The sequence below is a fragment of the Limnohabitans sp. genome (assembly GCF_034680285.1).
Classification (GTDB): domain Bacteria; phylum Pseudomonadota; class Gammaproteobacteria; order Burkholderiales; family Burkholderiaceae_C; genus Limnohabitans_A.
The window spans coordinates 54,653-166,094 of record NZ_JAXITC010000004.1 but is presented as its reverse complement, the minus strand read 5'-3'; the positions used below and the strand labels follow the sequence as shown (position 1 = coordinate 166,094).

Here is a 111,442-nt window from a genome sequence, read left to right as displayed (position 1 = left end):
CGCCACTCTCGTTTTGGCGCTTACCTTCAGGCGGTGCGCGACAACGAAGACGCGGCCCGCGCCATTGGCGTGAACCCCTTCAGTGTCAAGTTGATCGCCACCATTTTGTCGGGCGGCCTGATGGGCGCTGCTGGCGCGTTTTATGTGCAGGTGTTCCAGTACATCGACCCGGGCATCGCCTTTGGGGCGCACACCTCGGTTGAGGCCTTGGTCGGCGCGATTGTGGGTGGCATGGGCACGCTGTGGGGCCCGATCTTGGGCGCAGTGAGCCTGCACATCCTGGCCGATGTCACGCGCAATATGTTTGGGCAGTTGCCGGGCATCAACATGGTCATTTATGGCGTGGTGCTGATCGTGATCGTGATGTTCTTGCCGCGCGGCATTGCGGGCTTGGGCACCATCACGCCGCTGCAATGGCTGCGCGGCAGCAAGTCGGACGGAGACAAATCATGAGCACGCTGCTGCAGATCGAGGGCGTGGGCAAGTCCTTTGGCGGCTTGAAGGCCGTGCAAAACGTGAGCCTGTCGGTGACCGAAGGGCGCTTGAGTGCCTTGATTGGACCCAATGGAGCGGGCAAGACGACCTTGTTCGCGCTCATGTCGGGCTTTTTGACGCCCGACACGGGCCGTGTGGTGTATGCGGGCCAGGACATCACCGGCCAGCCGCCGCACCTGAATGCCCGCATGGGCCTGACACGCACCTTCCAGATCGTGCAGCCTTTTGCGGCACAAACGGTGCGCGAAAACATCGCGGTGGGGGCGCATCTGCATTTACCGAGCCGCGCCCAGGCGCTGGCGTTTGCCGAATCGGTGGCAAGCCAAGTGGGCTTGACGCCCCAGTTGGACAAACTGGCCAGCGACCTGACGGTGGCCGGTCGCAAGCGCTTGGAGCTGGCCCGGGCACTGGCCACGCGGCCGCGTTTGTTGCTGCTGGACGAAGTGCTGGCAGGCCTGAACCCGCAAGAAATTGCCGAGATGATCCCGGTGGTGCAAGGCATTGCCCAAAGCGGCGTGACGGTGCTGATGATCGAGCACGTCATGCAAGCGGTGATGAGCCTGGCGCAAGAAGTGTGGGTGTTGGCACAGGGGCAGCTGATTGCCCAAGGCACGCCCGCCGAAGTGACGAACAACAAAGCCGTGGTGGAGGCCTATCTGGGCCACGGCACGGCCGAGCGTTTGCAAAAGAACGTCGCCCAAGCCAAAACAGTTCAGGAGGCACAGGCATGAGCGCTTTGTTGAATGTGCAGGGCCTCAAGTCCGGCTACGGCGTGGTCGAGGTCTTGCGCGGTGTGGACCTGCAGGTCATGCCGGGTGAACTGGTGGCGCTGCTCGGCAGCAACGGCGCAGGCAAGACCACCCTCAACCTCACGCTGAGCGGCTTGGTGGCCACGCGTGGGGGGCAAGTGGGGTTTGACGGACAGGACATCACCGGCCTGCACTCGCGCCAGGTGGTCATGCAGGGCTTGATTCAGGTGCCCGAAGGCCGCAAGGTCTTCCCCAACCTGAGCGTGCACGAGAACTTGGAGCTGGGCGCCTTCACCCGCGGCCGCGAGCGCAAGCAGCAAAACCTGGACAAGGTTTACGAAACTTTCCCACGACTGAAAGAGCGTGTGGCCCAGTTGGCAGGCACTTTGAGCGGCGGCGAGCAACAGATGCTCGCCATTGGCCGGGGCCTGATGGCCGAGCCGCGTTTGCTGATTCTGGACGAGCCCTCTCTGGGTTTGTCGCCACTGTTGGTGGAAGAGATGTTTGGCCTGATCTCGAAGCTGCGCAGCAGCGGCCTGGCGATTTTGCTGGTGGAGCAAAACGTGGGCCAATCGCTGGACATCGCCGACCGTGCTTATGTGATGGAAAACGGTCAGATCCGTTTTTCTGGCACACCCACCGACTTGTTGGCCACTGACACGCTGAGACAAGCCTATTTGGGCATGTGAAGGCCGTGGATGGCCCATGGGCACAGGGACCCCATCGCCCGCAAAGCGATTTGCACAGAACCGATGAATTTTTGACATGGAGGACAGCCACATGACACCCACAAACCCATTGCACCGCTCTTCGGCAACACGCCGCGCTCTGCTCTTGAGTGCCGCTTGGGCCTGTGCGGCAACCTCCGGCTGGGCCCAGGCCCAAACCCAGCCGCCCATCAAGATTTTGGTGGGAGCCCCCGCAGGCGGCACCACCGACACCATGGCCCGTACCTTGGCCACGGTGCTGGGCACCCAGTTGGGCCGCACCGTGGTGGTCGAGAACAAGCCCGGCGCGGGCGGCAACCTGGCGGCTGACGCCGTGGCCAAAGCCGCGCCCGATGGCAACACCCTGCTGATGAGCTTCACCAGCCACGCCATCAACGCCTCGCTGTACCCCAGTTTGCCGTTTGACCCGGTGAAAGATTTCACACCCTTGACCATGGTGTCCACTTCGCCATCGATTCTGGTGGCCCACCCCAAGGTGTCCGCCAACAACGCGGCCGAGTTGGTCAAGCTGGCCAAAGCCAAGCCGGGCCAGTTGAACTTTGCCATTGGTGCGTTGGGCTCGTCTTTGCACATGGCGGGTGACGCATTCAAGATGCAAGCGGGTGTGTTCATTGTCAACATCCCCTACCGTGGCACGGCCCCGGCGGTGCAAGACGTGCTGGCCGGTCAGGTGGACTTGATGTTCGCGGCGGTCGGCAATGTGCAGTCGCACATCAAGGCGGGCAAGCTCAAGGCGCTGGGCGTGACCAGCGCCAAGCGGTTGGCGGCTTTTCCGGATGTGCCCGCGATTGCTGAAAGCCTGCCAGGCTACGAATCCAGCGCCTGGTTTGGCTTGTTTGGCCCGGGTCGCATGAGCCCCGATGTGGCGAAAAAAATGGCCGATGCAGCCCGCGCTGCCGTGCAGTCGCCCGAGGTGAAGCGGCGCATCGAAAACGAAGGCGCTACGCCTGTGGGCAACAGCCCTGAAGAATTTGCCCGCTTTGTCGACAGCGAGATCGTGCGTTGGCGCAAAGTGGTTCAGTACGCGGGAGCGAAACCAGAATGAGCGCTGCTGTGTCGCAAACCCTGGCTCAAAAACTCATTGCCCGCGCGGCAGGCCGCAGCCATGTGGCGGTGGGTGAGGTGGTCACCTGCAACGTGGACCTGGCCATGTTCCACGACTCGTCCGGTCCCAGGCGTTTGAAGCCGATGCTCGACGAGTTGGGCGCGGAAATCTGGGACAAAAACAAGGTGGTGCTGGTGCTCGACCACTACGTGCCTGCACAAGACGCGGATGCGCAGCAGATCGTGCAGATCGCACGCGACACAGCCAAACAATGGAAGCTGCCCCATGTGATCGACAGCGAAGGCATTTGCCATGTGGTGCTGCCCGAGCGCGGTCACTTGAAGCCCGGCATGTTTTGTGTGGGCGGCGACTCCCATTCACCCACGGGAGGTGCTTTTGGTTGCTACATGTTCGGCATCGGTGCAACCGAGATGCTGGGCGTGTGTGTCACCGGCCAAATCTGGGTGCAGGTGCCGCGCACCTTGCGCATGCATTGGTCCGGCCGCTTGCAGCATGGGGTATCGGCCAAAGACATGATGCTTCACATGGTGGGGCGCTTTGGCATGAACGGCGGGCAATACCAGGCGGTGGAGTTTGCAGGGCCTGCGGTGCAGGCCTTGTCCATGGCCGAGCGCATGACGCTGTCCAATATGAGTGCCGAGATGGGGGCGCAAGCGGGCCTGATCGCGGCCGACGAGACCACCTTGAATCATCTGCGGAGTATCGGTGTGGCACCGGAGCATCTGGCCGGGGCCGAGCAATGGTTTACCGACACAGACGCTGACTACGAGCAGCAGGACTTTGACGCCAGCACCCTCAGCCCCCAAGTGGCTGCACCACACAGCCCGGCCAATACAAGGGATGTGGCCGAGTTTGCCGATGTGTCGCCCAGCATTGCCTACATCGGTGCCTGCACCGGCGCCAAGCTCGAAGACCTCCGCGCCGCCGCTTCGGTGCTCAAAGGCCAGCGCGTGGCTGCGGGTGTGCAGCTCATGGTGGCACCTGCCAGCGCCCGCGAACAAGCGCAGGCCACCGAAGAAGGCGTGATGCAAACCCTGCTGGACGCCGGGGCCACGGTGCTGCCCAACAGCTGCGGCGCGTGTGCGGGCTATGGCGCGACTTTCCCTGAAGGCTCCACCGTGATTTCGACCACCGCCCGCAACTTCAAAGGCCGCATGGGCCCAGCCAGCGTGAACGTGTACTTGGCCTCGCCCTACACCGTGGCCGCCTCGGCTTTGCGCGGACGCATCAGCGATGCGCGCGAGGTGCTGGCATGACAAACCGCGCATTTGACAACGCACGCGTTTGGCGAGTGGGTGCCGATTTAGACACCGATGCCCTGGCGCCCGGCGCATACATGAAGCACGGCCTGGAGGTGATCGGTTGGCATTGCTTGGAAGCGGTGCGCAGCGACTTTGCATCCGGCGTGCGCGAGGGCGATGTGATTGTGGCCGGGGCCAACTTTGGCATCGGGTCATCGCGTGAACAGGCCGCCGGTGTGCTGCGGCACTTGGGGCTGGCGGCGGTGATTGCACCGTCTTACAGCGGCCTGTATTTTCGCAACGCCTTCAACTTGGGTCTGCTGCTCTTGACCTGCCCTGACGCCGTCAAGATCGAAGAGGGCGAGCGCGTGGGCGTGTCGTTTGAGGGCGATATCCCCGTGGTGATTCGCGCCAACGGTCAGCGCTTGGCCTGCGCCCCGATTCCTGAATTTTTGATGGACATGGTCGATGCGGGGGGCTTGCTGCCCCTGCTCAAACAAAGAAAGCCTGCATGAACCCGACTGAACCTGTGATGGACCCTGTCACCTTGGCTGTGTTGCGCGGCCGACTCGAACAGATTGCCGACGAGATGGACGCGACGCTCTACCGCAGCGCCTTCAACCCCATCATTGCCGAGGCGCACGACGCCTGCCACGGTTTGTACGACGCCATCACTGGCGACACCCTGATCCAGGGCAAGTCGGGCTTGCCGGTGTTTGTGGGCGCCATGGCTTTTGCCGTGCGGGCGGCCATGCGTGTGGCGGCTGAGCGCGGCGGCATGCAGCCGGGCGATGTGTGGCTGTTCAACGACCCCTACGAAGGCGGCACTCACGCCAACGACTTCAAGCTGGTCAAGCCCTGCTTTCGCAACGGGCAGCTGTATTGTTTTTTGGCATCGGCCGCGCATTGGCACGACGTGGGCGGTGCGGTGCCTGGCAACTACAACCCGGCGGCGACCGAGTGCTGGCAAGAAGCGGTGCAAATTCCGCCGGTGCGCATCTTGCGCGCTGGTGTGCTCGACGAAGACGTGCTGGCCATTTTGCGGGCCAACACCCGTTTGCCCGACAGCCTGTGGGGTGACCTGAATGGCCAACTGGCCGCACTCGAATTGGGCGCACGCCGCTTGGACGGTTTGCTGGACGAATACGGCGACGCCAAAGTGGCGCAGGCCTTGGTGGAGCTGCGCACCCGCGCTGTGCGACTGATGCGCTCGCATATTGGCAGCTTACCCGATGGCCGTTACAGCTTTGAAGATGTGCTGGACAACGACGGCGTGAAAGACGAGCTGCTCACCATTGCGCTCGACATGACCGTGGCGGGCGATCGGTTGACGCTGGACTTTTCGCGCACCTCGGCCCAATGCGCCGGGCCGGTGAACATCTCACGCGCCACGGCAGTCGCCGCCTGTTATGTGGCTTTGAAGCATGTGTTCCCCGATGTGCCCGCCAACGCGGGTGTGCTGGATGCGGTGGACTTTGTGATCCCCGATGGCTTGGTCATCAGCGCATCGCGTCCGCGTCCGGTGGGTGGTTACACCGAAACCATTTTGCGCATGATCGATGTGATCTTCAGCGCCACGGCCCTGGCCGATCCGCAGCGGGCCGTGGCCCATGCCTACGGCACCATCAACGCCTTGTCGATTGCGGGGCACCGCACCGACGACAAGCGCAAAGGCCAGCGCTGGGTGATGTTCAGCTTTTTTGGCGGCGGACACGGCGGCCATTCGGATGGCGATGGCTTGTCGCATGGCAATGCGCCGATCTCCACCGCCACCATCCCGCCGATGGAGATTTTGGAAGCGGCTTACCCGGTGCGCTTCACGCAGTGGGCCTTGCGCCCCGGCTCGGGGGGTGACGGCCAGCACCGGGGCGGTCTGGGCGCGATTTACGAAATCGAGTTACTCGAAGACAGTGCCGAGGCCTTCATTTTTGGCGAACGCGGCAAGTCTGCGCCCAAGGGCATACATGGCGGCCAGCCTGCGCTGCCCAATGTGTTTGAGTACTGCCAAAACGGCGAGTGGAAAACACCACCCATGGTGTCCAAGATGTTGGGCATCCACTTGAAAAAAGGCGACCGCGTGCGCCTGCAAACGCCGGGCGGCGGTGGTTGGGGCGCCCCCGCTGAGCGCTCGGCGCATGACCGTACCAAAGACAGCGCACTGGGTTACACCAAGGAACAAGCATGAGCGAGGCAGTAGTGAACCAACCGCATTGGGTGGTGGGTGTGGACGTGGGCGGTACGTTTACCGACCTGTTTGTGCTGGACGAAAAAACCGGCCAGGCCCGCATCGTCAAGGTGCCATCGACCCGGGGTGAAGAAGCCCGGGGCTTCATGAACGGCATCGCCAAAGTCACAGGCAACACGGGGGCTGATGGTGCCAAAGAGATCGCCACCATCGTGCATGGCACCACCGTGGGCACCAATGCTTTGCTGGAACGCAAGATCGCGCGCACCGGCATCATCACCACACGCGGGTTCCGCGACGTGCTGGAAATGCGCCGCCGCGACCGCCCGCAAACCTGGGGCCTGCGCGGCAGCTACACCCCGGTGGTGCCCCGTGCCTGGCGTCTGGAAGTGGACGAGCGTGTGCTGGCCGATGGCCAGTTGCACACGCCCGTGAATCTGGACCAGGTGCGCGAACAAGCCCGCGCTCTGCTGGCCGAAGGCTGCGAGGCGGTGTGTGTGTTCTTTGTGCACGCCTATGCCAACCCCGGCAACGAACAAGCCGCTGTGGCGGCCGTGCGCGAGATTTGGCCCAACAGCTATGTGACGGCGGCCAGCGAAGTGCTGCCTGAAATTCGCGAGTTCGAGCGCTGCTCCACAGCCACCTTGAACGCCGCTTTACAGCCCGTGGTGGGCAGCTATTTGCAGCGCCTGGATGGCGACCTGCGTGCCCAAGGCTTTGGCGGTGAGTTGCTGATTGTGCAAAGCAATGGTGGCGTCATGTCGCGCGAGACGGCCTGTGATGTGCCGGTGCGCACCGCGTTGTCGGGCCCTGCGGCAGGCGTGATGGCCTGCGCCGAGATTGCCCGCGCTTCGGGTTTTGAGAACGTCATCACGGGTGACATCGGCGGCACGTCGTTTGACGTGTCTTTGGTGGCCGGTGGCGAGGCAGCGCTGGCTGCGCAAACTTCCATCGAGTTTGGCTTGGTGGTGCGCTCGCCCATGATCCAGATCGAGACCATCGGCGCTGGTGGCGGCTCGATTGCCTCGGTCGATGCGGGCGGTATGCTGCAAGTGGGCCCCGAGTCGGCCGGCAGCATTCCCGGCCCTGCTTGCTATGGGCGCGGCAACACCCGCCCTACGGTGACCGATGCCAATGTGCTGCTGGGCCGCATCGCGGCTGACCGGCCTTTGGGCGGCGGATTGTTGCAAAAGCTCGATTCGGGCTTGTCCGAAACAGCCATTGCCCAGCATGTGGCCGAGCCTTTGGGCTTGACCGCGCTGGCCGCGGCCGAAGCGATTTTGACGGTGGCCAATGCCCGCATGGCCGGCGCGATCCGCGTGGTGTCCATTGAGCGTGGGCACGATCCGCGCCAGTTCGCTTACATGCCCTTTGGTGGTGGTGGTGGCCTGCATGTCTGCGCCATGATGCGCGAGGTGGGTGTGACCACCGGCATCGTGCCGCGTTACCCGGGCGTCACTTCGGCGCTGGGCTGCGTGATGGCCGACATGCGCCACGATGCGGTGCAGACCCTGAACGTGGCTCTAGCCGATGTGGCTTGGCCGGAGTTGTTGCAACGCGTGGACAGCTTGGCCGAGGCTTGCCAGGTGCGCCTGGATTCTGCCGGTGTGAACTTTGTGCGCGTTGACGAAGTCATCAGCTTTGACATGCTCTACATGGGCCAGACCCATACCCTGCAAGTCCCGGTGAAGCGCGAGCAATTGAATGCTGCCGGATTGTTGGCGGCGTTTGAAGCGGCTTACCAGCACGCCTTTGGCCGTGTGCTGCAAGGCCCGGTGATCCGCGTGATGAACCTGCGTTATGCGCGTATCGGGCGACGTCCCAAGTTCGACTTGGCGGTGCTGGCCCCGCAAGGCGAAGGCCGCACCACCCCGGTGGGTGAGCAGCAGGTCTACCACCAAGGCCAGTGGTGGACCGCGCAGCGCTACGAGCGCTTGAGCCTGCCCGTGGGCACCGTGGTGCAAGGCCCGGCAATTTTGGAGCAGCCCGACACCACGGTGTGGTTGGAGCCGGGCTTTGAAGGCCGTGTGGACAAATTGGGCAACCTGTTGGTGGAGCGCACAGCATGAACTTGAAGAACGCAAAATTGGGCAAAAACATGGGCATGGTCATTGTGGACCTGCAAAACGATTTTTTGGCCCCCGATGGTGCGTATGCCCGGGGCAACACCTTGAGCGCCGAGGCGGTGAAGTTGCCCGAGCGCATGGCCCCGGTGGCACGTGCCATCAAGGCCCATGGCGGTTTGGTAACAGCCAGTTTGTTCACGCTGTGGCCCAACGCGCAGGGTGAGCCCATGATTTCGGCGCACCTGAAAGAGCGCCGGCCGTTTTTGCGCAAGGGTGACTTCGCGCCCGGAAGTCGGGGCCAGGCCAATGTGGACCTGCTCGCTCCGTTGGTCGATGTGTCGGTGTTCAAGGTCGCGTATTCGGCCTTCTTCAACACGCAACTCGACTGGGTGCTGAAAAAATCGGGCATCGACACCCTTGTGGTGTGCGGCATTGTCACCAACGGTGGCGTGGCCAGCACGGTGCGCGACGCCCATGTGCGCGACTACCACGCCATTGTGTTGTCGGACGGTTGCGCCGCCTTCAGCGAAGCCGCGCACCAGGCCGCGCTGGCCGACATGGGCTCGGTGGCCGATGTGATGGACAGCGCCACCTTTTTGAAACAACTGGGCTGACACCATGAACGCGCCGCTGCCGCAAGTTCGCCTGGCTGCTGATTTGCAAGCCGACGACCACACACCGGTGGTGATTGTGGGCGCTGGCGCTTGTGGCCTCACGGCTGCGCTGGCCTTGCACCGCTTGGGTGTGGAGTGTGTGGTGCTGGAGCGTGATGCGTTTGCAGCGGGCTCCACCGCTTTGTCCTCGGGCTTTGTGCCCGCGCCTTGTACGCAAGCTCAACAGGCCCAAGGCATCAGCGACAGCGTGGACTTGTTCGCATCAGACATTCAGGCCAAGGCCCACGGTCAGGCCGCGCCGCATTTGGTGCAAGCCTATGCCCAACACATCGGCCCCGCCATGGACGCGCTGGCTAATCACCACGGCCTGCCCTGGCAGGTGCTGGACAACTTTTTGTACCCCGGCCACAGCGCCCACCGCATGCACGCCGTGCCCGAAAAAACCGGTGCGGGTCTGATGAGCCGCTTGCAAGCCGCAGCCGATGCCGCAGGCGTGGTGGTGCTCACACAAGCGCAAGTCACCGAGCTGTGGGCCGACGACATGCAGTGCATCCATGGGGTGGGTTTTGTCAGGCCCGATGGCCAGACCGAGCGCATCCGATGTGATGCGGTGATCTTGGCTTGCAACGGTTTTGGCGGTACAGCGGCCATGGTGAAAGAAATGCTGCCCGAAATGGCCGAGGCCACTTATGCGGGCCATGTGGGCAACGATGGCAGCGCCATCGCTTGGGGCCAACAACTGGGCGCACGCCTGGCCGACCTGGGCGCGTACCAAGGCCACGGTTCATGGGCGGTGCCACAAGGCGCTTTGATCTCGTGGGCGCTGATGATGGAAGGTGGCGTGCAGATCAATGCCGAAGGCCAGCGCTTTCACGACGAAACCCAGGGCTACTCGGAGGCGGCTGTTCATGTGCTGGCGCAACCGGGTGGTGTGGCCTGGAATGTGTTCGACGATGCGCTCTTGAATTTCGCGCAAGACTTTCCGGATTTTGTGACGGCGCAAGGCGCTGGCGCGGTTCAAAACGCGGGCGATGTGGCGGCACTGGCGCAACTGATCGGCTGTCCGCCAGAAGCATTGCAAGCCACCTTGAATGCGGTGCAACGCGGCACCGACCCGGGCACGGGCCGCACGTTCAAACGCGCCTTGCAAGCCCCGTTTCACGCCATCAAGGTGACAGGCGCTTTGTTCCACACCCAAGGCGGTTTGGACATCGACGCACAAGCCCGTGTGCTGCGCCAGGGCGGCACGCCCTTGCCCAATGTGTTGGCCGCAGGCGGCGCAGCGCGGGGCGTGTCGGGGCAAGCGGTGTGGGGTTATTTGTCGGGCAACGGCTTGCTCAGCGCCATCGCGGGCGGGCACATCGCCGCGCACACGGCACAACAACTTTTGAAGGATTCGGCACCATGAACCAGCCGCACAATTTGGCGCAGCGCCTGCAACAAGACCAGGCCTTGCTGACCCCCGGTGTGTACGACGCACTCACCGCGTTGGTCGCCCAGCAGGCAGGCTTTGAGGCGCTCTATTTGTCTGGTGCATCGATTGCCTACACACGCCTCGGCCGCTCCGACATCGGTCTGACCACCGCCACCGAAGTGGCGCAGACCTTGGCGCACATCACCGACCGGGTGAACATTCCCGTGATCGTGGACGCCGACACCGGCTTTGGCAACGCGCTCAACACCCAACGCACCGTGCGCGACTTCGAGCGGGCCGGGGCCGCGATGATCCAGATCGAAGACCAGACTTTCCCCAAACGCTGTGGCCACCTGGACGGCAAAGGCGTGGTGCCGGTCGCCGAGATGCAGGGCAAGCTGCGTGCGGCGCTGGACGCCCGTCACGACAAGAACACCTTGATCCTGGCGCGCACCGATGCGGTGGCGGTCGAGGGGCTGGATGCTGCACTGGAGCGGGCCGAGCGCTATTTGGAATGCGGTGTGGATGCGCTTTTCATCGAAGCCCTGCGCTCCGATGAACAAATGAACCGCGCCTGCGCCCAGTTTGCCAAGCGTGTGCCGCTGCTGGCCAACATGGTCGAGGGCGGGAAGACACCGGTGCAAAGCGCGGCCGAGTTGGGCGAGCGCGGTTTCAAGATCGTGATTTTCCCGGGTGGCACGGCGCGGGCGGTGCTGCACACCTTGCAAGGCTATTACGAGAGTTTGCACACCCACCAAACCACGCGGCCCTGGCAAGAAAAAATGCTGGACTTCGATGGCCTGAACGCGGTGATTGAAACGCCTCAATTGCTGGCGCTGGGGCAGCGCTACGAAAGCGGTGAAAAGTCATGACACACGGCATCGTTTTGCGCGGCCTGCGGGTGGGCGACATCGGTTGGGTGGCGCACAGGCAAGGCATTTTGTATGCGCAGGAATACGGCTGGGACGGCACGTTCGAGGCCATGGTGGCTGAAATCGGTGCGCAGTTTGTTAAAAATTTCGACCCCGCTTGGGAGAACGCATGGATCGCCGAAATCGAAGGTCAGATCGTGGGTTCTGTGTTTCTGGTCAAGGTCTCCGAACAAGTGGCCAAGCTGCGTATGTTGTATGTCGAACCCCAAGCACGCGGACAGGGGCTGGGTCAGGGCCTGACGGATGCATGCATCGCCTTTGCCCGCACCAAGGGGTACCAGAAATTGACCCTATGGACCAATGACATTCTGGTTGCCGCTCGAAGCATTTACCAGGCCTCTGGATTTGTTTTGGTTGCAGAAGAAAACCACCGATCTTTTGGCCACGATTTGGTGGGCCAAAATTGGGATCTTGACTTGCAACTCGCTCCATCATTGACCCAGCAACGCTGAATTGACCTCAGGAGACCCGACGATGAGCACCGTGCACACCTTACCCCAGCGCCCCTATCGGCGAATTGCCACCGAAGAAGCTTTTTCTCCGCCCGAAATGCTGGAGATCTACAAACGCATCTTGGCCAAAGACGATGTCGATGTAGGCTTCAAGCATCTGATGGGTTTTTACATGAGTAGCCCCAGTGAGCGTGCTCAGCACATCATGCGCTGTTTGGTGGATCTGGATGAATTGCGACTGCAGCACATGGACGCAGCGGGCGTGGATGTTCAGGTGATTGGATTGACATCCCCTGGTGTGCAGATCATGGACAAGGACACGGCGGTAGCCTTTGCCCCAGAAGCCAACGACGTGTTGGCCGCCGCCACGCGCCGCCAACCCGATCGCTTGGTGGGCATGATTGCGGTGGCTCCGCAAGACCCAGCTGCTGCGGCCAAAGAAATCCAGCGCGGTGTGAACCAGCTGGGCATGCACTCGGTGGTGATCAACTCTCACACCCAAGGTGAGTACTTGTCCGATACCAAATTTTGGCCCATTTTTGAAGCGGCCGAAGCCATGGATACCCCGATTTACCTGCACCCCAACGCCATGCCCGCCAGCATGATTCAGCACTTCATTGAGGCAGGCCTTGATGGTGCGATTTATGGATTTGGCGTTGAGACCGGTTTGCACGCGCTGCGACTCATCACCTCAGGGGTATTTGACCGATTTCCCAAGTTGCAGATCATCTTGGGTCACATGGGCGAGGCCTTGCCGTTTTGGGCTTATCGACTCGATTACATGCATGCAGCGACGGTGCGCTCCAAGCGCTACCCCAGTGTGCAACCCACACAGCGAAAACCCAGTGATTACCTGCGCGAGAACTTCCACATCACCAACAGTGGCGTGGCTTGGGGCGCAGCGCTCAAGTTCACACAAGATTTCATGGGACCAGACCGTGTGCTTTACGCCATGGACTATCCCTACCAATATGTGCCTGAAGAAGTGGCCATGCTCGAAAATCTCGACATGGCACCTCAGGTTCGAAAAGCCTTCTTTCAAGACAATGCAGAGCGGTTGTTCAAAATACCGTCCGCTCAAGCATTGGTCAAAGTTTAAAAACTCAATCAATCCACCGTGGAGACAATCGCATGATCACCATTCGCCGCCGTCAAATTTTGGCACTCACTGCCGCCTTCATGACCTCGGTCAGTGGCGTGGCCTTGGCGCAAAGTTCATATCCCAGTCAGACCGTCAAAATCATCGTGCCGTTCACGCCGGGGACCGGAATGGACACGATTGCAAGGGTGGTTGCTCCACGCTTGAGTGAACGCTTGGGACAACCGGTGGTGGTGCAAAACCAGCCTGGTGCCAGCGGCAACATTGGTGCTGATGCCGTGGCCAAGTCAACGCCCGATGGTTACACCGTCTTGATGGGTGCTAACACCATGTTGATGGCGTCGCAAATGTACAAAAGTGTCAGCTTTGATCCCATCAAGGATTTCGCACCTGTTTCGATGGCCGCATATGGTTCACTGATGCTGGTGGCCCATCCCAAGACGGGCATCAAGTCGGTGCCGGAATTGGTTAAGCAAGCGCAAGCCCGGCCCGGTTCGATCAGCTTTGGCTCTCCGGGCGTAGGGACTCCACACCACATGGCCATGGAGCTGTTCAAGTTGGAATCGAACACATTCATGCTGCACGTGCCTTATCGGGGTTCAGCCGGGTACACCCAAGATCTTTTGGGTGGAGAACTCAATGTGGGTTTCTTGCCGGTCCACATTGCCCAAGGATTAGTTAAAAATGGTCGCTTGAATGCATTGGCTGTCGGCAGTCCCAAGCGACACCCAGTTGCGCCGGATGTTCCTACGTTTGATGAAGTGGGTGTTAAACGTGTGGATGTTGACCTCTGGTACGCATTCTTCGTTCCCAGCAAAACACCAGGCGCCGTGGTTTCACGTTTGAACACCGAGATGGCTGCCATCCTGCGGCAAAACGATGTGAAAGATATTCTAGGAAAAGCCGGTATGGATGCCATCCCTTCCACGCCAGCGGAGCTCGCTGCCATCAGCGCCAAAGACTATCCGCGTTGGGGTACTGTGATTCGCAGTAAGCAAATTTCGGCCGATTGAGCTGTGCATAGGACTTCAATCATGAACAAACAGATTAGCGGGATTGCCATTGTGGGCGGTGGCGTGGGTGGTCTTGCGTTGGCTTTGCACTTGCATGCAAGAGGCGTGGTCTGTGATGTCTTTGAAGCTGTGGCAGAAGTGCGCGAGCTGGGGGTCGGGATCACCCTTTTGCCTCATGCCATGCGCGAGTTGGCAGCCCTTGGCTTGCAGCTCGCACTGGAGGCGGCAGGGATTGAAAATTATGAAAGTGCATTTTTCAATCGGCATGGTCAATTCATTTACAGCGAGCTGCGTGGTCGGCATGCAGGTTATTCGGTGCCTGAAGTCGGTATTCACCGAGGCAAGTTGCATAAAATTTTGTTTGATGCAGCGGTCCAGAGATTGGGCGCTGATCGCATCCACACCGGACACCGCTTTGTGGGTTTGACGCAGGGTGATGACCATGTCTTGATTCAATTCAACGATCCAGAAGGTCAGCCTCGGCCCGAAGTTCGCGCGCAGGTGTTGATTGCATCCGATGGTGTGAACTCATCGGTTCGTCGTCTTTTCTACCCCGATGAAAAAGTGGTGTTCACGGGCATTAACACCTGGCGCGGCGTCACGCATTTCAATCCGATCTTGACCGGCAAGACCTACATGCGCATTGGATCGATTGAGACCGGCAAGATGGTGATTTACCCCATCGTGGATAAGGTTGATGCCCAAGGACGGCAGTTGGTCAATTGGATGGCCGAGATTCGCATGGAGGGTGTTTCGCAAAACGACTGGAATCGCCAAGGGCGTGTGGAAGATGTCTTGCCTTTGTTCAAGGACTGGACGTTTGATTGGCTGAATGTGCCCGAGTTGATCGCCAAGGCCGAATCCATTTTGGAATACCCGATGGTGGACAAGGACCCCATTCCGCAATGGACGTTTGGTCGCGTCACCTTGCTGGGCGATGCGGCGCACCCCATGTACCCGCGTGGCTCTAACGGCTCGGCACAAGCGCTGGTGGATGCACGCACTTTGGCCGACGAATTGGCCCAGGCCTCGGTAGCCGGTGACTGGGTTCAGGCCTTGCATCGTTATGAAGATGTGCGCAGACCATTGACTACGAAAGTGGTGTTGACCAACCGCAGTACACCGCCGGACTTCATCAACATCAAGGTGGACGAGTTGACGCAAGGAAAACCTTTTCGGCACATCGATGACGTGATCAGCCAAGCCGAACTGCGTCAGATTTCAGACGATTACAAAAAAATCGCTGGATTCTCTTTGGACGCCATGGCCACCCAGCGTTGAGCTTTGTACAGACTAGAGGGTTTTAGGACACCAGCCCATTTCAAGCCAGTGTGCGTAGCCTGGCTTGAAGTCCCACGCTGTGTGCTGCACAGGCGTTCCCTCGACCAGAACCTGCTCGGTCAGGTGGTCCAGGCAAGGACTGATCGCCCCCATGCGGTGGAGCCAGGCTTGGGTCTGTGGACTGTCCATGGCCGCGGGCGCCAAACCTTGTTGGGGTGGTGGCAAGGCACCACTGGGTGAGCAGCGCCCTGACATGCGGTCGTGCACACTGCCCCAAGCCACGGAACGCATCTTTTGCTTCAGTTGTCCCAATTGTCGCTCGACGCTTTGCACGTCATCAGCAGTGAAACGCAATTGCCCCAACACGTTGTCAAACCAAAAGAAAGCGTTGGGCAGGCTTTGTGTACAGCGTGTCAAGGCACCCAAGCCATCGCCCGTGTGCAGTTGCAATAGGGTGCCATGTTGTCGCAAGGCCCGACCGTGTCGCCACCGAAACAAAGGCGCAGCCCAAGGATCGATGTCCCAAGCATGCACTTCTTTGAATTGGATCAACCATGCGGTAGGCAGCATCCAACCTGCACTCGCACCGATCAGCACGAGCTGATCTCGTGGCATGGTTTGAGCTAGCAGCCAAGTTTCAATTTGAGCAGCGGCAGGTGCCCAGCGTTCTTGCGAACGCCAAGCACGCCAATGCCAGTGCCAACCGCCCGTCAGATTCATTCTCTGTCTCAGGCTTTGCTCAAGCGTTCGTTTTGCGGGAACATGAATTTTTTGGCATCCGCATCCATTTCGGTCTTGAAGGTGTATTTCGTTTTGAAAGCTTCGGCGCGTTGAGCAGCCGGACGGGCATTCACCAAATCTAGCAGGCGTTTGATGTGGGGATATTGCGCCCAAGTGGCCTCTCCTGTGCCCAAGACATAAGGCAGCATGCGCGCCCAGCCCCACAGTGCCATGTCCACTACGCTGTAGTGATCACCCAGCATATAAGTGTTTTGTGCCAAGTGCTTTTCCAACACAGTCCAGTGGCGGTGGGCTTCAAAGTCGTAACGGTTCAGTGCGTACTCTTTGGGCTCCGGCGCTGCATGGCGAAAGTGCACCGATTGGCCTGAAAACGGGCCAATGCCACTGGCGATGAAAAGAAGCCACGACAAGGCAGCGCCACGCTCCTTGGCTTGTGAGATGGCAGGCATGAATCTCTGCTCGCGATCGGCCAAGTAAAGCAAGATGGCATTGCTGTCGAAAACAGTGACCTCGCCATCGGTGATGGCGGGTACTTTGGCGTTGGGGTTCACGGCTAAGAAGGCAGGTGCAAATTGCTCGCCCTTGCGCGTGTCCACCGGCACGGCCTCAAATGGCAGGCCCAGCTCTTCGAGCAGCAGGGCGATTTTCATGGGGTTGGGGGCGGCGTTGAAGAAAAATTTCAGCATGGTTTTTCCTTGGGTGCAGGGTTATGGCGGATACGATAGATGAGCTCAACAGTTTGACCGAGTTCTGCTGGGGTGCTTCGGTTATTTCAGTCATTTCGGCGACTGTGATGCCCAAGGTTTGTTGTTGCTTTATACCTATATTTTCAGTGCTTGCATTCATCGGGGCGGTTTGTTGGTCAAGGCGGGTGTCAAAGCCAATTGACCGTTGTTTGAGTATGGGGGCCCATGGTTGTGAGTCTCGCTTGTTCAGGAGATGAAGCAATGAATAACTGGTGGCCCTTGCTGCTGACTTTGGTGATCCAAGCGATGGTGGCCATGGCCTTGTTGACTTTGCCGGTCATGGCCCCGGTGGTGGCCCAGGCCCTCGATGTGTCACCTGCGCTGGTGGGTTTGTATGTTTCGGTGACTTATGCCGGGGCCATGCTTGCCACCTTGATGGGTGGCGCCACAGTGGCCCGCATGGGGGCCATTCGTGTGAGTCAGTGGGGCTTGTTGTTGTGTGCTTTGGGTTTGCTCTTGTGCGCTGTGCCTTGGCTACCTTCAATGGTTTTGGGTGCAGTTTTGATTGGTTTGGGTTATGGCCCGATCACGCCGGCCAGTTCTCACCTGCTTGCACGAACCACGCCCAAGCCCCAGATGTCCTTGGTCTTTTCGATCAAGCAAACCGGCGTGCCTTTGGGCAGCATGCTGGCCGGTGCCGTGGTGCCACCGTTGGCCTTGCTCATTCATTGGCAGATGAGCATGGTGTTCGTGGCAGTCCTTTGTCTTGTATGCGCTTGGGTGTCACAGGCTTTACGGGCTGAACTCGACAGTGACCGTCATGCCGGAGCAGCCATCTACTGGGGCTGTCTGATTCAGCCCATTCGCTTGGTAGTGGCCCACCGTGCTTTGTTCACCATGGCTTCCTGCTCCTTCATGTTTTCCATGGTTCAGTTGTCGCTCACCACCTACTTGGTCACTTTTTTACACGAAGACTTGTCGTATGGCTTGGTCGCTGCGGGTTTGGCCTTGTCAGTGACACAGCTGGGGGGCATTGGCGGGCGCGTCGTTTGGGGGTACGTGGCAGACCGTTGGTTGGGTGCTCGGCGCATGCTTTTGTTGCTGGCCAGCATGATGGCTTTGGGTGCTTTGGCTTCGGCATTTTTGACCACAGAGACACCCCAAAGCGTGGTGATCGGCATTTTGGTGACCTTTGGTGCATCGGCCATCGGCTGGAACGGGGTGTACCTGGCCGAAGTGGCTCGTCGTGCGCCCGCAGGCATGGCCAGTATGGCCACGGGTGGGACTTTGGCCTTTACTTTTTTGGGCGTTGTCTTGGGGCCGCCCATGTTCGGTGCCTTGTCGGGCTTGTTCGGCACTTACCGTGCGGGTTTTGTCGGTTTGATGGTGATGGCTTGCATCAGTGGCACAGTGTTGTTCTGGACTCAAAGATCCGGTCGGCTTGTCCAGTAGCCGGGCGTGGCTTTCGTTTTGTCCTGTACCTCACAGGACCTAGACCGAAAAATGCATGCTGACTTCACCCAGTGGGCCGAAGTCTGCCGTTGCTGTGTCTCCGGGAACCAACTCCAGCGGAACCATGCAGGTGCCCGTGGTGACCACATGTCCTTTTGCCAGCGTGATGCCTAGACTCGAGAGCTGGTTTGCCAGCCAAGTCAAGGCAATGCGGGGGTCTCCGAGGACCCAAGCGCCTGAGCCTGTTCGGGTGTACCGATTGGTTTCGCCCTGATGCACTTGCGCCTCAACAGCATGGGTGCTCAAGTCAATCTGGCGCCACCCATCGGTCGCAGGAGGGCCCAGCACAAAATGGCGTGCGCAGGCGTTATCGGCCAACAACTGCGCCTCTCCAGCTTCAGTGAAGGGCGCCAGCCGTGAGTCCGGCACTTCAAGAGCCGGGTGCAGCGTGGCCACGGCGGCCATGACCTCTTGCAAGCTAAATGGCGAGTTTTGTGGCGGCAAATCTTGACCCATGGTGAAGGCGAACTCTGGTTCGGCCACGCGCATCCGGTTACCGGATGAAGGAATGGAGGCACCGCTTCCAAACACTTGGCCAGACAACAGTCGCCCAGCCAAAGGGCCGCTGACATTGATATGGGCTTGTCCGTTGAGGCTGGTGGCAGCGATTTTCCAACCGATGACCTGGCGCCCCGACACAGTTGGCAATTGAGCCTGCACTTGATAACCTTGGACCGCGTTTAATGGTCGGCAGGTTTCGGGGAAAATTGGAAATGCTCGCCCTGATTGCCATTGTTCCCAGACCCATTGAGCAGCTTGCTTGCTGGAAAGGAAGTCACTGAATTGCGGGTTGGTCGGTGTTGTCATTTGTGAATTGTTGCGCTTTTCAATGGGTGATGCACTGAATTTTGTGTATAATTTTTGGCTTGGTGACGTGAGTCATCCACATCAACCTGTTGGTTTGAATGTGAAGAGTTCTTGGTGATATAGCTCAGTTGGTTAGAGCGCAGCATTCATAATGCTGATGTCGGTGGTTCAAATCCACCTATCACCACCAAATTAAAAAGCCCACAGTTTTGCGACTGTGGGCTTTTTGATTATTGGCCCTTGCTGGAAGCGTCAGCCGTTCACAAAGTTCGGTGCGCGCTTGTTCAAAAACGCGTCCATGCCTTCTTTTTGGTCGGCGGTGGCAAACAGTCCATGGAACAACCGGCGCTCAAACATCACGCCGTCGCTCAGCCCGCTTTCAAAAGCGCGGTTCACGCTTTCCTTGGCAGCCATCGTGGCCAGTTGCCCATAGCTGCAAATCATCAGTGCAGCACCCAGCGCTTCTTCCATGAGTTTTTCCAGCGGTACAACGCGGCTGACCAAGCCGCCGCGTTCGGCTTCTGCAGCGTCCATCATGCGGCCTGTCAGGACCAAATCCATGGCCTTGGACTTGCCCATGGCTCGAGGAAGGCGCTGCGTGCCACCGGCACCGGGGATGATGCCGATCTTGATCTCCGGTTGACCAAATTTGGCATTCTCGGCGGCGATGATGAAGTCGCACATCATGGCCAACTCGCAGCCGCCGCCCAGTGCAAAGCCACTCACAGCTGCAATCACGGGTTTGCGGATGCTGCGGATGGTTTCCCAATTGCGGGTGATGAAGTCATTTTTATAGACCTCGTGAAAAGTGAACTTCGCCATGGCCGCAATGTCGGCGCCCGCTGCAAAAGCCTTTTCGCTGCCGGTAATCACGATACAGCCAATGGCCTCGTCGGCGTCAAAAGCCTTGAGGGCAACACCCAGCTCATCCATCAGGGCGCTGTTGAGCGCGTTCAAGGCTTTGGGGCGGTTGAGGGTGATGATGCCAACTTGGCCGGCTTCGGTGCGGACTTCGATGTTTTCGTAGCTCAAGGTTTTCTCCTGCAGTGGGGACAAATCAAGGAATGACTATAACCACCCCAACTGTGCTCAGTCTGTCGCTCTGGCGCTGAGGCTGCATAGGGAAAACATTAACCAACCGATCGGTCGGCTAATGATACAGTCACGCATCCAGGAGACCGAAGATGACCGAATCGACCACAACGGTGTTGTACGAAGAGAGAGGCGCTGTGGCGCTGATCACCCTGAACCGCCCGCAAGCCCTCAACAGTTTCACCCGCGCCATGCACCACGACCTGTGGGCAGCCCTTGATCTGGCCGAGGCCAATCCGGCCATCCGTGCCGCCGTCATCACGGGCGCTGGCCGAGGCTTTTGTGCCGGGGCCGATCTGTCTGATTTTGATTTCACCCCCGGCCCCAACCGTGTTGAACGTGCCGATCCAGGCCCCATCATCGATCAGGCTTTCAACCCCAGCACGCGCCGTTTGCAGACGCTGCGCATGCCGACCATTGCGGCGGTCAATGGCGTGGCGGCAGGTGCAGGGGCCTCGATGGTCATGGCCTGCGACATCGCCATCGCTGCGCCCAACACCAGCTTCATCCAGGCTTTCAGCAAGATTGGTTTGATCCCCGATGCGGGCGGCAGCTGGTTGTTGGTCGAGCGCTTGGGCCTGGCCCGCGCCATGGCGCTGGCCATGACCGGTGACAAACTGACAGCTGAGAAAGCCAAGGAGTGGGGCATGATTTGGGAGGTATCCGACGATGCTTTGGCCGCTGCGCTCGCGCTGGCCGAGCGCTTGGCGCAGATGCCCACCAAGGCATTGGTCGCTACCCGAGCCTTGCTTCAGTCGGCCACCACACGCACGCTGTCACAGCACCTGGACGAGGAACGTGACACCCAGTCGGCCCTGGGCCGCACGCATGACTATTTCGAGGGCGTGCAGGCCTTCCTCGAAAAGCGCCCTGCCCAGTTCAAAGGCGAATGATGAGTGACCCTAAAGCACTGGCCCAGTTGGTGGGTGAGACCATGTTCGCAGTCGACGTGGCATCCAAGGACACGATGGGCATGGAACTGCTGGCCTGCGAGCCCGGCCGCGCCCTGATGCGTATGACGGTCAAAGAACTGCACCTGAACGGTCACAAAATTTGCCACGGTGGATTTATCTTCACCCTGGCTGATTCGACCTTTGCCTTTGCCTGCAACAGCTACAACAAGAACGCGGTGGCTGCGGGTTGCAGCATCGAATTTTTGAAGCCTGGCAAGTTGGGCGATGTGCTGACTTGTGAAGGCGTCGAGCAGACCCTGAGTGGACGCCATGGCATCTACGACATGAAAGTCACCAACCAGAACGGCGAAGTCATCGCCATGTTCCGTGGCAAGAGTGCACAGATTCCTGGCTCTGTGGTGCCGGAATAAATCAATGAATTGGGGTGCAGGTCTTCAGCCCTGTCCCCCGCTGATCAAGTGGAGTTTTGAATGAGCCAAAAAGCCTTTCTCCTGGAGCCGATTGAAAAGGCCAGCATTGACGAGCTGCGCAGCCTGCAGCTCAAGCGCCTGCAACAGACTTTGCAGCACGCCTATGCCAATTCGCCCGTCTACCGCGCCAAGTTCGACGCAGCAGGCGTGCACCCGGACGATTGCAAGAGCCTGGCCGACATCGCCAAGTTCCCGTTCACCACCAAGTCGGACTTGCGCGACAGCTACCCCTTTGGCATGTTCGCTGTGCCCCGCGAAAACTGCGCGCGTATCCATGCGTCGAGCGGCACCACCGGCAAACCCACTGTGGTGGGCTACACCCTCAAAGACATTGACACTTGGTCCACCGTGGTGGCCCGCAGCATCCGCGCTGGCGGTGCCAAGCCCGGTGATATGGTGCATGTGAGCTACGGCTATGGCCTGTTCACCGGCGGCATGGGCGCGCACTATGGCGCAGAGAAACTCGGCCTCACGGTGGTGCCCTTTGGGGGTGGCCAGACCGAGCGCCAGGTGCAGCTGATCCAGGATTTCAAGTCCAACATCATCATGGTGACCCCCAGCTACATGTTGGCGATTGCCGATGAGTTCGAGCGCCAAGGCATCGATCCCAAGACCTCGTCGCTGCGTATCGGTATCTTTGGCGCAGAGCCCTGGACCAACGACATGCGCGCAGCGATCGAAAAACGCATGGCCATCGACGCGGTGGACATCTATGGTCTGTCCGAAGTGATGGGCCCGGGCGTGGCGAGCGAATGCATCGAAACCAAGGACGGCCCGACCATTTGGGAAGATCATTTTTACCCCGAGATCATCAACCCCGAAACGGGTGAACCCGTGGCCGACGGTGAGATGGGTGAGCTGGTCTTCACGAGCCTGACCAAAGAAGCGCTGCCCATCATTCGTTACCGCACGCGAGACCTGACGCGCCTGTTGCCAGGAACGGCCCGCACCATGCGCCGCATGGAAAAGATCACAGGGCGCAGCGACGACATGATGATCATCCGCGGCGTGAACGTGTTCCCCAGCCAGATCGAAGAGCTGATCCTGAAACGCGCTGAGCTGGCCCCGCACTACCAATGCGTCTTGACCCGGGAAGGTCCGATGGACGATCTGAAAGTGGTCATCGAGACCAAGCCTGGGATTTCACCTGAGAGCATTGAAGCACGCGCTGCAGCTAAGCAGCTTCAGCATGAAATCAAGGTCTACATTGGGTCAAGCGTCGCGATCGAGCTCAAGGCCGAAGGCGGTGTCGAGCGCAGCCAAGGCAAGGCCAAACGCGTGGTGGACTTGCGCAAGTAGTGAGGCTTGTCGTGAGCGGGGTGTTGTGTAGGAGTGGCGCCCCCGCCGCGATGGTTCCCCTGAAAGTCAGACCGCAGGCCAACTGGCTTGTCGATCTTGGGGTACTTGAAGTTGCCACAAGGTACTGGGTTGGGGCATCGTCATTGGCAGGCGCAGCAGTTGCCGGTCACGAGACACCAGGGCAGTGAACTGGCGCTCTTTGCCAAGTAAAGCAGGCAACTCATCCAATTTACCCAGGCGCCAACTGCCAGCTTGTGACTTGGCTCCGACGTCCAGTCCCAACCATTCGTCGCCAGCTGCCAGGCCAGCGGCCTCGGCTGCACTGCCGCGCATCACGGATTTGACATGCGTGATGCTGCCGGTTTCGCTCACGCGCAGGCCCAAGCGCTGCGCAATGGTCGACGTTTCTGCGCTCACGATGATGCCTTGACCCATGAGCAATTCACGCAGTGGCAGCTCTTGGGTACTGTGCACCCAAGCTTGAATTTCCTTTTGCCAAATGCGGCCCGTCAGGGCTTGTAATTCATCCAGCAGGTCTTGCTCGCGCATCGGTCCAGCTTTGCAGCGTTTCCACAAGCCGCGCATCACCACATCCAACGTGAGGCCTTCAGCCTTGAATTTACTTCGCAGCGTCAAGTCCAGACAGAGCGCCACCAGGGCTCCTTTGGTGTAATAACTCACCGTCGCATTGGGCGTGTTCTCGTCTTGGCGGTAGTACTTGACCCAAGCATCAAAACTCGATTGCGCCACGCTTTGCACAAGTCGGCCAGGCGTTTGTTGCACTTGAGCAATGGTTTTACCCAACAACTGGGTGTAAGTAGCGTCGTCAATCAGCCCAGCGCGGCGCAACAGGATGTCGTCGTAATAGCTGGTGAAGCCTTCAAAAAACCACAGCAGCTGCGTGTAGTTTTCCTGAGCGTAGTCGTATTGGGTGAACGCATCTGGGCGAAGCTGCTTCACATTCCAGGTGTGGAAGTATTCGTGGCTGATCAGGCCCAGCAGCGTGGTGTACCCCTCGTTGGTGTGGGGGCTGGTGTGGCGGGGCAGGTCGGCGCGGTTGCAGATCAGGGCGGTGCTGTTGCGGTGTTCCAACCCACCGTAGCCGTCGTGCACGGCATTGAGCATGAACAGGTAGTTTTTGTGCGGGGCTTTCTTACCCGCGTGAGCGCCTTGCCCGTGCCAAAAGCGGATTTCGGCTTCACAGATTTTTTGAGTGTCGGCCAGTAGGCGCTTGCCGTCAAAAGAGGGCAGGGCGCCGGCCACCACAAATCGGTGTGGAATCCCACATGCAGAAAAGCTGCCGCTCCAAAACGTGCCCAGCTCAACAGGGCAGTCCACCAGTTCGTCGTAATTTGCTGCTTGGTAAAGGCCAAAGCCATTTTTGTCGGTCTTGACGGGTGTGAGGCCTGTAGCAGCTTGCCACTTGGCTTGGGCATGGATGGGGTGCAACTGCAGTTGGTGAGGCTGCTTTTCTTGTCCATGTACGCGCAAGCACAGGCTGGTGCCATTGAAAAAACCACGCTGGCCATCCAGCCAAGCGGTCCGTACCGAATTGTCAAAGGCGTAGACCTGGTAGCTCATCACCAAGGGCACGCCTGGTTTGCAGATCATTTCCCAGGTGCATTTGTCTCGCTGCGCCAAGTTGAGCGCCCGGCGGCCTTGTTTGGCCTGCAGGTTTTGCAGGTTTTTGGAAAATTCGCGCACCAGGTAGCTGCCCGGAATCCATACAGGCAACGACACAGTTTGCGCTGCTGCCGGTTCGGGAATGGTCAGGGTGACTTGGAACAGGTGCGCGTGCAGGTCGGCGGCTTCAATGGCGTAGTGAATGGCAGTCATGTTTCTGGGGCGTTAAGTGGCACCTGCTGCCAAAAAGCAGCTCAGACTGGCCACTATGGTCAGTTGCAAACGCATGGGCAACCAGGGGGCCAGGCCTGCCGCTGGCCAAGTTCGGCGATCCATGACATAGCAGCCGATCAATACAAAGCCCAAGAGCGGCAATCCTGCGAAAGCCGGCATCATCACGCCCACCCAAGCCAACAATGAAGGGACTACGCCCCAAGTGAAATGGATGCGCGGCGCATTCGGGGTGATCAAGGCATTGCGAAAACCCACGCCCCAGTGGATACCGCCTAAAAATGACACGATCACCGCGCCGTAGCCCTGCATTGACAGCGCGACATAGGGGTGCAGGTCTGGACCCACCAGCCACAGGCAAAGTGCAAAAAAAACAAAAGGGATCAACCCTGCATAGCCCAGGCTACGGATCAGGTGCCAAGTGGGGTCTTCTGGGAGGGGGGTGTTCATCATTTGATTTCAGCCAGCATTTTTTCGACTTGTGCCATGGGCACTGCACCTGGCACTCGGGTGCCATCTGCGAACAAGATCATGGGCGTGCCGGTGATGCGCATCTTTTGGCCAAAAGTTACGATGGTGTCTACAGACGATGCATCGCAGTTGGCTGTGGCCGGGGTGGTGCCATTGATCATCCAGTCGTTCCAGGTTTTGGCCTTGTCTTTGGCGCACCAAATGTTTTTGGATTTCGTTTTCGAATCTTCGCCCAAGATGGGATAGAGGAAGTGGTAAATCGTCACGTTGTCGAGCTTTTGCAGGTCTTTTTCAAAGCGCTTGCAATAGCCACAGTTCGGGTCGGCAAAGACGGCCAGCTTGCGTTTGCCGTTGCCGCGGACTTGGGTGAAGGCAGTTTTTAAAGGCAACTGGTCGAACGGAATAGAAGACAGCTTTTCCATGCGCTCTTCGGTCAGGTTGCGCTTTTGTTTGACATCAATCAGCGCACCTTGGATCAGGAAGTTGCCATCGGCGTCGCTGTACATCACTTCATTGCCCATGCGGATCTCAAACAAACCGTTCATGGGGGTCTTGCTGACCTCGTCAATCTTGGGCAGGTTGGGCAAGCGCTCGCTCAGGTTTTTGCGAATGGTGGCCTCTTGCGCCATCGCTGCGCTACAAGAGAAGGCGGTGGTGATGACCAACAAGGCCAGTTTCGAGAGGGTGATCTTCATGGAGCGTTTTTTCTGGTTGAAAGGTGTACGGCTTTGTCAGTTATGGGCTTTTGAAATGGAAGCATCGCTGCTTTGACCCATAGCGCGTTGAGTCATCCATTGTTTCAATGGGCCGCTGCGGTCAAATCCCCGCATGCCCCAGTTGCGCAGGTTTTGCCAGACCGGTCCAGGCTGGGCAAAAAGGCGCTGCAGGCCATCTGTGACCAAGCCCATGGCTTGCACATCGGCTTGACGAGCGCGTTCGTAGCGGCGCAGAAGTTTCAGGTCATGCAATGGCCGCCAAAATTCCTTGGTGCGAATCACTTCCACAAGTTTGGCCACATCGGCCAAGCCCACGTTCAACCCTTGTCCTGCTAAAGGGTGCAAGGCATGCGCAGCATCACCCGCCAATGCAAATGATTGTTGAGCAGTGCCCGGCATGTGTCCAATCCAGCGCTCCGCACGCGCAAGTTGTAAGGGCCAGCTGGCACGTTCTGCAGACAGCTGCATTCCGCCTAATGCGTGAGCGCAGCTATGCATCAGTTCGCGTTCAAACTCTTGGGTGCCTAGCGCCATCAGTTGATTTGCCCGCAGCGGGTGTACCGACCAGACCAGTGCGACTTCGCGCCCACCCTCACCCCCCAAAGGAAGCAAAGCCAGAACTTCAGCTTGCGGTTGCGAAAGACCGGGTGCTTGGCTCCAGCCAAACCACTGACGTGCTATGCCTTCGTGGGGGTGTTCGCATACCAAGCGTGTCGCCACAGCATGTTGGTCGTAATGGCTTATGTCAAAGCACACGCCCAAATCCCCTCGGGTTTGGCTGGCACGTCCTTCGCACACCACCGTGAGCGGTGCGGGCACCGGCGCTTGCATTATCTGAATCTGAGGCTGAAACTGCACGGCTTGCTCCAGCATCGTCTCCAGCACCGGCACGTCTACCATCCAATTGAGTTCGCTGACGCCCTGCTCGTGAGCGGCGAAGTTCAGCCGCCCGCCTTGGTCGCCAGAAATTTGCATTTGGTGCACCGGGGTGACCGCCTTGTGGTCGGGCCAGCAACGCAGGTCTTGCAAAAGGGTCTTTGTCGCCCCATTGAGTGAATATGCGCGCACATCGGTCCCCGACATGGCAGGGGAAGCCACCAAGCCCACATTGAGCCGCTCTCTGGCCAACAAAAGGGCCAAAGTTCGACCCACGATGCCTGAGCCACGGATGCAAATATCAAGGTAAAAAGCCATCCCTGCATTGTAGGCGGCCCCTGAATGACAGTGCGATTTCATGTTCATGGCAGTGACCATCGGTGACGCCATGGAGGGCATGCGCTTTCGGTCTCAGACCACCCGTTAAAATCTCGCCCTGTCACCCGAATCACCGAAAGTTCCCCCATGAGCCTCAAATGCGGCATCGTAGGTTTGCCCAATGTGGGCAAATCCACCCTTTTCAACGCCTTGACCAAAGCCGGTATTGCGGCTGAAAACTACCCTTTTTGCACCATCGAGCCCAACACAGGTGTCGTTGAAGTGCCCGATCCGCGTTTGCAGCAGTTGGCTGAGATCATCACGCCCGAGCGCATCGTGCCGGCCATCGTCGAGTTTGTGGACATTGCCGGTCTGGTCGCTGGTGCGAGCACAGGTGAAGGCTTGGGCAATAAGTTTTTGGCCCACATCCGTGAGACCGACGCCATCGTCAACGTGGTGCGTTGCTTTGAAGACGACAACGTCATTCACGTCGCCAACAAGGTGGACCCGATTGCCGACATCGAGGTCATCCAGACCGAGCTGTGCCTGGCTGACCTGGCTGCTGCAGAAAAGGCCATGCACCGCGTGAGCAAAATCGCCCGCTCGGGAGACAAAGAAGCCGTCAAGCAAATGGCGATTCTGGAAAAATGCCTGGCCGCACTGAACGACACCCAGCCGGTGCGTACCATCGACTTCAGCAAAGAAGAACGCGCTGAGCTCAAGCAGTTCTTCTTCATCACCGCCAAGCCCGCCATGTTCGTGGCCAACGTGTCGGAAGACGGTTTCGAGAACAACCCGTTCCTCGATCGCTTGAAGGCCTTTGCCGCCAAGCAAAACGCGCCTGTGGTCGCCATCTGCGCCAAGATCGAAGCCGAGTTGTCTGAAATGGACGACGCTGACCGCCTGGAGTTCTTGAAGGAGCTGGGCCAGGAAGAGCCGGGCCTCAACCGCCTGATCCGTTCAGCTTACGGCTTGTTGGGTCTGCAAACTTACTTCACCGCTGGCGTGAAAGAAGTGCGTGCATGGACCATCCATGTGGGCGACACCGGCCCGCAAGCGGCTGGCGTGATCCACACCGACTTTGAAAAGGGCTACATCCGCGCCCAGACCATCGCGTTTGACGACTTCATCGCCTTCAAGGGTGAGCAAGGGGCCAAAGACGCGGGCAAGATGCGCGCCGAAGGCAAGGAATACGTCGTGAAAGACGGCGATGTGATGAACTTCTTGTTCAGTTCCTGAGCCAGCTGAGGCTTCAACAAAAAACCGCTCTTCGGAGCGGTTTTTTCATGAATGGCTCATGCGCCTGGTTTCACAGCCCAACTGCTCAATTAAATGTAGAGGCTGTCAGCTTCAAAAACTGTAAGCTACTGCTCGCCGGTTTGGCGGGGAGTCAAAAGTCTGCCTGACAGACTATGCGATTGAATTTTGGTGTGGTTTGTTTATGAAAGTGGATAGACTTCCTGTCGTTACAAAAAAGTTAATGAATCCATCTCAACGGCTATGGCGCAACCCTCTGTTAAAAGCCGCCTTGGCCCGTGAAGGCACCGACGTGGCCTTGTCCACATCGCCGGAGAACTTCGGGACCTTTTTGAACGAAGACGCCAAATTTTGGGTGAACCTGGTCAAGAGCGCAGGTGTCAAACTGGATTGAACAACAGGAGCTCCCATGCTTGAAAATGGCTATTTGAAAATTGAATCGATGCAGGCCAGATGCACCCCCGCAGAGTGGCAGGCACGCGTGGATTTGGCGGCGTGTTATCGCTTGGTGGCTATTTATGGCATGTCGGACATGATGGCCAACCACATCTCGTCACGCGTGCCTGGCGAAGACGGCGCTTTTCTCATCAACGCCTACGGCATGATGTACGAAGAGATCACGGCTTCCAGCCTGATCAAGATCGACCACGATGGGAACATCCTGTCCAAGCCCGATTTTGGTGACTTGAACTACGGCATCAACAAGGCTGGCTATGTCATCCACAGCGCTGTGCATGCTGCCCGCCCTGAGGTCGATTGCGTCATCCATACCCACAGCTGGGCTTCAATGGCCGTGTCTTCGCTCGAATGTGGCCTGCTGCCCGTTACGCAAACGGCCATGCGCTTTTTGAAAATCGGCTACCACGACTACCAAGGGGTGGTGCTTGATCTGACCGAACAAGCTTCGCTGGTTCAAGACTTGGGTAAGGGCGAAGCGCTTATTTTGCGCAACCACGGGGCCTTGACCGTGGGCCGCAGCGTTGGCGAGGCCTTCAATTGGATGCACCGGTTGGAGTTGGCATGCCGCTCCCAACTCGCAGCCATGGCTTGCAACACTCCTTTCGTCAAAGTGGCCCCGGATGTATTGGAAGAAACCTGGAACAACTACCAGCCCAGTACCCGCAGGCCCTACGGCCTGATGGAGTGGCCAGCATTGCTGCGTAAGCTCGATCGCATGGACCCCAGTTACAAAAATTGAGCTTTGTTTGCTGACTCAACCAAAGGCCATGACCCAGACCCTGCGCATTCTCATGTCTCAACAGTCTATTGACCGTTTTGGGGCTTCCGTTAAAGCGGTGATGGGCCAAAATGCCTATGAGTTGCTGGCGCTTGAAGATGCGGTGCTCGCGCACCGCACCGATGCCGACGTGGCCTTCATTTCCAGGGAGGTGACGGGTGCCTCCACCAAGCACGAAATTCACCCGGCCTTGCAAAAGGTTTATGAGTTGCTGCGCCAGTCATCTCATTTGCAATGGGTGCACATCCATTCGGCGGGCGCAGATCGCCAGATTTACCTGGACCTCCAGGCCAGGGGCGTCAAAGTGCTCACTTCGTCGGGTGCCAATGCCCAAGTGGTGGCCAGTGTGGCTTTGGCAGGCATCTTGGCGCTGGCTCGCCGTTTTCCCTTGTTGTGGGCGGAGCAACAGGCCAAGCATTGGCGACCGATGTTGGGCGAACGTATGCCTCGGGATTTGCCCGGCCAGACAGCCACCATCGTAGGTTGGGGACCCATAGGTCAAAAGCTCGGCCATTTACTCCAGGCGTTGGGGCTTCATGTTGTGGCGGTGCGGCAGCAATTGGCAGCCAAAACGCATCAGGATGAACAGGCGGTGGAGATGGTTACGTTTGACCACTGGCAGCAGGTTTTGCCTCAAACCGACTGGCTGGTTTTGGCCTGTCCTTTGACGGAACGAACTCGGCAATTGGTCAATGCCCATGCGCTGTCTTTGTTGCCCCAAGGTGCCCACCTGATCAATGTGGCTCGGGGTGAAGTGGTCGATGAACCTGCATTGATCAACGCTTTGCAAAGTGGGCACTTGGGTGGTGCGTTTTTGGACGTGTTTGCCCACGAACCATTGCCAGTGTCTTCAGCTTTGTGGACATTGCCTCATGTGATGGTGACACCCCATGCTGCAGGCCATTCTGACGGCAATGAGCAAAGGGTTGGCCAGATGTTCTTGGACAACCTGCGCGATTGGATCGACGCAAATTCCTTGACGCATTGAGCGGCTCAAGTCCAGGCCCATTGCGCAGGAAAAATCCACAGCAATGCGGCGGTCATGATCAAGTAGCGAAAGAATTTACCAATGGCCATGTACAAGGTGCAAGGCCAAAACGGCATTTTGAGCCAACCAGAGAGCGCACAAATCGGATCGCCCACCACGGGAAGCCAAGACAACAGGCAAGCCTTGGGCCCCAACTTCTCAAGCCATTTCAGGGCTTGCTTGTCTGATGTGGAAGGTCTCAGTCGGTCTACAGCCTTGTGAGTTCCCCAGCCCATCCACCAGCTGAACATGCCGCCCAAGGTGTTGCCCGACGTGGCCACCAAAATGGCAGGCCAGAACAACTCGGGGTTGAGTTTGACCAAGCCAAACAGCACCGGTTCTGAACCCATGGGCAGCAATGTCGCTGAAATGAAAGCCACGACAAACACAGTGCTTAAGCCATGTTGAGGCAGCGCCAACCATTGCAGCAAATGTTCCATCCAAATGTCCATCAATGCAGTTTAGCGCTTGTCAAGTGGCCTCGCCTCACCAGCGACTTGCACTGAATTTCTTAGCACATTCCCATGTCAGGTGCTGAAATATTAAGCAACTACAATCTCGCTTCCTCATCGGCTCCCCCAAAAAATACCCACCTCCCAGTCATGCAGATTGGCCCTTACCTATTGCCGAACAACTTGTTTGTCGCCCCCATGGCGGGGGTGACGGATAGGCCATTTCGCCAGCTTTGCAGGCAGTTCGGGGCGGGCTATGCGGTCAGCGAAATGGTGACCTCTCGGCCTGATTTGTGGCGCTCGCTCAAAACCTCGCGCCGCGCCAACCACGACGGCGAGCCTGGCCCGATTGCGGTGCAAATTGCGGGCACTGAGGCGCAGATGATGGCCGACGCTGCCCGCTACAACATCGACCGGGGCGCTCAAATCATCGACATCAACATGGGCTGCCCAGCCAAAAAAGTCTGCAACAAATGGGCGGGATCGGCCCTGATGCAAGATGAACCCCTGGCGTTGGACATCATCAGTGCGGTGGTCGAAGCAGCCTTACCCCATGGTGTGCCTGTGACATTGAAAATGCGCACCGGTTGGTGCGAGGCTGAAAAAAACGCGCTGAGCCTGGCCCGCGCTGCTGAAAGCGCCGGGGTGCAAATGGTCACCGTGCACGGCCGCACCCGCGAGCAAGGCTACAAAGGCTGGGCCGAATACGAGACCGTGGCCGCCGTCAAGGCCGCTTTGCGTATTCCTGTGGTGGCCAATGGCGATATCGATTCACCCGAAAAAGCCCGAGAAGTTCTCAAGTTCACTGGCGCTGATGCGGTCATGATTGGCCGCGCTGCACAAGGCAGTCCTTGGATTTTTCGAGAAATTGGTCACTTTTTGGCCACGGGTGAACACCTCGCGCCGCCCTTGGTCGCCGAAGTGCGCCGCGCCCTCCTGGAGCACCTGCAGGACCACTATGGCCTGTATGGCGAATACACCGGGGTGCGTTCGGCGCGCAAGCACATCGGTTGGTATGTGCGCACACTGCCGGGTGGCGATGCTTTCCGCGAACACATGAACACCCTGGAGACCGCAGCCCAACAATTGGCCGCCGTGGCCGCTTATCTGGACGGTTTGGCCGATCAGATGGAGCGCTTGCCCCAACGGCTTGAGGCTTGCCCTGATTTAGAGACCATGCCATGAGTGAACCCCAATCCATCGAGAACTGCATCCGGGACAACCTGGACATTTACTTTCGCGACCTGGACGGCACCGAGCCCACAGGTCTCTATGACATGCTGGTCAAATTGGTCGAAAAGCCGCTCCTCGATGTGGTGATGACCCAATCGGGCCAAAACCAGTCGCGAGCTGCCGAATGGTTGGGCCTGAACCGCAACACCTTGCGCAAGAAGTTGCTTGAACACGATTTGCTGAAATGAATTTTGAAGAAAGTATTTCCATGAGAGCCCTCATCTCCGTCTCTGACAAAACCGGCATCGTCGACTTGGCCAAAGAACTGCACGCCTTGGGCGTGGGCCTGATCTCCACCGGCGGCACCGCCAAACTGCTGGCCGATCAAGGCTTGCCCGTGACTGAAGTGGCCGAAGTCACAGGCTTCCCTGAAATGCTCGATGGCCGTGTTAAAACCTTGCACCCCAAAGTACACGGCGGCCTGCTGGCGCGCCGCGACACGCCCGAGCACATGGCTGCTTTGCAGGCGCATGGCATAGCCACCATCGACTTGCTCATCGTCAACCTCTACCCCTTTGAAGCCACCGTGGCCAAGCCCGGTTGCACACTGGCCGACGCCATCGAGAACATCGACATCGGTGGCCCCGCCATGGTGCGCAGCGCGGCCAAAAACTGGAAAGACGTGGGCATCGTCACCGACGCCAGCCAATACGCCGACGTAATTGCTGAACTGAAAGCCAACGGCAAACTGAGCGATAAATTGCGATTTGCGTTGTCCGTGGCCGCGTTCAACCGCATCAGCCAATACGACGGCGCGATCAGCAACTACTTGTCGAGCGTGAACTTTGAAGCTGAAAAACTCAGCGAAGAATATGTGCCCGAGCGCGCCCAGTTCTCTGGCCAATTCAACGAGCAGTATGTGAAGGTGCAAGACCTGCGCTACGGTGAAAATAGCCACCAGCAAGCCGCTTGGTACCGCGACCTCGCGCCCGCTGCAGGTTCGCTGGCCACCGGCGTGCAACTCCAAGGCAAAGAACTCAGCTACAACAACATTGCCGACGCCGACGCTGCGTGGGAATGCGTCAAGAGCTTCGATGGCTCAGCCTGCGTCATCGTCAAACACGCCAACCCCTGCGGCGTGGCCCTGGGCGCGAGTGCACTCGAGGCCTACAGCAAAGCCTTCCAGACCGACCCCACCAGCGCGTTTGGCGGCATCATCGCCTTCAACCGCCCTGTGGACAAAGCCGCTGCCGAGGCCGTGAGCAAGCAGTTTGTCGAAGTGCTGATGGCTCCTGACTTCAGCGCCGAAGCGCTGGAAGTGTTCAAGAGCAAAGTGAATGTGCGCTTGATGAAAATCGCGCTGCCAACCAGCTACGGTGACGTGCGCAACGCGCTCGAAACCAAGCGCGTGGGCTCAGGTCTGTTGTTGCAAAGCGCGGACAACCACGAGTTGGCGCTGACCGACATGAAGATCGTCACCGTCAAACAACCCACCCCGGAAGAATTGCACGATTTGTTGTTCGCTTGGAAAGTGGCCAAGTTCGTCAAATCCAACGCCATTGTGTTCTGCAAAAACGGCATGACCATGGGCGTGGGTGCAGGCCAAATGAGCCGCCTCGATTCCGCCCGCATCGCCAGCATCAAGGCCGAAGCCGCCAAGCTAAGCTTGCAAAACACCGTGGTGGCCAGCGATGCCTTCTTCCCGTTCCGCGATGGCCTCGATGTGGTGGTGGATGCAGGCGCGACCTGCGTGGCCCAGCCTGGGGGCTCCATGCGCGACCAAGAAGTCATCGACGCCGCCAACGAGCACGGCGTGGCGATGGTGTTCACGGGTGTGCGGCACTTCCGCCATTGATTCGCGCCTCTGATCGGATTATTTTGAACTTTGACCAACTCGGCTTGACCCCCGCGCTCTTGCGTGCTGTGGGTGACATGGGCTTGTACGCCCCCACCCCCATCCAAGCCGAGGCGATTCCAGCCGCCTTGAAGTCGACCGATGTATGGGCTACCGCGCCCACCGGTTCGGGCAAGACGCTGGCCTTTGCGCTGCCGCTCTTGCAGCACCTGCTGGCTGCGCCGCGCCAAACCAACTTCCGCCGTCCCGTGCGCACATTGGTGTTGGTGCCCACGCGCGAGCTGGCGGTGCAAGTGGGCGATGTGCTGGCCAACCTGGCCTACAAGCTGCCGCAGTCGCTCAAAGTGAACACGGTCTTTGGTGGCGTGTCGGTCAATCCACAAATGATGGCGCTGCGCGGTGGGGCCGACATCGTGGTGGCCACACCCGGCCGCTTGCTCGACTTGATCGACCAAAACGCTGTGCGCCTGGCCGATGTGCAGCACCTGGTGCTGGACGAAGCCGACCGCTTACTGGATTTGGGCTTTGCCGATGAGTTGCAACGCGTGTTGGCGCTACTCCCTGCAAAGCGCCAGACGCTGTTGTTTTCAGCCACGTTTGCGCCCGAGGTGGAAGCGCTGGCGGTCAAGTTGCTGCGCGATCCCGCGCGCATCACGGTGGAGGCCTTTGAAGGCCACAAACCCGACATCACCCAACGCGCCATCGCCGTCGACGAGAAAAGCCGTACCGCTTTGCTGCGCCACTTGATCATCGAAAACGGCTGGAAGCAGGTGCTGGTCTTTGTGGCCACGCGCTACGCCTGCGAGCATGTGGCAAACAAGCTCTACAAAGCGGGGGTGTTTGCCACGCCTTTCCATGGCGAGATGAGCCAAGGCGCTCGTCAAGAAGTGCTCAGCGAATTCAAAGCCGGACGCTGGGACGTGGTGGTCACCACCGATTTGGCCTCACGCGGCATCGACATCGCGATGCTGCCCGTGGTGGTCAACTACGACCTGCCGCGCTCAGCCACCGACTACACCCACCGCATTGGCCGCACGGGACGGGCCGGAGCGCATGGCGACGCTGTGAGCTTTGTGACTGCCGCTGTGCTGGCGCACTGGAAGCTGATCCAGAAACGCGAAAGCCTGGAACTCGCTTTGGAGCAAGTGCCAGGCTTTGAGCAAACCGAAACCCCGCCACCGCCATCACCCGGCAATGGGGGCATCAAAGGTTTCCGCTTGAGCAAGAAAGACAAGTTGCGTGCAGCTGCAGCGGCAGCTGATTTGGCAAAGTAAGCGCAACTTCAGCACGACTGATCGGGCAAAAGCCCGCTCAGGTCAGGATCAGCCTTGGTGGAGATCGTCGAAGTGGTCTTCGACACCCTCTTGGTTTTGCGCCTTGAGCACACGCACACCGTGCTTGCTCAAAATCTCCACATACACCGAGGCAGCGCCTGATTTGGCTGCGACGTCTACCGCTTCGATCACGCCGCTCACCCGCACCACTTCGGCGGTGTCAGTAGTCAGGCCCACTTTGCAGTCAAAGTCCCAAAAGTCCACACCCTTGGGCACGTCGCGATTGCGTTCGCGCTTGAAGTACTTGCGGATCTCGTGCTTGACGGCTTCCAGCACGCGGTCGGGGTGCTTGCCTTCGGCTTGCAGGGGGAAATTCTTTTTCATGAGGGGGGTCCAAAGGAATAGGCAAGCGCCCGGTCCGGACGTGAATGCAGGGGCGAATTATCGCTGGTTTGGGGCAATGACCGATCAGCTTCAGTCTTGAAACCTGAACTTCAGTTGGAAGCTCACGGCACCATAGAGCCGGTCTTTCATCGGGGGCACCAAGGCGACATTCAATCCAAAATTGCCCGATTCAAGCGTGGTCACAGGCAACACAGCCGGGAACCACCCACCGTTGAAAGCTTTTGGGTAACCGTTGAAGGCACCAGCCACCACGCCGAGTTTCACACCTGCAAAGGTCCACGGTTGGTAGTAGGCGCCCACATAGCTGGAGTTCGCGTTGTTGCTGTTGATGAATCGTCCTGCCGTGGTGCTCCAAGTGTCGTCAATGCGGTATTCAAAGCCCAGTCCTGGGTTGGCATTGCGCAGACCTTGGTCGGTGTCAAAGTGCGCTGAATAAAACCCGGCGTTGACCCACAGGCGCTTGGCATCGAATTCGGCATGGGCGGGGGAAATCAGACCGGCGACACCCACACAAAATGCGAAAGCCAGCTTTTTCATGGTCAGTCTCAGAGTGTTTTGAACACGTCGCCTGCCACACGCACGGTTTCGGCGATGTCCGCCTCGGTGTGGGCAGCACTCACAAAACCGGCTTCGTACAAAGCGGGAGCGATGTAAACGCCACCGTCCAGCAGGCCGTGGAACAGCTTGTTGAACTTGGGGCTGTCGCTCGTCATGACCTTGGCGTAGTTTTGCGGCAGCTCGGGCAACAAGAAAAAGCCGAACATGCCGCCTTGGCAATCGCCGCTGAAAGGCACACCCGCTGCTGCGGCAGCGCCCGTTAGGCCATCGACCAAGCTTTGGGTCCGGGCGCTCAAAGCATCCCAGAAGCCGGGTTTGGCGATCTCACGCAGTGTGGTCAGGCCGCAGGCCGTGGCCACGGGGTTGCCGCTGAGCGTGCCAGCTTGGTAGACCGGACCTGTGGGTGCCAACTGGCGCATGATCTCGCGCGGGCCGCCAAAGGCCGCCAAAGGCATGCCGCCGCCAATCACTTTGCCCAGCACCGTCATATCGGGCTTGAAGCCAGGAATGGCTTTGGCGTAAACGCTTTGCGCGCTGCCCAAAGCCACGCGGAATCCGGACATGACTTCGTCAAACACCAGCAGTGCACCGTGTTCTGAGCACAGCTCTCGGCAGCGCTTCATGAAGGGAACGCTGGCGCGAACAAAGTTCATATTGCCTGCAATCGGCTCGATCATCACACAGGCCAAGTCCTTGCCGTGCAGGGCAAAGGCTTCTTCCAGCGCCGTGATGTTGTTGTATTCGAGCACCAAGGTGTCGCGCACCACTTCTGGCGGGACGCCCGCACTGGTGGGGTTGCCAAAGGTGGCCAGGCCCGAACCGGCTTTGACCAACAGGGCATCGGCGTGGCCGTGGTAGCAACCTTCAAATTTGATGAACTTGCTGCGGCCTGTGGCGCCGCGTGCCAAGCGCAGAGCGCTCATGCCCGCTTCGGTACCCGAACTGACCAAGCGCACCATTTCCATAGAGGGGACGTGCTTCAGAATTTCTTCGGCCAGTTCGATTTCCCGCTCGGTGGGGGCACCGAAAGAAAAGCCGTCGAGTGCGGCTTTTTGCACCGCTTCAAGCACGGCGGGATGGCCGTGGCCCAGGATCATGGGACCCCAAGAACCGATGTAGTCGATGTATTTTTGGCCATTCGCGTCCCAAAAATAGGCACCCTGTGCACGCTGCACAAAGCGGGGTGTGCCGCCCACCGCGCGAAAAGCACGAACCGGCGAATTGACGCCGCCAGGAATCACTTGGGCGGCACGGTCAAAAAGGGCTTGGTTGCGATCGGTCATGGCTGTGTCTCTCTTGTCAATGTTTGGTTTCGTTGAAAGGCATTTCAAAATAATCGGGCCCTGGAAGACTCTCTGGACCTTCTTCAGTGTCGGTGTCTTCGGCTTCGGGCAGCGCCCAAAACAAGCGATCTGGAATGACTTGGCCCATTCCGGGGCGGAAGCCTTCGTCCAGACAGCGGTCCAAGTAGTGGAGCGCTTCGCTGCTGGCTTCGGGCAAGTCCATGCCGGTGGCCAACAAAGCTGCCAGTGCAGCGGTCAGGGTGTCTCCGGCACCTGCAAAAACGGCCTCAATGCGCTCGAATTTTTCGTGCGCCATCACGGTTTCGGGGGATGCCAGCACGTTGTCAATGTGCTGTTCTGGCAAGGGGAGGCCGGTGACCAAGGTGTAGGGGACCCCCAACTCTGCTGCGGCTTTGGCAATGTCACGGGGGCCGGGGTTGCGTTCGCCAGTCCATTCGGGCAACAACCAGCGTCGCAGTGTGCTGTGATGGCCCACCAGTACGCTGGTTTGCGGCAACAAGAGCTCCCGAAAAGCATCCAGATAGGCGTCTATCTTGTCTTCTTCCCACCAAGACAAGTTGGGCATGTAGGCCACCACAGGCACGCCGTCGTAATCATCGGCCAACTCAGCGATGGTGGCGATATTTTCTGGCGTGCCCACAAAACCCACTTTAATGACCTGAACCGGTACATCCTCGGCCACAGCGCGAGCTTGGTCGTGCACAGCCTCTTCGTCGAGTGGGAAATAATCGGTGATGCCGCTGGTATCTCGCACATAACTGCCCGTGCAGACAGGCATGCAGTGAGCCCCCACCGATGCCATGGCGGTGGCGTCGCAACTCAGACCACCCGCTCCACTGGGATCGTTGGCGTTGAATGACAGCACACAAGCCAAGCCTTCTGACCCTTCGGCATCAACTTCATCGGTTTCGGGCGCAGTTTCGGAGTGTTGGGCGGTCATGACAGGCAGGTTGAAGAAGGGCTTCAGTCGGTCTTCAGCCGGGCGCTCGGTGGTGCCCGATACAATCAAATCATTCTATTCGACTCTCTGATTGCGATACTGTGATGGAACACAAAACTTGGATGTGCTTGATTTGCGGCTGGATCTACGACGAAGCCGAGGGCGACCCTGAGCACGGCATTGCACCCGGCACCAAATGGGAAGACATCCCCATGAACTGGACTTGCCCCGAGTGCGCAGCACGCAAAGAAGACTTTGAGATGGTGGCGATCTGATCAGTCAGCGTTTTTCTTGACCACGGCATAGCGTGCCAGCGTCTTTTCGCGCGCCTCAGCGTGGTCAACCACAGGTGCAGGGTAGGTTTTGCCAATCACCACACCTGCTGCCTGTAATTCCAGAGGCTTCGCCAGCCAAGGGGCGTGCAAGTCTTTGGTGGGCAAGGCCGCCAATTCAGGCAGGTAGCGTCGAATGAATTTGCCCTCGGGATCGAATTTTTCGCTCTGGCTGATCGGATTGAAGATTCGAAAATAGGGCTGTGCGTCGCAGCCACTTGAGCTGGCCCATTGCCAACCGCCGTTGTTGGCCGACAGGTCAAAGTCGTTCAGGTGCGTCGCGAAGTACTTTTCACCCCAGCGCCAGTCGACGCCCAAATCCTTCACCAAAAAGCTCGCCACCACCATGCGCAGCCGGTTGTGCATGTAGCCCGTCTGGTTGAGTTGGCGCATGGCGGCGTCCACCAGTGGGTAGCCGGTGCGGGCTTCGCACCAGGCATCAAAGAGTTTGTGGGCATGAGGGCCGTGCTCCCAGTGGATGGCGTCGTAGTCGGGCTTGAAGCTCTTACCTTGGCCCACATGGGCGAAGTTGTGCAACACCTGGACATAAAAATCGCGCCAAATCAACTCGGACAGCCACACACTGGCTCCCACACTGCCTGCCAGCATGCGAGGGTGTGCCTCTCGGGCCAATTGGCGAATCGACAGGGTGCCAAAGCGCAAATGCACGCTCAAATAACTCGGTCCTTTGACGGCAGGAAAGTTCCGGGTGTCTTCGTAGAGGTCAATGCGTGTCAGAAAGTCTTGCAACAAGGCTTGTGCGCCATTTTCGCCCGTGGGGATTTTCAGCGCCTTCAGGTTGGTGGATTCAAAGCCAATTTCGGCCAGACTGGGCACCGGGTGCGCCAATTCATCCGGTCGGGGGGCCAGGTTTTTTGCACAGAGGGACACGTCAAAAGCTTGCAAGTCTTCTGGCATGACTTTTTTCAGCCAGGCATTTTTATAGGGCGTGAAGACGCTGAAGGGCTTGGCCATCTGGGTCAGCACCTCGTTGCGTTCAAAAATCACATGGTCTTTGAAGGTGTGCAGCACGATGCCGTGGTCGGCCAAGTGGCCCCGCACTTGAATGTCTCGTGCGAGTGCGTGGGGTTCGTCATCGTGGTTGGCAAAAACGACTTGCGCCTGCAGGTGTTGCGCCAATTTCACTATTTTGTCTTTGGCGACGCCGTGTCGCACGATCAGGCCGGCTTGAGGGTGTCCTGCCAGTTCACGCAATTTTTGGTCTAGCTCCACCAGTGATTCCCGGATGAATTCGACCCGGCGGTCAGCGCGGGGCAGCGGGTTCAAAATCTCATCGTCAAAGACAAATACCACATGGACCCTTTGGCAGTGTTTCAGGGCCTGGTGAAGGGCAGCGTTGTCGGTTGCACGCAAGTCGCGACGCAGCCAAACCAGGCCACAAGAAAAAGAGGGTGCCATGGGAGCGGGTGTTTCCGTGGGTATCGTTGCCCCGTCGGGGTGGTGGAGATGCTGTCGATTGGTCATGGACTCAATCCAGACCGTTAAAATCGACCCATGACAGATTGTGCCTCCATCGACCTCAAGCATCATTTCCTGATCGCCATGCCCGGGTTGGAAGATGAGACATTCGCCCGCAGTGTGGTTTACATGTGTGAACACAGTGAACGCGGCGCCATGGGGCTGATCATCAACAAGCCTGCCGATATCAGCATGCGCCTGCTTTTTGACAAAGTGGAATTGCCTCTGCGCCGGGAAGACTTGATGAACAACGCCGTGTCCCACGGCGGCCCCTTGCAAACCGAGCGGGGATTTGTCTTGCACGATCCAATCCGCATGGACAAGCCTCAAGAAGATGGCGGCTCGGTTTATGCCTCCACCCTTGTTGTGCCGGGTGGGCTGGAGATGACCACTTCGCGTGATGTGCTTGAGGCCCTGTCTTCAGGGGTTGGGCCACGCCGGGTTTTGATCACCCTGGGTTACGCTTCATGGGGGGAAGGTCAGTTGGAATCCGAGTTGGGAGAGAACACTTGGCTCACCGTGCCCGCTTCTGCCGATGTGATTTTTGAAGTTCCCATGTCTGAGCGCTACGATCGCGCCTTGGACCTGCTGGGCCTCAAAAGCTGGATGTTGTCACCCGATGCGGGGCACGCATGAGCAGCACGGCCGAGAACACCGTCCCTGCCAATCACCAGAGTTTTCTGGCCTTTGATTACGGCCTCAAGCGCACCGGCGTGGCTGTGGGCAACCGCCTGATGAAGTCGGCCACGCCGCAAGGCACGATTGCCGCCGAGGGTGACGCCCGCTTTGAGCACATCGCCAAACGGATCAAAGAGTGGCAGCCTGACGCACTGGTGATCGGCGTGCCTACCCACCCCGATGGCGGAGAACACGAGAACACCCTGCGTGCCCGCAAGTTTGGTCGCCAACTGCGTGGTCGATTTGGCCTTGAAGTTTACGAAGTAGACGAGCGGTACACCACCACAGAAGCCCATTCTCAGGGCGCCAAAGATGCCGATGCAGCGGCGGCTGCGATCATCTTGGAACAGTTTTTAAGGAATATCCCATGAGCGCTTTGGCCCTCAACGCGGAAGCGTTGTATTTGGAGTTGTTGCGGGGCGTGCGCAGCCTGTGCAAGGCTGACACCCGGCTGGTGGGCATCACCTCAGGCGGCGCTTGGTTGGCTCAGCGTTTGCAGCGTGATTTGGGCCTGAGCGGTGAAGCAGGTCAGGTGTCGTCGGTCATGCACCGAGACGATTTTGCCCAGCGTGGCCTTTCGGCAGGGGGGCAGACCAGCTTGCCATTCGAGGTCGATGGCGCTGACATCTTGATTCTGGACGACGTGCTCTATACCGGACGCACCATCCGCGCCGTGCTCAACGAACTTTTCGATTACGGCCGCCCTGCCTGTGTTCAGTTGGCTGTGCTGGTGGACCGCGGTGGCCGCCAGTTGCCTGTGCAAGCCGACTACGCCGCTGCCCGTGTGGCCCTGCCTGAGACGCAATCGCTGGCGCTGGCCCGCGACGCAGAGGGTCGGTTCAGTTTTGAAGTGGAGAACAAAGCCTGATTGAGGTGAGAACAACATGCTCTACAAACGCAACAACCCCCAACTCAACAAGAATGGTGAGCTGATCCATCTGCTCTCTACCGAAGGCCTGTCCAAGGACATCCTGACCCACATCCTCGACACCGCGCAGGGCTTTGTGAGTGTCAACGACCGCGAGGTAAAGAAGGTGCCCCTCCTGCGCGGCAAGAGCGTGTTCAACCTGTTCTTTGAGAACAGCACCCGCACCCGAACCACCTTCGACATCGCGGCCACCCGCCTCTCGGCCGATGTCTACACGCTCGACATCGCTCGCTCCTCGGCCAGCAAAGGCGAGTCGCTGCTCGATACCATCGCCAACCTGAGTGCCATGGCCGCCGACATCTTTGTGGTGCGCCACAGCGAGTCGGGCGCGCCCTACCTGATCGCGCAACACGTCGCGCCCCATGTGCATGTGGTCAACGCCGGTGACGGACGCCACGCCCACCCCACCCAGGCGTTGCTGGACATGTACACCATCCGGCACTACAAAAAAGACTTCGCCAACCTCACGGTGGCCATCGTGGGCGATGTGCTGCACTCGCGCGTGGCCCGGTCTGACATTCACGCCCTGACCACGCTCGGCTGCGCCGAAGTGCGCGTGGTCGGCCCCAAAACGCTGGTGCCCGCCGACATGGCGCAGATGGGCGTGCGCGTCTTCAACAACCTCGAAGAGGGCATCAAGGGTTGTGATGTGGTCATCATGCTGCGCCTGCAAAACGAGCGCATGAGCGGCGCGCTGCTGCCCTCCAGCCAGGAATACTTCGAAAGCTTTGGCCTCACGCCAGAAAAACTGCAATTGGCCAAGCCCGATGCCATCGTCATGCACCCCGGCCCGATCAACCGAGGGGTCGAGATCGACTCGGCGGTGGTCGATGGCCAGCAAAGCGTGATCCTGCCGCAGGTGACTTTCGGCATCGCCGTGCGCATGGCGGTGATGAGCATCGTGGCCGGCAACGAGGCATAAGGACAAGAACATGAAGATCCTGATTCAAAACGGCCGCGTCATCGACCCCGCCAGTGCTTTCGATAAAACCGCTGATGTGGCCATCGCTGCGGGCCGCATCGTGGCGGTGGGGCAAGCACCCGCCGACTTCACACCTGACCGGGTGATCGATGCCAAAGGCTGCATCGTGGCGCCTGGCCTGGTCGACCTGGCTGCGCGTCTGCGGGAGCCTGGTCAGGAGCACGCGGGCATGCTGGAGAGCGAAATGGCTGCGGCCATGGCAGGTGGGGTGACCAGCTTGGTCTGCTCGCCCGACACCGAGCCGGTTCTGGATGAGCCCGGTTTGGTCGAAATGCTGCGCTACCGCGCCGAAAAACTGCACCAAGCCCGTGTGCTGCCGCTGGGCGCCCTTACTGTGGGCCTGAAGGGCGATGTGCTGAGCGAAATGGGCCAACTCACCGCCGCTGGATGTGTGGGTTTTTCCCAGGCCGAGGTGCCGATCGCCAGCACGCAAGTGCTGCAACGCGCGCTGCAATATGCCAGCACCTTTGGCTTCGTCGTCTGGCTGCGCCCTCAAGAGCTGCACTTGGGCAAGGGCGTGGCCGCCAGTGGTCCGTTGGCGACGCGCATGGGCTTGTCTGGCGTGTCGGTGGCTGCCGAAACGATTGCTTTGCACACGATTTTTGAACTGGTGCGCAGCACCCGGGCCCGCGTGCACCTGTGCCGCATCAGCAGTGCTCAAGGTGTCGAGCTGGTCCGTCAGGCCAAGGCCGAAGGCTTACCTGTCACCGCCGACGTCAGCATCAACTCGCTGCACCTGACCGATGCCGATATGGGCTACTTTGACAGCCGTGCCCGCCTGACGCCTGTGTTGCGCCAACAGCGCGACCGCGATGCGCTTCGCTCAGGTCTGGCCGATGGCACGCTTGACGCGCTGGTGTCTGACCACACCCCAGTTGACGCCGATGCCAAGGCCCTGCCGTTTGCGGAGGCTGAGCCTGGAGCCACGGGTTTGGAATTGCTCTGGAGCCTGGCGCTCAAGTGGGGTCAAGAAGCAAAACTGCCTTTGCCACAGGTCCTGTCGCGCATCACCGCTGACCCTGCGAGGGTGCTGGGCACTGCATTGGGCACCTTGCAACACTCGGTGGGACATCTGGCCGTAGGTGGCGTTGCCGATGTGTGCGTCTTGTCGACTGAGGACCATTGGCCTGTGACGGCTGAGTCTTTGCGCAGCCAAGGCAAGAGCACGCCGTTCTCTGGCTATGAACTGCCTGGGCGTGTTTTGGCCACTTTGGTGGGCGGTCATTTGGCGTTCGAAGCTTGAGGTACAAAGAGTCATGACCTCATGCATGCCGATTCCCTCATGCCAAAGCCTGAGGATTTGATGCTCAGCTTGCGTGCCATTTGGAAATTTGCGCGCGGACTTCGGCATGTCTTTGGAGGCATGTGGACGATTTATGTCCGTTTCCCTCAGCTCAGCATCGAGCAGCGAGAGATGCGTGTGCAAGCTTGGGCCTTGCAATTTTTGGCGCTTTGGCAAATCCATTTGAAGGTGGTGGGGCAGCCCGTGCGCAGTGGCCCGGCGCTCTTGGTGTCCAACCACATTTCTTGGTTGGACATCATGGTCATCCATGCGGCGCGGCATTGCCGCTTTGTGTCCAAGTCCGATATTCGGGACTGGCCGCTGGTGGGCATGTTGGCCACGGGCGCTGGCACGCTTTACATCGAGCGCACCAGCCGCAAAGACGCGCTGCGCATGGTCAAAGACATGGCCAATGCCATGCAAGAGGGCGATGTGGTGGCTATTTTTCCTGAAGGAACCACCAGTGATGGTCTGGACTTGCTGCCATTTCATGCCAACTTGATCCAGTCGGCGATACAAGCTCAGGCGCCAGTTCAACCCATGTCACTTCAGTTTTTGGACTCTCAAACGGGAGAAATCACCTCAGCGCCCTGTTATATCGGCGATGACACCTTGATTGGCTCCATGTGGCGGACACTCAAAGCGCCAGGTATCACTGCTGTGGTTCATTTTGGAGCCTTGCAGCAGGCCGATGGTCGTGATCGCCGGACATGGGCCCATGATTTGCGCGAAGAAGTGATCCGTTTGCGCGATACCAGCGATGGACGGCTGCCAAATTAAGGCATGCCTCAGCAAATCTTGCGTGCAATCTTGTAGATAGGCGAACTTGGATCGATCTCCATCCATTCGTGCAGCATGCCTTGGCGGTAAACCGTATCCCCCTTCAGCATGGCTTCGGAGTAATAGGTCATGTGCAGAACACGGGCCATCTTGCGTTTGCAATTGACTTGGACTTGAGACTGCAGTGACATATAGGTTTTGCCATTGCTGGTGGTCTGGGGCTTTTTGTAGTCCAGGGCACTCCAGACCTTTTTGATGCCATCTTCCTCGGTGACGGATTTGGTATCGATGAAAAACAAACCATCTGGGTTATTCATGATGGGCTCCCACTTAGGGCCGGCATTGACCCCGGAGCTCACAAAGCAAGACCCGACAAGAACCGCCAAAGAGATGAATGGGTGGAGTTTCATGTTCGGGTTTGAGGTAAAGAGGCTGAGCCGGACTGGGGTTGCCGAATGTGCCACAAAGCCATCAGGTTCTGCGGTTGAGCAGTTGCGAGGCCAATACCACCATGGCTTGCCGGTGAGCGTTGTCCGGCAACTGCATGGCGGCATCGATGGCCCGTTGGGCTTCTGCTGCGGCAGCATCCCGTGTGGCCTCCAGGGCTCCGGTTTCTCGCACGATGGTCACGATGTCGGTGAGTCGGTCCACGCTGCCGGTTTCGATCGCTTCGCGCACCGTTTGACTTTGGGCTTCATTGCCGCGTTGCATGGCCAAGATCAGGGGCAGGGTGGCTTTGCCTTCGCGCAAGTCATCGCCCAGATTTTTCCCCATTTCTGCGGCATTGCCGTCGTAGTCAAGCACATCATCGATGACCTGAAAAGCTGTGCCGAGGGCTTGGCCGTAGTCTGCACAAGCGTTTTCGATGGCTACAGAGCTAGCAGCCAAGATGGCACCAAGGCGCGCACTGGCTTCAAACAATTTGGCTGTTTTGGACCGGATGACCCGCAAATAGCCCTCCTCGTCGAGCGAGGCGTCGTGCATGTTCATCAACTGAAGCACTTCGCCTTCAGCGATCACATTGGTGGCATCGGCCAGGGTTTGCATGACCCGCATGCTTTCGGCGTCCACCATCATCTGGAAGGCCCGGGAGTACAAAAAGTCGCCGACCAGCACGCTGGCCGGATTTCCGAAGTTTTCGTTGGCCGTGGGCCTGCCCCGCCGCAGGGTGGATTCGTCCACCACATCGTCGTGCAGCAAAGTAGCTGTGTGGATGAACTCCACCACAGCGGCCAAGTTGTGGCGTTGTGTCCCGGAATATCCCAAAGCGCCGCAAGTCAGCAGCAAAAGCACAGGGCGAAGGCGTTTCCCACCCGCAGAGATGATGTAACGCGCCACTTCGCCTACCAAGGGCACGCCAGAATTGAGCCGATGGGCGATCACCCGGTCGACCTCGGCCATATCGGGGGCCACCAATTCGAGAACGGCGGCGGTGCTGTGTTCAGAGGCAGACAAGTGGGATATCCGGCTGGCGACTCGGATGAGCCGAGTCAAAAAAGTGCGAGTGAAGGACGTGATTTGATTCTGAACTCATTATAGAGACCGTGTTGACCGCCCCAAGCATGAGAGGCAGCTTGAGCAGAGTGATTTGCCTGATGGACTTGACCGTGATAGAATCTTGGGTTCCTTGGGGATTAGCCCTCGGAAACTTCCATTCAAAGAGGTCATTTATGTACGCGGTCATAAAAACCGGTGGCAAACAGTATCGTGTTGTCGCTGGCGAAAAAATTAAAGTAGAACAGATTGCTGCGGACGTTGGCCAGGAAATCGTGATTGATCAAGTTTTGGCCGTCGGTACCGGCGCTGAACTCAAGATCGGCACGCCCCTGGTGTCCGGCGCCACAGTCAAAGCCACAGTTTTGGCGCATGGCAAGCACGACAAAGTGCACATCTTCAAGATGCGCCGTCGTAAGCACTATCAAAAACGTCAGGGTCACCGCCAGCAGTTCACCGAACTGCAAATCGGCGCGATCTCTGCCTGAGGAGAATAGGTCATGGCACAGAAAAAAGGCGGCGGCTCTACGCGCAACGGTCGTGATTCCAAGCCAAAGATGCTGGGTGTCAAGGCTTTCGGTGGTGAACTGATCAGCGCTGGCTCGATCATCGTTCGTCAACGTGGTACCAAGTTCCATGCTGGCAACAATGTCGGCATCGGCAAAGACCACACTTTGTTTGCCCTGGTAGACGGCCACGTGTCGTTCTCCACCAAAGGCGAGCTCAGCAAGCACATGGTCAACGTGACACCGGCTGTTTAAGCCCGTCGCGCCCATGGCGAAGAGGAGCCCCGCAAGACGGGGCTCTTTGCTTTTCTGGCCCTGCTATGCATTGACGGTGGGGCCCCAAGCTACACTGGAAACCTCATGAAGTTCGTTGACGAAGCCTATATTGACATCTCCGCAGGCGACGGCGGGAACGGCTGCGTCTCGTTCCGCCATGAAAAGTACAAAGAATTCGGTGGCCCCAATGGTGGCGACGGTGGTCGGGGCGGGCATGTGTTCGCTTTTGCCGACATCAACCTGAACACCTTGGTGGATTACCGTTATTCAAGGCGCCATGACGCCAAGCGTGGTCAGCACGGTATGGGCTCGGACATGTTCGGCGCTGCGGGCGACGACGTCACCCTCAAAATGCCGGTGGGCACGATCATCAGCGATGCCGAAACGGGCGAAGTGCTTTATGAATTGCTGGTGCCCGGTGAGACCATCATGATCGCCAAGGGCGGTGACGGCGGCTTTGGCAACATGCGCTTTAAAAGTGCCATCAACCGTGCCCCGCGTCAGAAAACACCGGGCTGGCTCGGTGAAAAGAAAGAACTCAAGCTGGAGCTGAAGGTGTTGGCCGACGTCGGCCTGCTGGGCATGCCCAATGCGGGCAAATCGACCTTCATCGCCGCAGTCTCCAATGCCCGTCCAAAAATTGCCGACTACCCTTTCACCACATTGCACCCTAACTTGGGTGTGGTCCGTGTGGGCCCTGAGCAAAGCTTTGTGGTGGCCGATGTGCCGGGCCTGATCGAAGGCGCTTCCGAAGGCGCAGGCCTGGGGCATTTGTTTTTGCGCCATTTGCAGCGTACCCGTTTGTTGCTGCATGTGGTCGACTTTGCACCGTTTGACGAGAACGTCGATCCGGTGCAACAAGCCAAAGCCATCGTGGCTGAGCTTAAAAAATACGATCCGGGTTTGTACAACAAGCCGCGCTGGTTGGTGCTCAACAAGCTGGACATGGTGCCCGCTGACGAGCGCGAGGCCCGGGTCAAGGATTTCATCAAGCGCATGCGCTACAAGGGGCCCGTATTCCAGATTTCGGCGCTGACCCGTGAAGGTTGCGAGCCCTTGATCAAAGAAATCTACAAGCATATCCGTGCCCAACAGATCATTGAACAAGGCGTGGTGGACATTGATCCTCGCTTCAAGGAGCAGGACAAGCCGCAAGAGCCAGATGCAGACGATCCACGCTTCAAGCCCATGCCTTCGGATGCCGATTGACGCGGCCAGTTCCAGTTCCTGTCTAACGCTGTTTCAACGCCAAGCCCACATCTCTGAATGACCTCTGCCGCCGTTTCCACCCTGTTGCGTGATGCCCGCCGCATCGTTGTCAAAGTCGGCTCTAGCCTGGTGACCAACGAGGGCCGCGGCTTGGACGAGGGCGCGATTGGTGAGTGGTGCCGTCAGATGGCGCTGCTCAGTGTTCAAGGCAAAGAGGTGGTGATGGTGTCCAGCGGGGCCATTGCCGAAGGCATGAAGCGATTGGGCTGGACCACACGCCCGATTGAAGTGCCCGCTTTGCAAGCCGCTGCAGCGGTGGGTCAGATGGGTTTGGCCCAAATGTACGAAACGAAGTTGCGCGAAAACGGCATGGGTAGTGCGCAGGTCTTGCTCACGCATGCAGACTTGGCCGATCGTGAGCGCTACCTCAATGCCCGCTCGACTTTGCTGACCTTGCTGCAACACCGTGTGCTGCCCGTCATCAACGAAAACGACACGGTGGTCAACGACGAAATCAAATTTGGTGACAACGACACCTTGGGTGCTTTGGTGGCCAATTTGATAGAGGCCGACCTCTTGGTCATCTTGACCGACCAAAAGGGTCTGTACACCGCTGATCCGCGAAAAGACCCAGGGGCTACTTTCGTGCACGAAGCCCATGCGGGCGACCCTGCGCTGGAAACCATGGCGGGTGGAGCAGGCTCGAGCATTGGTAAGGGCGGCATGATCACCAAGATCTTGGCTGCCAAACGGGCGGCTGGCTCCGGCGCATCCACCGTGATCGCTTGGGGCCGTGAGCCCGATGCCCTGCTGCGATTGGCGCAAGGCGACAACATGGGCACATTGCTGGTGGCGCAGACCGCCAAGCAACAAGCCCGCAAACAATGGATGGCCGATCATTTGCAGCTGCGTGGTTCGGTCACGGTCGATGCTGGCGCGGCCCATAAAGTGCTTACCGAGGGCAAGAGCTTGCTGCCCATCGGCATGACGGGCGTCGCGGGTGATTTTTCACGCGGCGATGTGATTGCCATCAAAGACGAACATGGTTCTGAAATCGCTCGGGGCTTGGCCAATTACGCCAGTGCCGAAGCCCGCTTGCTTTGCCGCAAACCCTCTCATGACTACGAGGCTTTGCTGGGCTACACCGCTGAGCCTGAAATGGTGCACCGGGACAACCTGATCCTCAGCCGTTGAAACAAACAAGCCCGTCAATGCGGGCTTGTTTGTTTTTACCCTTGCGGATTGGGATCGAAACTGGCCCCTGGCGGCAGCTCCATGTGCATCGGTGGCTGCATCTCCATGCTGCCGCCTTCTTGTTCCATGCCTTCCCGAGGTCCACGGTTGGAGCCGCGCAAATAGCGGTTTTGCCTGTCTTGGCGCGGTAAAAAACGGGCTAGCTCGGTCAACGCCATTTCGTAGACGCCGCGTTTGAATTCCACCACCACGTCCAGTGGAACCCAGTAGTCGTTCCAACGCCAAGCGTCAAATTCTGGGTGGTCTGTGGCGCGCAGGTTCAAATGATGGTCGTGCGTGACCATTTGCAGCAAGTACCAGATTTGTTTCTGGCCCTTGTAAAAGCCGCGAGCATCCCTGCGGATGAAGCGGTCTGGCACCTCATAGCGCAACCAGTCACGGGTTCGGGCCACGATGCGCACATGCTCCGGATGGAGACCCACTTCTTCGTGCAGTTCTCGGAACATGGCTTGTTCAGGGCTTTCACCCCGGTCAATGCCACCCTGCGGAAACTGCCAGCTGTGGGTGCGGATGCGCTTGCCCCAGAAAACCTGGTTTTTCTGGTTGAGCAGAATGATGCCGACGTTCGGCCTAAAGCCTTCACGGTCAAGCATAATCAACCTCAAATTTTTAAATTGTGTCCATTATGCACGGCGCACCGCCGCTGGCTCTTGGATGTTTCCCTGATGCCCCTGCCTAAGTTAGTTTGACGCGATGAAAGCCTCCCAGTTCCTCATTTCCACCCTCAAAGAAGCCCCTGCCGACGCCGAAGTGGTCAGCCACAAGCTGATGACCAGGGCTGGCCTGATCAAAAAACTCGGCGCTGGCATCTACAACTACATGCCCATGGGCCTGCGTGTGATCCGCAAGGTGGAAGCCATCGTGCGCGAAGAAATGAACCGTGCAGGCGCCATCGAAATGACCATGCCCGTGGTGCAGCCGGCCGAGCTGTGGCAGGAGACCGGCCGCTTTGACAAGATGGGCCCAGAATTGCTGCGCATCAAAGACCGCCATGGACGCGATTTCGTGATTCAGCCCACCAGCGAAGAGGTGGTGACCGACGTGGTTCGCCAGGAAGTGCGCAGCTACAAACAGCTGCCCAAAAACTTCTACCAAATCCAGACCAAGTTCCGCGACGAGCGCCGCCCCCGCTTTGGCCTGATGCGTGGCCGCGAATTCACCATGAAGGACGCATACAGCTTTGACCGCGACGTGGCCAGTGCCAAGGCCAGCTACCAGGTCATGGCCGGGGCTTACCGCAAGATTTTTGACCGCTTTGGCTTGACCTACCGCGCTGTGGCCGCCGACAGCGGCGCCATTGGGGGCGACTTGAGCGAAGAATTCCAGGTGATCGCTGCGACGGGTGAAGACGCCATCGTGTACTGCCCCACCAGCAATTACGCCGCCAACATGGAAAAGGCCGAGGCTTTGCACCCTAGCCAGCCTCGCGGCGCTGCGACGAAAGCCCTGACCAAAACCCCCACCCCCGGCAAGAGCACCTGTGAAGACGTCGCAGCCTTGCTGAACGTGCCGCTGTCCACCACTGTCAAGTCGCTGGTGCTGGCCACCGACACCCTGAACGATCAGGGCGAGATCGTTAAATCGCAAGTTTGGCTCTTGTTGCTGCGCGGTGACCACGACATGAACGAAGTCAAAGTGGGCAAGCTGCCCGGCATGGAAGGCGGTTTCCGCTTTGCCACCCTGGGCGAGATCGAAGACCACTTCGGCTGCAAGCCAGGATACCTCGGCCCCCTGAGTCTGAAGAAGCCTGTGCACCTGGTGGCTGACCGCGATGTGGCCGTGATGACCGACTGGATCTGCGGTGCCAACGAAGTTGACTTCCACATCACCGGCGTGAACTGGGGCCGTGACCTGCCCGAGCCTGCACTGGTAGCCGACATCCGCAACGTGGTCGCGGGTGACAAGTCACCTGATGGCCAGGGCGAGTTGGCCATTGAGCGTGGCATCGAAGTGGGCCATGTTTTCTATTTGGGCACCAAATACTCCAAGGCCATGAACGCCACGTTTCTGGACGAAACCGGCAAGCCGCAATTTCTGGAAATGGGCTGCTACGGCATTGGCATCACGCGCTTGCCAGCGGCAGCGATCGAGCAAAACCATGACGAGCGCGGCATCATCTGGCCCGATGCCATTGCTCCTTTCACCGCTGTTGTCTGCCCCATTGGCATGGACCGCAGTGAAGCGGTCAAATTGGAAGCCGAGCGCATTTACAACGGTCTGCTTGCCGCAGGTGTGGACGTGATCTTGGACGACCGTGGCGAGCGCCCTGGTGCCATGTTCGCCGACTGGGAGCTGATCGGTGTCCCGCACCGCATCACCATCGGCGACAAGGGCCTGAAAGACGGCCTGGTCGAATACCAGCACCGCCGCGACGCCGAAGCGACCAAAGTGGCCGTTTCTGACATCTTGTCGCACATCCAAGGCCGCATGGCGGCCTGATCTGCATCAGTCTTTCGTGGCGTGCCTTTGCACGCAAGCGATGTAGGCTTCGCCATCGGGCATGCGGCCCGAGCGTTGGCTTTCATGCACCATACGGCCAAGGCATTCCATGGCCTGATGGTGGGCATCGTGCAGGGAATTGAGCCGGTGCGTGAGCAACTCCACGGCTTGCCGAATGCCTCGGGGTTGGTCGATGCTGCATTGTTCGCTGATGGACAGGTGCATCGACAAGTGCAAAAAAGGATTTTCACGGTTGGGGTCGGCTTGGTGCATGTTGGCCAGCGCGGCATCCACATCGGCCAGTTCGGCGTGGTATTCGGGGTGTTCATCCATCCATTGGCTGACCAGCATTTCCATGGGTTCGAGCGGGGCAGCGGTCTTCGCTTTGGCGTAGACGCCGCAAAAAAAGCGCCGGACATCGGCTTGTGAAGGTTGGATCAGCATGGGATGGATTGTCCATCATGTCGTCTTTGGTGGGCTGGTGTGTTGGGCTCAGTGGCCGGGGTTCAGAGGCGCTTCGCTTTGCCACATCACCCCGGCCCCTGAGCCCAACACACCAGCGTGGGGGCAGCGCCGCACACGCCCCTTGCGGATTCAACACCTAGAATGAACCCCATCAAACACCAAGCATGCAATAAAATGCATGCAACCTTAATCCGGAGACCCAAAACATGAACCAAGCCTACATTTGCGACGCGATCCGTACCCCCTTTGGCCGTTACGGCGGTGCTTTGAGCAGCGTACGCACGGACGACCTGGGCGCGGTGCCTTTGCGTGCTTTGATGGCTCGCAATCCCAATGTGGACTGGGCTGCTGTGACCGATGTGCTGTACGGCTGCGCCAACCAGGCCGGTGAAGACAACCGCAACGTGGCCCACATGGCCAGCTTGCTGGCCGGTTTGCCCATCGACGTGCCTGGTGCAACCATCAACCGCTTGTGCGGCTCGGGTCTGGACGCCATTGGCACCGCCGCGCGTGCCATCAAATCCGGTGAAGCCGGTTTGATGATCGCGGGTGGTGTCGAGAGCATGAGCCGCGCCCCGTTTGTGATGCCCAAGGCCGAAACGGCCTTCAGCCGCAACAACGCGGTCTACGACACCACCATTGGCTGGCGCTTTGTCAACAAGTTGATGAAGGCCCAGTATGGTGTGGACTCCATGCCCGAGACCGCCGAAAACGTGGCCACCGATTACAAGATCGAGCGCGAAGCGCAAGACCTGATGGCCTACAACAGCCAGTTGCGTGCAGTGGCTGCCATCAAGGCCGGTCACCTGGCCCGCGAGATTGTGGGTGTGAGCATCCCCCAGAAAAAGGGTGACGCGATCATTGTGGACACCGACGAGCACCCGCGTGAAACCAGCCTCGAAGCGCTGGCCAAGCTCAAAGGCGTGGTGCGCCCAGACGGCACCGTGACCGCAGGCAACGCATCCGGTGTGAACGACGGCGCTTGCGCCTTGCTGCTGGCCGACGAAGCTGCCGCTGCCAAAAACGGTTTGACCCCCAAGGCCCGCATTGTGGGCATGGCCACGGCGGGCGTGGCCCCGCGTGTCATGGGCATTGGCCCCGCGCCTGCGACGCTCAAAGTGTTGGCCCAAACAGGCCTGACGCTAGACCAGATCGACGTGATCGAATTGAACGAAGCCTTTGCCGCGCAAGGCTTGGCCGTGATGCGCATGTTGGGCCTGAAAGACGACGATGCCCGCGTGAACGCCTGGGGCGGTGCCATTGCCCTGGGTCACCCACTGGGTGCTTCAGGTGCCCGCTTGGCCACCACCGCCATCAACCGCCTGCAGCAGACCGCTGGTCGCTACGCGCTTTGCACCATGTGCATTGGCGTGGGTCAGGGCATTGCGCTGATCATCGAGCGCGTTTGAGTCAGTGGCCCCGGATCCAGTCCGGGGTGACCATTCCGTCAGGACTGGGCAGACAAATCTGGCCACCAGCCCCTTCGGGGTCTTTTTTGTGCCTGCTCGAGTTCTTCGGCAGTGACTTCGATTTCGAGGCGCAAGAGTGCTGCGCCCATGGCTTTGCCCAGGTTGTCGAGGCGCAAGTTGCGTGCGCCGCCGCCTTGTAAAGCGCCGTGCAGCACGAATTTCAGGGCCAATATGTTGGGCAAAGGCCAGGCGTCCACCTGCCCCGGCAACCATGGCGCGAAGTGGGCTTGCACTTTGGCGGCCGTCACTTCGCGTTCCAAGAGGCGATAGCCCGCTTCGTTCCAAGCGAACAGGCCAAAGTCGACCCAATCGGCTTTGTCGCCGCTGCGGGCATGCGCGATGCTGGCCAAGGGAATTTTCAAAAGGGTTGTGGTCATGCGCCCGCCTCCAATATCTCAACACGGGCTTGAACACGGTCACGCGCCATCAAGGTGGGCCAAATGCCCAGCAAGGCGCTCGAGGCGTTCAAGCCCTGAAAGCCGCAGGTGTAAGCCGGGCCACTCAAAGCCATCCAGGGGAACAATCGGCCAAAGCCATCGGCCACCGCTTTGGAGCGGGTGCGCAAGACCATGCGCACCCAGATCTCGGCGCGTTCGTTCAACTCGGCCGCAGGCGGCAAGGGGGCCAGCGGACCGTGCGCCGAGTTCAGCCCGGGGTATTCCACAAACAGCTCGTCAAAAGGCAATTGGCGCTCTTTGAGTTGGCTGCGGATCATGCTTTCTGCCGCCTGCACCTTGTCCCACGCGTCGGGCCACGAAAAGCCCCAGCTGATCTCGGCCTTGAAGCCATCCTGAAAACCGGCCACCACTTTGAGCTGGTCGGTGGGGGCGCTGCCTTGGGCGCAAGTCAAGCGCACGCGGTGCTGGCCCTCGTCGTGCAGCTGGATCTGCCCCATGTCGAGCACCACATCGGGCGAAAAATACGCATGCGGGTTGTGCACCTCGTACAGCAGCTGCTGGCGCACAGTGTCGAAGTTGACCAAGCCGCCTGTGTCCGGGGCTTTGGTGATGAAAGCTGTGCCGTCGGGCCAGACCTCGGCAATGGGGTAGCCGATGTGCGCCAAGTCCGGGATGTTTTGCCAACTGCCTTGGCTGCCAAAGTTGCCGCCGCTGCCCTGGCCCGAGCATTCGAGCAGATGCCCCACCGTCAGGCCCTGTGCCAGTCGGTTGAAGTCTTCGGGGGTGGCCGCATCGGCCAGCTTCCAGCCCAGCGCGTGCACCAGCGGCCCCAGAAACAGCGCGGCATCGGCCACGCGTCCGGTGATCACGATGTCGGCCCCTTGGTTGAGTGCCTGCACGATGGGCTGTGCGCCCAGATAAGCATTGCCAAACACCAGCCGCTCGCGAACGCTGCCCACGTCGGCGCCGTTCATCATGTGGTCAAAACGTTCGCCGGGCGCTTGCAGTTGGGTCAGCACATCGTCGCCGCTCACCACCGCAATGCGCGGGTGCCAGCCTGCGGCGGCCAAGGCTTTTTGCACCGCCTGTGCCGCGCCCATGGGGTTGAGGCCGCCCGCGTTGCACACGAATCTCACGCCTCTCGGTTGCATCAGGGGCCAGAGGCGCAAGAGCATAGGCAGCACATCACGGGCATAGCCCAAAGATGGGTCGCGTTGGCGGTCTTTTTGCAAAATGGCCAGCGTCAATTCGGCCAAGTGGTCGCTGGCAATGAACTGCACTTGGCCACGTTCGATGCTGGCCACAACAGGCTCCCAGTTGTCCCCGTAGAACCCGAGTCCAGATCCGATGCGTATGGCATTTGTCATGAAGGGATATTGAAGCCTTGTTTGTGAGTTCGAATGGGGGACAACCCCTAGGGAAAGTCTCGTGTAAGACATGCACAATCGCACGGTCGTTCGCAAATGCTTCAAGGTCTTCCAAGAGATCACTGGCATTGAAATTTCGAACTTGAGCCGATAAAACTACAAGAGGAGACAAGCGTGCAATTGCTGCAACTGCTGATCAGCGGGGTAGCCCAAGGCTGTATCTACGGACTCATCGCCTTGGGTTTTGTGCTGATTTACAAGGCCACTGAAACGGTGAGCTTTGCTCAGGGTGACCTGATGATGGTGGGTGCCTTTTCGGGCCTGGCCGCCATGACGCTTCTGGGCTTTCCGTTCTGGATTGGGGTGCCAGCGGCCATCGTGGCCATGGGTATCTTTGGCGTTTTGCTTGAGCGCTTGGTGATTCGCCCCATCCTCGGGCAACCAGCTTTTTCCATCGTCATGCTGACCATTGGTGTGGGCTATGTGCTGCGCGGCCTGATCACCATGATCCCCGATGTGGGCACCGACACACACACCATGCCCACCCCCTATGCGGGGGAGGTACTGCGTTTGGGCGGCTTGGTGATCGCTGCCGAGCAAATGGTGGTGATCGGCGCCACCGGCATCTTGTGCGTGGGCCTGTTTGCCATGTTCAAGTACAGCAAGCTGGGTATCGCCATGCAAGCGGCCTCGCAAAATCAGTTGGCCGCTTATTACATGGGTATCCCGGTCAAGCGCATCAACGGTCTGGTCTGGGGCCTGGCGGCCGGTGTGGCGGCAGTGGCCGGTCTGCTCCTGGCACCCATTACCTTTGTGCACGCCAACATGGGCTTCATTGGCCTCAAAGCTTTCCCCGCAGCGGTGGTGGGCGGCTTTGGCAGTTTGCCCGGTGCCATTGTGGGCGGTTTGGTGATCGGCATCGTCGAGTCCCTCTCGGGCTTTTATCTGCCCGAGGGCTTCAAGGACATCGCGCCTTACATCGTGGTGTTGCTCATGCTGGTGCTCAAGCCCAATGGCTTGTTCGGCGAGCAACTGCGCAAGAAAGTTTGAGGCTCCGGCATGCGTTTCATCTTCAAAACCGAATACAACCAGGACATCACCCTGGCCAAACACGGCGGCCATGTGTTCTGGTACAGCTTGCTCGCCATCTTTTTGGTGGTGGCACCCTGGGCCGTGCCCGAGTACTGGCTGGCGCAGCTGACCTTTGTGCTGATCTACGCGGTGGTGGGCTTGGGCCTGATGCTGCTGGCGGGTTTCACGGGCCTGTTCTCTTTAGGGCACGCCGCGTTTTTGGGCGTGGGGGCCTACACCCAGGCTGTCATGGTCAATGCAGGGGTGCCGTTTCCGCTGGCGCTGGTGTGTGCGGGCGTTTTTTCGGCCATCGCAGGCGTGATCGTGGGCTTGCCTGCGCTGCGCGTCAAAGGCATCTACCTGGGCATGGCCACGCTGGCGTTTGGTTTCATCGTCGAAGAGGGCATGGCCCGCTGGGAAAGCGTCACGGGCGGCAACGCTGGCCTGATGGTCACCTACCCCAAGTTGGGCGGCTGGACATTGGACAGCACCGAAGAGTTTTACTTCCTCTGTCTGCTGGTGACGGTGGGGGCGACGCTGGCCATCGTTAACCTGCTGCGTTCGTCCACCGGGCGGGCGTTTGTGGCCATTCGCGACTCCGAAATTTCGGCGCAAAGCATGGGCATCCACTTGGCGCGTTATAAGACCTTGTCTTTTGCCCTGTCGGCCGCATTGGCGGGCATTGGCGGCGCTTTGTACGCGCACAAAATCCAGTTCCTCTCGCCTGAGCAGTTCAGCATCATCCAGTCGATTGACTTGCTTTTGATGGTGGTGATCGGTGGCTTGGGCTCAATCCACGGTGCGTTTTTGGGCGCGATTTTCCTGATCGTGATGCCGCAACTGATTGCGCTGGGCAAAGACTTTTTGCCAGCCGCCATTGGCGGTGCCGCTGGCTTGCAGGGCACGGTCTACGGCATGGTGTTGATCGCCTTTGTGCTGTTTGAGCCCATGGGTCTGTATGGCCGCTGGCTCAAGGTGCGGACTTGGTTCCAACTGTTCCCGTTTTACCGCCGTGGCCTGTTCAAGCGCCAGAAATCGTTCCAGAAATCGGACCGCCTGAAATGAACGCAGACATCCTTTTATCCGCCCAAGACCTGAGCGTGCGCTTTGGTGGCGTGCTGGCCGTGAACAAGGTCAGCTTCGACGTCAAACGCGGCGAGGTCTTCACCCTGATCGGCCCCAACGGTGCGGGCAAGACCACCGTGTTCAACCTGATCAGCCGCATCTACACGCCCACCACGGGCGTGATCGACTACGCGGGGCCACAAGGTACCTTGCGCCTCACGGACCAGCAGCCGCACCAAATCGCAGGCTTGGGCATTGCCCGCACGTTTCAGAACATTGAATTGTTCGAGCACGCCACCGTGCTGCAAAACCTGCTGATTGGCCGCCACACGCACCGCAAGACGGGCGTCTGGAGCGAGATGTTCTTCAGCCGTAAAACCCGCGCAGCCGAAATTCAGGCGCGTGAAAAGGTCGAAGAAGTCATCGATTTTCTGGACCTGCAACACCACCGCGATTCGATGGTGGCGGGCCTGCCTTACGGCGTGCGCAAAGTGGTGGAGTTGGCGCGGGCCTTGTGCACCGAACCTAAGCTGCTTTTACTGGACGAGCCATCGTCGGGCCTGAACGTCGAAGAAACCGAAGACATGGCTTTTTGGATTTCAGACATCAAAAACGAGCTGGGCATCACCGTGTTGATGGTCGAGCACGACATGAGTCTGGTGTCCAAAGTGTCCGACCGAGTGCTGGCCATGAGCCAGGGCGAAGAATTGGCCACTGGAACGCCCAGCCAGGTGCAAAGCGACCCGGGTGTGATCGAGGCCTATTTGGGCTCGGTCGACGATGTGTCCAGCCTGCGCCGCGAAAACTACGTGCCCGGAGGTGCCGCATGAGCGCAGCCAACCCCATTCTGAACGCGGCCGCTGAGCCCGTCGCCGACAACGTGATGCTCAAGCTGCTCAACGTCGAGAGCGCCTACGGTCCGATCAAGGCGATCCGTGGCGTGAGCCTGCAGGTGCGCCGAGGCGAGATCGCCACGGTGCTCGGCTCCAACGGCGCGGGCAAGACCACCATCCTCAAAACCATCAGCGGCATCATCGACCCGCGTAAGGGCTCGATCGAGTTCAAGGGCCAGAGCATCACCGCGCAAGACCCCGCCATCATCGTACAGCGTGGCCTGATGCATGTGCCCGAAGGGCGTGAGGTGTTTCCGCTGCTGTCGATTCGAGACAACCTGCTCATGGGCGCCTTCACCCGCAAGGACCGCGATGGCGTGGCCCGCGACATGGAGGCGGTGTACAACTACTTTCCCATCCTGCGCGAGCGGGCAGCGCAAGACGCGGGCTTACTCTCGGGCGGGCAGCAGCAAATGCTGGCCATCAGCCGCGCCCTCATGGCCAACCCCGATTTGATCTTGCTGGACGAGCCCAGTCTGGGCCTGTCGCCCAAGCTGACCAAAGAGATTTTTGAAATCGTGGTGCGCATCAACCGCGAACGCGGCACCACCATCTTGTTGGTCGAGCAAAACGCCAACATGGCGCTCAACGCTTCGGACTACGGGTATGTGCTGGAAAACGGCCGCATCGTCATGGAAGACAGTTGCGCCCGTTTGCGTGAAAAGGACGACATCAAGGAGTTCTATTTGGGCATGAAGGAAGAGGGCGTGCGGGCTGACCGCCGCTGGAAAAAGAAGAAAACCTGGAGATAAGACATGAGCCAACTCTGGGACACCTCCGGCATCTTGCCGCAAAAAAATGTCGTCATGGCGGGCGAGACCATCCCCGCCATCTTCTGGAACGCTGTGGCCGCACGCGGCCCCAATGTCTGGATGCGCCAAAAAGACCTGGGCATCTGGCGCAGCTGGACCTGGAACGAGACCGCGCAGGCTGTGCGCGAGATCGGCCACGGCCTCATGGCGCTGGGTTTTGAGGCACGGCACACCGCTTCCATATTGGCCAACACCAACATCGAGTGGGTGCTGTGCGACCTGGCCGTGCTGAGTGCGGGCGGCGTGTCCAACGGCATTTACCCGACCGACGCGGCCGAGCAGGTGCACTACCTGTGCGAAGACTCGGGCACCCGCGTGCTGTTTGTCGAAGACGACGAGCAACTCGACAAGGCGCTGGCTGTACGCGAGACCTTGCCCTTGTTGCAAAAAATCGTGGTGTTCGACATGGACGGTTTGCGCGACTTCCACGACCCCATGGTGATCAGCTTGAAACAGTTGCAAGCCTTGGGCCGAGAACACGCCCAGCAACACCCCGAACTGTTGATGCAGCGCACCGCTGCTTGCAAACCCGAAGATTTGGCCATCTTGGTCTACACCTCGGGCACTACCGGCAAGCCCAAGGGCGGCATGCACAGCCACCACGGCTTGGTCTACACCGTTCGCGGCTACAACACCTTGATTGCCCGCGACGAACGCGATGAGTGCATGTGCTTTTTGCCTTTGTGCCACATTGCCGAACGCATGGGCGGCGAATTTTTCTCGATGTACACCGGTGCCAAACTCAACTTTGTCGAGAACCCCGAAACCGTGCCGGAAAACGTCCGCGAAATCGCGCCCACCGTGTTCACCGCCGTTCCCCGTGTGTGGGAAAAGTTTTATTCAGGCGTGATGATCGCGCTCAAGGAAGCGGGCGGTTTGCAGCAAGCAGTGTATGGCTGGGCCATTGGTGTGGGCCACCAGGTCGCCGATTTGGTGCTGGCGCAAAAGCCGGTGCCCGGCAGCCTCAAGCTGCGCTTTCATGTGGCGCGTTTGTTGGCGCTCAACAACGTGCGCAAGATGATCGGCATCCACCGTGCACGCTTTTTGGTCACGGGCGCAGCCCCCATTTCCCCAGATCTGGTGCGCTGGTATTTGGCGCTGGGCTTGCCCATGCTCGAAGTCTGGGGCATGACCGAGACCTGCGGTGCGGCCACGGGCGTACCCGCTGACCGCATCAAACCCGGCTCGATTGGCCCAGCTGCCGAGTACAACGAAATGCGTCTGGACCCGGTCACCAGCGAGATTTTGGTGCGTGGCCCCAACGTCTTCATGGGTTATCTGAATTTGCCCGAAAAAACCGCCGAGACCATTGATGCCGACGGCTGGCTGCACACGGGCGACGTGGGCGTGGTGGACGAGGAAGGGTTTTTCCGCATCACCGATCGCATGAAAGACATCATCATCACCGCTGGGGGCAAGAACATCACCCCGAGCGAATTGGAAAACGAACTGAAATTCTCGCCTTACGTCACCGATGCGGTGGTGATTGGCGACAAACGGCCCTATTTGACTGTGATCATCATGATCGACCAGGAAAACGTGGAGAAATACGCGCAGGACAACGATGTGCCCTTCTCCAATTACGCCAGTCTCACGCACAGCGCCGAGGTGCAGGAGCTGATCCAGGCCGAAGTGGACCGTGTGAACAAGAAGTTTGCCCGTGTCGAGCAAATCAAGAAATTCTGGTTGCTCGACACGCAGCTGAGCGCCGAAGACGAAGAACTGACCCCGACCATGAAGCTCAAGCGCAAACTGGTCGAGAAGAAATATGCGCCCCAGATCGAGACGATGTACCGCTGATTCACCTCACCCTTTTCTACAACAGGAGACCTGCAACATGAAAATCAAACTCAGCCTCATCGCCGCTGCGATGGCCCTGACCGCTGGCGCGGCCATGGCCCAAACGCAAGGCGTGTCCAAAACCGAAATCACGCTCGGCTCCATCCAAGATTTGTCGGGCCCATTGGCTGGCTTTGGCAAGCAGGTGCGCCTGGGCATGATGCTGCGTGTGGATGAAGCCAACGAGCAAGGCGGCATCAACGGCCGCAAGTTCAAGCTTCTGGTCGAGGACTCGGCCTATGACCCACGCCGCGCCGTTTTGGCCGCGCAAAAGCTGGTCAACCAGGACAAGATTTTTGCCATGATTGGCCACATCGGCACAGCGCAAAACATGGCCGCCATGCCGGTGCAGTTCCAGAAGAACGTGATCAACTTCTTCCCCGTCACAGCTGCTCGTGAAATGTACGAGCCCTTCCACAAGCTCAAGTACTCGTTTGCTGCCACCTACTACGACCAGATGCGTCTGGGTGTGCCGATTTTGGTGAAGGAAAAGAACGCCAAACAAATCTGCGCCATGCACCAGGACGATGAATTCGGCCTCGAAGTGTTCCGTGGCGCCGAAGAGGGCCTCAAGAGCATGGGCATGCAGTTTGCCGAAGTGACCACCTACAAGCGTGGTGCGACGGACTTTGCATCGCAAATGCAAAAGCTGGCCTCGTCCAAGTGCGATTTCGTGGTCATGGGCACCATCATCCGTGAAACCATTGGCGGCATCGCGACCGCACGCCGCTTGGGCTTCAACCCCACTTTCCTGGGCTCGAGCGCGGCTTATACTGACTTGATCCACAAGTTGGGTGGTCCTGCCATGAATGGCTTTTATGCCACCATGTCCACCCAGCACCCTTATTTGGACGAGGCTTCGCAGCCAATCCGTTTCTGGGCCAATAAGTACAAGACCAAGTTCAACGAAGATCCCACCGTCTTCTCGGTTTATGGTTACAACGCCATCGATTCGTTCTTGCGTGCGGTTGAGAAATCTGGCGGTAACGTGACCACCGAGAGCATCATCAAGGCCATGGACACCATGGTGATCCCAGCCGATATTTTCGGCACTGGTGAGATGACCTTCACCGCCACCAAACGTTTGGGCAGCAACGCCTCGCGGATGTCGCAAATCACCGACGGCCGCTGGAAAGTGACTTCGGCTTACTTCAGCGACAAGAAGTAAAGCCAGCAGCAAGCACTGCTTTGTTCAAACCGCCTGAACCCGAAAGGGTCAGGCGGTTTTTTCATGGGCGCATAGAAATTTAGGGCAGAAAATTTCAGCAAAATACTCCTATTTTTGCGAAGTAAAAATTCATTTAAATCAGTAAAAAATTGATTCTTCTGCCATAGACTTCAAACCACGCACCGGCTTGCCGCTCACGCAGCGTGATGACCCGGTGGTTTGAATCTGTAAATCAAGAATTGAAAGGTATTCATGGAAACGGTCGCTCCCCTTTGGTTATGGGCCACATTTGTGGCCATCGTGCTGGTGTCGTTGTTCGTTGATTTTGTGGTGCTCAAAAAGCAGGGCGCTCACGACATCGGCGTCAAGGAAGCCCTCAACTGGTCGCTCATCTGGATCGCCCTGAGCTTTCTGTTCAATGGCCTGTTCTGGTGGGCCATCAAGGACACCACGGGTTCGGTGGAGATGGCAAACACCAAGTCGCTCGAGTTCTTGACCGGTTACCTCATCGAGAAATCACTCGCAGTCGACAACATCTTTGTCTTCCTGATGATCTTCACTTACTTCGCTGTCCCCACGAATTTTCAAAAGCGTGTGCTCATGATCGGCATCATCGGTGCCATCGTGTTGCGGACCATCATGATTTTGGTGGGGGGCTGGTTGCTGGCCGAGTTCCACTGGGTGCTCTACGTGTTTGGCGCGTTCCTGATTCTCACCGGTGTGAAGATGTGGTGGGCTGCAGGCAAAGAACCTGATCTGGAAGACAACCCGGCGCTCAAGTTGCTGCGCAAGGTCCTGCCCGTCAGCAAAAACTACGATGGTGAAAACTTTTGGACGGTTGAAAACGGCAAGAAAATCGCCACTCCGCTGTTCATGGTCATTTGCTTGATCGCCTTGACCGATGTGATCTTTGCGGTGGACTCGATCCCGGCGATTTTTGCGATCACTTCGGACCCCTTCATTGTGCTCACCAGCAACGTGTTTGCGATCTTGGGTTTGCGTGCCATGTACTTCTTGCTGGCGGCGGTGGCCAACAAGTTCCACCTGCTCAACTACGGCCTGGCTGTGATCCTGGTGTTCATCGGCACGAAGATGTGCTTGATCGATGTCTTCAAGATTCCAGTGGGTGTTTCGTTGAGTGTGGTGGTTGGCATCTTGGCTGCGACCATGCTGCTGAGTGTGCGCTCGGCCAAAGCCTGACGCGCTGCGCTCTTGAAGAAGCCTCCAGGGTCACAAGCCCTGGGGGCTTTTTCACGTCTGCAGCGGCTGTCTCAAGTGCTCACATCGCTGGCTTGCAAGAGTCTCTGCACCAGCGGGTGTTGCACTTTCTTTTCGGTGCCAATCGCGAAGAAGTGTTCCTTCACCCCTTCGCAAGGGCCCAGACGCTGCACATCGTAGTGAGCCAGCAACTCGTCGTGGACCCACTCGGCAGCCGGGAACACGCCCATGCCACTTTCGCCAAAAGTTTTGAGCAAGGCACTGTCTTCGAACTCGCCCACGATGCGCGGGCGGATGCCATGTTGTTCAAACCAGTGGTCTAACCTGGCCCGCACCGCGGTGTGTCCGGTGGGCAACAGCACAGGCACATCGGCCAGACTGGCTGGAAAGTTCTTTTTGGCTGATTTGACCAATGCGGCTGTGCCATACCAAGACACCGGGGAGGTGCCCAGTGCGTGGTTGTAGAGTTTGATGTTGGCGTTGCCCGGTGCGGGCCGGTCTGAGAGCACCACATCCAGGCGATGCAGTGCCAAGTCGCCCAGCAGGTCGTCGAACTCGCCTTCGTGGCAGAGCAATCGCAAATGGGGCTCGCCCATGACGGGTTGCATCAGGCGGCGCACCACCAGTTTGGGCAGGCCGTCCGAAATGCCTGCGGCCAGCCGTACGGTGGGTGAACTCACCGCATCCCGCACCATCGCAGGCAGGTTCTCACCCAACTGAAAAATTTGGTCCGCTTGTTGCATGGCGGCCAGCCCCGCATCGGTCAGCACCAGGCCGCGCCCAGCTGGTTTGAGCAAGGCATAGCCCAGCGAGCGCTCCAGTTCACGCACCTGGGCGCTCACGGTTTGCACCGCCATGTCGAGCTTGTCGGCGGCCCGGGTGATGCCGCCCTCTTTGGCCACAACCCAGAAGTAATACAAGTGCTTGTAATTGAAGGTGGTGCGCATGAGCAGATTTTTTAAGAGGGTCGTTCAGCCATTATCTGCTTTTAAAAGAGCAATTAGAACCTTAAAGTCTGTTCACATTTCACCCGTATCCGCTGCGCCTTGGCCACTTCATTTCAGCTGCGGACCACACGTGTGTGCAGTTAAACGGAGCAGGGAGAGGTAAGAAGGTCTGTTAACCATGCTGCGCTTGTCAAAATTTGAAGGAATCACCATGAAATGCCCTACTTGTAGCGATACCCCTCTTGTCATGGCCGAACGCCAGGGCGTGGAAATTGATTACTGCCCAGCTTGCCGAGGCATATGGCTGGACCGTGGCGAGCTGGACAAACTCTTGGACCGTGCGGTGGCTGCAGCCCCTGTGTCTCATGCAGCACAGCAACAACCTTCTCAGGGAGCGGCGGGCATGAAGCGCCCGCAAAACTATGGAGAAGGGCGTTACGACTACGGCGACCGGGATCCATACAAACGCAAGAAGTCATGGCTGCATGAAATTTTTGATTGAGCTTCAAGTTGGCCCCTGTTGGCGTTTCTAGCGCGTTCTCGTTAAGGCCTGCCACGATGGCGAGCACAGCGCTCAAATGCCCAGTTGTTTGGCTGCCAACTCTTTCATGATCTCTTCAGCCCCACCGCCGATCATCATCACCTTGACCTCGCGGTAAACCCGCTCGCTCAAGGTGCCACGCATGAAGCCCATGCCGCCCAGCATCTGCACGGCGGCATCGGCGCAAAACTGCATGGTCTGGGTGGCGTGGTTTTTGAGCAGGCAGACCTGGGCCACCCACTCAGCGCCAGTCTGGCCTGCATCGGCTTGCAGCGTCACCGCATCCACCCAGGCTTGGGTGGACAAGATGCGCATTTGCATATCCATCAATTTGTGGCGAATCACCTGCCGCTCGATCAGTGCCGCGCCAAAGGTCTGGCGTTGGCGGCTCCAAGCCAGCGCTTCGTCAAAGCTAGCCTGCGCAAAGCCCAGCGCCATGGCCGACATGGCCAGGCGCTCGCCATTGAAGTTGCCCATGATCATCTTGAAGCCCGCACCTTCATCGCCCAGCCGGTAGCGCTGGGGCACCCGCACACCGTCAAAGTGCAGCTGCGCGGTGTCGGAGCTGTGCCAGCCCATCTTGTGCAGCCGTGTGCGTGTGATGCCCGGCGTGTCGCCCGGCACCACCACCATCGAGATGCCGCTGGCCCCTTTGCTGGCGGCGTCGGTGCGCACTGCCAAAGTAATCCAGTCGGCCCGCAGGCCAGAGGTGATGAAGGTCTTTTCGCCGTCGATCACATAGTCGGCCCCATGGGCGCGGGCCGTGGTGCGCAGGCTGGCCACGTCCGAGCCACCGCCGGGCTCGGTGATGGCGAGTGCCGCGATGCGCTCGCCGCGCAGCACCGGCGGCACCACTTCGGCCTGCAGCTGTGCGCTGCCATGCGCCATGACAGGGGGCAGGCCGATGTTGTGTGAAAACAAACTGGCCATTACACCGCCACTGCCACCGTAACGCGCCAGGGTTTGCGACAGCAGGTTGCGCGCACGCCAAGGTGCAGGTGTGCCGCCTAAGTGCTCGGGGTAACCCAGGCCCAGCAGGCCCAACTGGGCGGCCTGGGTGTATAGCGAACGGTCAAACTGACCGGATTCTTCCCAAGCGGCCACATTGGGCGCGATGGCCTGCTTGGCAAAACGCTCGGCTGTGGTGTGCAGGCTTTGCAGGTCTTCGCTTGTGAAATCAGTGTCGTTCATGTGGCCTCCTGCCATTGCACCAGCACCTGACCCGGGCCCACTTGTTGGCCTGTCGACACCGGCACGCTGTGCGCCACGGCGTCTCGTGTGGCGGTCAGGGTGTGTTCGAGCTTCATGGATTCAATGACCAGCAGCGCGTCACCTTGTTTGACGCTGTCCCCCTCACGCACATGCAGCGCGATCAGCTTGCCATTGAAGGGCGCACGCAGCAGTGTGGCCGTTTGTGCGTTGGGGCCGCTGGCCGGGACGCTGTGGCTTTGGTCGCTCAGCCACAGCTCCGCGTGGTGTGGGCCTTGCACTTGCACATGCCAACGCTCAGGCGTGCCGCCTGTGTGGGCGGCTTGCACTTGCCAGTGCACACCGTCCAGGGTGATCCGCAGCACTTTGTGTACCGCGGAACTTTGGTGTGTGGTGGGGGCATGTTGGATCTGTGCTGTGTGTGTGACATCGCCTTGGTGCACCCGCACCTGACCTTGTCCCAGTTCCTGCACCGCCGCTTGCCAAACGTTGGCCTTGCCCGCAAAGCCCAAGCGCACCGGACGCGCAAAGGGGCTGGCCATGTGCTGCGCGGGCGGGTGTTGGGCATACAGCACCGCGAGCGCGGCCACGGTGTGTGCATCAGCGCTGGCTTGTAAGCGTTCGCGCACGGTGTCGGCCTGCTCGGCCAGGAAAGGAATCAAGGCATGACCGGCGCGGAACACCGGGTGCTGTAAACAGGCGGCTAAAAAAGCACGGTTGGTGGGCAGGCCCAGCAGGGTGGTGTGCTGCAGGCCTGCGCTCAGGCGCTCAATCGCTTCAAGCCGTGTGGGCGCGTGCGAGATCAGCTTGCCCAGCATCGAATCGTAGTGCGGCGTGACCACGGCCCCTGCATGCAGCGCATGGTCAAAGCGCAAACCTGCGGGCTCGGCAAAGGCCACCACGGTGCCGGTTTGCGGCGTGAAGTTTTCGTCTTCGGCGCACAGGCGCACCTCGATGGCGTGGCCATGCAGCTGCACATCGGCTTGTGAGAGCGGCAGCGCTTCGCCGCGTGCGATGCGCAGTTGCCATTCCACCAAATCAAGGCCGGTGAGCATCTCGGTCACTGGATGTTCCACCTGCAAGCGGGTGTTCATCTCCATCAAATAAAAGGGCTTGTCGCTTTGCGCCTCGTCCAGCAAAAACTCCACCGTGCCCGCGCCCACATAGCCCGCAGATTGCGCAAGCGCAATGGCCGCTTGCCCGAGTTGCTCTCGCAGTGCGGGCGTCACAGCCGGGCTGGGCGATTCTTCGATGATCTTTTGGTGACGGCGCTGCACCGAGCAGTCGCGCTCACCCAGGTGGATGCAGTGGCCGTGGCTGTCGGCCATGACTTGCACCTCGATATGACGTGGGCGCAGCAAGGCACGCTCCATCAGCAAATCGCCGTTGCCAAAACCTGCCAGCGCTTCCGAGCGGGCACTTTGAAGTGCAGGCAGCAGTTGGTCCATGCCGGTCACCAGGCGCATGCCGCGCCCGCCACCCCCGGCCACGGCTTTCACCATCAGCGGCAGGCCCAGCTGCTGCGCTTTTGCCGTGAAGGTGGCATCGCTTTGGTCCGCGCCAAAGTAGCCCGGCAGGCACGGCACGCCGTGTACTTGGGCCAGTGCTTTGGCGGCCGACTTACTGCCCAGGGCGCGGATGGCCTCGGACGGAGGCCCGACCCAGGTCAGGCCCGCGTCGATCACGGCTTGCGCAAACTCGGCGTTCTCGCTCAAAAAACCATAACCCGGGTGCACCGCATCGGCACCCGTGTCTCGCGCCGCTTGCAGCAGCTTGTCGATGCGCAAATAGGAGTCGGCCGACAGCGTGCCGCCCAAGGCGACAGCGGTGTCGGCTTCTTGCACATGCAGGGCGCCCTGGTCAGCGTCTGAATACACCGCCACCGTTTGGATGCCCATGTGGTGGGCCGTGCGGATCACGCGGCGGGCGATCTCGCCCCGGTTGGCGATCAGCAGGCGAGAGACCTGGGGGTTCATGCCTTGTCCTTGTCAGAAAGTGTCCAGGGTGCGGGCTGTTTGCGTGCAAAAGCGGCCAGGCCTTGGGCGGCCTCGGCACTGCGCAAACCACTGGCAAAGGCCTGCGCCGCCGCATCACGCATGTCGGGCACCGGGCCGCGCACGCTGCGCAGCAGTTGTTTGGTGCTGGCTACCGCGCCGGGGGCTGCACGCATCAGGCGCGTGAGTGTGACTTGCCAAGTTGCATCGCTGTCCGCATCGATGACCTCGTTCACCAAGCCTACGTGTTGCGCTTGGGAAGCGGTGTAGCTCAGGCCTTGCAGCAAGCACTGGCGTGCCGCGCTCTCGCCCAAGCGTTGCCATACAAAAGGTGCAATCTGTGCTGGTGGCAAGCCCAGTGTGACCTCGGGCGTGCCCAGCACCGAACGGGCTGTGGCCACCACATGGTCGGCGCAGCACACCAAACCAAAGCCACCGCCCATGGCCGCGCCATCGACCCGGCACACCAGCAACTGGGGCAAGGCGCACAGCGCGTGCAGCAGGTCGCCAAAGCCCCGGTTCATGGCCAGCAGCGGGTCGTTTTGCCCGTCTTGCAAGGGCTGGCCAATCAGGTTGGCAAAGCCGCCCAAACTGCCGCCCGCGCAAAAGGCACCGCCTGCGCCAGTCAACACCACGATGCGCAGCGAGGTATCTTGTGCAGCCCGTGCACAGGCGCTCAGCAAGCCGTCCACGATGGCATCGCTCAGCGCGTTGCGTGTGGCCGGGTCGTTCAGAGTCCAGGTCTCGACCGCGCCTTGGCGCATGATCAGCAAAGTGTTGCTCGCGGGCGTGCTCATTTTTGGGGCCGCTTGGCGATGCCCATCATCTTGGACAAGATGCCGAGCATCACTTCGTCCGCGCCGCCACCAATCGAGGCTAAGCGGCCATCGCGGTACATGCGCGAGACCTTGTTCTCCCAGGTGAAGCCCATGCCGCCCCAAAACTGCAAGCAGGTGTCCGGCACGGTGCGGTTGAGGCGGCCCGCTTTGAGCTTGGCCATGGTGGCCCACTCGGTCACGTCTTCGCCCGCGATGTAGTGCTCGCAGGCTTGGTAGGTCAGGGCGCGCAGACATTCCACGTCGGCTTTGAGTTCGGCCAGCTTGAACTGCACCCACTGCTGGTCGGCCAGAGTCGATCCAAACAGCTTGCGCTCTTGCGCCCAGTCCACGGTCCACTGAATGCAGTTGGTGAGCGACTGCAGCGTGCTGGCCGCGCACCACAGGCGCTCTTCCTGAAACTGTTGCATCTGGTAGATGAAGCCCTGGCCCTCGGCCCCAATGCGGTAGCGCTGGGGTACCCGCACTTCGTCAAAATAAATCAGGCCGGTGTCGCTGCTGTTCATGCCGATCTTTTTGATCTTCTTGCCCACCTCGATGCCGGGCAGCAGCTTGCCGTTCTCGCGCATGGGCACCATGACCAGGCTCTTATTTTTATGGATCGGGCCTTCACCGGTGTTGACCAACATGCACATCCAGTCGGCCTGCAGGCTGTTGGTGATCCACATTTTTTGCCCGCTGATCACGTAGTCGTCACCGTCTTTGCGGGCCACGGTTTTGATGCCCGCCACATCGCTGCCCGCACCCGGCTCGCTCACGCCAATGCAGCCCACCGTGTCGCCCGCAATGGCTGGGGCTAAAAATTGTGCGCGCAATTCGTCGCTGCCAAAACGCGCCAAGGCGGGTGTGGCCATGTCGGTCTGCACACCAATGGCCATGGGAATGCCGCCGCAATCGATGTGGCCCAGCGCCTCGGCCATGGCCATGCTGTACGAATAGTCGAGGCCCGCACCCCCAAAGGCTTCGGGCTTGGTCAGGCCCAATAGGCCCAAGTCGCCCATCTTCTTGAAGACCTCGTGCGCCGGGAAAATCTCAGCCGCCTCCCACTCGTCCACATGGGGGTTGATCTCAGCCTCTATGAAACGCTTGAGCGTGTTCTGGATCTCGCGGTGTTCGTGGGTGTATTGCATGGTGGTTCTCCGTGGGTGGTGTTACATCCGGGCCACGCCAAACGAGGTGGCGCGGGGTTGGCGGGCGGCCGCTTCTAAGCAGGTTTCGAGGCAAAAAGAAAGCACGCTGCGCGTGTCGCGCGGGTCGATCACGCCGTCGTCGAGCACCAGGCCGCTGGTGTAGAAGGCGTCGGCTTGCGCTTCAAACAAGGCCACGATCTTGTCGAACTGGGCCTGCATTTTTTCGGGGTCGGGCGTGATGCCTTTTCGGGCCATACCCGTCTCGGCCACGATCTGCATGGTGCGTGCCGCTTGCTCGCCACCCATCACCGCCGTCTTGGCCCCCGGCCAGCTGAACAAAAAGCGCGGTGCATAACCCCGGCCGCACATGCCGTAGTTGCCCGCACCAAACGAGGCCCCGCACTGGATGGTGATTTGCGGCACCGTGGCACTGGTCACGGCCTGGATCATCTTGGAGCCGTGTTTGATCATGCCGCCTTGCTCGCTGTCTTTGCCCACCATGTAGCCGGTGGTGTTTTGCAAATAAACGATGGGGTGGCCCAGCTGGCACATCCACTGGATGAAGTGCGTGGCCTTGTTGGCCCCGGCCACGTCAATCGGCCCGTTGTTGCTGATGATGCCCACCGCATGCCCGCCGATGCGTGCCTGTGCGCACACCGTGGCCGCGCCAAACAGCGGTTTGAACTCCAGAAAATCCGAATCGTCCACCAGCCGCAAGATGACTTCGCGCATGTCGATCGGTTCGCGGTGGTGGGCGGGCATCAGGCCCAGCAGTTCTTCGGCGTCCAGGCGCGGGGGCTTGGCTTGTCTTTGTGTGGAGTGCGCAGCCCAGTCCCAACGCGCCACCACATCGCGGGCAATTCCCAGCGCGTGGCGGTCGTCTTCGCACAGGTACTCGCCCAAGCCTGACACACTGGTGTGCATCTCGGCGCCGCCCAACTCTTCTTCGGTGGCCACTTCGCCCGTGGCGGCTTTGAGCAAAGGTGGCCCGGCCAGAAACGCGCGCGACCTGCCGCGCACCATGATCACGGTGTCGCTCAGCCCAGGCATGTAAGCGCCGCCTGCGGTGCCCGAACCATGTTGCACCGTGAGCACCGGCAAGCCTGCTGCCGACAAGCGGGCGAGGTTGCGAAACAGGCTGCCGCCCAGCACAAAACCTTCGACCTTGTACTGCATCAGGTTGGCTCCGGCGCTTTCGACCAGGTGCACAAAGGGCAGTTTGTTTTCGAGGGCCAGCTCTTGCACCCGCAAAATCTTTTCCAGGCCCCGCGCTTGAATGGCTCCGGCTTCAATGCCCGAGTCGCTCGCCACAACCATGCAGCGCACACCCGAGATGAAGCCAATGCCCGCGATCATGCCGCCGCCCGGCACCGACTTGGCCGGGTCGGGTGTGTCTTGCATGAAGCCCGCCAATGCACACAAGGGTAAGAAGGGCGCACCGGGGTCCAGCAGCAAGGCCACACGTTCACGCGGCAGCAGTTGCCCGCGTTTGTCGAACACGGGTTTGGACTGGGCTGAGGCAAGCGCTGCCCGCTCTTGCAGAGCCTGCCACTGCGCCAAGCGGGCCAGCGCGGCTTCGCGCCGTTGCTGCGCCACGGGACTGTGTGGGTTCCAGGTGGATTCAAAAGTCATTGGAAAACCTTGGGGGTGACGGCGCGGTGAAAACCGTCAAAGGCTTTGACAGCGTCGCGTGTTTGCACATCGGGTTTGGCCACGGCTTGCTGCCAGCCCATGCGCATTTGCGGGCGGGCACCGTCCACACGCAGCACGGTGCCGCTGATGAAGCTGGCAGCGGGCGAGAGCAAGAACACAATCGCCGCCGAGGTTTCGGCCTCGGTGCCAAAGCGGCCTTGTGGCACCGTGTTGCGCATCTCGCGCAGCATGTCTCCCGCCTCGGGCGGGTAGTGGTCCATGCCGCTGCTGGCGATGTAGCCGGGAGCCACGGCATTCACGCGCACACCCTGTGCGGCCCATTCGAGCGCGGCCGTTTCGGTGAAGCTGACCATGCCCGCCCGCGCTGCGCCGCTGTGGCCCATGCCCGGCATGGAGCCCCACATGTCGGCCACGATGTTGACCACCGCGCCGCCGTGCGCTTGCATGCTCTGGTTAAAGCACTCACGTGCCACCAAAAAACCGCCCGTCAAGTTGGTGTCGATGACGGCTTCCCAGCCCTTGGCGCTGGTCTTGGCCAGGGGCGAGATGTATTGTCCGCCCGCGTTGTTGACCAGGCCGTGAATGCGCCCGTGCTGCTGCACCACCTGCGCCACCATGGCTTTCACATCGTCCTCGCGCCGAATGTCGCAGCTGTGCCAGATGGCCTGGCCGCCGTCACCTACGATCTCTTGTGCGGTGTTGGCGAGTTTTTCGGGGTTGCGGCCCACCAGCACGACGTGTGCGCCCAGGCTGGCCAGCTCGTGTGCGGTGCAGCGGCCAATGCCGGATCCGCCGCCGGTGACCAAAATCACTTGCCCCGCCAGCAAGCTGGGGGTAAAGACCGATTGGTAAGTGCTGGCAGGCGATGTGCTCATGGGGTGTCTTTTAAAAAAAGTTGCAAGGCGGTTTCGGTCAACTCGTCCAGCGTGGCACGTTTGGTCACGCTGTTTTTTCGGGCAGGTTCGTACCATTGCACCGACCAGTTGAGCGCACCAAAAATCATCAAACGTGCCAAACCCACAGGCGCTTGCAGTTGGCCTGTGTCATGCAGGGCTTGCAGCACCGGCATCCAGGCGGCCTCGTAGTCGTCTTTGAGTTCGGTGATGGTTTTGCGTTGCGCGGGGGCAAGTGATCGCCACTCGTAGAGCATCACCGGAATGAAGTCGCTGTCGGGGCCCAACAGCACATCGAAGTGGTGACGGATCAGTTGGCGCAGGCGCTCGCGGGCGCTGTCGGCCGTGGTGTGTGTGCAGGCCGCGTGTTGCCGCGCAATGGCCTGCTGCATGCCCTCGACCATCACGGCCAGCAGGAGGTCTTGTTTGTTACCAAAGTGGTAGAACGGCGAGCCCGACTGCATGCCCACTTGCGCTGCAATCTCGCGGGTGCTGGTGGCGTCGTAACCCTGACGCTTGAACAGCTGCGCCGCCGCCGAGATCAGCGCCTGACGCCGGTTGCCGTCGTCGCGCTCCCCCTCGGTTTTGCGTGGGCGACCGCGTGCGCGTTTGGGCTCGGCCAGCTCGGTCATGGCAGAAAACCTTCGCGACGAGGGCGTCGCTCCCACAGAGAGCATTGCTCCCAAAAGTTGGCAGGGATGGCTGGCATTCAGCGCCCCGCCAGGCCCATGCTGCGCGAGATCACTTCTTTCATGATCTCGTTGGTGCCGCCGTAGATGCGTTGCACGCGGGCGTCGGCATAGGCGCGGGTGATGGGGTATTCCCACATGTAGCCGTAGCCGCCGTGCAGCTGCACGCATTCGTCCATCACCTTGCACTGCAAATCCGAGCACCAGTACTTGGCCATGCTGGCCGTCGCCGTGTCGAGTTTGTCTTGCAACAGCAACTCGCTGCATTTGTCCACAAACACACGCGCCACCTGCACCTCGGTTTGCAATTCGGCCAGGGTGTAGCGGGTGTTCTGGTAATTGCCCACGGCCTGGCCAAACACCTTGCGGTCCTTCACGTACTGCACCGTCCAGTCAATCGCCGCTTGTGCTGCCGCGATGCCGCCAATGGCGATTTGCAGGCGCTCCCAAGGCAGCTGCTCCATCAGGCAAATGAAGCCCTTGCCCTGCATGGCCGTGCCACCCAGCAACTGGTCTGCGCTGACCTTGACGTTGTCAAAAAACAGCTCAGAGGTGTCTTGCGCTTTGAGGCCCAGTTTTTTGAGGCGCTTGCCTTTTTCAAAGCCGGGCATGCCGCGTTCGATCAGGAACAAGCTGGTGCCCTTGGCCCCGGCTGCCGGGTCGGTCTTGGCCACCAAAATCACCAGGTCGGCGTGCCAGCCGTTGGTGATGAAGGTCTTGCTGCCGTTGATCAGGTAAGTGCCATCAGGCTGGAGCATCGCTGTCGTTTTGACGCCCTGCAAGTCCGAGCCCGCTGCGGGTTCGCTCATGGCAATCGCGCCCACCATCTCGCCACTGGCCAGCTTGGGCAGGTACTTTTGCTTTTGTGCTTCGGTGCCGTAATGCAGGATGTAAGGGGCGACGATCTCGCTGTGCAGGCCGTAGCCGATGCCGCTGAAACCGGCGCGTGCGAGTTCCTCCATCTGCACCACCGAATACAGCTTGTCCGCGTCTGAGCCACCATAGGCCTCGGGCAGGGTCATGCACAAAAAGCCGTTTTCACCGGCCTTGTCCCACACGGCGCGGTCCACGTAGCCTTGCTCTTCCCAAGCGTCGTGGTGCGGTGCGATTTCTTTGTCCATGAAGCGGCGAAAGCTGTCGCGAAAAGCTTCGTGGTCGGCGGTAAAAAGGGTGCGTTCGATCATGGGTGTCACCTGTTGGACTGAAGATGGAAGATTTATACAAAGCGTTTGCTTGGTAAAAGTCTATACTGAATGCAGAACCCCACAACACAGGGCAAACCCCCTGATGACCACCAGGAGACATTCATGAGCGAAGCATTTGTTTACGACGCCATACGCACACCGCGTGGCAAAGGCAAAAAAGACGGCAGCCTGCACGAGGTCAAGCCGATCAGTCTCTTGAGCGGCGTGCTGCGCGAGCTGCAAAGCCGCAACCAGTTCGACACCGCTGCCGTGGACGACGTGGTCATGGGCGTCGTCTCGCCCATTGGCGAGCAGGGCTCGGTCATCCCCAAAGTGGCGGCGCTGGCGGCCGGTTGGGACTGGCGCTGTTCGGGCGTGCAGCTCAACCGTTTTTGCGCCTCGGGCCTAGAAGCGGTCAACATGGCTGCCATGAAAGTGCGCAGCGGCTGGGAAGACCTGGTCGTCGCTGGCGGCGTTGAAAGCATGAGCCGCGTGCCGATTGGTGCGGACGGCGGTGCTTGGGCACAAGACCCAGAGACCAACAGCGCCACGCTGTTTGTGCCACAGGGCATTGGCGCCGACCTGATCGCCACCATGAGTGGCTTCAGCCGTCACGATGTTGATGCCTTCGCGGTCGAATCGCAAAAGCGCGCCACGGCTGCGCGTGCTGCGGGTTACTTCGATGGCTCGGTGGTGCCGGTCAAAGACAAGCTGGGTCAAGTCATCTTGGCCAAAGACGAATTCATCAAGCCCAGCACCACGGTGGAAACTTTGGGCGGCCTCAAAGCCTCGTTTGAACAACTGGGCGCGATGGGCTTTGACGCCGTGGCCTTGCAGCGTTACCCACAGGTCGAGCGCATCCACCATGTGCACCACGCGGGCAACTCGTCCGGCATCGTGGACGGCGCAGCGGCGGTGCTGATCGGCTCGGAGGCCGCAGGTAAAACACACGGCCTCATGCCACGTGCCCGCATCGTGTCGGTGGCTTTGTCGGGGGCCGACCCGACCATCATGCTCACAGGCCCCATGCCCGCTGCCCGCAAGGCGCTGGCCAAGGCGGGCCTGACGATTGACCAGATCGATTTGTTCGAGGTGAACGAAGCCTTTGCCGCCGTGCCCATGAAGTTCATGCAAGAGATGGGTGTGTCGCACGACAAGGTCAACGTCAACGGTGGCGCGATCGCCATGGGCCATCCGCTGGGGGCCACAGGCGCGATGATTCTGGGCATCCTGATCGACGAGTTGCACCGCCGCAAGTTGCGCTACGGCTTGGCCACTTTGTGTGTGGGCGGCGGCATGGGCATTGCCACCATCGTTGAACGCGTTTGACCAGGGAGACACCAAAATGATTTTGAAAACACTGCGCTACGAACTGGCGGACGGCATCGCCACCATCACCTTTGACGAGCAGGGCTCGCCGGTCAACACCATGTGCCTGCAATGGCAGGCCGATCTGACTCAGGCGGCTGAGCAAGTCCTCCAAGACAAAGCCCAGATCAAGGGTGTCATCCTGGCCTCGGCCAAGTCCACCTTTTTTGCAGGGGCCGACCTCAAGGGCGTGATGCGCTCGCAAGCCTCGGACGGCCCGCGTGTCTTTGTGGAGATTGAAGGCATCAAGAAAGCTTTCCGCACCATTGAAACCTTGGGCGTTCCCGTGGTCAGTTGCCTCAATGGCTCGGCCCTGGGCGGCGGCTGGGAAGTGGCGCTGATCGGTCACTACCGCATCGCCACGGCCAACCCCAAAACACAGTTTGGCCTGCCCGAAGTCACACTGGGTTTGATCCCCGGTGGCGGTGGCATCACCAAAATGACCCGCCAGCTGGGCCTGCTGGCTGCGCAGCCTTATGTGCTGGAGAGCAAACTCTTTGGCCCCGAAGAAGCGCACAAGCTGGGCCTGGTGCACGAGATCGTGGCCAGCGACGACCAGCTGCGCCCACGCGCTTTGGCGCACATTGCTGCAAGCCAAGGTCAGCCCGAAGCGGCCCAACATTTGTGGGACCGCAAAGACTACAAAATGCCCGGCGGCACGCCCAGCAACCCCAAGATCGCGGGCATGCTGAGTGTGGCCCCGGCCGTGCTCAAGCAAAAAACACGCGGTTTGTACCCCGCGCCCGAAGCGGCGCTGGCCGCCATGGTCGAAGGTGCGATGGTGGACTTTGACACCGCCATGCGCATCGAAAGCCGATATCTGGCAGGTCTGATGACCAGCCAGGTGGCGCGCAACATGATCAACACCTTCTTCTTCAACATGAACAGCATCAAGGGCGGCCAAAGCCGCCCCAAGGCTGCACCGCGCTACAAGCCCCAAAAAGTGGGCATCTTGGGCGCAGGCATGATGGGTTCGGGCATTGCGTATTCACAAGCCAGCCGGGGCATCGCCACCGTGCTCAAAGACGTGAGCGTGGAAGCCGCTGAAAAAGGCAAGGCCTACAGCCACAAGCTCACGCAAAAACGCGTGGACAAAGGCCGCATGACCGCAGACAAACAAGCGGCTTTGTTGTCATTGATCCAGCCCACGGCCAGCGCCGCAGACCTGAAGGGTTGCGACCTGATCATTGAGGCCGTGTTTGAAAACCGCGAGCTCAAGGCCAAGGTCACGCAAGAGGCCGAGCCCATGCTGGCCGAAGGCGGCTTCTTTGCCAGCAACACCTCCACCTTGCCCATCAGCGGCCTGGCCACGGCCAGCGCCAATGCGAATAAATTTGTCGGCATCCACTTCTTCAGCCCCGTCGACAAGATGCAGCTGGTGGAGATCATTCGCGGCGCACAGACCGACGACGAGACCATCGCCCGTGCGTACGACTACGTGCAGGCGCTGGGCAAGCTGCCGATTGTGGTGAACGACTCGCGTGGCTTTTACACCAGCCGCACCTTTGGCACCTTTGTGATGGAAGGCGCGGCCATGCTGGGCGAGGGCATCCCCGCCCCCGTGATCGAAAACCTGGCCATGCAAGTGGGCATGCCCGTGGGGCCGCTGGCCGTGCTGGACGAAACCGCGCTGTCGCTGTCGGTCCATGTGCTGGACCAAACCCGCGAAGACTTTGCCAAAGAAGGCAAAACGCACACCGCCACACCCGGCGAGCTGTTCGTCGAGCGCATGGTCAAAGAACTCAAGCGCCCCGGCCGCGCCGCAGGTGGTGGTTTTTACGACTACCCCGCTGGCCAAAAGAAAGTGCTGTGGCCTGAACTGAAAACCCGCTTTGAAAAAGCCGACGTGGCCTACAGCCAGCAAGACATCAAAGACCGCCTGCTGTACCGCCAAGCCGTGGAAACCGCCCGCTGCCTGCAAGAAGGTGTGCTGACCTCGGTGCACGACGGCAACATCGGTTCGATTTTCGGCATCGGCTTTCCGGCCTGGACGGGTGGGGCGCTGCAGTTCATTTATGGCCAGGGGGTGGATGCGTTTGCCAAGCGGTGTGCTGAACTGGCTGCACTGTACGGCGCGGGTTTTGTGCTGACGGCGGAAGTCATTTCGAGCTTGAAGCAGCATCAGCCGGTTTATTGAGGCACAGGCCCGGAAGGGCTTGCAAGTCAAAACGCAGCGCCTAGGTTACTGGGCGGCTGCGTTTTTTTACATCACACCGCTTTGACCCTTACTCCGCCTATCACCCCCGCAACCAGCAGTGCAATGCCCGCCAGCGTGAGCGGCTCTGGCCACTGGCCGCGCAACCAGAAGGCATAGGCCAATGCGGCCAGGGTTTCGAACACGATGAGTTGGCCCGCCAAGGCGGTGGGCAGGCGCTGGCTGGCGGCGTTCCAGCACAGGGTGCCCAGCCACGAGGCGAACAGCGCAATCGCCATCATCAGGCCGATGAATTCGAGGGGGCGCGGCCCCAAGGGCATGGGCAGCGGGTTGTTCGTGGCGCTGCTCCACAGCCAGAAAGCGGCGTAACCCAGCAAGGCCAGCGGCAGCGTGGCCAGGCCTTGCGCGGTGGCCCACACGCGGGCGTTGCGGTCGGGGTGGCCGCGCAGCCAGTCGGCGTTTTTCAAGGGGTACCATGTCCAGCAGACCACCGCGCCCACGGCCAGCGCCGCACCGGTGATGTAGCGGCCCGTATCGGCTTGCGGGTTTTGCAGCAGGGTGGTCCATTCGACATGGTTGACACACGCAATGCCCAGCAAAATCAGCGCCAAGGGCGGAGCCAGTTTGAGCCACGGAAAACGCCCGTCGCGCTGGTGGTTGAGCAAGTTGGCCGAGACGGCGATCACCACCGGCAGCGTGCCGATGATCATGGTGGGCAGCGCGCCGCCCGCACGCTGGATGGCGCTGGACAGGAACAGGTAATAAAGCACGTTGCCGATGGCCGCCAGCTTGAGCGCGGCCAGCCAGTCGGCCCGGGTCAGGCGCTTGATTTCGGCACGGTCCACAAAGGCCAAGGGCAAGGCGATCAGGCCAAAGGCCAGGTAGCGGCCAAAGGTGTGCAGCGCGGCGGGGTATTCGGGCAGCATGAGCGGGCCGACAAACACCAGGCCCCACATCATGCCGGCGGCCAGTGAAAAGAAAATGCCACCCCAAAAAGCGCTGGTGTTGTTGGGCATGTTGTGGGTGTTCAATGGTTCAGGTACGCCAGGCGGGCAGTTGCCAATTGCGCCAAAGCGCCAGTGCGCGCAAGCCGACCGTGACCACCACGCAGCCCAGTAGGGCAACCCAACCGGGGGCATCGATGAGCCACAAGCCCACATAGGTCCAGCCACCCGCAAAGGCACAGACCGCGTAAGGGCGGTGGTCTTTGAAGGCGGTAGGGATTTCGTTGCACACCATGTCGCGCAGCACGCCGCCAAACACGCCGGTGATCAGGCCCATGAGCACAGCCACCACAGGCGGCATGTTCGCTTGCAGTGCTTGGTGCACACCGGTGGCGGTGAACAGGCCCAGGCCCAGCGCGTCGGGCCAGAGGATGGCTTTTTCGGTGACTTCAAAATGGCGCTGGCGCATGAACAGCATCGCCATCACGCAAAGGGCCAAGACACCCCAAAGCATTTCGGTGTGTTGCACCCAAAAGAAGGGGCGCTGGTCAAGAAGCAAGTCGCGCAACGTGCCGCCGCCAAATGCTGCCAAAAAGGCCACCACACACACGCCCACCGCATCCAGCTGTTTGCGCGCTGCCTCCATCAGGCCCGACAGGGCAAAGGCAGCAGTGGCCGACAGTTCGACCAGCAGGCGCAAAGTGTCTCCCCATGATTGGATTCCGTACATGCTCCCGATTATCAGGCCAGCCAGACTTGTCGATAGCGGCCTTGCGCGTCGTGGTCCTGGGTTTGTTTGCTGGGGTTGAATCGTCGTCCTGCCCTTGGATCGGTGCCTCGGCCACTGACATACAGCCAGTTCCCTTGGTTGCTGCACACGTCAAAGTCCACCAATTGCGACTCAAACCAGGCTGCACCTGCGCGCCAGTCGCATGACAAGTCGTGCACCAAAAAGCTGGCCACAATTTGGCGCATGCGGTTGGAAGTGAAGCCTGTTGCGGCCAGCTCGCGCATGCCTGCGTCCACGATGGGCTCGCCGGTTTGGCCGTTACACCAGCGCTGAAAGTCTTTGGGGAAGTGTGAGGGTTTGGTCAATTTGGACAAGCCCCGGGCCGCATAGAGTTGCGGGCCGTGTTGCAGGTGCAGCATGCGAAAGTTGTCGCGCCACAGCAGCTCAAACCAAAGCCAATAGGTGCCGTCGTTGCTGCCGTGCTGTTGTTCGTAGGCATGGAGTTCTGCCCAAATGCGGCGGGCCGACACCGCGCCCGTGGCCAGCCAGGGCGACCAGTGGCTGCTGGTGTGCTGGCCTTGCAGGGCGTTGCGGGTTTGTTTGTAGCGATCTGGCCAAGGGGGTGTGAGGTAGCTTTGCAGGTGGGCCAAGGCGCTGGTTTCGCCACCCTGGTAGGCGGCTTGGGTGTACGGAAAGTTCGAGCGTGGGTGCGCGTCGCCTTCGGTGTGGGCTTGGAGCAGGGTGAATGGGCTGTCTGTCCAGCCAGGCAAAGCGGTCAAGCTGTTGATCGGCGGCGCAGGCAGCTGGGTGGGCGCGGGCAGCGGTGTCAAGGGTTGAAGCCCCTTGGATTCGATGCGCTGGCGAAACTCGGTGAAGACTTGCGGCATGTCTTCGGCCGCAAAGGGCAGGGCGTCGGGTTCGATCAGGCTGGACTGCCACAAGGTTTTGACATGGAGGCCTGCGTTGATCAGCGCTTGCACCTGCGCTTCTTCTTCGGGCGCAGCGATGTCTTCGCAAAATACGGTGTCGGCTTGCACTGCCCGTGCGCAGGCGGGCAACACTTTCGCCACGGGGCCGTGCAGCAAGACTAAGCGCTGACCCAGTGCCTGCAATGAGTTTTGCAGGTCTTGCAGCGTGTCGGCCAAAAAACGCCTGCGGTGTGCGCCCATGCGGCGAAAGCCCCAGGTGGTGGGCTCGTCTTGCACGGGTTCGTGCACATAGATCAGCAGCAGGGCTTGTTGGTGAGACTTGGCGTGCTCAACGGCTTGCTGGAGTGCGCGTTGGTCGTGCAAGCGCAAGTCGTTTCGGAACCAGTAGATGGTGGTGCGCATGCTTTTAAAAATCAAAGCCCAGCTGCTTGCTGGGTGGGGTGTTGTCTGAAGAGGACTTGGCCGACTTTCGGCGGCCGCCCTTGGGGGTGTCACTGTCGCGGGTAAACACGTCACGTTGTGCGCCGCTGCCATGTTTGCGCGAAGCGTGTTTTTCGACAATGGCTTTTTTTCCTGCTTTCACACCCGGCTCGGCCCGACGGGCGTGTAGCGCGGCTTTGGCGGTGCGCGTCGCTTCGGCCAAGTCCACCACCGGCAAGGGAATGTCGGCATCAGGCCCGCTGCCCACCGTCAGGCCGCAATGGCGCTGCACCTCTGGCGGCATGAGCCAAGGCTCAAACAACCAGGTGTCGGGCACACGGCGCATGTGGGGCAGCCAGCGGCGCACAAAAATGCCTTTGGGGTCGTGGTCTTGCGCTTGTTTGATGGGGTTGTAAACCCGTGTGGTGTTGATGCCGGTGGTGCCCGACTGCATTTGCAGCTGGCTCCAGTGGATGCCGGGTTCGTAGTCCAGAAACTGCGTGGCCAGCCAATGGCCCACGGGCCGCCAATCGAGCCAAAGTGGGTAGGCCGCCACCGACACCAGCATGGCCCGCATGCGAAAGTTGAGCCAGCCGGTTTCATAAAGCATGACCACACAAGCGTCCACCATGGGCCAGCCGGTGCGTGCCGATGTGAGGGCTGCAAAGTGAGCATCATTCCAGCCGTCTTCGCGCAGGCTGTCATAACCCCGATGCATGTTGCGCCATTCGATCTCGGGCTCGCTTTCGAGCTTTTGGATGAAGTGGCAATGCCAATACAAACGGCTGATGAAGCCGATCAGACCGGCGCGGTGCCTGCTGGCTTGTGGGGGCAAGGCATCGAGCGCAGCGCGTGTGCTTTGCACCACCTCGCGCATGCTGATGCAGCCATAGGCCAGGTAGGTCGACAAGCGAGAACATGCCGTAGGCGAGGACAGTGGCGAAGAGATACCTCCGCGGTAACCCAGCGCTCGTGCATCCAAAAAACTGTGCAAGGTGTCGAGGGCGAGTCTGCGCCCACCCCGTTGACGCTCAGGCGGGTTGTGATGCAGACCGGGCGGCGGCGTCATGACCTCGGGACCTTGGCTCTGTGGGGGATTGAAAAATTGCAACGCGGGCAGCACCGCTAGCGGCGCGGCCATGTGCGCTTCCCAGCGGGCTTGCCAAGTGTTGCGGCTTTTGAGGCGGCGTACCACGCCAAATTGTGCAAACTCTGTCCAGCCCACACCCGTACTGCGGCACCACGTACCCACTTGCAGGTCGCGCTCGTAGGTGAAGGCGTTGCCGGTTTCTTCGTGTGCTACCAATTCGGCAAACGGCGCTTGCGCATGCAGGGCAGCCAGCACCTGAACCGCAGGCCCTACACGCACCTGCAAGCTGCCACCCAGAGCTTGAAGCTCGCGGTGCAGTTCGGTCAAAGATTCGCGCACAAACTCAAAGTGCTGCAAGGCCGCATCGGGCTGCGTCCAAAGACCGGGTTCGACGATGTACAGGCAAAGCACGGGTCCCCGTGCAGCAGCATGCGCAAGAGCCGCGTGGTCTTGCAAGCGCAGGTCGCGTTTGAACCATACAAGCCGGTAAGTCATGGACGGTCTGACGTTTTCAAATCCACGGGCCCCAACCCGCCTGGCCCTTGGCCGTAGCGGTTCAGGTCAATCGCAAAACAAGCCAAAAGGGTTTCTGGCAAATCAGGCGCTTGCTGCCGCAAGTAACGGCGCACGAAGTCAGCCGCATGCCAAGGCGCGGTAGAACCGCTCCAAACGGCGCTGTCCTGAATCTGCCATGCACCCGCCGACTGGCGCAGCACCACGATGCTGGGATTCAGCGTTTTGAAAGCCACTTCAGCCATGGCCCAGTCGTCTTGGGTTTGTACTTGTAACAGTTGTGCACCAAGGGAATCGGGCAGACTGTGTTGTTGGATGGTTCGCAGCAGCGCGCCCATGGCGGAGTCTGGTGCTTCATGTTGCTTCAGCGCAGGACACGGGGTGTGCCAACGGCGCCATTGCTCGGACGCCCACCCCCGTGCATCCACAACCCGGCCACTGACCTCGAGCAAAGTGCCGTGGTCATGGGGGACCCAGTTGATGTGGTTGTCCAAGACCAACAGGCCCAAAACGCCCAAAAGGGTGGCTGCAACGTGGCGTTTCATGGCGGACTTTGACGCACTTCTTTCAAGGCAGGTCTTGCAGAGAAATACCTTCGTGTGTCGCCACCATGCGCAAAGCGTCTTCAAATAACGCCCTGGCCCTGGCCGCCATGGTGTTCAGCTGAGCGTGCAATTCCTTGTCTTTGGGGCTTTGGTTCAGACAATCGCGGCTGTAGTCTTCAAACCGCCCCAGTTGACCGATGAGCTCTGCCACATGGCGAGGGCATTCGCACAGCACTTGGCTGGGAATATTCGCCACCCTTTGCAAAACAGCATCTGAAAATTGCCGCTCCGGAATGGGCAGGCTGTTGTCACCCCACGAACGGACATGTGGGACAGGGGCAGGTCGAGCGCTTTGGACAATCTCTGCCAAAGTTACATCATCAAGGGTGTTGCGGTGGACCAAGCACGAAGCATTGGACAAAGAGGTCAGGGCATTTTTCTGACCAAAACCGTAAAGCACAACCGTGAGTCTGACGCCGAGTTGTTGAGCGAGCGCCAGAATTTTTTGGGCCGCCTGATCATTCAAGCTGTTGACCGACACCATCAACACATCCAGAGGGGCCTTCAACTGCCAGTGGCTGGCCTCGTCCAGATCGACCGCGATCTGCTGGATGGGGAGCGGTTGGCCAGCTCTGAACGTTTGGAATCCCTCAGATTGGAGCCGTTCGGCCAGTGTGTGATCCACCACGCCCCATGCGCTTGTCGAAGGGTCAGACTTGGGTTTGGCAGACGTGATGCGGTGCTGAGCCGTGCGGCCTAGGTCAGCACTGGTTTGCAACAGTTGTTGCAGTTGCGCGTTGTCCAATCCAGCGATCAAGCGGATGCCGTGACCCTGCCCCGTCAGTGTTTTCAACAAAGCGGCCTTGTGCAAATCCTCGTCGTTGTAGAGCCGGTGTTGCCCCTGCGACGTAGCGGGTGAGAAGGCCTTGTAACGGGTCTGCCAAATGCGCAGCGTGGGTACAGGGACTCCGCTGATTTTGGAGACCGCCCCAATACGGTAAAGCGCGGGAGGAGTGGCGAGCATATTGGATTTTTGTTGATGTATTGAGTAGATATTTTAGATTAAATTTACGAAAAATTCAAATAAATTACATTTTGAGTGGATTAAACTTTCTGAAGTTATACAATAGCCACTCAACACAGGAGCACCCCATGATCTTGAAGAAAACAGCCAAAGCCGTCAACATCGCGGTTTTCATCACTTCTCGTTCGGCCGTGGAACCCGTGACCACCGAAGAAATTGCTTCAGGCTTAGGTTTGTCCTCTTCTTACACAGAGTCCATTCTGAAAGAGTTGCGCGAAGCGGGTTTGATTCGGGCACACCGCGGACCTGGTGGCGGCTACCAAATTCGCGGCAATCCTGAAGACATCACACTGTGGGACGTGGTCAAGCACTTTGAAGTGCAGCACAGTTTTGATGAGGTGTATGCAGACGACGCTCACCCCATGAAAGCCCTGGAGGCAGAGATTCAGCGTCACCTGCAACAGGCTTTGGCATCGCAAACCTTGGACGACGTGGCCATTCCCTTCATGCCCCGCGACGCTCGGGTGTCATCCATGCTTGGCCAGTTCCGCTTGAAACCACTGCCAGCACCGGTCATGCCCAAGGCACCGAACTCGGTGTTCCAGTTGAGCATGATGCTTTGATGCCTCTTAGCGACCTGCTTGCAATTTTCATCGTCACGGAAATTTAACGAAAAAGACTTTTTCATGTCACTGCCTTTTTGGATTATGAGCACATGGATTCCAAGGAGACCCGTCCGTGAAAGAGTTGACCCATCCAGTATTCGCCTTACCGCCAGTGAGTGCGACCAACCCCATGGGTTCATCCGGGCAACTCACCCCGGACGTTGAATTTTCTTCACGACCCGCGAAAAAAGCCGTTGTAGTCACTTGGGCTCGTCACCAAGACGAAGTTCGCGAAGCACAAAAACTCCGCTTTGAAGTTTTCGGTACCGAAATGGGTGCCCGCTTGTCCACCCTCGTGCCGGGTCACGACGTGGACCTGTTCGACGACTACTGTGAGCATTTGTTGGTCAAGCAGGCTGAGACGGGTCAAGTGATCGGTACCTACCGCGTGCTCACCCCAGCTCAGGCCAAGCGGGTGGGCAGCACCTACAGCGATACAGAGTTTGACTTGACACGCTTGCGCGACATGCGCAAGCGCATGGTCGAATTGGGCCGCAGCTGTGTGCACATTGATCACCGCCACGGTGGCGTGGTCATGGCCCTTTGGGGTGCTCTATTCGAGTTCATGGACCGCAACCGTTTAGACACCATGATTGGCTGCGCGAGCATTCCCATGCTGTACAACGGCGTCGTGAGTGGTGACGTGGCTGCCAGCATCTGGCATCAACTGCGACAGACCCACTTGGCAGACATTCAATACCATGTGCGCCCCCGGTTGCCTCTGCCGGTTGATGAGTTGGATCACGACCTGCCCATTGCCCCACCTGCACTGATTCGTGGGTATTTGAAACTGGGTGCCAAAGTCCTGGGTGCACCAGCTTGGGATCCAGACTTCAACACGGCCGACTTGCCGATGATGATGAGAACCGCAGATTTGCCAGCGCGTTACCGCAAGCATTTTTTCCCGGACACGCAGTGATGGCCTCGCTCAGTCCATTACCCCAGCAAATGCTCCTGAAAACGCCTTTGGCCAGTTTGCCCGAAGCATTTTTGGGGGCATCCTTGTCCAGTGGGCAGGATCCAGCATCGCACGACGATGACGATGTCCCATCCGGCCAGCAAAGGTTGCGAGCCATTTTTATTTCAGACCTGCACATCGGTACGCCAGGGTTTCAGGCGGAGGCCTTGCTCGATTTTTTGAAGCACCACCCGAGCGATGTGCTGTATTTGGTGGGCGACATCGTGGATGGCTGGCAGCTGCGCAGGCGTTGGTTTTGGCCGCAAAGTCACAACGATGTGGTGCAAAAATTGTTGCGCCGCGCCCGCAAAGGTTGCCGTGTGATTTACGTCCCGGGCAACCACGATGAGTTTGCGCGGCACTTTGTCGGTCATGCTTTCGGAGGCGTGGAGGTCGAGCATGACATTACCCACATCACTGCCACAGGTATGAAACTCTGGGTGATCCATGGCGATCATTTCGATGGCGTGATCCAGTGTGCCAAGTGGTTGGCCTATGTGGGCGATTGGTTGTACGAGTTGACCTTGCGGCTCAATCGACACCTGAACAGTTTCAGGGCACGCATCGGACTTGAATACTGGTCTTTGTCGGCATATCTCAAGTTGAAAGTTAAAAAAGCGGTGAATTTCATCAGCGACTTCGAAGTCGCCGTGGCCCATGAGGCCAAGCGCCGAGGCTTTGATGGCGTGGTCTGCGGACACATTCACCATGCTGAAATCAGGGATGTGAACGGCACCTTGTATTGCAATGATGGCGATTGGGTCGAAAGTCGAACCGCATTGGTTGAACACTTGGATGGTCGTCTGGAAATCATCTATTGGGGCGCACAGGCGTCTGTCATGAGCCAGGCGCCTGCTGTCGAGGCGGTGGCAGCATGAGGCTGGCACTGATCACCGACGCCTGGCACCCACAAATCAATGGCGTGGTGACCACGCTGCATGAACTGGTGGAGGCTTTAGGCCCAATGGGTGTGCAGGTCAGTGTGTTTCATCCTGGGCAATTCAAAAACCGACCATGCCCCGGATATGCGGGCATTGACTTGGCGGTTCGCCCTTACAAAGCCTTGGCGGCCATGTTGGACGCCTTGCAGCCTGATGCGGTCCACATTGCCACCGAAGGCCCCCTGGGCTGGGCAGCCCGCAAGCATTGCCTGAAAAGGGGTTGGAAATTCACCACGGCTTTTCACACCAAGTTTCCTGAAATATTGAAAGCCGCACTTCGCATCCCTTTGTTTGTGGGGTACGGCATGTTTCGATATTTCCATCGGCCTTCCTCCGGTGTGATGGTGCCCACACACGGCGTGCTCGACATGCTGAAAAGTCGAGGCTTTCAAACACTCAAGCCATGGACGCACGGCGTCGACCTGAGTTTGTTCGAACACCACGCACAACCCCTGGACATCCCTGAACTCCAAGGCTATGCGCGCCCATACGCCTTGTACGTTGGCCGTGTGTCTTACGAAAAAAACATCGATGCCTATTTGGACCTGAAATTACCCGGCACTCAGATTGTTTGTGGTGTGGGGCCTTTAGAAGAGCAACTCAAGTCGCGTTACCTGAACGTGGTGTGGATGGGTGTGCTGCCTCGTCACAAGTTGGCCAAGGTCTACGCCGCTGCCGATGTGTTCGTGTTCCCATCGCGCAATGAAACATTTGGATTGGTCATGCTCGAAGCCATGGCGTGTGGCACGCCGGTGGCTGCTTTCCCGGTCGATGGTCCCTTGCAAGTGTTGGGAGCGACCGATGGCAAAGTGCAGGGCGGTGTGCTTTCTGAAGACCTGAAGACAGCTGTTGATGGGTGTCAACAGGTGAGCCGGTCTGAAGCAAGACAAAGAGCCGAAGCTTTTGGTTGGCCCAAGACGGTCGAACTGTTTGTGAATAACCTGGTTTCTATCTCTGAAGATAAGTCTGTACGCTGATTCACTGTAATGTCATCAATTTGACATAAGCGATTTCTAGAATGGATTTTCGATTCATTCATACTGAGCAATGGCTCATTCAAAAGACGTGACAACATCCCAAAACAACCAGACCGTGCTGCTTGATCGAGATCTGAGCATCTTGGCATTCAACGAGCGTGTGCTGGATTGGGCGCACCGTCCGGAAGTGCCCGTCTTGGAACGTTTGCGCTATTTGTGCATTGTTTCCTCCAATTTGGACGAGTTTTTTGAAGTGCGTGCCGAGCCCCATGTGATGGGCAGTTTGCAGGGCATCAAATCAGGTCCGTATACCGAAGCATCTTTGTCTGCGTTGGCAGACAGAACCAACGCCATGATTGCGCGGCAATATGCCTTGTACAACGATGAACTGCTGCCCACCTTGCAGCGCAACGGCTACCGAATCCTGTCGCACAACGAGCGCAATTCCGCCCAGCGACAGTGGGTCCGCAGTTACTTTCAGCGCGAGGTCCAGCCCTTGCTGGTGCCTGTGGGGCTGGACCCCGCCCACCCATTTCCCCAGGTGGCCAACAAGTCATTGAACTTCATCGTGCAACTGTCTGGCAAAGACGCGTTTGGTCGCTCGAACGAAATTGCGATTGTCAAAGTCCCTCGCGTGTTGCCACGTTTGATCCCATTGCCAGCACGTGTCTGCGATGGCACCACCGCTTTTGTGCTGCTCTCCAGTGTCATCCGGGCCCATCTCGCTGAGCTGTTTCCGGGGCGTGAAGTGGGCCACTTTTCTCAATTCCGGGTCACGCGAAATTCAGACTTGGCGGTCGACGAAGACGAGATCGCCAACTTGCGCATGGCCTTGCGACAAGGCTTGGAGCACCGCAATTACGGTCAAGCGGTTCGCCTAGAGGTCTCGGCCAACTGCGCGCCCAAATTGGCCGAATTCCTGCGCAAAGAATTCCAACTGCCCGAATCGTCGGTGTTCAGGGTCAACGGCCCCGTCAATTTGGTGCGCCTGATGCAACTGATTGATCTGGTGAATGCCCCCGAGTTGCTTTTCCCACCTTACAAAGCCAGCTTCCCCGCACAACTGCCGCAACACGGATCAATTTTCAACCGCCTCAAAGCCGGCGACGTGATGATTCACCAGCCCTTTGAGACCTTCGATGGTGTGCTGGCCTTTTTGCGTGAAGCGGTCATGGACCCCAACGTCTTGGCCATCAAGCAAACCATTTACCGTGCAGGCAGTGATCCGACCATGATGGATTTGCTCCGAGAAGCGGTGCGCCGAGGCAAAGAAGTCACCGCCGTGGTGGAGCTCAAGGCACGATTCGACGAAGAGGCCAACATCAACTGGGCTGAGAAGCTTGAATCGATCGGCGTGCAAGTGGTTTATGGCATTGTGGGCCTCAAAACCCACGCCAAAATGTTGTTGATCACCCGTCGCGAGGGCCGCACCCTCAAGCGTTACGGCCATTTGTCAACCGGCAACTACAACCGCCGCACGGCCTCTTTGTACACCGACATCAGCTACCTCACGGCGGATCCCTTGATCACAGCCGATATGGACCAGCTGTTCAGCCATTTGGCCAGCCAAAGTCGTCTGCCCAAAATGAAACGCTTGCTGGTGGCCCCATTCCATTTGCATGCGGACATGATTCAGCGCATTGCTGCCGCGGGTGATGCCGCCTCTCGTGGCTTGCTCGGTCGGATCGTCATCAAGATGAATGCCTTGACCGACGTCCCTTTGATTGAAGCGCTTTTGAAGGCAGGCCAACAAGGTGCCAAGATCGATTTGATCGTGCGCGGTGCTTGCATGCTGCCTGCCCGTGTGGCGGGCTTGAGTGAGAACATCCGCGTGCGCTCGGTCATCGGACGCTTTTTAGAGCACTCCCGTGTGTTTTATTTTTGCGCAGGCCAAGATGAATCGCTCTACCTGTCGAGTGCTGACTGGATGAGCCGCAACATGATGCGCAGGATTGAGTTGGCGTGGCCTGTGAACGACCCTTTCTTGCGCCAGCGCATCATCGACGAATGTTTGATCGCCTACCTGCACGACCGTCGCGACGCTTGGGATTTGGCCTCTGACGGCCAATACCACCGCGTGGATTTGACCGGTCCTGGCCATGGCGCACAAAACGCGTTGATGCAACGCTACAGTGCTTCACCCCACAAGGACTGAACGCCATGGACCTGATTGTTTGGCGACATGCCGAAGCCTTCGAGGCTGAACCCGGCGAGGACGACATGAACAGGGTGTTGACCTCGCGCGGCAAAAAGCAAGCTGAGCGCATGGCGGTTTGGCTGGAAAGCCAATTGCCGCAAGGAACACGCATTCTCAGCAGCCCTGCGGTCAGGGCTGAGCAAACAGTGCGGGCATTGGGGCGCAAATACAAAGTGCGTGATGCTTTGTCACCGGGCGCTTCAGTGAGCGATGTTTTGGAAACAGCCGGTTGGCCTGATGCCAAATACCCCGTATTGGTGGTGGGCCATCAACCCACATTGGGTGCGCTCATGGCCCAACTGTTGGGCATGTCAGAACCAGCTTGCAGCATCCGCAAGGGGGCTGTGTGGTGGGTGCGCAGACGAAACCGGGAAGGGCAAGGCCAAACTTTGCTGCAGGCCGTGCTCTGCCCCGATCGTCTCTGACCCTCAGGACTTGGCAGGACGCCCCGTCTTGATGGTGGGCACGCTGGCCAAGGCTTTCTTAAAGGCGGCATCGTTCATGCTGGTCAGCGCTTGCAGGCCAGCACGGATCAATTCGCTCTTCTTGATTTCCACGCCCAAAGTCAGCGCACGCTTTTTGGACTCTCCGATTTGCAGAAGTTCACTCTTGGGGATGGTGAAACTGTCGCGCACCACTTTGACTTTTTTGTCTTTCAAAGGCTTCGCTGGGCTGGAGGCGGGCTTGGGTGCAGTGGTTTTTGCTTTGACAGGCGCAGTTGCAGGCGCTGTGGCCGGTTTATTGGTTTTGGCGGGTGCTGCTGCTTTTTGAGGGGCTTTGCGCACAGCTTTGCTGGGCGTAGCTGGGCTCGCGGCTTTGCGTGGAGCGGATTTTTTGGTCGGTGTGGTGACGTTGGCGTTTGCGGGGGTAGGGGTGTTCATAAAAAATAACTCATGAAATTAACGGTGCATACAGTTTATACAGTTGTACCGTTTTTGGCAAGCACCTTGTGCTCCAACGTCCACCCAGCCTTCACAGGCGCCACCGCGCGGACTTTTAATCCGTTAGAACTTGCAAGTCCCAGTCTGTTTTGAACCAGGCGTTCTTCTCTTCACGCAGAAGGTGCGCCGATTGAGGCCACAGTTCAGCCCAGTCCGCCTGAATGCTCAACTGCGTGTTGCGACGATGCTGATCGCACACCAAGCTCAGGCCTGACAGGTCAGGATCTCGGCGGGCATGGCACAAAATGACCGCGATGCGCAGCGACATGAGTTGCAACACAAAGCTGGCGTCTTCGAGTTCAGATTCCAGTTTGCGCAGCTTGCCACGGTGCCCCAAGACCAATTGGCTCAGGCGGTGCAACTCATCCATCGTGAAACCTTGCAAGTCGGTGTTGTCCAGGATGTAGGCACCATGCTTGTGGTAATCGCTGTGAGAAATGCGCATGCCAATCTCGTGCAATTGGCAAGCCCAATGGAGCTTTTGCAAATACCGCTGACGTTCTGAAACGGGGGTGTCCGTGGTTTCAGGAATCAGCGTTTGCAACAGCTGTTGGGCGGTTCGGGAAACGCGCTCAGCCTGCAATTTGTCTGTGCCAAACCGCTGCGCCAAGGAGTCCACCATGGACGAGCGCACATCGTGCATGCCTTCGCGGTCAATGAGGTCAAACAACGCGCCGTGGCGCAGCGCACCTTGTGCCACATGCATTTCGTCAATTTGCAGCAAGTCAAACACCGCCTGCAAGACGGCCAAACCGCCACCAATGACGGGTTTGCGGTCTTCCTTGACACCATCGAGGCGCAGGTTGTCTGGCTTTTGCGACTTGAGCAAACGGTCTTTCAGCCAGGCCAAGCCCTCCCGACTGATCAAACCTTCCTGCCAGCCTGCAGCGGTCAACACATCGGACACGGCACCCACAGTGCCAGAGGAGCCGTAGCACTTTTCCCAATGTTGTCTGTTGAACAACAACTGGGCTTCGTCCAGCACCGCTTTGGCCGCAATCTCAGCGGCTTTGAAAGCAGAGGGCGTCCACAAACCGTCTTGGAAATACTTCATGGACCATCCCACACTTCCCACCCTGTAGGACTCCAAGGTGGTGGCGTTTTCATGCCGGCCCAAAATCATCTCGGTCGAACGACCACCAATGTCCACCACCAAGCGTCGCTCATCGGACTGGGGCAACAGGTGGGAGACGCCCAAATAAATTAGTCGCGCTTCTTCGCGTCCCGCAATCACCTCGATGGGGAAACCCAGCATGCGTTTGGCTTTGGCCAGAAACTCGTCGCGGTTGCGTGCTTCGCGAAGCGTTTGGGTGGCCACTGCGCGCACTTGGTTGGGCTTGAAGCCGGAAATCCGTTCGCCAAAGCGGGCCAAACATTCCCAGCCCCGCGTCATCGCATCTTCGGTCAGGTTGCGCTCAGCATCCAGGCCATTGCCTTGCCGCACGGTTTCTTTGATGTACTCCACCCGACGCAATTGACCAGCATCCATCTGACCAATCTCCAGCCTGAAACTGTTCGAACCCAGGTCGATGGCGGCGTAAAGAGACTTGGTTTGCATGCAGTGGGACCAGCGTTGACAGATAAAGGTCGGATTATGTGACGGAATTATGAAGGCCTAATGACAGGATAGGCTGTTCCCCGTTGTTCCAACTCACCTTTGTCGATGGCCAGTTCGGGTGATGGGTGGTCAGCAATTGCCGGATTCGCAATTCAAATTGATGGGGTCGCAGCATGGCACCCCTTGGCAGCAATGGGCGGTCAAAAAATCCATCAGGCTTTGCATGGCGGCCAAATCGGCGCGGTAGCGCAAAAAGCGGCCTTCGCGTTGCACGCTGACCAAGGCCGCGTGGTGCAATTCTTTGAGGTGAAACGACAGCGTGTTGGCTGGAATGTCCAGTGCCGTTGACAGCTGTCCGGGCTGAATGCCCTCGGGGCCCGTGCCCACGATGGCGCGAAACACTTTCAGGCGCGAGGCTTGCGACAAAGCCGCCAAGGCCTTCACAGCCACGTCTTCGTCCATGACGCTGAAAAGAGAAATGGGGTTCATGGTGTGGCCTCTTTGGCAGGTGTGTGGGTGAGCAAACCCTTGGGCAATCTCAGCGTGGCCAACCAGCACAAAAGCAGCATCAAAGCCGAGCCCAAAAGCGCAAACATCAACCCGCCCCATTGGTAAAGCAGGCCCGACAACAGCGTGCCCATGAATCGGCCCAACGCATTGGCGGCGTAATAAAAGCCCACGTCTTCGGCCGCTTTTTCAGAGCCTGCATAGGCCAGCACCAAATAACTGTGCACCGACGAATTGATGGCAAAGGCAAAGCCGAACAAACTCAGGCCCCCCACCACCCACCACTGCAGCTGCGGCGCTTGCAGCCACATGGCCGCAGCAATGCCCAGCGGAATGAGCATGAGCACCGCCGACCACCAACGGGCGGCAGGCACTTCGCGGCTCAGTCCATCGGCGCTGCGGCGAACGATCTGTGGTGCCAGCGCTTGCACCAGGCCGTAACCAATCGTCCAAGCCGCCAAAAAACCGCCCACCATGGTGAAGGTCCAGCCCACCGAGTAGAGGAACACCGGCACACCCACCACAAACCACACATCACGGGCCCCAAACAAGGCCACGCGGGCTGCGGCCAGCGCGTTGATGCCTGCGTTTTTGGCGAACAACTCTTTGGCCGAGCCCGATGGTTTGCTCTTGCCCATCATGGGCGGCAAGCTGCTCACCACACCCAGCAGCACCAAACCGAGCAGGCCCGACATGGCCCACAGCGAACCCTGAAACCCCAGCGTTTCTAAAAGCAAACCACCCAGAAAAAAGCCAAAGCCTTTCATGGCGTTTTTGCTGCCCGTGAACCAGGCCACCCACTTGAACAGCTGGCCGTTTCCTTGGTCTTTGGCTTGCGCCTGCGTGATCTTGATGGCCGATTTGCTGGCGGTCTTGGTCAGGTCTTTGGCCACCCCGCAAACGCCTTGCGCCAGCACCACCCAGGCCACCGACATGGTCGCTGTCCATTCCGGTTGCAAGGCCGAGAGCAAGCCAAAGCCGATGATCTGTGTGACCAGGCCCACGGTGAGCATGCGGGCAATGCCAAAGCGCGTGGCCAACCAGCCGCCGATCAGATTGGCCAACACGCCTGCGCCTTCGTATAGCAAAAACAAAAAGGCTAGCGTGAAGGGCGAGTAACCCAGCTTGTAAAAGTGCAGCAGCACCAACATGCGCAATGCGCCGTCGGTCAGGGTGAAGCCCCAATAGGCTGCGGTGACGATGCCGTAGTGGCGCTCAGCAGCGTTCATCTCAGATACCGACTTCGTTCATGTGGCAGGCCAAATCGACCATGCGGCAGGCGTAACCCATCTCGTTGTCGTACCAAGCGTAAATTTTCAGCAGCGTGCCGTCGGTCACCATGGTGGACAGACCATCCACGATGGCGCTGCGCGTGTCGCGGGCGTAATCCACGCTGACCAAGGGGCGGGGCTCGTAACCCAAGATGCCCGCCAATGGGCCTTGGGCCGCAGCGGCAAACAAGGCGTTGACTTCTTCGGCGCTGGTCTCGCGCTTCATCTCAAACACGCAGTCGGTGAGCGAAGCGTTGAGCACCGGGGCGCGCACCGCGTGGCCATTGAGCTTGCCCTTGAGTTCGGGGTAAATCAAAGCGATGGCCGTGGCGCTGCCGGTGGTGGTGGGGGCCAGGCTCATCATGGCGCTGCGTGCGCGGCGCAGGTCTTTGTGCGGCGCGTCCACCACCAAGTTGGTGTTGGTCGGGTCGTGGATCGTGGTGATCTGGCCATGCTTGATGCCAATGGCCTCGTGCACGACTTTGACCACCGGGGCCAGGCAGTTGGTGGTGCAGGACGCGGCGGTGACGATGCGGTCTTTGGCCGGGTTGTACAGCGTGTGGTTGATGCCCACCACGATGTTCAGCACGTCACCCACCTTGACGGGGGCCGCCACGATCACGCGCTTGGCGCCACGGTCCAGGTGGCCTTGAATCGTTTCGGGCGTCAAAAATTTACCCGTGCATTCGAGCACCAGGTCCACACCCAAGTCGCCCCACGGGATGTCGGCCGGGTTGGCGTGCGAAGAAAAGCCTAGGGTGCGCTCACCGATGCGGATCTGGCTGTCGCCCTCCGCTTCGATGTGCTCGCGCCATTTGCCCTGCACGCTGTCAAAAGCCAGCAAATGGGCGGTGGCCGCAGCGCCGCCTTTGAGTTCGTTCAGGTGCACCACCTCCAGGCGGTTGCCTGCGCGGGGGTCGTCCGATTGGCGCTCTGCAGCGCCCATGGCTGCACGCAAGGCCAAACGGCCGATGCGGCCCATACCGTTGATGCCAACTTTCATGTTCTATCTTTCGATGGTTCTGGAAATATCAATGTGCGAACTTTGCCATGTCTGTGTGACAAAAAAATGACAAACCATGGATGCTCGCGGAATGATCATGAAAGCCAGAAACATTTCTGACATTGGTCTTAGAGCGGCACTAGTTGGGCAGTGGCTGATTTGACATCAAACAGTCACAAAAAAACACTTCAATAGGTGTTTTAAAAGGAGTTCCCATGTCCCACCACGACCATGATCCCGTTTTCAACACATCCGGCAATCCCCACTTTCAAGATGTCTTGGCCCAATCTCTGCAAAACCCCGCTCGCCGCGGTTTGTTGCGCGGTGGTCTGGGTTTGGCAGGTCTGGCCATGCTGCCAGGATGCGCCAGCTTGACGTCGGGCATGGCGGCTTCGCCATCTGCTTTGGGTTTCCCATCTGTCGAAAAGAGTCTGTTCGACAACGTGATGCTGCCGCCTGGTTACCAGTACAGCGTCTTGCACGCCACAGGCGATGCGCTCGATTCAGCCTTGGCCGCCTACTCGAACAAAGGCACAGAAGCCGACGACTGGTCGCGCCGCGTGGGCGATCACCACGATGGCATGGACATTTATTACATCGACGCCAACGGCCGCTACTCCGACAAAGAAACAGGTCGTGCCGTGCTGTGTGTCAACCACGAAAGCTCGGCCGACGCGCATTTCATGCACCCCAACGGCCAGACATCCAATGGCGTGAGTGGTAAGAAATTTGACCAATTCGGCGCTTGGGACTTGGGCACACGCCCCGAGTTGGAAGTGCTCAAGGAAATCAACCACCACGGCATTTCGGTGGTGGAAATTGTCAAAACCCCACAAGGCTGGCGCATCAAGCAGGACTCGCCTTTGAACCGCCGCTTCACGGCCCAAACACCCGCACGCATCAGCGGCCCGCGCGCTGAGATCGACAACATCCGTAACTTCATGGTGACCCGTTGGGACACCGCTGGTGGCATGTCGCGCGGCACATTGAACAACTGTGGTCACGGCAAAACCCCATGGGGCACTTATTTGGGTTGCGAAGAAAACTGGGCGTTTTATTTCCAGACCACTGGCGCAGGCGCAGCTTTGCCCGCCAAAGACGTGGCGGCTCGTCGCCGTTACGGCGTCGCCGCTGCAGCACCTGCTGCCGGAGTGCAAAAAGCCGTCAGCCAAGGCTGGCACACCGTCTCGGCCACAGACGACCGTTTTGCCCGTTGGAACTTGGCCGCAGTAGGTGCCAACGCTGATAGAGACTTCCGCAACGAAGCCAACACCTTCGGCTACAACTTTGAGATCGATCCGCTGGCTCCCAACGCCACGCCAGCCAAGCGTGTGGCCATGGGTCGTTTCGCGCACGAAGCCGCCGTTTGCGGCGTGCCCAAAGCGGGTGAGCCTTTGGCTTTTTACATGGGCTGCGACTCGCGCAACGAATACATCTACAAGTTTGTGAGCACCGCCGTCTGGGACCCCCGCGATGTGGGTGGCGGCATGTTGGCCGGCGACAAGTACCTGAGCGAAGGCAAGCTTTACGCTGCCCGTTTTGACGCCACAGGCCAAGGCGAATGGTTGGAGTTGACCATCACAGACCCCCGTGTGGCCAATTTCAGTGCTTACAAATTCGCCAACCAAGGCGATGTGTTGGTCAACGCCCGCTTGGCCGCCGATGCTGTTGGCGCTACCAAGATGGACCGTCCGGAATGGGGTGCTGTCAACCACCGCAATGGCGAAATCTATTTCGCATTGACCAACAACAGCGCTGCTAACCGCACACCCACCAAAGTGGATGCCGCCAACCCACGCGCCTACATGGACATGGATGGCAACAAAGGCATGGGCAACCCCAATGGGCATATCATCCGATTCAAAGAAGCAGACAACAAGTCAACCGCCAAAGCCTTTGCTTGGGACATTTTCTTGTTTGGCGCAGAAGAAGATGCGGGCGACGCCAATGTGTCCGGACTCACGGCCAAGAATTCGTTCTCATCACCAGACGGCTTGTGGTTCAGCAAGGCCACCGGCATTTGCTGGATCCAGACCGACGACGGCGCTTTCACCGACGAGACCAATTGCATGATGCTGGCCGCCATTCCGGGTCAAGTGGGCGATGGTGGCAAAGTCAAGGTCAATAACAAAATGGTGGTGGGTGGCGTGGAGCAAACGGGCACTCAAGAGACCTTTGTGGGTGCGGCTTTGGGAGAAGCCAAACTTCGCCGCTTTTTGGTAGCCCCCAAGGGCGCAGAAGTCACCGGCATCACCGAAACCACCGATGGCCGCACCTTGTTTGTCAACATCCAGCACCCAGGTGAACTGTCTCAGCCCTTGTCTTCGGGTCAAGCACCCCAAAGCATGTGGCCAGGCAACCAGGGTTATGGCCCAGCCGGTCGCCCTCGTTCGGCCACGATCGTGATCACCCGCACAGATGGTGGTGTGATCGGTCTGTAACTGTTTTTGTCATGAATTGCCAAGGTTTTAAGGTGACGAAGAACGCCCATGAACCTTGTCTTGAAACAACATGGCAGTATGGATGACATCAAATTGTCATAATTCGCCATTAGAGTTGAACGAGTTTCTGCGGTGACAGAAACCCAAATCCCCCCTTCTGAACTAGGAGTTCAAATGTTGAAACTGAAATCATTCATTGCTGCGGTTGGTGTGACCGTTATGGCCGTATCTGCATTGGCAGCCGATATCACGGGCGCTGGCGCTACATTCCCATTCCCGATCTACGCCAAGTGGGCTGAAGGCTACAAAGCCGCTACAGGTACTGGCATGAATTACCAGTCCATCGGTTCTTCCGGTGGCATCAAGCAAATCCGCGCTAAGACCGTGACTTTCGGCGCAACCGACGCCCCCGTCAAAGGTGAAGAGCTCGACAAAGACGGAATGGTTCAGTTCCCTGCCATCATTGGCGGTACTGTCCCTGTGATCAACCTCGATGGCTTCAAGCCAGGCGAATTGCGAGTGACAGGCCCTGTGTTGGCTGAAATGTTCATGGGCAAGATCAGCAAATGGAATGACCCCAAATTTGTTGCTTTGAACCCCGGTAAAACCTTGCCCAACGAAACCATCACCGTGGTGCACCGTGCCGACGGTTCGGGCACTACTTTCAACTGGACCGACTACCTGACAGCCGTCAGCAAAGAGTGGGCTGATACGGTTGGTAAAGGTGCTGCGGTCAAGTGGCCAGCACCTACATCTGTAGGTGGCAAAGGTAACGAAGGTGTTGCAGCCAACGTCAACCGCGTCAAAGGCTCTTTGGGTTACGTGGAATATGCCTACGTCAAAAAGAACAAGATGAATTTCATGCAAATCCAGAACGCCGACGGCAAGTACGTTAGCCCTGACGATTTGACTTTTGCAGCAGCAGCCGCCAGCGCAGACTGGTTCAGCGTTCCAGGTATGGGCGTGTCCATGGTCAATGCCAAGGGTGCCAACAGCTGGCCTGTCAGCACGGCTTCTTTCATCTTGATGTACAAGAATCCCGCAGACAAAGCTGCTTCTGCCGAAGCCCTGAAATTTTTCGACTGGTCTTTCAAGAACGGCAAGAAAATGGCTGCCGATCTGGACTACGTGGCTTTGCCTGACACATTGACAGATCAGATCCGCTCTAAAGTCTGGTCGCAAATCCAAAAGTAATTCAGGTCAGACCTGTCACCCGTCGGTAGTCATTTCACGACCGACGGTTTTCTTGTTGATTGAGATGCTTTTTGTTTGATGGACCAAGACATGCAAACTCCCCTTTCGAGCGCAGACCGCACCAGCCAGATGTTGATGGTGGTCAAGCGACAGCGTATACAAGACCTTATTTTTCATCGTATGACGCAGTTGTTTTCGCTGTTGGTTCTGGTGGCTTTGGCCGGGATCATCGTGTCTTTGTTCATCAACGCTTGGCCCACCTTTGCCAAGTTCGGTGCGCGGTTTATTTGGTATGTCGAGTGGGACATCATCAACGAAGAATTTGGTGCCGCCATCGCAATCGTCGGTACCCTGGCCAGCGCCGGTATTGCCATGTTGTTGGCGGTGCCTTTGGCGTTTGGCATTGCGGTTTTCCTGACCGAGACTTGCCCCGCGTGGTTGCGTCGTCCTTTGGGCACGGCCATCGAATTGTTGGCGGCGGTGCCCTCGATCATTTACGGCATGTTCGGTTTATTTGTGTTCGCCCCCCTGTTTGCTGACTACATTCAGGTGCCGCTGCGTGATGTACTGGGCGGTATGCCATTGGTGGGGTTCTTGTTTGGCGGAGCCCCCAACGGCATGGGTATATTGGCTGCTGGCATTGTGTTGGCCTTCATGGTCTTGCCGTTTGTGGCGGCGGTGATGCGTGATGTTTTTGAAATCACTCCGGCTATCTTGCGCGAGTCCGCTTATGGCCTGGGCTGCACCACATGGGAGGTGGTGCGAAAAATAGTGCTCCCTTACACCCAGAAAGGGGTGATTGGCGGAATCATGTTGGGCTTAGGTCGCGCCTTGGGCGAAACCATGGCGGTGACTTTTGTGATTGGCAATGCCAACCGCATGCCCACTTCGCTTTTCTCTCCTGGCACATCAATCGCTTCGACACTGGCCAACGAGTTTGGTGAGGCTGCGGACTTCCACATTTCTTCTTTGTTTGCGCTCGGCTTTTTGCTGTTCGTGATCACTTTCGTGGTGTTGGCTGCCGCCAAAATCATGATCAACCGGGCTGAAAAAGCCAAGGGGTTCTGACATGGCGATGAACATGAATCAAGGTTTGTACCGCCGCCGCCGTATGGCCAATGCCTGGGGCATGGTCACCTCCATGGTCGCGATGGGCTTGGGTTTGGCGGTTTTATTGTGGATTTTGGTGGTGCTGTTTTCCAACGGTTTTGCGGCATTGGATTTGAATTTGCTGACCCAGGACACGCCAGCCCCGGGGACAGAGGGTGGAGGTTTGCGCAACGCCATTGTCGGCAGCTTGATGATGGTGGGGCTCACTGTCTTGGTAGCGACGCCAGTGGGGATTCTGGCAGGCATCTACCTGACCGAGTTTGGAGACCAAAGCAAAACTGCCGAACTGACCCGTTTTGTGACCGACATCATGTTGTCGGCGCCTTCCATTGTCATTGGATTGTTTGTGTATGCCATTGCTGTGGCCACTTTGGGCACATTCTCGGGCTATGCCGGTAGTTTGGCTTTGTCCCTGATTGCTGTGCCAGTGATCATGCGCACCACAGAAAACATGTTGCGCTTAGTGCCTGGGAGTTTGCGCGAGGCTGCGTTTGCATTGGGTGCGCCCAGATGGAAGGTCTCTCTGTCGGTCACCTTGCGTGCTGCCAAGAGTGGCGTGATCACTGGCCTGTTGTTGGCTGTGGCTCGCATCAGTGGCGAAACTGCTCCCTTGTTGTTCACGGCACTCAACAACCAGTTCTTCAATTCAGACATGGGAAAACCCATGGCCAACCTCCCCGTGGTTATTTTCCAATTTGCCATGAGCCCCTATGAAAACTGGATCCGTCTGGCTTGGGCGGGTGCATTGCTTGTGACCTTGGCTGTGTTGGTACTGAATATCTTGGCTCGGGTTTTCTTCAGGGAAAAGAAAACCGGCTGATATTGATAAACACCTTCGACTGCCCAATTTTTATTTTCGATCCAACAGGAATAAATATGCCTGACAAGAAACCAACGCAAAATGCCATCGAGGTACGCAACCTTGATTTTTTTTACGGCAAATTTAAAGGCCTGAAAAACGTCAACCTGGACATTGCAGAAAACCGTGTCACTGCCTTTATTGGCCCTTCGGGTTGCGGCAAGTCGACTTTGTTGCGCACGCTCAACCGCATGTACAGCCTTTATCCAGGACAACGCGCGGAAGGTGAGATCAAGTTTTACGGCCAAAACATCTTGGACAAAGGTCAAGACTTGAATCTTTTACGCGCTCAAATTGGCATGGTGTTCCAAAAGCCCACGCCCTTCCCGATGTCGATTTACGACAACATCGCTTTCGGCGTGCGTTTGTATGAAAACCTTAGCCGTTCCGACATGGACGAGCGGGTCGAGTCGGCTTTGACAAAAGCCGCCATCTGGAACGAAGTCAAAGACAAATTGGGTCAAAGTGGTTTGTCCCTCTCTGGCGGACAGCAACAGCGTTTGTGCATTGCCCGCACCATTGCGGTCAAACCCAAAGTCATCCTGCTTGATGAACCCACCTCTGCGCTGGATCCCATCTCGACCGCCAAAGTTGAAGAGTTGGTCAGCGAGTTGAAAAAAGACTACACCGTAGCCATCGTCACACACAACATGCAGCAAGCGGCACGTGTGTCGGACTTCACGGCCTACATGTACTTGGGCGAGTTGGTGGAATTTGGTCAAACCGAGCAAATTTTCATGAAGCCTGCCCGTCAGGAAACCGAAGACTACATCACTGGCCGTTTCGGCTGATCAGGAGCAAAAAATGGAAAAGCACATTTCAAGTCAATTTGATGCAGACCTGACCAACGTCTCGTCGCGGGTGTTGGAGTTGGGTGGGTTGGTTGAATCGCAGACCCGCCATGCCGTTTATGCCTTGGCGCAGTTCAGCCTGGAAGTGGCCGATCAGGTCATTTCCACTGAAAAGCAAGTGAACACATTGGAGGTTGAGATTGACGCAGAGTTAGCTTCCATCATCGCGCGTCGCCAACCAACAGCACGAGATTTGCGCTTACTGATGGCGATTTCCAAGATCACTGGAAACTTGGAGCGTGCGGGTGACGAAGCAGAACGGATCGCTCGCATGGTCAAACTGATTTTGGAGCAAGGTACGCCCCGCAATTTGCCAGCTTCTGAACTGAGGGTGGCTGCAGATTTGGCCACTGGTTTGCTGCGCAAAGCCTTGGATGCTTTTGCCCGCTTGGATGTCAACACTGCCTTGGTTATCTTGAAAGAAGACGACTTGATTGATGCCGAATTCAATGGATTTGTGCGCAAGTTAGTCACTTACATGATGGAAGACCCGCGCACCATTTCTGCCAGTCTCGATCTTCTGTTTGTGGCCAAAGCCATTGAACGAATCGGCGACCATGCCAAGAACATTGCCGAATTTGTCATTTACGTCGTCAAGGGTTCTGATGTTCGACACACTGCCCTGACCGAAATTGAAAAAGCGGTGCAATGAGATCCATTCCTCGCATCTTGATCGTCGAGGATGAACACGCGATTGCCGAGTTGATTGCGGTCAATCTTCGACACAACGGCTTTCAGCCTGTTTGGGCCATTGACGCCGAAACCGCGCAGCGTGAGCTCGATGAAATCTTGCCGGACGTGATCTTGCTCGACTGGATGCTGCCGGGTGAAAGTGGTTTGACTTTGGCACGCCGTTGGCGTTCTTCGAGCCGTACCAAAACGGTGCCCATCTTGATGCTGACCGCACGAGGCGATGAGGCCGATCGCGTCGCAGGTTTGGATGCGGGTGCTGACGACTACATCGTCAAACCGTTTTCGCCGCGCGAGCTTTTGGCGCGCATCCGTGCCGTGTTGCGCCGTCGCGTCCCTGAGGCTTCGGGTGGTGTCGTCAAAATGGGCGAGCTGCAGTTGGATGCCGATACGCACCGTGTCAATTTGGCCGACAAGCCTTTGAAAGTGGGTCCCACCGAGTTCAAGTTGCTGCATTACCTGATGCGCCATCCAGAACGCGTGCACAGCCGGGGCGCCTTGCTCGACAAGGTCTGGGGCGACCATGTTTACATCGAAGAGCGCACAGTAGATGTGCATGTCAAGCGTCTGCGCGAATCCTTGGGTGAAGCCGGTACCATGATCGAAACCGTGCGCGGTGCGGGTTACAGGTTCACACACACACCTGCCGTTTGATTCGGACTTTGAATGATCTACTCGATTGTTGAGTTATTGATGGGTGTGGCGTTCGCTGCTGTGCCTGGGTGGTTCTTGGGCGGAACTGTCGGAGCTTTGGTTGGTGCTGCTTTGGCCTTGTTGGCACATTCATGGGTATTGGTGTGGCGTATTCACCGCCTTGATCAATGGCTCAGTGCCCCTCAGCTCAAATTGGATCCTCCGTGGCAGGGTGTTTGGTTGGAAATGGCTTCTCGCATCCAGCGTTTTTTGCGCCTTCAAGAAAAGCAGGCGGCATTGCACGAAAAACGCCTGAAAGACTTTTTGCTGGCGATCCAAGCCTCGCCCAACGGTGTGGTCTTACTGGATGAGGATTCGCGCATTGAATGGTGCAACGACACCGCGGCCTCACACTTGGGCTTGGATGCTCAAAAAGACCGCATGCAACACATTGTTCACTTGGTGCGAGATCCGGTCTTTGCCAAATATTTCGCGCAAGAAGAGCACAGCACCGAAGTCATCATCGAGGGCCGTTCCAACTCGGTGGTCAATGTCAAGAAACTTTCTGTACAGCTGCATGCGTATGGCGAAGGACGTTCTCTGCTCTTGACCCGGGACATCACAGCGCTGGCGCAAGCCGATGCGATGCGGCGCGATTTTGTGGCAAACGTGTCGCATGAGATCCGCACCCCTCTGACGGTGTTGAGTGGCTTCGTGGAAACCTTGCAATCGATCCCTCTGGATGTTGCCGAGACGCAGCATTATCTGCAGCTCATGTCTGTCCAGTCCGACCGCATGCAGTCTTTGGTGGCTGACTTGCTCACCTTGTCCCAGCTGGAAGGCAGTCAACCGCCTGGCGTTCAGGAAAAAGTGTCTTTGCCGCCATTGATGGTCCAGATTTATGACGATGCCTTGGCGCTGACGAAATTGTTGGCGTCTAAATCCGATGGGCCAATGCACCAATTGGTGATGGATCCTGTGCCAGAGGTGGCCTTGCTCGGTTCTCGGTCAGAGTTGCTCAGCGCGATTTCTAACCTTGTGAACAATGCCATTCGCTACACCCCATTGGGCGGGCTCATCCATTTGCAGTGGTCATTGACACCCGAAGGTGCTGTGTTTGCCGTGAAAGATTCAGGCCCAGGCATCGCTGCCGAGCACTTGCCACGCTTGTCTGAGCGTTTTTACCGGGTGGACCGCAGCCGCTCTCGTGAAACGGGTGGCACAGGTTTGGGACTGGCCATCACCAAACACGTTATGCAACGCCATGGCGGAGAACTTCGCATCGAGAGTGTGGTGGGACAAGGCGCCACATTCAAGTTGTGTTTGCCCCCCAGTCGCGTGTCCAACAGTCTGAATTGACGCCAGCTTCCCAGCAAGTTCATCAAATTCACTCAAAGTTAAATGTTCAACAGTGCTGCTGTCCTGTTGAACATTGGATGACGCGCGATTTAACAAAGCATGCGGGTGTGTGTGCGTTTTTCATCTTTTCTGGTTTTTCAACGGATTTGAGCGATATCTTTAAATAGCTGCATTTAGAGGAAGGGGAATACCCGGATGTTCGATCTCTGTCAATTTTGCTAACTTAGTCTCGTTCAGGCTTTCTGACATATCGAAATAGAAAAACACAAAAGGAGACATGGGATGACCGCTGTCCAAATTCAAAACGCTTTGGTGTTGTGCATCATTTTGGGTTTTGCCACCATGGAGTGGGCCAGTCGCCGGTACCAGAAAAACGTGAATGCCACCGGCAATGACACCAAACTCGAGATTTTGATGTTTTTGAGCGTGTTGGCAGTGACACAGCCCTTGGCTATTTTTGTGACCAGCAAACTGGGCGCAGCCTGGTTTCCACAATACAAAGGCGCCTTGGCCGATTTGCCTTGGTGGGGCATGGTGGGTATTTTGCTGCTGGTGGACGACATGACGCAGTATTGGTGGCACCGTCTCTCGCACACCTCATTCCTTTGGCCTTTGCACCGTGCTCACCATTCGGCCGAGTACATGAGCATTCGCATCACGTTCCGGAACAATTTCTTCTATTACCTGATGATGCCTGGCCTGTGGTTTGCGGGGGCCTTGCTTTTCTTGGGTTTTGGCGGCTTGGTGTATGCGGGCTACATCGTGGTCAAGTTGTTGGTGATTTTGGGGGCCCACTGCGCATGGCGTTGGGATGAACCCCTTTACCGAATTCGCGCCTTGCACCCCGTCATGTGGGTCCTGGAGCGAACCATTTCCACGCCCGCCACGCACTGGGCACACCACGCCATCACCAATGCCGATGGCGTTGGCCACTACAAAGGTAACTTTGGCAACTTGCTGTTTTTGTGGGACATCATTTTTGGCAGTGCGCACATCACCCGCCGTTACCCGGACCAAGTGGGCTTGGTCGATGACAAATTGTTCGGGCAGGAGCGTTGGTACCACCAGATGCTGTTCCCTTTGCTGCAGTCCCAACGTGAGCACACGGCATTGAAATTTGGGGGGCGTGTTTACCAAGACCCTCAGGAAAATCCGCCACCCGCTTGAGTTTTTGAAGCCTGGGCCGCAAAGGCCTTGGTGCCGTGGCGGCATGGACGTGGCTGAAGTTTGACCTGCGTCAAACAGGGCCAGTTTGTCACTGCCTTGTGTGCGTTGTCCCTTCAGGACAGCTTCAGTTTCGACCTTTAATCTTGGATGGAAGATGCCAAGAAAGGTCGGTTCCATGATGAAGTCCAGAAAATTCCAGCGTTGCGTGGTCTTGCTGGGTGTTGCTTTTGCCTTGGGCGGTCAAAGCGCTCAAGCGACGACGCCGCAAGCCCAATTGCAGCGATGGCAGGAAGCGGCTGGGCAAGCCGGGCAAGCCGCCCGCGGGCAAGAATTTTTTGGCCGTCGGCATGGTGGCGAGTGGTCTTGCGCATCTTGTCATGGGCAACCGCCAACCGCTCCCAACCGACATGCTTCGACCGGCAAGAGCATTGCACCTTTGGCGCCGGCTTTTCACGCGGAGCGTTTCACCGACAGCGCTAAGGTGGACAAATGGTTCAAGCGCAACTGCAAAGATGTTTTGTCCCGAGAGTGCACGTCGCTTGAAAAAGCCGATGTGCTGGCCTATTTGATCGGCTTGAAATGATCAAAAAGTTTCATCGAAACATGGGCATGGCTGGGTGGATGGCGTGCTTGATGGTGGTATCGGCCTGGGCCGATGGTCCCACCATGCCCACCCCAATACTCCCCACCTACAAACAGGAGTGTGCGGCTTGCCACACCCTCTATCCGCCGGGCATGCTGCCCGCGGCTTCTTGGCAGCGTGTCATGAGGGGTTTGGAGCACCATTACGGTACCGATGCATCGCTTGAGCCCGCACAGGTCCAACAAATAGCCGCTTGGTTGAACGCCCATGCAGGCACCTACAAACGGGTGCGTGAAGAGCCGCCTGAGGACCGAATCACGCGTTCAGCTTGGTTTATTCGAGAACACCGGGAAGTGGAAGCCGCGGTCTGGAAGCGCAGCAGCATCAAAAGCGCCGCCCAATGCAGTGCGTGCCACACCCAAGCAGACGTGGGGCGCTTTGACGAGCTTCAGTTGCGAATTCCGCGCTGATCGATGAGCGAACGCCGAGCGAATACGGTTTGAATTTCAGGAGTTGAACATGATGTCGAATACCGCCACCGCCACCGTCTCTGGTGCGCCAACGCCTGTACCCTCGCGGCGCACGGTGGACGCTTTCACCCGCACCTTGCATGCCCTGTTGGCTTTGAGTTTTGCGGGGGCTTACATCACCGCCGAAAGTGAAATTTTTAGACTGGTGCATGTCAGTTTGGGTTACACCATGGGTGGCTTGTTGGTGGCTCGATTGCTGTGGGGCTTCATGGGCCCCCGGTATGCCCGTTGGTCTGCCATGTGGGGCAAGCTGCGTGGTTTGGGTGATTGGCTGCGTGGCATGCGCACAGGGCAAACCCAGTGGCGACAGGCGCAAAATCTTTACATGGTCTGGACGGTGGCGATGGTCTTGCTGGCCATTGCACCCGTCGTTTTTTCGGGCTATGTCGTCTACCAAGAATGGACGGGTGAGTGGATGGAGGACGTCCACGAGTTCTTCGGTAATTTCATGCTGATCGCGGTGTCGGCCCATATTGCTGGTGTGGTGTTGTTCAGTCTCGGGCGTGGACGCAATTTGGCCAAGCCCATGTTGACCGGGCGTGTCGATGGCGCAGGACCTGATTTGATCAAGTCCAATCACATGTTCTTGGCGGCGTTGCTTTTCGCTGCCGTCTTGGCTTTTTGGGTGGAGCAGTGGCAAAGTTCAAACCGTTTACAGACCGCTGAGCTGGTCAGTTCGCTTCAACCAGGACTCGGCAAGTCACAATCGAACTTCGATGAAGATTGATGCCATGAACACACAAACGGGTTGGGAACATGCGGGTTTTACTGGCTGAAGACGATGCACTCTTGGGTGCAGGGCTGAAGGCCGGTTTGCAACAACAGGGCTTTTGGGTGGACTGGGTGCGTGACGGCATGGCTGCCGAACGGGAGCTGTTGACCGGTGTCTACCAAGCCTGTGTGCTGGACTTGGGTTTGCCTCGACAAGACGGCATGCAGTGTTTGGCTGCTGTGCGGCGTCAAAAAATGAGCACACCCATTTTGATTCTGACGGCCCGAGAGGGTGTGCCTGCCCGCATTGCCGGACTGGACGCGGGCGCTGACGACTACCTGGTCAAGCCTGTGGACCTGCTGGAGTTGGCGGCCCGATTGCGCGCTTTGGTGCGCCGCGCCCATGGTGTCACCGAGCCCATCATGGAAGCGGGCGCCTTGAGCATGGACCCAGCATCGCGTCAAGTTTGGTTGGGTGACCGATTGGTGGAGTTGTCGCTGCGTGAATACGAGGTTCTGCAAATCTTCATGCTCCATGCGGGCCGTGTGTTGACCCGAAGCCAGGTTGAGCAGCACTTGTACCAATGGGGCACCGAGGTGAGCAGCAACACGGTGGAGGTCCACATTTACAACTTGCGCAAGAAACTCCGTGCCGATGTGATCGAAACCATGCGGGGTGTCGGTTACTTGCTTCCCCAGCAGGTGAAGCCCGATGCCCCCAAGGCGGGAACCAGCGCACCATGACAAGTTGGCGGCATTCTTCTTTGCAATGGCGCTTGACGCTCAGCCTGCTGTTGGCGACAGGTTTGTTTTGGGCTGTGATTTTGATACTGACTTGGCAAAAAACGGCGCACGAACTGAGTGAACTGTTGGACGCCCATTTGGCGCAAACAGCCGCGGTACTGGCCGTGCAAAGCAGCGATGAACACGATGATGACTTCACCACGGCTGAAGTGCTGCACAAATACCAGCCGCGTGTCGCATTTCAAATTTGGCACGAGCGCGAGTTGGTCTCTCGGTCTGCCGAAGCACCCCTCGAGCCTTTGGCGCCTTGGGGGCAAAACGGCATTTCTGACCAAAACCGAGCCGGTCAAAATTGGCGGGTTTTTGCCACGACTGGACGCGATCGCGATGTGCGGGTGGTGGTGGCTGAAATGGAATCGGCGCGGCAAGACATCTTGAAGGCTGGCTTGAACTCTGCCATCGTGCCGATTTTCTTGGCTTTGCCTGTTTTGGCCTTGTTGATTTGGTGGGCCATATTCAAGTCCTTGGCGCCACTTCGGCAATTGAGTCTGTCGGTTTCTCAGCGCCATTCAGAGGCCTTGCAGCCCCTGAGCGAAGATGTTTCTGCCGAGGTTCGACCTTTGGTTCAAGCCTTGAACCGTCTTTTTCATCAACTGGCCTTGCAAATGGAGGGTGAGCGCCGTTTTACGGCCGACGCTGCCCATGAACTGCGCACGCCCATGGCGGCTATCCGCATCCAGGCCCAGGTCGCCCGAGGCGCGGCGTCGGACCCAGAACGTGAGCAAGCCCTAGACGCCGTGCTGCAGGGGTGCGACCGTGCCACGCGTCTGGTGGCCCAGTTGCTGCAGTTGGCCCGCCTGGATGCCCATGGGCCTTCGCTGGGTTCGGAACGTTGTGACGCCGTGGCCGATACCCGCGAGACCTTGGCGGACTTGGGGCCGCAGTCGCTCATCAAGCAGCAGATCTTGAGTTTGGATGCGCCTGACGCATTGAGCTTGCCCATGCCGCCTGGTTTGGTGGGGGTGCTGGTGGGCAATTTGGTGGACAACGCCCAGCGTTACAGCCCAGAGGGATCGACCATTCGCGTGCACTGGGCGGTGTCGCCTGCCCCCACTTTGGTGGTGGAGGACAGCGGCCCCGGCATGGAAGCTCAGGATTTGGCACGTTTGGGTGACCGTTTTTTCCGTGTACCCGGTAATGGTGCAGATGGAAGTGGTTTGGGGTGGTCCATCGTGCGCCGCGTGGTTCAGCGGTACGGTTTACAGGTCCGAGTGGATCGCAGCCCGGACTTAGGGGGCTTGCGGGTCACATTGACTTGGCCAGCCCATTGAGTGTTCAGTGGTTCCCTTCGGGTTTGTGGTCTGATGCAGCGGAGGGCTTCTGGCATTCCATGCTGGGTGGAGAGCGCCTCAAACCTTGCTGAAAGTCGATCATGAACGCTCAAATCAATGAATTCTTGGACCGCATCCGGCAATTGGAGGCGGACATTGAGCAAGAAGTTCAACGGCGCCGACAACAATTTCAAGCCGATTTCGACCAGCGCAAGGTGAAGTTTGAGCACGAGGTGCTGGACCAGCAGCGGCGTTTCAAAGAAGGGGTGGTGCGCTATGTCCTGACCTCAGACTGGCGGCATTTGCTGACCATGCCTTTGATCTACCCGGTGCTATTGCCCATGGTGCTGCTCGATGGCATGGTCACGCTTTACCAGTGGGTTTGTTTTCCCTTGTACAACATGCCGCGGGTGCGACGTTCGGATTATTTTGTATACGACCGAACCCATTTGGCTTATCTGAACATCATCGAAAAGATCAACTGCGCGTATTGTTCTTACGGCAATGGGTTGATGGCGTATGCCCGGGAGGTGGTGGGCTTGACCGAGCAGTATTGGTGCCCCATCAAGCACGCACGCCGGGTGGTGCACGCCCATCCCCATTACCACGGCTTTTCAGACTATGGCGATGCGGAAAGTTACCGTGGGCAATTGGCGCATTTGCGCTTGCAACTGCAACAACTGGTCGCCGAACCCCTGGCGCCTGAGGTGTCACAGCATGGACAGCCAGCCGCGAGCATGCTGGATAAAGTGAGCCCCATGAAAACATTTGAAACTTTGGCCGATCTGGCCGCCTGTGTCGGTCAGGATGTCGCGATCACCGAGTGGGTCGAAATCACCCAACAGCAGGTCAACCTGTTCGCCGATGCCACGGGTGATCACCAGTGGATTCATGTCGACGTCGAGCAGGCCCAAAAAGGGCCGTTTGGCGGGCCCATTGCACATGGATTCCTGACCTTGTCCTTGTTGCCCCAGTTTTTTGACAAAACCATTTTGGTGAATCAAAAACGCATGGGTGTCAATTACGGGCTCAACAAGGTTCGCTTCATGTCACCTGTGCCCGTGGGCAGTCGCTTGCGTGGGCATTTGCACCTGCATTCGGCCACGCCCATCGAGGGCAATGGCATGCAATTTCAGTGGAATGTCACTGTGGAGCGAGAAGGCACCGACAAACCCGTGTGCGCTGCCGAATCGTTGGTGCGCATTTACGCTTAAACCGAGGCGTCTGCAAACCCGTTCTGGCGCCAGGCTTCAAACACGGTCACAGCGACTGCGTTGGACAAGTTCAAGCTGCGCTGACCCTCGCGCATGGGCAGCTTGATTCTTTGTTCTGATGCGAACTGCTCTCTGAGCTCGGGCGCCAAGCCCCGAGTTTCCGAGCCAAACACCAGCCAGTCGCCAGGTTCAAAATGGACCCCGTGTGCCGGGCGACTGCCTCGGGTGGTCAGGGC

The 111,442-nt window shown here is 58.7% G+C and carries 112 protein-coding genes and 1 tRNA gene (2 of these 113 cut by a window edge); 72 read left to right on the top strand and 41 right to left on the bottom strand.

The window, feature by feature from the left end; translation table 11 throughout:
• From SWE17_RS05430 to SWE17_RS05360, 15 genes are all read left to right on the top strand, one after another.
• Window positions 1-453, top strand: the 3' end of a protein-coding gene (locus SWE17_RS05430) for a branched-chain amino acid ABC transporter permease (protein ID WP_322992089.1). The gene continues 525 nt to the left of window position 1, outside the view; only the last 453 of its 978 coding nucleotides appear in the window; its start codon lies off the left edge, out of view; its stop codon occupies window positions 451-453.
• Window positions 450-1,226: an ABC transporter ATP-binding protein gene (locus SWE17_RS05425; RefSeq protein ID WP_416234972.1), complete on the top strand. Its 777-nt coding sequence runs from the start codon at window positions 450-452 to the stop codon at window positions 1,224-1,226. The genes SWE17_RS05430 and SWE17_RS05425 overlap by 4 nt, the downstream gene beginning before the upstream one ends.
• Window positions 1,223-1,933, top strand: a complete 711-nt coding sequence (locus SWE17_RS05420; protein WP_322992088.1) for an ABC transporter ATP-binding protein — start codon at window positions 1,223-1,225, stop codon at window positions 1,931-1,933. The genes SWE17_RS05425 and SWE17_RS05420 overlap by 4 nt, the downstream gene beginning before the upstream one ends.
• 91 nt (window positions 1,934-2,024) lie before the next feature.
• The gene (locus tag SWE17_RS05415) at window positions 2,025-3,017 is read left to right on the top strand and encodes a tripartite tricarboxylate transporter substrate binding protein (RefSeq protein ID WP_322992087.1); all 993 of its coding nucleotides are present in this window, start codon (window positions 2,025-2,027) and stop codon (window positions 3,015-3,017) included.
• Window positions 3,014-4,294, top strand: coding sequence for a 3-isopropylmalate dehydratase large subunit (locus SWE17_RS05410; RefSeq protein ID WP_322992086.1), 1,281 nt, complete (start codon window positions 3,014-3,016; stop codon window positions 4,292-4,294). Before SWE17_RS05415 ends, SWE17_RS05410 begins: the two co-directional genes overlap by 4 nt.
• A complete protein-coding gene (locus SWE17_RS05405) occupies window positions 4,291-4,794 on the top strand; it encodes a 3-isopropylmalate dehydratase (RefSeq protein ID WP_322992085.1) in 504 nt (167 codons plus the stop codon). Before SWE17_RS05410 ends, SWE17_RS05405 begins: the two co-directional genes overlap by 4 nt.
• Window positions 4,791-6,464 (top strand): hydantoinase B/oxoprolinase family protein, encoded by a 1,674-nt coding sequence (locus SWE17_RS05400; protein ID WP_322992084.1) that lies wholly within the window; start codon window positions 4,791-4,793, stop codon window positions 6,462-6,464. Before SWE17_RS05405 ends, SWE17_RS05400 begins: the two co-directional genes overlap by 4 nt.
• Window positions 6,461-8,533: a hydantoinase/oxoprolinase family protein gene (locus SWE17_RS05395; protein WP_322992083.1), complete on the top strand. Its 2,073-nt coding sequence runs from the start codon at window positions 6,461-6,463 to the stop codon at window positions 8,531-8,533. The genes SWE17_RS05400 and SWE17_RS05395 overlap by 4 nt, the downstream gene beginning before the upstream one ends.
• Window positions 8,530-9,144 (top strand): cysteine hydrolase, encoded by a 615-nt coding sequence (locus tag SWE17_RS05390; protein WP_322992082.1) that lies wholly within the window; start codon window positions 8,530-8,532, stop codon window positions 9,142-9,144. The genes SWE17_RS05395 and SWE17_RS05390 overlap by 4 nt, the downstream gene beginning before the upstream one ends.
• A gap of 4 nt (window positions 9,145-9,148) precedes the next feature.
• Window positions 9,149-10,552 carry an FAD-dependent oxidoreductase gene (locus tag SWE17_RS05385; protein WP_322992081.1) on the top strand — a complete coding sequence of 468 codons (1,404 nt, stop codon included), beginning with the start codon at window positions 9,149-9,151 and terminating at the stop codon, window positions 10,550-10,552.
• On the top strand, window positions 10,549-11,430 hold the full coding sequence (locus tag SWE17_RS05380) for an isocitrate lyase/PEP mutase family protein (RefSeq protein ID WP_322992080.1): 882 nt from the start codon (window positions 10,549-10,551) through the stop codon (window positions 11,428-11,430). The genes SWE17_RS05385 and SWE17_RS05380 overlap by 4 nt, the downstream gene beginning before the upstream one ends.
• Window positions 11,427-11,942, top strand: coding sequence for a GNAT family N-acetyltransferase (locus SWE17_RS05375; RefSeq protein ID WP_322992079.1), 516 nt, complete (start codon window positions 11,427-11,429; stop codon window positions 11,940-11,942). The genes SWE17_RS05380 and SWE17_RS05375 overlap by 4 nt, the downstream gene beginning before the upstream one ends.
• Before the next feature lie 22 nt (window positions 11,943-11,964).
• A complete protein-coding gene (locus tag SWE17_RS05370) occupies window positions 11,965-13,041 on the top strand; it encodes an amidohydrolase family protein (protein ID WP_322992078.1) in 1,077 nt (358 codons plus the stop codon).
• A 32-nt stretch (window positions 13,042-13,073) separates the two neighbouring features.
• Window positions 13,074-14,054: a tripartite tricarboxylate transporter substrate binding protein gene (locus tag SWE17_RS05365; protein ID WP_322992077.1), complete on the top strand. Its 981-nt coding sequence runs from the start codon at window positions 13,074-13,076 to the stop codon at window positions 14,052-14,054.
• A gap of 21 nt (window positions 14,055-14,075) precedes the next feature.
• Window positions 14,076-15,335, top strand: a complete 1,260-nt coding sequence (locus SWE17_RS05360; protein WP_322992076.1) for a flavin-dependent oxidoreductase — start codon at window positions 14,076-14,078, stop codon at window positions 15,333-15,335.
• A 12-nt stretch (window positions 15,336-15,347) separates the two neighbouring features.
• Here the strand turns inward: SWE17_RS05360 and SWE17_RS05355 are convergent, their stop codons facing one another.
• Together SWE17_RS05355 and SWE17_RS05350 are read right to left on the bottom strand one after the other, a co-directional pair.
• Entirely contained in the window at window positions 15,348-16,055 is a 708-nt protein-coding gene (locus tag SWE17_RS05355; protein WP_322992075.1) for a hypothetical protein, read from the bottom strand.
• 8 nt (window positions 16,056-16,063) lie between these two features.
• Complete coding sequence (locus SWE17_RS05350; RefSeq protein WP_322992074.1) at window positions 16,064-16,762, bottom strand: glutathione S-transferase family protein; 699 nt, start codon at window positions 16,760-16,762, stop codon at window positions 16,064-16,066.
• Between the two features lie 261 nt (window positions 16,763-17,023).
• Here SWE17_RS05350 and SWE17_RS05345 point away from each other — a divergent pair, with 261 nt between their 5' ends.
• The gene (locus tag SWE17_RS05345; protein WP_322992073.1) at window positions 17,024-18,214 is read left to right on the top strand and encodes an MFS transporter; all 1,191 of its coding nucleotides are present in this window, start codon (window positions 17,024-17,026) and stop codon (window positions 18,212-18,214) included.
• A 39-nt stretch (window positions 18,215-18,253) separates the two neighbouring features.
• Here SWE17_RS05345 and SWE17_RS05340 read toward each other — a convergent pair whose 3' ends face one another.
• Window positions 18,254-19,081: a 2-keto-4-pentenoate hydratase gene (locus SWE17_RS05340; RefSeq protein ID WP_322992072.1), complete on the bottom strand. Its 828-nt coding sequence runs from the start codon at window positions 19,079-19,081 to the stop codon at window positions 18,254-18,256.
• 113 nt (window positions 19,082-19,194) lie between these two features.
• Here SWE17_RS05340 and SWE17_RS05335 point away from each other — a divergent pair.
• A tRNA-Met gene (locus SWE17_RS05335) sits at window positions 19,195-19,271 on the top strand.
• A 62-nt stretch (window positions 19,272-19,333) separates the two neighbouring features.
• Here the strand turns inward: SWE17_RS05335 and SWE17_RS05330 are convergent.
• Window positions 19,334-20,113: an enoyl-CoA hydratase gene (locus SWE17_RS05330; protein ID WP_322992071.1), complete on the bottom strand. Its 780-nt coding sequence runs from the start codon at window positions 20,111-20,113 to the stop codon at window positions 19,334-19,336.
• A gap of 152 nt (window positions 20,114-20,265) precedes the next feature.
• Between SWE17_RS05330 and SWE17_RS05325 the strand changes: the two genes are divergently transcribed.
• Genes SWE17_RS05325 through paaK form a run of 3 tightly spaced genes read left to right on the top strand, consistent with a single transcriptional unit; the run spans window position 20,266 to window position 22,856 of the window.
• A complete protein-coding gene (locus tag SWE17_RS05325) occupies window positions 20,266-21,066 on the top strand; it encodes an enoyl-CoA hydratase-related protein (protein ID WP_322992070.1) in 801 nt (266 codons plus the stop codon).
• Complete coding sequence (gene paaI / locus SWE17_RS05320; RefSeq protein WP_322992069.1) at window positions 21,063-21,497, top strand: hydroxyphenylacetyl-CoA thioesterase PaaI; 435 nt, start codon at window positions 21,063-21,065, stop codon at window positions 21,495-21,497. Before SWE17_RS05325 ends, paaI begins: the two co-directional genes overlap by 4 nt.
• A 60-nt stretch (window positions 21,498-21,557) precedes the next feature.
• Entirely contained in the window at window positions 21,558-22,856 is a 1,299-nt protein-coding gene (gene paaK / locus SWE17_RS05315; protein WP_322992068.1) for a phenylacetate--CoA ligase PaaK, read from the top strand.
• Window positions 22,857-22,922: 66 nt separating this feature from the next.
• Here the strand turns inward: paaK and SWE17_RS05310 are convergent, their stop codons facing one another.
• The 4 genes from SWE17_RS05310 to SWE17_RS05295 are packed head-to-tail and all read right to left on the bottom strand — an operon-like array spanning window position 22,923 to window position 27,091.
• A complete protein-coding gene (locus tag SWE17_RS05310) occupies window positions 22,923-24,692 on the bottom strand; it encodes a peptidase M61 (protein ID WP_322992067.1) in 1,770 nt (589 codons plus the stop codon).
• 12 nt (window positions 24,693-24,704) lie between these two features.
• A complete protein-coding gene (locus SWE17_RS05305; protein WP_416234971.1) occupies window positions 24,705-25,163 on the bottom strand; it encodes a DUF3429 domain-containing protein in 459 nt (152 codons plus the stop codon).
• Window positions 25,160-25,876, bottom strand: a complete 717-nt coding sequence (locus SWE17_RS05300) for a DsbC family protein (RefSeq protein WP_322992065.1) — start codon at window positions 25,874-25,876, stop codon at window positions 25,160-25,162. The genes SWE17_RS05305 and SWE17_RS05300 overlap by 4 nt, the downstream gene beginning before the upstream one ends.
• A 36-nt stretch (window positions 25,877-25,912) precedes the next feature.
• Window positions 25,913-27,091 carry an FAD-dependent monooxygenase gene (locus SWE17_RS05295; protein ID WP_322992064.1) on the bottom strand — a complete coding sequence of 393 codons (1,179 nt, stop codon included), beginning with the start codon at window positions 27,089-27,091 and terminating at the stop codon, window positions 25,913-25,915.
• A 147-nt stretch (window positions 27,092-27,238) separates the two neighbouring features.
• Here SWE17_RS05295 and ychF point away from each other — a divergent pair, with 147 nt between their 5' ends.
• The 4 genes from ychF to SWE17_RS05275 all read left to right on the top strand — a co-directional run bounded on the left by ychF (window position 27,239) and on the right by SWE17_RS05275 (window position 30,573).
• A complete protein-coding gene (gene ychF / locus SWE17_RS05290; protein ID WP_322992063.1) occupies window positions 27,239-28,330 on the top strand; it encodes a redox-regulated ATPase YchF in 1,092 nt (363 codons plus the stop codon).
• A gap of 241 nt (window positions 28,331-28,571) precedes the next feature.
• Window positions 28,572-28,742, top strand: a complete 171-nt coding sequence (locus SWE17_RS05285) for a hypothetical protein (RefSeq protein ID WP_322992062.1) — start codon at window positions 28,572-28,574, stop codon at window positions 28,740-28,742.
• Window positions 28,743-28,757: 15 nt separating this feature from the next.
• Window positions 28,758-29,546 carry a class II aldolase/adducin family protein gene (locus SWE17_RS05280; RefSeq protein WP_322992061.1) on the top strand — a complete coding sequence of 263 codons (789 nt, stop codon included), beginning with the start codon at window positions 28,758-28,760 and terminating at the stop codon, window positions 29,544-29,546.
• Window positions 29,547-29,574: 28 nt separating this feature from the next.
• Window positions 29,575-30,573, top strand: a complete 999-nt coding sequence (locus SWE17_RS05275; RefSeq protein ID WP_322992060.1) for a D-2-hydroxyacid dehydrogenase — start codon at window positions 29,575-29,577, stop codon at window positions 30,571-30,573.
• Window positions 30,574-30,578: 5 nt separating this feature from the next.
• Here the strand turns inward: SWE17_RS05275 and SWE17_RS05270 are convergent, their stop codons facing one another.
• The gene (locus SWE17_RS05270) at window positions 30,579-31,052 is read right to left on the bottom strand and encodes a YqaA family protein (protein ID WP_416234970.1); all 474 of its coding nucleotides are present in this window, start codon (window positions 31,050-31,052) and stop codon (window positions 30,579-30,581) included.
• 162 nt (window positions 31,053-31,214) lie between these two features.
• On the opposite strand from SWE17_RS05270, the gene dusB reads away from it, so the two are divergent.
• Genes dusB through SWE17_RS05250 form a run of 4 tightly spaced genes read left to right on the top strand, consistent with a single transcriptional unit; the run spans window position 31,215 to window position 35,366 of the window.
• On the top strand, window positions 31,215-32,249 hold the full coding sequence (gene dusB / locus SWE17_RS05265; protein ID WP_322992058.1) for a tRNA dihydrouridine synthase DusB: 1,035 nt from the start codon (window positions 31,215-31,217) through the stop codon (window positions 32,247-32,249).
• Window positions 32,246-32,485, top strand: coding sequence for a Fis family transcriptional regulator (locus SWE17_RS05260; RefSeq protein ID WP_322992057.1), 240 nt, complete (start codon window positions 32,246-32,248; stop codon window positions 32,483-32,485). Before dusB ends, SWE17_RS05260 begins: the two co-directional genes overlap by 4 nt.
• Window positions 32,486-32,505: 20 nt before the next feature.
• Entirely contained in the window at window positions 32,506-34,092 is a 1,587-nt protein-coding gene (purH, locus tag SWE17_RS05255) for a bifunctional phosphoribosylaminoimidazolecarboxamide formyltransferase/IMP cyclohydrolase (protein WP_322992056.1), read from the top strand.
• A 23-nt stretch (window positions 34,093-34,115) separates the two neighbouring features.
• Window positions 34,116-35,366, top strand: coding sequence for a DEAD/DEAH box helicase (locus SWE17_RS05250; RefSeq protein ID WP_322992055.1), 1,251 nt, complete (start codon window positions 34,116-34,118; stop codon window positions 35,364-35,366).
• Window positions 35,367-35,414: 48 nt separating this feature from the next.
• Here SWE17_RS05250 and SWE17_RS05245 read toward each other — a convergent pair whose 3' ends face one another.
• From SWE17_RS05245 to thiD, 4 genes are all read right to left on the bottom strand, one after another.
• Entirely contained in the window at window positions 35,415-35,750 is a 336-nt protein-coding gene (locus tag SWE17_RS05245) for a DUF6172 family protein (RefSeq protein ID WP_322992054.1), read from the bottom strand.
• A gap of 90 nt (window positions 35,751-35,840) precedes the next feature.
• Window positions 35,841-36,308 (bottom strand): hypothetical protein, encoded by a 468-nt coding sequence (locus SWE17_RS05240; RefSeq protein ID WP_322992053.1) that lies wholly within the window; start codon window positions 36,306-36,308, stop codon window positions 35,841-35,843.
• An 8-nt stretch (window positions 36,309-36,316) separates the two neighbouring features.
• Window positions 36,317-37,612, bottom strand: coding sequence for a glutamate-1-semialdehyde 2,1-aminomutase (hemL, locus tag SWE17_RS05235; protein ID WP_322992052.1), 1,296 nt, complete (start codon window positions 37,610-37,612; stop codon window positions 36,317-36,319).
• Window positions 37,613-37,628: 16 nt separating this feature from the next.
• Window positions 37,629-38,573, bottom strand: a complete 945-nt coding sequence (gene thiD / locus SWE17_RS05230; RefSeq protein ID WP_322992051.1) for a bifunctional hydroxymethylpyrimidine kinase/phosphomethylpyrimidine kinase — start codon at window positions 38,571-38,573, stop codon at window positions 37,629-37,631.
• Window positions 38,574-38,677: 104 nt separating this feature from the next.
• Here thiD and SWE17_RS05225 point away from each other — a divergent pair, with 104 nt between their 5' ends.
• Complete coding sequence (locus tag SWE17_RS05225) at window positions 38,678-38,848, top strand: rubredoxin (protein ID WP_322992050.1); 171 nt, start codon at window positions 38,678-38,680, stop codon at window positions 38,846-38,848.
• Here SWE17_RS05225 and SWE17_RS05220 read toward each other — a convergent pair whose 3' ends face one another.
• Window positions 38,849-40,324, bottom strand: coding sequence for a deoxyribodipyrimidine photo-lyase (locus tag SWE17_RS05220; RefSeq protein ID WP_322992049.1), 1,476 nt, complete (start codon window positions 40,322-40,324; stop codon window positions 38,849-38,851). It lies immediately after the preceding gene.
• Between the two features lie 96 nt (window positions 40,325-40,420).
• Between SWE17_RS05220 and SWE17_RS05215 the strand changes: the two genes are divergently transcribed.
• The 6 genes from SWE17_RS05215 to SWE17_RS05190 are packed head-to-tail and all read left to right on the top strand — an operon-like array spanning window position 40,421 to window position 45,034.
• On the top strand, window positions 40,421-41,020 hold the full coding sequence (locus tag SWE17_RS05215; RefSeq protein ID WP_322992048.1) for a YqgE/AlgH family protein: 600 nt from the start codon (window positions 40,421-40,423) through the stop codon (window positions 41,018-41,020).
• Entirely contained in the window at window positions 41,017-41,433 is a 417-nt protein-coding gene (ruvX, locus tag SWE17_RS05210; RefSeq protein ID WP_322992047.1) for a Holliday junction resolvase RuvX, read from the top strand. The genes SWE17_RS05215 and ruvX overlap by 4 nt, the downstream gene beginning before the upstream one ends.
• Window positions 41,430-41,930 (top strand): bifunctional pyr operon transcriptional regulator/uracil phosphoribosyltransferase PyrR, encoded by a 501-nt coding sequence (gene pyrR, locus SWE17_RS05205; RefSeq protein WP_100118540.1) that lies wholly within the window; start codon window positions 41,430-41,432, stop codon window positions 41,928-41,930. The genes ruvX and pyrR overlap by 4 nt, the downstream gene beginning before the upstream one ends.
• A gap of 16 nt (window positions 41,931-41,946) precedes the next feature.
• Window positions 41,947-42,912, top strand: coding sequence for an aspartate carbamoyltransferase catalytic subunit (locus SWE17_RS05200; RefSeq protein WP_322992046.1), 966 nt, complete (start codon window positions 41,947-41,949; stop codon window positions 42,910-42,912).
• 10 nt (window positions 42,913-42,922) lie between these two features.
• Window positions 42,923-44,215 (top strand): dihydroorotase, encoded by a 1,293-nt coding sequence (locus SWE17_RS05195; protein WP_322992045.1) that lies wholly within the window; start codon window positions 42,923-42,925, stop codon window positions 44,213-44,215.
• Window positions 44,216-44,236: 21 nt separating this feature from the next.
• The gene (locus tag SWE17_RS05190) at window positions 44,237-45,034 is read left to right on the top strand and encodes a lysophospholipid acyltransferase family protein (protein WP_416234969.1); all 798 of its coding nucleotides are present in this window, start codon (window positions 44,237-44,239) and stop codon (window positions 45,032-45,034) included.
• Between the two features lie 8 nt (window positions 45,035-45,042).
• On the opposite strand, the gene SWE17_RS05185 is transcribed toward SWE17_RS05190, so the two are convergent.
• Both SWE17_RS05185 and SWE17_RS05180 read right to left on the bottom strand, forming a co-directional pair.
• Window positions 45,043-45,351: a surface-adhesin E family protein gene (locus tag SWE17_RS05185; protein ID WP_322992044.1), complete on the bottom strand. Its 309-nt coding sequence runs from the start codon at window positions 45,349-45,351 to the stop codon at window positions 45,043-45,045.
• A gap of 154 nt (window positions 45,352-45,505) precedes the next feature.
• A complete protein-coding gene (locus tag SWE17_RS05180; RefSeq protein WP_322992043.1) occupies window positions 45,506-46,489 on the bottom strand; it encodes a polyprenyl synthetase family protein in 984 nt (327 codons plus the stop codon).
• Window positions 46,490-46,704: 215 nt separating this feature from the next.
• Between SWE17_RS05180 and rplU the strand changes: the two genes are divergently transcribed.
• From rplU to proB, 4 genes are all read left to right on the top strand, one after another.
• Window positions 46,705-47,016 (top strand): 50S ribosomal protein L21, encoded by a 312-nt coding sequence (gene rplU / locus SWE17_RS05175; protein WP_019426390.1) that lies wholly within the window; start codon window positions 46,705-46,707, stop codon window positions 47,014-47,016.
• A 12-nt stretch (window positions 47,017-47,028) separates the two neighbouring features.
• Window positions 47,029-47,289 (top strand): 50S ribosomal protein L27, encoded by a 261-nt coding sequence (rpmA, locus tag SWE17_RS05170; protein ID WP_019430604.1) that lies wholly within the window; start codon window positions 47,029-47,031, stop codon window positions 47,287-47,289.
• A gap of 105 nt (window positions 47,290-47,394) precedes the next feature.
• Window positions 47,395-48,519 carry an Obg family GTPase CgtA gene (gene cgtA, locus SWE17_RS05165; protein ID WP_322992042.1) on the top strand — a complete coding sequence of 375 codons (1,125 nt, stop codon included), beginning with the start codon at window positions 47,395-47,397 and terminating at the stop codon, window positions 48,517-48,519.
• 57 nt (window positions 48,520-48,576) lie between these two features.
• Complete coding sequence (gene proB / locus SWE17_RS05160) at window positions 48,577-49,713, top strand: glutamate 5-kinase (protein ID WP_322992041.1); 1,137 nt, start codon at window positions 48,577-48,579, stop codon at window positions 49,711-49,713.
• A gap of 35 nt (window positions 49,714-49,748) precedes the next feature.
• Here the strand turns inward: proB and SWE17_RS05155 are convergent, their stop codons facing one another.
• Entirely contained in the window at window positions 49,749-50,366 is a 618-nt protein-coding gene (locus tag SWE17_RS05155; RefSeq protein WP_322992040.1) for an RNA pyrophosphohydrolase, read from the bottom strand.
• A 100-nt stretch (window positions 50,367-50,466) separates the two neighbouring features.
• Between SWE17_RS05155 and SWE17_RS05150 the strand changes: the two genes are divergently transcribed.
• Window positions 50,467-52,212, top strand: a complete 1,746-nt coding sequence (locus SWE17_RS05150) for a proline--tRNA ligase (RefSeq protein ID WP_322992039.1) — start codon at window positions 50,467-50,469, stop codon at window positions 52,210-52,212.
• Between the two features lie 6 nt (window positions 52,213-52,218).
• On the opposite strand, the gene SWE17_RS05145 is transcribed toward SWE17_RS05150, so the two are convergent.
• Entirely contained in the window at window positions 52,219-52,653 is a 435-nt protein-coding gene (locus SWE17_RS05145) for a DUF1841 family protein (protein WP_322992128.1), read from the bottom strand.
• Between the two features lie 230 nt (window positions 52,654-52,883).
• Here SWE17_RS05145 and pcaF point away from each other — a divergent pair, with 230 nt between their 5' ends.
• Window positions 52,884-54,086, top strand: a complete 1,203-nt coding sequence (gene pcaF / locus SWE17_RS05140) for a 3-oxoadipyl-CoA thiolase (protein ID WP_322992038.1) — start codon at window positions 52,884-52,886, stop codon at window positions 54,084-54,086.
• Between the two features lie 38 nt (window positions 54,087-54,124).
• Here the strand turns inward: pcaF and SWE17_RS05135 are convergent, their stop codons facing one another.
• Both SWE17_RS05135 and SWE17_RS05130 read right to left on the bottom strand, forming a co-directional pair.
• Window positions 54,125-54,523 (bottom strand): hypothetical protein, encoded by a 399-nt coding sequence (locus SWE17_RS05135; RefSeq protein WP_322992037.1) that lies wholly within the window; start codon window positions 54,521-54,523, stop codon window positions 54,125-54,127.
• Complete coding sequence (locus SWE17_RS05130; RefSeq protein WP_322992036.1) at window positions 54,520-55,911, bottom strand: acyclic terpene utilization AtuA family protein; 1,392 nt, start codon at window positions 55,909-55,911, stop codon at window positions 54,520-54,522. Before SWE17_RS05130 ends, SWE17_RS05135 begins: the two co-directional genes overlap by 4 nt.
• 174 nt (window positions 55,912-56,085) lie before the next feature.
• On the opposite strand from SWE17_RS05130, the gene SWE17_RS05125 reads away from it, so the two are divergent.
• The 7 genes from SWE17_RS05125 (at window position 56,086) to SWE17_RS05095 (ending at window position 63,959) form a co-directional block, all read left to right on the top strand.
• Entirely contained in the window at window positions 56,086-56,961 is an 876-nt protein-coding gene (locus SWE17_RS05125; RefSeq protein ID WP_322992035.1) for a branched-chain amino acid ABC transporter permease, read from the top strand.
• A gap of 9 nt (window positions 56,962-56,970) precedes the next feature.
• Window positions 56,971-58,047, top strand: coding sequence for a branched-chain amino acid ABC transporter permease (locus tag SWE17_RS05120; RefSeq protein ID WP_322992034.1), 1,077 nt, complete (start codon window positions 56,971-56,973; stop codon window positions 58,045-58,047).
• Window positions 58,044-58,877 (top strand): ABC transporter ATP-binding protein, encoded by an 834-nt coding sequence (locus tag SWE17_RS05115; protein ID WP_322992033.1) that lies wholly within the window; start codon window positions 58,044-58,046, stop codon window positions 58,875-58,877. Before SWE17_RS05120 ends, SWE17_RS05115 begins: the two co-directional genes overlap by 4 nt.
• A complete protein-coding gene (locus tag SWE17_RS05110; RefSeq protein WP_322992032.1) occupies window positions 58,874-59,692 on the top strand; it encodes an ABC transporter ATP-binding protein in 819 nt (272 codons plus the stop codon). The genes SWE17_RS05115 and SWE17_RS05110 overlap by 4 nt, the downstream gene beginning before the upstream one ends.
• A gap of 3 nt (window positions 59,693-59,695) precedes the next feature.
• Complete coding sequence (locus tag SWE17_RS05105) at window positions 59,696-61,552, top strand: long-chain fatty acid--CoA ligase (RefSeq protein ID WP_322992031.1); 1,857 nt, start codon at window positions 59,696-59,698, stop codon at window positions 61,550-61,552.
• A 37-nt stretch (window positions 61,553-61,589) separates the two neighbouring features.
• Window positions 61,590-62,759, top strand: a complete 1,170-nt coding sequence (locus SWE17_RS05100; RefSeq protein ID WP_322992030.1) for an ABC transporter substrate-binding protein — start codon at window positions 61,590-61,592, stop codon at window positions 62,757-62,759.
• A 252-nt stretch (window positions 62,760-63,011) separates the two neighbouring features.
• Complete coding sequence (locus SWE17_RS05095; protein WP_322992029.1) at window positions 63,012-63,959, top strand: TerC family protein; 948 nt, start codon at window positions 63,012-63,014, stop codon at window positions 63,957-63,959.
• Window positions 63,960-64,030: 71 nt separating this feature from the next.
• Here SWE17_RS05095 and SWE17_RS05090 read toward each other — a convergent pair whose 3' ends face one another.
• The gene (locus tag SWE17_RS05090) at window positions 64,031-64,924 is read right to left on the bottom strand and encodes a LysR family transcriptional regulator (RefSeq protein ID WP_322992028.1); all 894 of its coding nucleotides are present in this window, start codon (window positions 64,922-64,924) and stop codon (window positions 64,031-64,033) included.
• Window positions 64,925-65,135: 211 nt separating this feature from the next.
• Between SWE17_RS05090 and SWE17_RS05085 the strand changes: the two genes are divergently transcribed.
• The gene (locus SWE17_RS05085; RefSeq protein WP_322992027.1) at window positions 65,136-65,426 is read left to right on the top strand and encodes a zf-TFIIB domain-containing protein; all 291 of its coding nucleotides are present in this window, start codon (window positions 65,136-65,138) and stop codon (window positions 65,424-65,426) included.
• Window positions 65,427-65,498: 72 nt separating this feature from the next.
• Here SWE17_RS05085 and SWE17_RS05080 read toward each other — a convergent pair whose 3' ends face one another.
• The 8 genes from SWE17_RS05080 to SWE17_RS05045 all read right to left on the bottom strand — a co-directional run bounded on the left by SWE17_RS05080 (window position 65,499) and on the right by SWE17_RS05045 (window position 75,053).
• Window positions 65,499-66,656 carry an acyl-CoA dehydrogenase family protein gene (locus tag SWE17_RS05080; protein WP_322992026.1) on the bottom strand — a complete coding sequence of 386 codons (1,158 nt, stop codon included), beginning with the start codon at window positions 66,654-66,656 and terminating at the stop codon, window positions 65,499-65,501.
• Window positions 66,653-68,650: a biotin carboxylase N-terminal domain-containing protein gene (locus SWE17_RS05075; protein ID WP_322992025.1), complete on the bottom strand. Its 1,998-nt coding sequence runs from the start codon at window positions 68,648-68,650 to the stop codon at window positions 66,653-66,655. Before SWE17_RS05075 ends, SWE17_RS05080 begins: the two co-directional genes overlap by 4 nt.
• On the bottom strand, window positions 68,647-69,465 hold the full coding sequence (locus SWE17_RS05070) for an enoyl-CoA hydratase/isomerase family protein (RefSeq protein ID WP_322992024.1): 819 nt from the start codon (window positions 69,463-69,465) through the stop codon (window positions 68,647-68,649). Before SWE17_RS05070 ends, SWE17_RS05075 begins: the two co-directional genes overlap by 4 nt.
• A complete protein-coding gene (locus SWE17_RS05065; RefSeq protein ID WP_322992023.1) occupies window positions 69,462-70,634 on the bottom strand; it encodes an acyl-CoA dehydrogenase family protein in 1,173 nt (390 codons plus the stop codon). Before SWE17_RS05065 ends, SWE17_RS05070 begins: the two co-directional genes overlap by 4 nt.
• Window positions 70,635-70,655: 21 nt before the next feature.
• A complete protein-coding gene (locus SWE17_RS05060) occupies window positions 70,656-72,266 on the bottom strand; it encodes an acyl-CoA carboxylase subunit beta (RefSeq protein WP_322992022.1) in 1,611 nt (536 codons plus the stop codon).
• Window positions 72,263-73,162: an SDR family oxidoreductase gene (locus SWE17_RS05055; RefSeq protein ID WP_322992021.1), complete on the bottom strand. Its 900-nt coding sequence runs from the start codon at window positions 73,160-73,162 to the stop codon at window positions 72,263-72,265. The genes SWE17_RS05060 and SWE17_RS05055 overlap by 4 nt, the downstream gene beginning before the upstream one ends.
• Complete coding sequence (locus tag SWE17_RS05050) at window positions 73,159-73,812, bottom strand: TetR/AcrR family transcriptional regulator (RefSeq protein WP_322992020.1); 654 nt, start codon at window positions 73,810-73,812, stop codon at window positions 73,159-73,161. The genes SWE17_RS05055 and SWE17_RS05050 overlap by 4 nt, the downstream gene beginning before the upstream one ends.
• Window positions 73,813-73,889: 77 nt before the next feature.
• Window positions 73,890-75,053 carry an acyl-CoA dehydrogenase family protein gene (locus SWE17_RS05045; RefSeq protein WP_322992019.1) on the bottom strand — a complete coding sequence of 388 codons (1,164 nt, stop codon included), beginning with the start codon at window positions 75,051-75,053 and terminating at the stop codon, window positions 73,890-73,892.
• Window positions 75,054-75,176: 123 nt separating this feature from the next.
• On the opposite strand from SWE17_RS05045, the gene SWE17_RS05040 reads away from it, so the two are divergent.
• Window positions 75,177-76,382 (top strand): acetyl-CoA C-acetyltransferase, encoded by a 1,206-nt coding sequence (locus SWE17_RS05040; RefSeq protein WP_322992018.1) that lies wholly within the window; start codon window positions 75,177-75,179, stop codon window positions 76,380-76,382.
• Window positions 76,383-76,404: 22 nt separating this feature from the next.
• Window positions 76,405-78,558 carry a 3-hydroxyacyl-CoA dehydrogenase NAD-binding domain-containing protein gene (locus SWE17_RS05035; protein ID WP_322992127.1) on the top strand — a complete coding sequence of 718 codons (2,154 nt, stop codon included), beginning with the start codon at window positions 76,405-76,407 and terminating at the stop codon, window positions 78,556-78,558.
• 71 nt (window positions 78,559-78,629) lie between these two features.
• Here SWE17_RS05035 and SWE17_RS05030 read toward each other — a convergent pair whose 3' ends face one another.
• Genes SWE17_RS05030 through SWE17_RS05005 form a run of 6 tightly spaced genes read right to left on the bottom strand, consistent with a single transcriptional unit; the run spans window position 78,630 to window position 84,771 of the window.
• Complete coding sequence (locus tag SWE17_RS05030; protein WP_322992017.1) at window positions 78,630-79,592, bottom strand: DMT family transporter; 963 nt, start codon at window positions 79,590-79,592, stop codon at window positions 78,630-78,632.
• Window positions 79,593-79,611: 19 nt separating this feature from the next.
• Window positions 79,612-80,250, bottom strand: a complete 639-nt coding sequence (locus tag SWE17_RS05025) for a trimeric intracellular cation channel family protein (protein ID WP_322992016.1) — start codon at window positions 80,248-80,250, stop codon at window positions 79,612-79,614.
• 11 nt (window positions 80,251-80,261) lie between these two features.
• Complete coding sequence (locus SWE17_RS05020; RefSeq protein ID WP_322992015.1) at window positions 80,262-81,581, bottom strand: DASH family cryptochrome; 1,320 nt, start codon at window positions 81,579-81,581, stop codon at window positions 80,262-80,264.
• Between the two features lie 4 nt (window positions 81,582-81,585).
• Window positions 81,586-83,184, bottom strand: a complete 1,599-nt coding sequence (locus SWE17_RS05015; protein ID WP_322992014.1) for a cryptochrome/deoxyribodipyrimidine photo-lyase family protein — start codon at window positions 83,182-83,184, stop codon at window positions 81,586-81,588.
• Window positions 83,181-83,747 carry a hypothetical protein gene (locus SWE17_RS05010; protein WP_322992013.1) on the bottom strand — a complete coding sequence of 189 codons (567 nt, stop codon included), beginning with the start codon at window positions 83,745-83,747 and terminating at the stop codon, window positions 83,181-83,183. The genes SWE17_RS05015 and SWE17_RS05010 overlap by 4 nt, the downstream gene beginning before the upstream one ends.
• A gap of 22 nt (window positions 83,748-83,769) precedes the next feature.
• Complete coding sequence (locus SWE17_RS05005; RefSeq protein WP_322992012.1) at window positions 83,770-84,771, bottom strand: MerR family transcriptional regulator; 1,002 nt, start codon at window positions 84,769-84,771, stop codon at window positions 83,770-83,772.
• 128 nt (window positions 84,772-84,899) lie between these two features.
• On the opposite strand from SWE17_RS05005, the gene SWE17_RS05000 reads away from it, so the two are divergent.
• The 6 genes from SWE17_RS05000 (at window position 84,900) to sixA (ending at window position 90,934) form a co-directional block, all read left to right on the top strand.
• Entirely contained in the window at window positions 84,900-85,394 is a 495-nt protein-coding gene (locus SWE17_RS05000; RefSeq protein WP_322992011.1) for an Rrf2 family transcriptional regulator, read from the top strand.
• 172 nt (window positions 85,395-85,566) lie between these two features.
• On the top strand, window positions 85,567-86,355 hold the full coding sequence (locus SWE17_RS04995) for a GNAT family N-acetyltransferase (RefSeq protein ID WP_416234978.1): 789 nt from the start codon (window positions 85,567-85,569) through the stop codon (window positions 86,353-86,355).
• Entirely contained in the window at window positions 86,355-87,272 is a 918-nt protein-coding gene (locus SWE17_RS04990) for a UDP-2,3-diacylglucosamine diphosphatase (RefSeq protein ID WP_322992009.1), read from the top strand. Before SWE17_RS04995 ends, SWE17_RS04990 begins: the two co-directional genes overlap by 1 nt.
• Window positions 87,269-88,312 (top strand): glycosyltransferase family 1 protein, encoded by a 1,044-nt coding sequence (locus SWE17_RS04985; RefSeq protein ID WP_322992008.1) that lies wholly within the window; start codon window positions 87,269-87,271, stop codon window positions 88,310-88,312. The genes SWE17_RS04990 and SWE17_RS04985 overlap by 4 nt, the downstream gene beginning before the upstream one ends.
• Window positions 88,313-88,382: 70 nt before the next feature.
• Window positions 88,383-90,467 carry a polyphosphate kinase 1 gene (ppk1, locus tag SWE17_RS04980; protein ID WP_322992007.1) on the top strand — a complete coding sequence of 695 codons (2,085 nt, stop codon included), beginning with the start codon at window positions 88,383-88,385 and terminating at the stop codon, window positions 90,465-90,467.
• 5 nt (window positions 90,468-90,472) lie between these two features.
• Window positions 90,473-90,934: a phosphohistidine phosphatase SixA gene (sixA, locus tag SWE17_RS04975; RefSeq protein ID WP_322992006.1), complete on the top strand. Its 462-nt coding sequence runs from the start codon at window positions 90,473-90,475 to the stop codon at window positions 90,932-90,934.
• Window positions 90,935-90,937: 3 nt separating this feature from the next.
• Here sixA and SWE17_RS04970 read toward each other — a convergent pair whose 3' ends face one another.
• From SWE17_RS04970 to SWE17_RS04950, 5 genes are all read right to left on the bottom strand, one after another.
• Window positions 90,938-91,390 carry a hypothetical protein gene (locus SWE17_RS04970; RefSeq protein ID WP_322992005.1) on the bottom strand — a complete coding sequence of 151 codons (453 nt, stop codon included), beginning with the start codon at window positions 91,388-91,390 and terminating at the stop codon, window positions 90,938-90,940.
• 115 nt (window positions 91,391-91,505) lie between these two features.
• On the bottom strand, window positions 91,506-93,008 hold the full coding sequence (ppx, locus tag SWE17_RS04965; protein ID WP_322992004.1) for an exopolyphosphatase: 1,503 nt from the start codon (window positions 93,006-93,008) through the stop codon (window positions 91,506-91,508).
• Window positions 93,009-93,137: 129 nt separating this feature from the next.
• Window positions 93,138-93,470: a helix-turn-helix domain-containing protein gene (locus SWE17_RS04960; protein ID WP_322992126.1), complete on the bottom strand. Its 333-nt coding sequence runs from the start codon at window positions 93,468-93,470 to the stop codon at window positions 93,138-93,140.
• Window positions 93,471-93,493: 23 nt separating this feature from the next.
• Window positions 93,494-94,744 (bottom strand): organoarsenical effux MFS transporter ArsJ, encoded by a 1,251-nt coding sequence (gene arsJ / locus SWE17_RS04955; RefSeq protein ID WP_322992003.1) that lies wholly within the window; start codon window positions 94,742-94,744, stop codon window positions 93,494-93,496.
• A gap of 1 nt (window position 94,745) precedes the next feature.
• Window positions 94,746-95,789: an ArsJ-associated glyceraldehyde-3-phosphate dehydrogenase gene (locus tag SWE17_RS04950; RefSeq protein WP_322992002.1), complete on the bottom strand. Its 1,044-nt coding sequence runs from the start codon at window positions 95,787-95,789 to the stop codon at window positions 94,746-94,748.
• Window positions 95,790-96,004: 215 nt separating this feature from the next.
• On the opposite strand from SWE17_RS04950, the gene SWE17_RS04945 reads away from it, so the two are divergent.
• The 15 genes from SWE17_RS04945 (at window position 96,005) to SWE17_RS04875 (ending at window position 111,206) form a co-directional block, all read left to right on the top strand.
• The gene (locus SWE17_RS04945; protein ID WP_322992001.1) at window positions 96,005-98,230 is read left to right on the top strand and encodes a PhoX family protein; all 2,226 of its coding nucleotides are present in this window, start codon (window positions 96,005-96,007) and stop codon (window positions 98,228-98,230) included.
• A 174-nt stretch (window positions 98,231-98,404) separates the two neighbouring features.
• Window positions 98,405-99,424 (top strand): phosphate ABC transporter substrate-binding protein PstS, encoded by a 1,020-nt coding sequence (gene pstS, locus SWE17_RS04940; protein WP_322992000.1) that lies wholly within the window; start codon window positions 98,405-98,407, stop codon window positions 99,422-99,424.
• 90 nt (window positions 99,425-99,514) lie between these two features.
• Entirely contained in the window at window positions 99,515-100,492 is a 978-nt protein-coding gene (gene pstC / locus SWE17_RS04935; RefSeq protein WP_322991999.1) for a phosphate ABC transporter permease subunit PstC, read from the top strand.
• Window positions 100,493-100,499: 7 nt separating this feature from the next.
• A complete protein-coding gene (gene pstA, locus SWE17_RS04930; RefSeq protein ID WP_322991998.1) occupies window positions 100,500-101,354 on the top strand; it encodes a phosphate ABC transporter permease PstA in 855 nt (284 codons plus the stop codon).
• 56 nt (window positions 101,355-101,410) lie between these two features.
• Complete coding sequence (gene pstB / locus SWE17_RS04925) at window positions 101,411-102,184, top strand: phosphate ABC transporter ATP-binding protein PstB (RefSeq protein ID WP_322991997.1); 774 nt, start codon at window positions 101,411-101,413, stop codon at window positions 102,182-102,184.
• Between the two features lie 13 nt (window positions 102,185-102,197).
• Window positions 102,198-102,896 (top strand): phosphate signaling complex protein PhoU, encoded by a 699-nt coding sequence (gene phoU / locus SWE17_RS04920; RefSeq protein WP_322991996.1) that lies wholly within the window; start codon window positions 102,198-102,200, stop codon window positions 102,894-102,896.
• The gene (phoB, locus tag SWE17_RS04915) at window positions 102,893-103,588 is read left to right on the top strand and encodes a phosphate regulon transcriptional regulator PhoB (protein WP_322991995.1); all 696 of its coding nucleotides are present in this window, start codon (window positions 102,893-102,895) and stop codon (window positions 103,586-103,588) included. Before phoU ends, phoB begins: the two co-directional genes overlap by 4 nt.
• 12 nt (window positions 103,589-103,600) lie before the next feature.
• Window positions 103,601-104,926, top strand: a complete 1,326-nt coding sequence (gene phoR, locus SWE17_RS04910) for a phosphate regulon sensor histidine kinase PhoR (protein ID WP_322991994.1) — start codon at window positions 103,601-103,603, stop codon at window positions 104,924-104,926.
• A 282-nt stretch (window positions 104,927-105,208) separates the two neighbouring features.
• Complete coding sequence (locus tag SWE17_RS04905; RefSeq protein ID WP_322991993.1) at window positions 105,209-106,093, top strand: sterol desaturase family protein; 885 nt, start codon at window positions 105,209-105,211, stop codon at window positions 106,091-106,093.
• Window positions 106,094-106,268: 175 nt separating this feature from the next.
• Window positions 106,269-106,676 carry a DUF1924 domain-containing protein gene (locus SWE17_RS04900; RefSeq protein ID WP_322991992.1) on the top strand — a complete coding sequence of 136 codons (408 nt, stop codon included), beginning with the start codon at window positions 106,269-106,271 and terminating at the stop codon, window positions 106,674-106,676.
• Between the two features lie 38 nt (window positions 106,677-106,714).
• A complete protein-coding gene (locus tag SWE17_RS04895; RefSeq protein ID WP_416234977.1) occupies window positions 106,715-107,146 on the top strand; it encodes a diheme cytochrome c in 432 nt (143 codons plus the stop codon).
• Between the two features lie 49 nt (window positions 107,147-107,195).
• Window positions 107,196-107,933 (top strand): cytochrome b/b6 domain-containing protein, encoded by a 738-nt coding sequence (locus SWE17_RS04890; RefSeq protein WP_322991991.1) that lies wholly within the window; start codon window positions 107,196-107,198, stop codon window positions 107,931-107,933.
• 29 nt (window positions 107,934-107,962) lie between these two features.
• Complete coding sequence (locus SWE17_RS04885) at window positions 107,963-108,661, top strand: response regulator (RefSeq protein ID WP_322991990.1); 699 nt, start codon at window positions 107,963-107,965, stop codon at window positions 108,659-108,661.
• Window positions 108,658-109,992, top strand: a complete 1,335-nt coding sequence (locus SWE17_RS04880; protein WP_322991989.1) for an ATP-binding protein — start codon at window positions 108,658-108,660, stop codon at window positions 109,990-109,992. The genes SWE17_RS04885 and SWE17_RS04880 overlap by 4 nt, the downstream gene beginning before the upstream one ends.
• A gap of 758 nt (window positions 109,993-110,750) precedes the next feature.
• Entirely contained in the window at window positions 110,751-111,206 is a 456-nt protein-coding gene (locus SWE17_RS04875; RefSeq protein ID WP_322992124.1) for a MaoC family dehydratase, read from the top strand.
• On the opposite strand, the gene trmL is transcribed toward SWE17_RS04875, so the two are convergent.
• A protein-coding gene (gene trmL / locus SWE17_RS04870; protein ID WP_322991988.1) for a tRNA (uridine(34)/cytosine(34)/5-carboxymethylaminomethyluridine(34)-2'-O)-methyltransferase TrmL crosses the window boundary here: on the bottom strand, window positions 111,203-111,442 show its 3' portion. Its footprint extends 234 nt past the window's final position; 240 of the gene's 474 nt are visible here — the last part of the coding sequence; the start codon falls outside the window, past its right edge; the stop codon is at window positions 111,203-111,205. The two genes, SWE17_RS04875 and trmL, sit on opposite strands and share 4 nt — an antisense overlap.

Coding starts and splice junctions, on each gene's coding strand:
- SWE17_RS05425 (WP_416234972.1), top strand. CDS start 450: ATGAGCACGCTGCTGCAGATCGAGGGCGTGGGCAAGTCCTTTGGCGGC.
- SWE17_RS05420 (WP_322992088.1), top strand. CDS start 1,223: ATGAGCGCTTTGTTGAATGTGCAGGGCCTCAAGTCCGGCTACGGCGTG.
- SWE17_RS05415 (WP_322992087.1), top strand. CDS start 2,025: ATGACACCCACAAACCCATTGCACCGCTCTTCGGCAACACGCCGCGCT.
- SWE17_RS05410 (WP_322992086.1), top strand. CDS start 3,014: ATGAGCGCTGCTGTGTCGCAAACCCTGGCTCAAAAACTCATTGCCCGC.
- SWE17_RS05405 (WP_322992085.1), top strand. CDS start 4,291: ATGACAAACCGCGCATTTGACAACGCACGCGTTTGGCGAGTGGGTGCC.
- SWE17_RS05400 (WP_322992084.1), top strand. CDS start 4,791: ATGAACCCGACTGAACCTGTGATGGACCCTGTCACCTTGGCTGTGTTG.
- SWE17_RS05395 (WP_322992083.1), top strand. CDS start 6,461: ATGAGCGAGGCAGTAGTGAACCAACCGCATTGGGTGGTGGGTGTGGAC.
- SWE17_RS05390 (WP_322992082.1), top strand. CDS start 8,530: ATGAACTTGAAGAACGCAAAATTGGGCAAAAACATGGGCATGGTCATT.
- SWE17_RS05385 (WP_322992081.1), top strand. CDS start 9,149: ATGAACGCGCCGCTGCCGCAAGTTCGCCTGGCTGCTGATTTGCAAGCC.
- SWE17_RS05380 (WP_322992080.1), top strand. CDS start 10,549: ATGAACCAGCCGCACAATTTGGCGCAGCGCCTGCAACAAGACCAGGCC.
- SWE17_RS05375 (WP_322992079.1), top strand. CDS start 11,427: ATGACACACGGCATCGTTTTGCGCGGCCTGCGGGTGGGCGACATCGGT.
- SWE17_RS05370 (WP_322992078.1), top strand. CDS start 11,965: ATGAGCACCGTGCACACCTTACCCCAGCGCCCCTATCGGCGAATTGCC.
- SWE17_RS05365 (WP_322992077.1), top strand. CDS start 13,074: ATGATCACCATTCGCCGCCGTCAAATTTTGGCACTCACTGCCGCCTTC.
- SWE17_RS05360 (WP_322992076.1), top strand. CDS start 14,076: ATGAACAAACAGATTAGCGGGATTGCCATTGTGGGCGGTGGCGTGGGT.
- SWE17_RS05355 (WP_322992075.1), bottom strand. CDS start 16,055: ATGAATCTGACGGGCGGTTGGCACTGGCATTGGCGTGCTTGGCGTTCG.
- SWE17_RS05350 (WP_322992074.1), bottom strand. CDS start 16,762: ATGCTGAAATTTTTCTTCAACGCCGCCCCCAACCCCATGAAAATCGCC.
- SWE17_RS05345 (WP_322992073.1), top strand. CDS start 17,024: ATGAATAACTGGTGGCCCTTGCTGCTGACTTTGGTGATCCAAGCGATG.
- SWE17_RS05340 (WP_322992072.1), bottom strand. CDS start 19,081: ATGACAACACCGACCAACCCGCAATTCAGTGACTTCCTTTCCAGCAAG.
- SWE17_RS05325 (WP_322992070.1), top strand. CDS start 20,266: ATGACCGAATCGACCACAACGGTGTTGTACGAAGAGAGAGGCGCTGTG.
- paaI (WP_322992069.1), top strand. CDS start 21,063: ATGATGAGTGACCCTAAAGCACTGGCCCAGTTGGTGGGTGAGACCATG.
- paaK (WP_322992068.1), top strand. CDS start 21,558: ATGAGCCAAAAAGCCTTTCTCCTGGAGCCGATTGAAAAGGCCAGCATT.
- SWE17_RS05310 (WP_322992067.1), bottom strand. CDS start 24,692: ATGACTGCCATTCACTACGCCATTGAAGCCGCCGACCTGCACGCGCAC.
- SWE17_RS05305 (WP_416234971.1), bottom strand. CDS start 25,163: ATGATGAACACCCCCCTCCCAGAAGACCCCACTTGGCACCTGATCCGT.
- SWE17_RS05300 (WP_322992065.1), bottom strand. CDS start 25,876: ATGAAGATCACCCTCTCGAAACTGGCCTTGTTGGTCATCACCACCGCC.
- SWE17_RS05295 (WP_322992064.1), bottom strand. CDS start 27,091: ATGGCTTTTTACCTTGATATTTGCATCCGTGGCTCAGGCATCGTGGGT.
- ychF (WP_322992063.1), top strand. CDS start 27,239: ATGAGCCTCAAATGCGGCATCGTAGGTTTGCCCAATGTGGGCAAATCC.
- SWE17_RS05285 (WP_322992062.1), top strand. CDS start 28,572: ATGAATCCATCTCAACGGCTATGGCGCAACCCTCTGTTAAAAGCCGCC.
- SWE17_RS05280 (WP_322992061.1), top strand. CDS start 28,758: ATGCTTGAAAATGGCTATTTGAAAATTGAATCGATGCAGGCCAGATGC.
- SWE17_RS05275 (WP_322992060.1), top strand. CDS start 29,575: ATGACCCAGACCCTGCGCATTCTCATGTCTCAACAGTCTATTGACCGT.
- SWE17_RS05270 (WP_416234970.1), bottom strand. CDS start 31,052: ATGGAACATTTGCTGCAATGGTTGGCGCTGCCTCAACATGGCTTAAGC.
- dusB (WP_322992058.1), top strand. CDS start 31,215: ATGCAGATTGGCCCTTACCTATTGCCGAACAACTTGTTTGTCGCCCCC.
- SWE17_RS05260 (WP_322992057.1), top strand. CDS start 32,246: ATGAGTGAACCCCAATCCATCGAGAACTGCATCCGGGACAACCTGGAC.
- purH (WP_322992056.1), top strand. CDS start 32,506: ATGAGAGCCCTCATCTCCGTCTCTGACAAAACCGGCATCGTCGACTTG.
- SWE17_RS05245 (WP_322992054.1), bottom strand. CDS start 35,750: ATGAAAAAGAATTTCCCCCTGCAAGCCGAAGGCAAGCACCCCGACCGC.
- SWE17_RS05240 (WP_322992053.1), bottom strand. CDS start 36,308: ATGAAAAAGCTGGCTTTCGCATTTTGTGTGGGTGTCGCCGGTCTGATT.
- hemL (WP_322992052.1), bottom strand. CDS start 37,612: ATGACCGATCGCAACCAAGCCCTTTTTGACCGTGCCGCCCAAGTGATT.
- thiD (WP_322992051.1), bottom strand. CDS start 38,573: ATGACCGCCCAACACTCCGAAACTGCGCCCGAAACCGATGAAGTTGAT.
- SWE17_RS05225 (WP_322992050.1), top strand. CDS start 38,678: ATGGAACACAAAACTTGGATGTGCTTGATTTGCGGCTGGATCTACGAC.
- SWE17_RS05220 (WP_322992049.1), bottom strand. CDS start 40,324: ATGGCACCCTCTTTTTCTTGTGGCCTGGTTTGGCTGCGTCGCGACTTG.
- SWE17_RS05215 (WP_322992048.1), top strand. CDS start 40,421: ATGACAGATTGTGCCTCCATCGACCTCAAGCATCATTTCCTGATCGCC.
- ruvX (WP_322992047.1), top strand. CDS start 41,017: ATGAGCAGCACGGCCGAGAACACCGTCCCTGCCAATCACCAGAGTTTT.
- pyrR (WP_100118540.1), top strand. CDS start 41,430: ATGAGCGCTTTGGCCCTCAACGCGGAAGCGTTGTATTTGGAGTTGTTG.
- SWE17_RS05200 (WP_322992046.1), top strand. CDS start 41,947: ATGCTCTACAAACGCAACAACCCCCAACTCAACAAGAATGGTGAGCTG.
- SWE17_RS05195 (WP_322992045.1), top strand. CDS start 42,923: ATGAAGATCCTGATTCAAAACGGCCGCGTCATCGACCCCGCCAGTGCT.
- SWE17_RS05190 (WP_416234969.1), top strand. CDS start 44,237: ATGCATGCCGATTCCCTCATGCCAAAGCCTGAGGATTTGATGCTCAGC.
- SWE17_RS05185 (WP_322992044.1), bottom strand. CDS start 45,351: ATGAATAACCCAGATGGTTTGTTTTTCATCGATACCAAATCCGTCACC.
- rplU (WP_019426390.1), top strand. CDS start 46,705: ATGTACGCGGTCATAAAAACCGGTGGCAAACAGTATCGTGTTGTCGCT.
- rpmA (WP_019430604.1), top strand. CDS start 47,029: ATGGCACAGAAAAAAGGCGGCGGCTCTACGCGCAACGGTCGTGATTCC.
- cgtA (WP_322992042.1), top strand. CDS start 47,395: ATGAAGTTCGTTGACGAAGCCTATATTGACATCTCCGCAGGCGACGGC.
- proB (WP_322992041.1), top strand. CDS start 48,577: ATGACCTCTGCCGCCGTTTCCACCCTGTTGCGTGATGCCCGCCGCATC.
- SWE17_RS05155 (WP_322992040.1), bottom strand. CDS start 50,366: ATGCTTGACCGTGAAGGCTTTAGGCCGAACGTCGGCATCATTCTGCTC.
- SWE17_RS05150 (WP_322992039.1), top strand. CDS start 50,467: ATGAAAGCCTCCCAGTTCCTCATTTCCACCCTCAAAGAAGCCCCTGCC.
- pcaF (WP_322992038.1), top strand. CDS start 52,884: ATGAACCAAGCCTACATTTGCGACGCGATCCGTACCCCCTTTGGCCGT.
- SWE17_RS05135 (WP_322992037.1), bottom strand. CDS start 54,523: ATGACCACAACCCTTTTGAAAATTCCCTTGGCCAGCATCGCGCATGCC.
- SWE17_RS05130 (WP_322992036.1), bottom strand. CDS start 55,911: ATGACAAATGCCATACGCATCGGATCTGGACTCGGGTTCTACGGGGAC.
- SWE17_RS05120 (WP_322992034.1), top strand. CDS start 56,971: ATGCGTTTCATCTTCAAAACCGAATACAACCAGGACATCACCCTGGCC.
- SWE17_RS05115 (WP_322992033.1), top strand. CDS start 58,044: ATGAACGCAGACATCCTTTTATCCGCCCAAGACCTGAGCGTGCGCTTT.
- SWE17_RS05110 (WP_322992032.1), top strand. CDS start 58,874: ATGAGCGCAGCCAACCCCATTCTGAACGCGGCCGCTGAGCCCGTCGCC.
- SWE17_RS05105 (WP_322992031.1), top strand. CDS start 59,696: ATGAGCCAACTCTGGGACACCTCCGGCATCTTGCCGCAAAAAAATGTC.
- SWE17_RS05100 (WP_322992030.1), top strand. CDS start 61,590: ATGAAAATCAAACTCAGCCTCATCGCCGCTGCGATGGCCCTGACCGCT.
- SWE17_RS05095 (WP_322992029.1), top strand. CDS start 63,012: ATGGAAACGGTCGCTCCCCTTTGGTTATGGGCCACATTTGTGGCCATC.
- SWE17_RS05090 (WP_322992028.1), bottom strand. CDS start 64,924: ATGCGCACCACCTTCAATTACAAGCACTTGTATTACTTCTGGGTTGTG.
- SWE17_RS05085 (WP_322992027.1), top strand. CDS start 65,136: ATGAAATGCCCTACTTGTAGCGATACCCCTCTTGTCATGGCCGAACGC.
- SWE17_RS05080 (WP_322992026.1), bottom strand. CDS start 66,656: ATGAACGACACTGATTTCACAAGCGAAGACCTGCAAAGCCTGCACACC.
- SWE17_RS05075 (WP_322992025.1), bottom strand. CDS start 68,650: ATGAACCCCCAGGTCTCTCGCCTGCTGATCGCCAACCGGGGCGAGATC.
- SWE17_RS05070 (WP_322992024.1), bottom strand. CDS start 69,465: ATGAGCACGCCCGCGAGCAACACTTTGCTGATCATGCGCCAAGGCGCG.
- SWE17_RS05065 (WP_322992023.1), bottom strand. CDS start 70,634: ATGCAATACACCCACGAACACCGCGAGATCCAGAACACGCTCAAGCGT.
- SWE17_RS05060 (WP_322992022.1), bottom strand. CDS start 72,266: ATGACTTTTGAATCCACCTGGAACCCACACAGTCCCGTGGCGCAGCAA.
- SWE17_RS05055 (WP_322992021.1), bottom strand. CDS start 73,162: ATGAGCACATCGCCTGCCAGCACTTACCAATCGGTCTTTACCCCCAGC.
- SWE17_RS05050 (WP_322992020.1), bottom strand. CDS start 73,812: ATGACCGAGCTGGCCGAGCCCAAACGCGCACGCGGTCGCCCACGCAAA.
- SWE17_RS05045 (WP_322992019.1), bottom strand. CDS start 75,053: ATGATCGAACGCACCCTTTTTACCGCCGACCACGAAGCTTTTCGCGAC.
- SWE17_RS05040 (WP_322992018.1), top strand. CDS start 75,177: ATGAGCGAAGCATTTGTTTACGACGCCATACGCACACCGCGTGGCAAA.
- SWE17_RS05030 (WP_322992017.1), bottom strand. CDS start 79,592: ATGCCCAACAACACCAGCGCTTTTTGGGGTGGCATTTTCTTTTCACTG.
- SWE17_RS05025 (WP_322992016.1), bottom strand. CDS start 80,250: ATGTACGGAATCCAATCATGGGGAGACACTTTGCGCCTGCTGGTCGAA.
- SWE17_RS05020 (WP_322992015.1), bottom strand. CDS start 81,581: ATGCGCACCACCATCTACTGGTTCCGAAACGACTTGCGCTTGCACGAC.
- SWE17_RS05015 (WP_322992014.1), bottom strand. CDS start 83,184: ATGACTTACCGGCTTGTATGGTTCAAACGCGACCTGCGCTTGCAAGAC.
- SWE17_RS05010 (WP_322992013.1), bottom strand. CDS start 83,747: ATGAAACGCCACGTTGCAGCCACCCTTTTGGGCGTTTTGGGCCTGTTG.
- SWE17_RS05005 (WP_322992012.1), bottom strand. CDS start 84,771: ATGCTCGCCACTCCTCCCGCGCTTTACCGTATTGGGGCGGTCTCCAAA.
- SWE17_RS05000 (WP_322992011.1), top strand. CDS start 84,900: ATGATCTTGAAGAAAACAGCCAAAGCCGTCAACATCGCGGTTTTCATC.
- SWE17_RS04995 (WP_416234978.1), top strand. CDS start 85,567: ATGGGTTCATCCGGGCAACTCACCCCGGACGTTGAATTTTCTTCACGA.
- SWE17_RS04990 (WP_322992009.1), top strand. CDS start 86,355: ATGGCCTCGCTCAGTCCATTACCCCAGCAAATGCTCCTGAAAACGCCT.
- SWE17_RS04985 (WP_322992008.1), top strand. CDS start 87,269: ATGAGGCTGGCACTGATCACCGACGCCTGGCACCCACAAATCAATGGC.
- ppk1 (WP_322992007.1), top strand. CDS start 88,383: ATGGCTCATTCAAAAGACGTGACAACATCCCAAAACAACCAGACCGTG.
- sixA (WP_322992006.1), top strand. CDS start 90,473: ATGGACCTGATTGTTTGGCGACATGCCGAAGCCTTCGAGGCTGAACCC.
- SWE17_RS04970 (WP_322992005.1), bottom strand. CDS start 91,390: ATGAACACCCCTACCCCCGCAAACGCCAACGTCACCACACCGACCAAA.
- ppx (WP_322992004.1), bottom strand. CDS start 93,008: ATGCAAACCAAGTCTCTTTACGCCGCCATCGACCTGGGTTCGAACAGT.
- SWE17_RS04960 (WP_322992126.1), bottom strand. CDS start 93,470: ATGGACGAAGACGTGGCTGTGAAGGCCTTGGCGGCTTTGTCGCAAGCC.
- arsJ (WP_322992003.1), bottom strand. CDS start 94,744: ATGAACGCTGCTGAGCGCCACTACGGCATCGTCACCGCAGCCTATTGG.
- SWE17_RS04950 (WP_322992002.1), bottom strand. CDS start 95,789: ATGAAAGTTGGCATCAACGGTATGGGCCGCATCGGCCGTTTGGCCTTG.
- SWE17_RS04945 (WP_322992001.1), top strand. CDS start 96,005: ATGTCCCACCACGACCATGATCCCGTTTTCAACACATCCGGCAATCCC.
- pstS (WP_322992000.1), top strand. CDS start 98,405: ATGTTGAAACTGAAATCATTCATTGCTGCGGTTGGTGTGACCGTTATG.
- pstC (WP_322991999.1), top strand. CDS start 99,515: ATGCAAACTCCCCTTTCGAGCGCAGACCGCACCAGCCAGATGTTGATG.
- pstA (WP_322991998.1), top strand. CDS start 100,500: ATGAACATGAATCAAGGTTTGTACCGCCGCCGCCGTATGGCCAATGCC.
- pstB (WP_322991997.1), top strand. CDS start 101,411: ATGCCTGACAAGAAACCAACGCAAAATGCCATCGAGGTACGCAACCTT.
- phoU (WP_322991996.1), top strand. CDS start 102,198: ATGGAAAAGCACATTTCAAGTCAATTTGATGCAGACCTGACCAACGTC.
- phoB (WP_322991995.1), top strand. CDS start 102,893: ATGAGATCCATTCCTCGCATCTTGATCGTCGAGGATGAACACGCGATT.
- phoR (WP_322991994.1), top strand. CDS start 103,601: ATGATCTACTCGATTGTTGAGTTATTGATGGGTGTGGCGTTCGCTGCT.
- SWE17_RS04905 (WP_322991993.1), top strand. CDS start 105,209: ATGACCGCTGTCCAAATTCAAAACGCTTTGGTGTTGTGCATCATTTTG.
- SWE17_RS04900 (WP_322991992.1), top strand. CDS start 106,269: ATGATGAAGTCCAGAAAATTCCAGCGTTGCGTGGTCTTGCTGGGTGTT.
- SWE17_RS04895 (WP_416234977.1), top strand. CDS start 106,715: ATGGCGTGCTTGATGGTGGTATCGGCCTGGGCCGATGGTCCCACCATG.
- SWE17_RS04890 (WP_322991991.1), top strand. CDS start 107,196: ATGATGTCGAATACCGCCACCGCCACCGTCTCTGGTGCGCCAACGCCT.
- SWE17_RS04885 (WP_322991990.1), top strand. CDS start 107,963: ATGCGGGTTTTACTGGCTGAAGACGATGCACTCTTGGGTGCAGGGCTG.
- SWE17_RS04880 (WP_322991989.1), top strand. CDS start 108,658: ATGACAAGTTGGCGGCATTCTTCTTTGCAATGGCGCTTGACGCTCAGC.
- SWE17_RS04875 (WP_322992124.1), top strand. CDS start 110,751: ATGAAAACATTTGAAACTTTGGCCGATCTGGCCGCCTGTGTCGGTCAG.